This is a genomic window from Marinobacterium sp. NO-S09 (assembly GCF_059179545.1).
The window spans coordinates 1,842,280-1,957,354 of record NZ_CP168954.1; the positions used below are offsets into that span (position 1 = coordinate 1,842,280).

Sequence of the window (115,075 nt, forward strand, 5' to 3'; positions counted from 1 at the left end):
GATCGGCTCCTCCGGCTCACGCATTCTCGTCACGCTGCTCAATGCCCTGAAGCAGCGCGGCCTGAAGAAAGGGGTTGCATCCCTCTGTATCGGTGGTGGTGAAGCGACAGCCGTCGCAGTCGAACTGCTCTGATACGCCTTAACTTGCACATCTCTGCCTTTGAGGCCACCGATTGGTGGCCTTTTTTTCGTGTAGAGAGCGAGGAATGCCTGATCAGTAACACTGAAAGCGCACTGTAATAGTGCAGTATTAGTCTTTTTGGGCGTTGCTCTTTAGGTACAGCTTCGCTAAGTTTGAAGTACACCAGCAGGAAGTCGGTGTCCGCAATGACAGGGAAAAGGGGATGGGTCGATGGCAGGGATGGTTAGTAGTAGTTCTGTTGTTTCTCTTCTTTTTCATCAAGCCGTTTTGGTTTTGTTCTTTGTCATACGTTGTATTGGGCGATACCCGCTGAGTCGGGAGCGTTGGCGTGAATATCCCTTTTTTCTTTGATATTTCATATAAATTATAGGTTATGACTTTTTAGAAGGGTTTAAAGGTGTTCCCGATAATAAGTACTATGATATCAAAGGCCTTGTTAATAGAATTTTACATCTCAGAGGAAGGCTAATATTAATTTTGGTTGATTTTCAAATATTTAAAAATTATTAAGCTGTTTCAAATTTATCCGCAAGTTAATAAATTTTGGTACTTAATATGAGTATTGATGAGCTATGTATCAGCAAGAATGCACAATATTATAAACTTAAAAAAACTTGTCGGCTGTATCTGTTAGAAGGGCTTTTCGAAATATATCAGAAGATAAGATAGGGAATTACCTTTTTAATGTGATTAGAAAAAAATATACAACTATAAAAGGTAATGATTCAATTTACTCTTTAGTGGCATATAAAGTACAAGCCGAGCCATCATTCTTGTCTGGGAGTAACATTACCGAGGATAAATATGCTTATTTACTTTTATTAGAGTGTGATAATGCTTTAGTAATTTTAAAGAAATACGTGGATTCTCCAGAGAAGTTGTTTGAAAAATTTATTGAAGAATACGATTACGATAAATTTTACCATTTTTATGGTAGTCAACACCCAGAGTATGAACGCGTAGCAATGAAAAATATGAGCATATCCAATGCTGTTATACGATCTCGATCTCTTGAAGCAAAAAGCTTAAACGGCATTATTCCTTCAGCATCTTCAAGTCGTTCAATACCCACCAACTTCAGGATGAAATTAGGCTCAGAAGTATATACTCTCACGCCAAGCACCTCGCGAGTTAGTCATAGAGATAAGAAATCTTCTTTAGAAGAGCTAATCGATTGGGCATTCGAAACCAAAAATGAACTTAATATGACTACCAATAAAAGTGAGTTTTTAAATAATTTTGCGTCTCCTGTTTGCTTAGAAGATATTATCAAGTCAGGTAACAAAGTTGTAGGTTTGTTCATTGATGTTAGTGATATTGAAGAAAAAGTCATCAGCGGTTCTGCAGTCTTGAAAAACTCTGATGGTGTCCCTCTAAAAACCGAGGATATGAAAAATATATTCGACAAGTTGAGGGCTCCTATTAGAATTAAAAATAATGTGGCAGATTATCGTTGGGTTAAAGTTCCTCTGAATATTTCTTGTGCTAAAACAGTGATTACTGTGAAGAGTCCTTTGTTGAGCACTATCTTTGTTGAAGATAACGGCTCCGAGTACACGTTGTCTAGCTATTTGAATAAGGAGAAAACGTTTTCAGCAGTATTTGATACCCCAACTTACTCTTACTATTCACGTTCATGTTTTGAAGACGGAAGTCTATTGGAAAATATCGACTATATGCTCAATGTTTTCGATGATAGCTTTAGCTTTGATAATGTAGTTAGCGAGAAAGAGAAACCGCATGCAAGCACTATTACACGTTTTCCTGCCTCATCATTGTTCAGGGCTGTAGAAGATGGATACTGCCAACATTACGATATTACTATTTGTGATGATATGAACGATGAGTGGGCAGATCATATTGCAATTAAAAACAGCGGGGGGGTATCAGAAATTTCTTTTATTCACTCTAAGTTTGTTAAAAAAGACACTTATGGAGCAAGTGCATTTCACGAAGTTGTGGCCCAGGCATTAAAGAATATTGGTCGTACTCAAGCTGATAAAAAGCTTTTTAAAGCTAAGTATGAAAATGAATGGGATCGGTGCTATGAATCTACTCAAATTCCAAGGGTAACAGGTGCAAATAATTGGGCTGACCTAGCAAGCGCGCTGGATAATTTGAATCGAAATCCTAATGCAATAAAGAAAGTTGTTCTCGCTACTCCTTTTTTAAAGAAGAGTAAACTGATAACTGAACTTAGAAAGGTTGGAGATCCTAATTATGCTTGTAAGGCACACTACGTACAGTTGATCTGGTTAATAAATACATTTGTAAGCTCTTGTAGAGAGTATGGCGTTCAAGCCCACATACTATGCAAACCATAATGTGACACAGAAAAATGTTTAGGGGTTATGTCCAGCGCATGGAATTTTCAATTCAGGTTAGGAGCTTCGTGATTAAGGTGACATGCTTTAAGTAGTTAGGTGGTGGATTGCTTAAATATTTATGCGACGTTGAATGCTATGTTTTGTTCTATCTTTATTGAAGGAATAAACGATGTCCAAGGATGAAATGATGAAACATCCTTATCCTCTTTTAAAAATAAGAGTATCTGATTTTCAAGCTTCCCCATGCTTGGTGGCCATGTGTGCGGGATATGAAAATGGAGAGTGGCGAGAGGATCAGTTAATAGAACACGCAATGGAATGGCTACCAGAATTCTCTCTTAAATACAGCGAATGGAGTTCTCTTGGTGCTTCTAACGCTGTGAGGCTATTAAGAAAGGCCGCAAAAGCTTTATACAATACAGAAAAATTTAAAAGTCGTGGAGAGTTTGGTGAGCTTTTTCTTCACATGATTCTTAGGCAGGTATTCGGAACTATCCCTGCGATTTGTAAGATGCACTACAAAGATTCAAGAAATGACACTGTTAAAGGCTTTGATTGCGTACATGTTGTTTCCAATGAAGATCAGTTAGAACTTTGGATTGGGGAAGTAAAGTTCTACAAGGAGATTACATCTGCTATAAGAGATGTTGTCAAAGAGCTTTATGAACATACAGAACGGGATTATTTACGTGATGAATTTGTAGCTATTACTAATAAAATCGACGAACATTGGCCTCATTCAGAAAGACTGAAAATGTTGCTTGATGAGAATACATCACTAGATGAAATTTTCGATTCCGTTTCAGTTCCAGTTTTGCTTACCTATGATAGTGATACAATTAAAAGTCATGTTAAAGTAACGGAAGATTTCAAGGCTGAATTTGAATTTGAGGTCAGAGAAAACTGGGGTAAATTTAAAGGTAAAGAATTACCCGAGTGCATAAATGTAAGCTTAATTTTACTACCTCTTAGATCAAAAGAAGATATTCAGAAAAAATTGCATGAGGAGCTTCAAATATGGAATTAGCCCTCCTGAAAGAGAAGTTAAGAAATACAGATGTTATTGAGCGAGAATCGTTCTCAATAGCTAAATCGATAGCTTCTATCTATAATAATTCGGATTCACAATCCTTTTCTAAGGTTCAAGAGTTAGTACTAAGAGCGATGGATAAATACGAGTACTTTGGCGACTCGAAGATTATTATCGATTCTTTGATACGAGAACTTGGTCTTTTTCCATATTTAAAAAAGGAAAGTCTTAATCTACGTGATCTTTTGGCTGTTGAGGCGCACAAGGCTTCCATTGGTAAAGAAGAAATCTATTTCCATGGTCCACAGGCTGAAGTTTATTATAAACTAGTGAGTGGGCAGAGTGTTGTCCTTAGCGCTCCTACTAGCTTTGGAAAAAGTTTGATAGTAGATGCATTGATAGCCAGTAAAAAGTTCAGAAATATTGTTATAGTTGTTCCTACTATATCACTTATTGATGAAACGCGTCGTAGATTATCAAAATTTAGTCCAGAATATAAAGTCATAACACATTCGCTTCAATCGATAGAAGATAAAAATATATTTGTTCTAACTCAAGAGCGTGTTTTAGAAGAAGATTTTATAGGTGAAGTTGATTTTTTTGTAATTGATGAGTTTTACAAGCTTAGTCCTTGGGCCGACGGTGGAAATAGGTGCTCATTACTAAATGAGGCATTTTATCGACTTTATAAAAAGTGTAATCATTTTTATATGCTTGGTCCCAATATTCAAGGCGTTGCTGGTGATTTCATTGAGAATGTAAAATTTGAATTTATCAAGTTTAGCTTTAGCACGGTAGTTACTGAATTTCATGACCTTACATCAACTGATAAAGACAATGTATTAGTTGATCTGTGCGATTCTATTAGTGGCCAAACAATAGTTTTTTGCAGTTCTCCTGCAAGGGCAAACTCTGCAGCGGAGTTAATAGCAAGTAATATTGGTTTTGAAAGTCAGGAAGAAGCGCTAAAACTTGCGGATTGGCTAGCAGAAAATTATCATCAGGAATGGATATTAGCGAATGCTCTAAGATGTGGTGTTGGAATACATCACGCCAGAATTCCTCGGAGTGTGTCTCAATATATAGTTGATCTATTTAACGCTGGTAAGATCAAATACTTGGTATGCACATCTACCTTAATCGAAGGTGTTAATACGGCTACAAAAAATATCGTGTGCTACGACAATAAGATTAATCGTACCAATATTAATTACTTTACATTTAATAATATTGCCGGCCGAAGTGGAAGAATGTTCAAACATTTTATCGGTAATGTCTATTTGCTTGCTCCCCCACCAACTGAACAGTTACCATATGTGGATATACCCGTTTATAGTCAAGGGCCTGATACGCCAGAGTCATTGCTTGTCAACATGGATGAAACGGATCTAACTCCACAATCAAGAGATAGAATAAGGTCAATCACAGATCAAAATGATCTGGCCTTAGATACCATTAGAAGCAACAAAACTGTTGAGCCAATTAAACAACTCGATTTTGCAAAGTTATTAAACAAAAACTATGATTCTTGGATTTCTCAATTATTATGGAAAGGTTACCCTAGTTATGATCAATTAAAGTTTATCTGTAGCTTGATTTGGAATTGTTTTGATGGTTCAAAAATAGGCAATAGAAGTGTTTTTTCTTCCTCTCAGCTGGCTTTCAAAATTAGCGAACTATCAGCTCAGAAGCCCATATCTTTACTAATTTATGAGGCGCTTGCTTACAGACCTGATGAAAGAGTCGATGTCATTGTTAGTAGGATATTGGATTTCAGAAGACTTTGGGCTAATTTTCATTTCCCCCGATTACTACGAACAATAGAATCTATTGTGAATAGTATCCAGAAAGTAAGGGGGAGTAACGTATTCTGCGATTACAGCGCCTATTCTATTTTGGTTGAAAATTATTTCTATGATTCGTCGCTAGTTGCCTTGGAAGAATACGGTCTTCCATTAGAGGTGTCTTCAAAGCTTGAGAAAAGACTATCCTTTGAAGGTGACTTAGATAAAGCTTTAACGGCATTAAAAGACATTAATGACTTGGAAGGATTGACCGATGTCGATCAGCGTTTTATAGCTAGGGTGCAGATTGGAATTTAAAAGTTATTTCTATTAATAAAACCTAATCGCCAGTCTATACTGTGACCTTTCGCTTGCAGGTACGGCCTAATTTGGGCATGAATATTTTACCAAATTCAATCTCTCGCCATCGAGCCGGTATGACCTCTCACAGGGAAGTCATAACACGGGCGAAATGCACAGTACCCAGCCCGCACGGATCACAGTAAAATCGCACCTTAAAGATAATTATCGGAGAAATCAGCCCATGGGCAGAGCGTATCAGAACCGCAAAGAGTCAATGGCCAAAACCTCAGACATGAAGGCCAAGCTCTACAGCCGTTACGGGCGCGAAATCTATGTTACAGCCAAGTCGGGCGGGGTTGACCCCGGTGGCAACCTGGCGCTGCGCGGCCTGATCGATCGTGCGAAAAAGGATCAGGTGCCTGGTCACGTGATCGATAAGGCACTCGATAAGGCCAAGGGTGGTGGCGGCGAAGACTACTCTCCGGCGCGTTACGAAGGTTACGGCCCCGGCGGCAGCATGGCGATCATCGAGTGTCTGACCGATAACCCCAACCGCACTTTCGGGGATGTGCGTCAGGCGTTCACCAAGACCAAGTGCAAGATCGGTACTCAGGGCAGCGTAAGCCACATGTTTGATCACTGCGCGATCTTCGTCTTTGCCGGCGATGATGAAGAAGCCGTGCTGGAAGCGCTGATGGAAGCGGATGTGGACGTCACCGATATCGAACTTGAAGACGGCAAAATTACTGTCTTCGCGCCCAACACCGAATACTTCAAGGCCAAGACTGCGCTGCTCGAACGCTTCGGCGAAATCGATTTCGACGTGGATGAGATCCAGTTCATCCCGCAGAGCTTTACCACTGTCAGTGGCGATGATGTAGCGCTGTTCGAGAAGTTTCTGACGATGCTGAACGATCTGGACGATGTGCAGCAGGTATACCACAACGTCGAGTCCTGAATGGGCTGACTGTACTCAGAACACCGCCCCGCAATCCAGGGTGTAAGGGGAGGTGCCATGGCACCTCCTTTTTTGTTTGTGCCTCTGCCCACAGGGAGTGGGCGTACTCTTTTTTGACCCATGTTGATGTTTCAGCGATTACTGAACGAAGTCTTCTGTGTATTTGTTATCGTCTATCGAAGGTAAATGGTTTTTACCTGCTAAAAGCAACGCTAAAGGATGTAGGTGTTAGCTTGAATAATAAATAAAAAGGATTTTTATGTACTTGATCACAAACAGGAAACTATCAACGCGCAAGCAAGGGCTCGACATATTTGGTAAAACACCCAATATAAAAGGGCCGAAAGAGCTAAGGCTGGTTAAGGTCGAAAGGGTAAACGATCAATGGACTACCACTCCGGTTGATGACCTGCTCCCCAAGAAAGATGTTAAAAGGCTCAAGAATCAGTACCAGCTTGATATTGATGTGAATGAAAGATGGTATGGCAGCCTGGACGTCGCCTGTGAAATATATACCCGTGCCAAAAACGAAAACAAGTCGATATTGTTTTTTGTACACGGTTACAACAACGATGTTACAGATGTAATTAATGCCGCCCTGGAAATTGAAAAGCTCTACAACGTAATAGTGGTGCCTTTCACCTGGCCTGCCAACGGCGGCGGCGCTGTATCAGGCACGGCAGCCTATCTGAGCGACAAATCCGATGCCCGAGTCTCCTCATCTGCACTGGACCGCGCCATTGAGAAAGTGCACGGCTTTCACCAGATATTCAGCAGCGCCTCACAAGCCAGCAATCGGGACAAGGCGTATCAGAAGCATAAGGATAACCCTGAGGCAGCAGCGGCGCTTTTCACGCGGCTTACAGAGTCAGAATGTCAGGTGAAAATCAGCCTGCTGTGTCACAGCATGGGGAACTATGTTTTCAAGCATGTGTTCTCGACGACTGATCGGTTCAGCTCCAATCTGGTCTTCGACAATATCTGCTTGGTTGCCGCTGATACCAATAACCATGATCACGCGCGTTGGGTCGAACAGTTGGATGTCAGAAAGCGTGTGTATGTCGTGATCAATGAAGACGACTCTGCCTTGAAGGTGTCCCGCATCAAACCTGGACGCGAGCAAAAAGCGCGGCTAGGGCATTATCTGAAAAACCTGAGTGCAGATAATGCCAGTTATGTAGACCTTACCTCGTCGGAAGGGCTGGGCTCAGAGCATACCTACTTTAAAGGCGACACGGTAAAAGCGAATGCCGATATCCAGAAGTTCTTTAACGAGATTTTCAATGGCAGGGCGGCTGACGATTGTCTGTCGTATCGCCCGGATATCAGGGCGTATAGGTTGAGTTAAATGGATGAAAAGGGGCTTACACGGCTTTAACGGTGTAAGCCCCGTGATCTCAAGGTGCTGCAAAGGCCTGATCCAGGAAGCTCAGCTTGTCGTCGCTGCTGTAGTCTTCCTTGAAGTAGTTGATCAGCTTCCTTAGCTCCCCATCCACTTCATCGCGTGTCTTGTGGCCTGATTCCGTCAGGGATGCCTGCTCGGCAAGCGTCAGGATCATTTGGTCGCGGATTTCAGGGCTGTTTTCATCCAGAATCTTCAGTACGTCATCCACCCGTTCGCCCGCTATTTCAGTGGCCTGCCAGAAGGGCTCGCGTAGCGCGGGTTGGGTTTTTTCTTCAGCCTCGGCCAGCGCGGTCAGGTCATCCACATTGGCGATGGACGTGGTGCGGTTAAAGAAGGCGCCATAGGTGTCTTTCAGGGCCGCATCCGATAGCTCGGTCATCGGGTGAACGTCCTGGCCTAGGCGGTTAAGGTCTTGCACCAGTTGATCACGCTGATCGGCGTCCATATCGGTTAGCAGGCTGGTAAGACGGTTGGTTTGAGCATCATGGGCGGAGCTGTCGTCGAGCTGGTTGTTCAGCCAGGCGTCGGTGGTCAGGAGGCGGACCACCGCTTCTACATCATGTCTGGCCTCGCCCAGTGATTTTTGCTCGTAATAGCGTGTGCCGTTTACGATGCTCTCTTCACCCATACGCGACCTGAACACCAGCTCTCGGGCCTGTGCGTTATTACGCAGGTCATCAATGGTTTCCAAAGCGTTTTCATGCTGACTCATGTCGATCTGTTGGCCCTGGCTGGAGACATCGCCCAGCAGGGTTTCAAGGCCGGTCTTGGTGATCGCCAGGTAGGCTCGCTGGTCACTGCGGTCCAGGTTCTGTAACTGGTTACCCATCTGTTCTAGCTGTTCGTCATCGAAGCGATAGTCTTCCAGCAGTGAAGTCATATCCTCCATCATGCCGACCACGACTTCATACCCGTTGTTGTCGAAATCGAGTACGGATCGGGTCGCGCCGGTGGCGTCATACTTCACGTGAGATTTGCGAGTTGTATCAAGCTCGGACATAAAGTCCAAAGTGGCATTTTGTGCTGCAGGGTCACGCCCCTCCAGCTGATCCATCATCTGGGTGCCGAGGGTGTTGTCTCTTCGCAGCAAGCCCATTAGCTGTGTTTGCTGGTGCTCGTCAAACTGCTCCAGCTGATCCAGCATGGCGTTGACGTCGGCACTGCCGGAGATGGCACGGCTAAGGTTGAACAAATCGTTGGCGGTCGCCCCATCCGAATGGAAGCTGCTAATACTCTGGGCGTCGTAGGTCAATGGAGAAGGTGGCCGCTTGGCAACCTGTTCAGCGTAGCCCTCAGCCTTGTCCAATACGCGGCTGCGGGTATCGGCATCCATATTGGAGAGGTTGTTAATCAGGTTTTCGACTTCAGCAGTGCCGGAGTAGAGACGACCCTGACTGCCGGTTTCAACCAGAGGAATCGTTTGCAGCGCAGAGCTGACGGCGACAAACTGCTTGAGTTCATCATCGCTCAGCTCTTCGGCCAGCTGGATGAAGTCCTCATCCAACAGCATGGTATTGTTATCAATCAGCGCAGCCTGCTCGTTCTCGGAAAGACGGTTCAGGATGGCATCGATACGCGCGCTTTTGTCAGCGTCTTGCACCGCCAGGTTTCTGTAGTTGCCCTGATAGACGTTAAGCGACTCATTAATCGCTTTCTCTTCGGCTGCGCTGGTTGAGCGTGCCGTTTCCGAGAGCGTGACTTGGGTTGCTGGCGTTTGCGAGGTGAGGGCAGTTGCCGGATTGGAAGTGCTGGACTCCGCCGAGCGAATAGATTTTCCCTGATTAAGGGTGAGGTAGTTGGCAGAGGTGATTTCCATGTCGTAATCCTTTATCCGTAAAGTACAACTGCAATGGCTGTTGCTATCGGCAAATAGCTGAAAATCTTGATTGGTTATTGTTTCGCGGAGGTGGGCACCGGTGTTAATAATTAAAGCCTTGGCCGTTTGGCTTCTGATTCTGCTATTGGCGATTACAAATGGTGTTCTGCGCGAGTCGGTGCTGTTGCCCACATTAGGTTTGCCGTCTGGGATGATTGTCAGCGGCCTTGTGCTCTGTGCGTTGATACTGATTGTCAGCTATCTGGCCTTGCCCTGGTTAGCGGTACACAAGCGGAAGCAGCAATGGTCGCTGGGGTTGTTCTGGCTGTTCTTGACGCTGGGTTTCGAGTTTTCCTTTGCCGCCCTGCAGGGGCAGTCGCTGATGGAGATGCTTGCGGCTTATACCTTTACCGATGGTAACCTCTGGCCTGTGGTGCTGGTTGTTACCGCGTTGGCGCCCCGGTTGATGGCGCGGCTAAGAGAGCGTCGCGAGTAATACGGGGCTGCCCGTAATGCTTTGCATATCGCCGGGGAGTCCAGACTGCCCACGGCGCAAGAGCCTCGGGTCTATACTTAGCTGACTGGCACTATGGTCAGTAATGAATAGACGAGGTGCACCATGAGCAATGATCAAGTGTACAAGGGCAGTTGCTTCTGTGGCGCGGTTGAGTTGACCGTCACAGGGGAGCCTGCCGCTATGGGCTATTGCCATTGTGAGTCGTGCCGGCACTGGTCTGCTGGACCCGTTAATGCTTTTACACTTTGGAAACCTGAAGCTGTGAAAATCACGAAGGGCGAGGAGAACATCGCTACCTTCAGTAAGACCCCTCAAAGCCTGCGCAAGTGGTGTAAGTCCTGCGGAGGACACATTTTGACAGATCACCCGACCATGGGGCTGATCGATGTCTACGCGGCGGTTATTCCGGATTTTCCGTATGAACCCGGTGTTCACGTGCATTATCAGGAAACTGTATTGCGTATTCACGACGGCGTGCCCAAATTGAAGGATGTACCTGCCGAAATGGGTGGTTCTGGCGAAAGTCTTCCAGAGTGATTTTAAGGGGAAAGTAACGCCAAAGCCGGGGAGTATCCTGGTATTGGGCATTGTCAAAAGACGGATATAACGGAAAACAGGGAGCGTTTAAATGTCTGAGGTTACTCTGAAGGGCTTTATTCTGGTTGCAAAAGATGAGCTTACGGTTGTTAAGCACGCACTGGGCCGGCACACACAACTTACGCGGGAGGAGCCGGGCTGTATCCAGTTCGATGTGACGCAGAGTCAGGAGAACCCGTGCCGATTTGAAGTATTTGAAGTGTTCATCAATAGAGAGGCCTTTGAGCACCATCAGGCACGGGTTCAGTCCTCCGATTGGGGCAGGTTGACGGTGAATGTAGAGCGCCACTACGAGGTTTTTGAATAACCAGCGGTTCCTGTTATTCCCTGCTCGCAGAGTGCTTGCTCCAGATGCTGCAAAAACGCTTTCACTTTTTCCAGCGGGTATTTTCTGCCTGAGTAAAAGCCGTACAGCACCAGGTCCTCTGGTTCTTCGTCGAGCATGATTTCGACCAGGGTGCCTGCTGCCAGCTCATCCTGGCAGGCGTGCCTTGGCAGAATGGCGAACCCAAGCCCCTTCCTCACCGCTGCTTTTGCCATCTGACCACTGTTGACCTTAAAAGCCGAACGTACCTGAAGCTTTTGATCGCCTTTGAAACGCCAGGGCATGCCTTGCAGTATTGAGAGTGTCGTAATGCAGGGGGCTTTGCTGAGTGCCTCCAGAGAACAGGGATATCCGTGTTGCTGCACCAGCTGAGGCGTGGCGACCACGCAGCTGGGCCAGCGAATCAGCTCTTTGGCAATCCAGCCGGAGTCTTCAAGCGGGCCGCGGCCAAAGCGTAACACCAGATCGAAACCATCCAACAGGCCTTCAGCCGGGTTGAGCTGGGTATCGCAGCTGAGCTGTATCTGAGGGTGCTGCAGGCAGAAGTCCGCCATGATCTCCGCCATGAAGGGAAGATCCGGCATAATCAGTTTCAGGTGGCCGGAAAGCGATTCGCCGTGCATGGATACCTCTTCCAGTGCATCGTCCATCGCCTGTGTGAGCGGTCTGATCGAATGATAGAGCTGCTTGCCTGCCGAGGTTGCAACCATCTTGCGTGTTGTTCGTTCCAGTAGTCGAAGGTTCAGTTGCTGTTCCAGCAAGGCAACATGTCGGCTGACATTGGAGGTCGGCAGCTGCAGCTGTTCGGCCGCACGTTTGAAGCTCAGGTGCTCATACACGGCCTGAAAGCTCAGCAGCCACTGCAGCTCGACATTCTCAATCATTGATTCGCTCATTATTCGGGATTAATAAGCCAATAATAGCGGGTTTATCCTGAATATTGGCCTTGTAACAATCTCTGCCTAATCAACTGATCAGGAAGGGATGATGAGCAGGAGCAGACGAATTGCGATTGTTGGGGCAGGCGTTGCCGGGCTGTCGTTGGCAGTCCTCGCTATCCAACGGGGTTTTCAGGTAAGTGTGTACGAGCGTAATAGCACAGTCGCATCCATGGGCGCCGGCGTGACCCTCTGGTCGAACGCCATGTATGTGTTGCGGAAGATGGGAGTGGACTCTGAGATCGAGCGTGTCGGCGGTGCACCTGATTACATGCACCAGTATGATCAGCTAGGAACCCTGCAGGGCGAGTTCGATATTCAGGCGGTAAATGCCCTGAGTGGGTTTACCAGCACAACTGTCCTGCGCCGCGACCTGATGCAGATTCTGGCCCGGCATCTGCAGGACTTGGGCGGCCAGATTTACTTTGGCTGCCCGATGACGCTGGAAAAGATTGATGTACTGCGCCAGGGGTTTGACCTGGTTGTCGGGGCTGATGGCCGCATGAATTCAGTGGCTCGACAGGCGCTATTCTCTGACTCCGTCAGACCCCGTTATCAGGGCTTTATCAATATTATCGGGGTCAGTCAGTTGGGCGAGCACCGGCTCGGGAATGCCATTCATGATATCCGTGGCGCACAAGGACGCTTTGGCATCGTGCCGGTGAGGGAGGGCGCATGTTATTGGGCGGCAGCCTGGCGTGCTGAGCTGGATAAAACGCGCCCTGTCTCGGACTGGTATGACGAGATGGACCGGCGCTTTGGCCAATTCTGTGCACCGGTACAACGCGTACTTGATGCCCGCGAGGCGTCATCGCTCAACCGCATTTTTGTACATGATCTGGACCCCTTACCCTACTGGCACCAGGGCAATCTGGTGATTATTGGGGATGCGGCACACGCGCCTTTGCCAACGTCCGGGCAAGGGGCCTGTCAGGCGTTGGAAGATGCCTGGCATCTTGCCTGTTTGCTGGATGAAAAGTCTGAACTGGAGGAGGCATTAGCGGACTTTTATCAGCGGCGTATTACCAAGGTCACGGCCGCTCAGAATGTGGGCAGGCAGCTTGCGCAGAGGATCTTTGCACCTGATTCAAAAGCTGAAACGCCCGTGCCCGCCATGTCCCCGCAGCAGCTGAGCGACTTCTGGATGCTGGGGTTGGAAAGGGCTTAGCGTTTACCTGCCAAAAATATCCGCCGCGAGCAGATAGTCGATCACCGTTCGTGTTCTTAACGGCAGCTGCCGGCGGCTGGGGTACACCAGCGCGAATACCAGCGCTTCACTGGTGAGCGCCGGCATGATCTGAACAAGACGTCCGCTGCTGACCTCTTCACGCATGGTGGTCGGCAGCATGATACCCACGCCCAATCCCCGCATGACCATCTGTTGCACCATCAGCGGCGAGTTGCAGCGGTAAGCCTGTGTGGGTTTGAGTTCAACCGTTTTGCCGTTGTATTTCAGCTGCGGATTGGCGGGCTGGTCGAGCATGACCCAGGGCAGCTGTTCAAGCGCTTCTAGCGTTTCGGGTTTGCCGTACTTTTGCAGCAGTTCAGGGCTGGCAAACAGGGCAAAACGCTCTTCGTGCATCATGCGTGCAATCAGTGATTCATCGCGGGGAATGCCGATGCGGATGGCCAAGTCGATCTGTTCAGCGATCAAATCCCGGCGGGCATCATCCAGAATCAGGTCGAGCTGAATTTCGGGATACCGGCTCTGGAAGTCCTGCAGTACCGGCAATACATACTTGTGGGCGATATCGTGGTTCATGGTAATGGCCACGCGGCCGCTGGGCACAGCGGGCGTGGTAATGGCCTCGACACCCTGCAGAATATCCGGCAGTTGTCGGGCCTGTTCGAACACCTGCTGGCCTTCAGCCGTGATGGTTAGCTGACGTGTAGAGCGCTGTAGCAGACGTACGCCCAGGTCGGCTTCCAGCTGTGAAACCTGTTCACTGATACGGGAGCGGCTGCTGTTCAGCTTGCGGGCTGCAGCGGCGAAGCTGCCACACTCCACAACCGTTGCGTAGATCGCCAGCAGGCGCAGGTGCACAAAATCGATTGTACTCAAAACCCGAACTCCGTATTCGGTATTGATCGTCTTATGGTGACGCTTAGTGTCGCGCATACTGACTGCGAATTCCACAGACACAGATGTTCATACCGAACCGAGGAGAGTCATCATGATCGCGATTACAGGTGCAACCGGTCAGCTGGGCCAGCAGGTTATCGAAAGTCTGCTGCAGAAAACCGATGCAAACAATCTGGTGGCGCTGGTGCGCAATCCGGCCAAGGCAGAGGCATTGAAGGCGCTGGGCGTTGATGTTCGAGAAGCCGACTACGACCGCCCCGAAACGCTGGTGCCTGCCCTTAAAGGCGTTGAAAAGCTGCTGTTGATTTCCGCTAACGAGGTGGGCCGTCGAGTGCCTCAGCATCAGGCGGTGATTGAAGCAGCCAAGGCGGCTGGCGTGGGGTTGTTGGCGTACACCAGTATTCTCAAGGCGGATACTTCGCCGATGCTGATGGCCAATGAGCACAAGGTAACAGAAGCCTTGATTCAGGACTCGAGCATTCCTGCCGTAATTCTGCGTAACGGCTGGTACAGCGAAAACTACACCCAGAGCATTGGTGCCATCCTGCAGGTGGGTGCCGTGAATGGTGCGGCACGGGACGGTCGTTTCCATACCGCCACCCGCAAGGATTACGCCGAGGCTGCGGCGGTGGTTCTGACCACTGAAAATCAGGCGGGCAAGGTCTACGAGCTGGCCGGCGACACCGGATTTACACTGGCCGAGTTTGCCGACGCGCTTGCCAAAAAGACGGGGCAGACAATTGGCTACAACAACATGAAGGGTGAAGAGTTTGCTGCGCTGTTGGTCCAGATCGGTTTGCCGCAGCTGTTTGCTGAAGCTCTGGCAGATTCAGAAGTGCAGGCGGCTGAAGGCTGGCTGGCAGACGACAGCAAAACACTCAGCACGTTGATTGGTCGCCCCACAACACCGTTCAATGAGAGTATCGCTGCCGTGCTGTGATCACTGGACAAGACGCCAGCTGTAAACAGTTGGCGTTCCAAACCCGACCTGATATCAACCAGGGACTTTTGTATCTCGGTGATTTCCTGATATTCAATCAATACCAAGGTGTCTCTTTTCTGCAACTTTTATGCTCCAAGTCGGTGTCTGTGCGTATGAGCTATTTCAGCCCCTCATATTTCACGCAAAGCCCCATCAGGAGCAGGACATGTTCAGTATTACTTCACGTTTGGCAGAGAAGTCACTTGAGCAAAGCACTATTGCCATCGTGACCATCGATGACAAGAACAGAATAGTGAGCTTCAACCCTGCTGCAGAGGCTCTGTGGGGATACACGGCCACTGAGGTGGTTGGCAAAAACGTTAAGGTGATCGTCCACCCTGCTCATCAAGGCCAGCATGACTCTTACGTTAATCGCCACCGCCAGCAGGGCGGAGACCGTATCGTGGGGTCTTCGAGGGAACTAGAAGTGGAGCGCAAAGACGGCAGCCACACCTGGATAAACCTCACCATCTCCAAAGTCAAAATGGGTCGCAAGGATTATTACACGGCGTTTGCTCGCGACTGCAGTGAGGAGCGGGAGCAGCGCACAATGGTTGAGCAGATACTGGCTCAAACCAATGATGCGGTTGTTACCATCGATGAAGCCAACCATATCAAGTTTTGTAATGATGCGGCCGTGGAGCTTTGGGGTTACAGCCGTGATGAGATGATGGGGCAAAATGTCAAAATGCTGGTTAGCCCTGAGCACCGCAGTCAGCATGACGGATATGTTAATCGCAACCGTGATTCCGGTATCAACCGAATCATAGGCAAGCCGGTAGAGCTTCCGGTTCATTGCAAGGATGGACGTAAAAAGTGGGGGCTGTTTACCCTGGCGCGTGTTGTTGTTGGCGACAAGGTGCTGTTTACGGCCTTTGTAAAAGACATTACTGAAGACGTTCAGCAGCGCGATGAAATCGCCATGCTGTCTCTGGTGGCTAATACGACCAGCAATGCCGTGGTCATTACAGACAGTAAAGGCAAGATCGAGTATGTGAACCCGGGCTTTACTCAGATGACGGGCTACGAGCTGGACGAAATCAAGGGGCGTGTTCCGGGCAGTTTTTTGCAGGGTCCAGCCACAGACCCGGAGGTGGTTGAACGCATCGGGATTAGCCTGAGCCGGCAAGAGCCTTTTTACGAAGAAATTCTGAATTACACTCGCAGCGGCAAACCCTACTGGATCGCGATGTCGATCAACCCGGTATTCAACGAAGAAGGGCGTGTTGATAAATACATCTCCGTGCAGGCTGATATCACGCGAACCCGGCAGCAGGCGAAGGATTCATTTGATCGGCTGGATCTGATGGATGAAGCGCTTCTGGTGGTGGAGTGGGATCAGCATGGTAACCCGATCCATTACAATGAACTCTTTGCCTCAAAAGCGGGCCCAAAAGAGGATGCACAGGCAGCCTGCCGCTCTCTGTGGCAGCAGGTCGAACAGCAATACCGACAAAACAGCAATGAAGGGCAGGTGAAAATGCTGGTCGGATTTGCGGATAACAGGGGGCGGGAGCATGCGTTTGATGCTCGGCTCAGCCAACTCAGGGATTTTGAAGGGAATGTGACGCGCTATGTCATGTTTGGTGTTGATGTGACAGACCGACAAGCAGCAGTGCAGGAAACTCATCAGGCGATGGAAGAGTTGCTGCGTGTCGGCCAGGAGATCGGCAATATCATCGGTAGTATCTCCGGTATTGCGGACCAGACCAACCTGTTGGCACTGAACGCGGCCATAGAAGCGGCTCGCGCGGGTGAAGCCGGGAGAGGTTTTTCCGTGGTTGCCTCAGAGGTGCGTGACCTGGCTGGTCATTCTTCTGATGCCGCCTCTCAGGTATCCAGACTGGTAGATGCCACCCGAGAGAGGATCGACCAGCTGGCCAAATCCCTGGAAAAAATTGCCGACTGATTAAGCCGCCACACAGTTCTTGCCGGCATTTTTGGCCTCGTACAATTTCTTGTCGAGACGACAGAAGGCGGCGACATGGCTTTCGCCGGGGATATTCTCGATCACGCCAAAGGAGGCGGTTACCTGGGGGACATCCGGAAACTTAACTTCACTGATTGAAGCGCGCAGTTTCTCGGCCACGGTAATCGCTTCTTGTTGACCCGTACTCTCGCAGACGATGAGAAACTCTTCGCCGCCCCAGCGAGACACCAGGTCCGTGCGGCGGGTCAGGTTGTTCAATACACCCGCGAACTGCACCAGCACCTTGTCGCCTACATCGTGGCCATATTCGTCGTTAATGATTTTGAAATTATCGATATCAATCAGAATCAGACTGTACTGGTAACTGTCGGCGTAGCGCTCGGCACGATACTCACAGGTTTCCAGGTGCTCGTTGATCCGTTTGCGGTTGGCGAGGCCCGTCAGATCATCCGTGGCGGCAATCTTCACCAGCGTTTCGTTGGTTCTGGAAATAAGGTAGTAGCGGTAGAAGGCAAAGCCGGACACCACCAGAATACCTGCCAGCAGGTACCACAGGAGGGTGTAGTTGAACCGGGATACCTCCATATTGAACCAGCGGTCGATGATTTTGGAATGATCTTCCGGTGTCATCGAGAGAATGACCTTATCGATGACAGAGCGTGCCAGCGGGTGGTCAGGCGTCACGCCAATGCGATGTTCAAATGTGTAGTCAGCAAAGCCGGAGATCCTCAAGTCCAGGTTCTTGTCGTTGATGCCATGCACCACGACCGCGATATGGCCGACAAAGGCATCAATTTCGCCATCTTCCAGCATCTGCAGACCCTCGGGTACATCGCGGGTCTGTTCAAGGATGATATCCGGGTAGTTCTGGTTCAGGTAAAAGTAGCTGGTATAACCTTCGCCCACGCCCACTTTCTTGCCATTCAGGGCACCGACAATCGCGACGAGATCCGTATCATCTCGCGACACAATTACCAGAGGAAAGGTGACATAAGGTTCGGTCAGCAGCACTTCAGACCCGATCATGTCGGATTCGGACATGGCCGGGATCAGGTCGATCTCACCGGCAGAAAACTTGTTCAGTACCTCGATCCAGGTATCGCTGGGTTCAAATTCGAACTGCATGCCCGTGCGTTCATGAATGAACTGCATATAGTCCGCAATGATGCCGCGGTACTCCGGGAAGGAATCCACATCAGAAAGAGGTTTCCAGTTCACTTCGCTGAACACCAGCGCTGGCTTCTGGTCGAGCCACTGCTGCTCTTCTGCCGTGAACGCAAGCGGCTGAGGCTCATACGCCTGGGCATCAACGCTCAGCAGGAGCAGTAAACAAAGGATTAAGGGCAACAGCACTGACAGGGGCCTCGTGAACTGAATCGGCTCAGTTTTTTATATAACTATCTGATCCCCGCCAAAAAATCACACTGCATTAGCCTGGCAGGATATATGTATCTATATGGATACATTTTATGTTAACACCAATTGGCTCAGCAGGCAGCTGAATTGGTTGCATATTGTACACCCGTTCCAATATTCATCTATCCCGTATTTCAGGCCAGGAATACTTTCTATGGAAATGCTCCCCGCTATCCTCACAAGCAGATAGAATCATTCAAACCTATACGCTCAGTTCACAAAAAGAGGTCAGGGATGAAAGGGCTAAGAGGATTGATGGCAACTGCTTTAGTCACCGCCAGCGTCATGGTTGGTGTGACTCTGCCCGGCGTTCAGGCGGCAGAACCCTATGCCGCTTCACATCTGGTACGGGCGTTGCCGAGTGAGGCGCGAGGCAAGCCAGTGGAGGTTCACTACTGGTATCCGACTGCGGATATTCGGCCCGTAGAGCACTTTGGCCAGGGCAAGCTGTTCAACGCAGTCGAGGTGATACCTGACGCCAAGGCTGCACAGGGCTCCTTCCCGGTTGTGCTCTTGGCCCACGGCGGTATGCGCTCATCGTTTATCCATACTGGCTGGATCGCCTCGGCCCTGGCGCGTCGTGGTTTCATTGTTGTGGTACCCAAACCGCCCGGTGGTCGCGAGTTGCAAGCCGCTGATGCCGCGAATGAACTTCTGCTGCGTCCTGCTGACCTGTCGTTGGCACTCACTGCTCTTAAAGGTATCGAACCACTTTCAAGCCGCGCCGATATGACGGATGTGAGTGGGGTGGGGTTCTTTTTGGGTGGTACGTCCATGTTGTCGCTCGCTGGTGCAGGGTTCGATACTGAAGGGTATCGGCAATCCTGCAACGCTCAGGGCATCAATATCGACTGCGGTTGGTTGAGCAGTCAGGGCGTAGACCTTACAACGCTGCCGGATGATTTCTTTGCCCAGGACACTTCAGATGCACGCCTTAGGAATCTGGTGGTGATTACCCCTGAACTGACTTCTGTGCTGGAGCCGCGCTCGGTCGAATCGATACAGGTGCCCGTGAAGCTGATCAGTCTGTCGAATGGTGCCAAGTCGCCACTGGCACCCGCCGCGCAGCTAGACAATATACAGAGCTATTCAGCGGTCAATATCGCATCGGCAAGCCCGTTCAGTGCCTTCAGTGAATGCACTGAATTGGGAAAAGAGATTTTGCAGGCTGAAGGAGAGGGCGAGCTGTGTCAGGAGCCCGGTGGTCGCAGCCGTGCCGAGATTCATCAGCAGCTGATCGACGAAATTGTTGCGGCCATTTCGGCTGGCCCATCAAAGTAGGCGAGACATTCACCGCCTGCTCTGGTGGGCTGGATGCCGTATTTATTCGGCATGCTTCGCTTTCAGCGCCTGCTGGCCAAGGGCGTAATATTTGGCGAGCTCCTCTTCAGGCATCATATTTCCGCCTGTCGCCCACACCAGATGAGTAGCCTGTTCGAGTGTGTCCGCCAGCCCGGTTTGCTCAAGCAACTCAGTACCGGCTTGTTGTAACCAGACAAAGCCGGTCAGGCCAGCGGCTGCCGAGGGTTCGATGGAAAGCTGCTCGGTATCGGTCATCAGGGTGACCAGGGCGTGAAGGTGGTCATCACTGACGGTGTAGATGCCATCCAGCAAGGGGTCCATCAGTGCGCCAACAAATGCAGAGGGTCGTCCCACGGCCAGCCCATCGGCGCAAGTGAGATTATCCAGACCGATATCCTGCACACTGATACCGTTATGCAGGCCAGAGTGCATACCCAGCAGCATGCAGGGTGAGTGGGTAGGTTCGGCAAAGACGCAGTGCACCGCATCGCCGAAGACCTGCTTCAGACCGAAGGCGACACCACCGGGCCCGCCGCCGACACCACAGGGCAAATAGACAATCAGCGGATGCTGCTCATTCACCGGAATCTGCTGTTCCGCCAACTGCTTCTTCAGCCGCAATGCCGCCACACTGTAGCCCAGAAACAGGGTCGTCGAGTCTTCATCGTCAACAAAATGGCAGCCGGGCGTCGCCAGTGCCTGCTCGCGTCCTTCGGCCACGGCAACGCTGTAGTCGGATGTATGTTCGACTACGTTAACGCCTTTGGATCTCAGCAGCGCCTTCTTCCATTGTCGGGCATCTGCGGACATGTGAACGCTTACCTTAAAGCCCAGTTTGGCGCTGATAATGCCAATGCTCAGGCCCAGGTTGCCAGTAGAACCAACAACAATGCTGTGCTGTGCAAAGAGCGCTTTGAACGGCGCTGTATCGAAGCAGGTGTAGTCCATATCTTCATTCAGCAGCCCATGCTCATGCGCCAGTTGCTCGGCGAAACACAGCACTTCGTATATGCCACCACGTGCCTTGATAGAGCCGGAGATCGGCAGGTCGCTATCGCATTTCATCAGCAGCCGATGCGGAGCTTCCGCAGCAAACAATCGGGCAACGGCGGTGCTGCCTTCATGCAGCTGAATCAGATCTGATTCGATAATGCCATTCCTTGCCGACGTCTCTGGGAATACCTTGGCGAAGTAGGGCGCAAAACGCTCCAGGCGAGCTGAAGCCTCTTCGATATCCGCCAGGGTCAGCGGCAGTTGTGATTTGATGGGCTCAAAGCGGGTGGCCTTGGGGTTGATCCATAACTGCTCTCGGCAGTGCTTCAGCGCATTTAACACAGAGTCCTGCTGTGCCGTTGCACGGGCTATCCAGTCATGGGGCTGTTGTGGGGCCATTCTTGTTTCACCTTGGGCCAGAGTATGCGTTTGGCGCCAAGTATACCGAGTTGAACGAGTAACGTATTACCCGAGTCGGCCTGAGAGTTTGAGCGGCTATCCGATTGATTGAGGCAATTTTCAAAAAAAGTGATTTTCTTTGCATCCAACTGCGGCGCTCAAGTGTTTACCTCTCACAGAGGCTGAACTCTGTTCACGTTTGATCACAAATGAGGATATAACGATGGACATCAATACCAAGTCGATTCTTACCGCTGCCGCACTCTCACTTTCCGTTGCGAGCGGTTCGGTCGTGGCCGCAGGGCACAGCATGACGATTCCGGATGACATCAAGGTGCCAGCCGGGCATGAAGCTGCCATGAAAACCAAGGCAGTCGGCACCGTCGCCTGGATGTGTGCCGAGACGGATAAAGGCCCGGCCTGGAAGTTTGCCGGCCCAGCTGCCGTTCTATCTGATGAAATGGGTAAGCCAGCCGTGTCCTACTATGGCCCTCCTGCGACCTGGGAAGCCACTGATGGCAGCAAAATTACCGGCAAGCAACTGGCAACCGCACCGGCAGGGGATGGCAATATCCCGTTCCAGTTGGTGCAAGCGAATGCCTCTGAGCGCGACGGCGCATTAAAGGGCGTCACCTATATTCAGCGTATCAATTTGCACGGTGGTGCTGCGCCCAAGTCCGGCTGTAATGCTGGCGCCGTCGGCACCAAGCGTCTGGTGGCCTATACCGGTGAATATGTGTTCTGGAAAGCCCGGTAACAGCCTGACGAAACCGCCGGGCCTTGCGCCTTGGCGGTTTCGGGTCGGTACTCTAGTATGGTGTTCATACTCAAGGACTCGATGGGCAGCTGTGACGGACGCAAACATTAATCAATTGATTCTTCAGTGTGCTCAGCGGAAACGTTCCGCGTTATCTGAGCTCTATCACCTGGAGTCATCTCGCTTGCTGGGATTAATCATGGCGATAGTGCGAAATCAGGCGCTCGCTGAAGATATCCTGCATGATCTTTTCGTCCGCGTGTGGACCCGGGCGGATTCATTCGACGCTGAAGGTGGCAATGGCCAAGCCTGGCTAAGCCGCATGGCGCGTAACCTCGCGTTGAATACTCAGCGTTATGCCTACCGTGAAACCAGCCTGTCGACGGACCAGGAAATGCCTGAACTGGATGCGGTACTGGAGCGGCTTTCGCACGAGCCTGAGCCGCGCTCCAGCCGTGAACGCCACACGTTACTGGATTGCCTGAAACAGCTGGATACCGAGCAGCGTTCAGCAGTGGTGAAAGCCTATGTGCATGGGCTGACCCATTCTGAACTGGCCAGTCACCTGGATAAACCACTTGGCACTGTTAAGGCCTGGGTGCAACGTAGCCTGATAAAACTGAGAGAGTGCATGTCATGACGGACAGTAGCCTGAGCAAAGAGGAGCAACTCAGCCTCTCGGCGGCCTACTACGTGATGGGGGCGCTGGATGCCGAAGAGCGTGAGCAGTTTGAGGTGCGTATGGCGCAAGAGATCGAGGCACGTGAGGCCGTTGCCTTTTGGGAAGACCGGCTTGAACTGTTGAACGAACAGGTCCCTTCCGTACAGCCATCTCCCTTTGCCAGGTTGCGGATTGAGCGCAGCCTCGATGAGCTGAAAATGCGGGAGCCAACCAGACCTTCCATGTGGCAGGGCAGTGGAATTTGGCGGGTGGCCACGGCGGCATTATTGGTGCTTTGTGTCGGACTGTTTCTCGTGCGCGAACCGGCTCCCACGCATATCGTGGTGCTGACGGCACCGGGGCAAACACAGCCGGGCTGGATGCTGACCAGTTACGATGGCTCCAGTATCGAGCTCAAGCCTTTGGTAGCGACGCAGGTGCCCGAGGGCAAGGTGCTGGAGTTCTGGACCAAGGCCGAAGGGTGGGAAAAGCCCGTGTCGCTGGGGCTGGTTGATCCTGACCGTAGTCTGGAAACCCAGTTTGAAGAGCTGTCTGTCATTACACCCAACCAGTTGTTTGAGCTGACCATCGAGCAAAGCGGTGGTTCGCCGACAGGGCTGCCGACGGGGCCGGTGCAATTTATAGGACGTGCCGTGACCGGGATTTAGGCAAGTTAGTCTTGGTAATTCTTGGTGTGACATTTGTGTCAAAGATGGTTTTTGTTTATGATCCTGCATCAGTTTTCATAACCGAGTGCAGACATGATTTCTTCCATGACCGTTCTGGTGGTTGACGACTTTTCAACCACGCGCAGGATCATAAGCAGTTTGCTGAGCCAGGTGGGATTCACCCGCATTCATCAGGCAAGCAACGGGGTGGAAGCCCTTGAGCGACTGGGAAAAAGCAAAATCGATCTGGTGGTGACGGACTGGCATATGCCGGAAATGGATGGGCTGGACCTGGTGGTCAACATGCGTACACACCCGGCAACGGCCCGCATACCGGTGTTGATGGTGACGGCTGAGTCAAAGAAAGAGCAAATGACAAAAGCAGCCTATGCCGGCGTTAACGGTTACCTGGTGAAACCTTTCACCGCTGCGGCCCTGCACGGCAAGATTCAGCGTATCGTCGCGCGCCTGGATGAGGCGCAGTTGCAGGCGGTTGTCTAGGAAATTCGAAAACGCCTGCACTCGGGCAGAAAAAAGCCAGTCAAGCGCAAGGGCTGACTGGCCAAGTACAACGCATCCTGCGTCGGGGAAGAGACAGGTAAAACGCTTATGCCACCTGTTCCAGCGGACCGCCGATACGATCCAGCCAGTACTGGCGTTCACTGCCCAGTTCATCGGTGAGGGCAAAACCCTGCAATTGTTGCTGGGCATCGATAAACAGGGCTCGAATGCCGCGATCTGTCTGTTCGATCTGCCAATCACCCTCCAGATCAGCGGCAGGTGCCTGCAGCGTAAGCGGGCAGGAGGGGGTTTTGACCATCACCGGCATCAATGGATACTGTGCCATGGTGGGGCGGCCCAGCAGGCCATCGGCCAGTGCCGGCAGAGCGGCATTGATCGGTGCCAGATAAGGCAGCAGCTGGCCATTGATTTCGGCACAATCGCCAATAGCAAACACATCCGGCAGGCTGGTTCTCAGACCGCCGTTAATCTTGATGCCGCGGTTGACTTCGGCCCCGGCTGCGTCGGCCAGCTCGGTGCGTGCTCTCAGGCCAACGGCAGAAAGCACAAGATCCGTGTCGACCTGTTCGCCGTTTTGCAGGGTCAGGCGATAGCCCTCACCGATGCAATCCACAGACGCGGCACTGGTGTTGAGGTGCCAGCGAACGCCCTTGTCTGCCAGACGGCTTTGCAGTTGTTCGCCCACGACCTGAGGCAGCAGTCGATCCATTGACCAGGCGGACAGGCCGATGACATCCACTTCAATACCGGCATTGACCAGATCGTTGGCAAATTCGCAGCCGATCAAACCGTTGCCGATGATGGTGACATGCTTGCGCCCCCGAAGGCGTTCGCGGAAGTGTCGGTAATCCTGCAGATCGTTAACGCTGATAACCTCATTAGCAGCATCACCCTGCAGCGGTAGCCGAATCGGCGCGGCACCCTGAGCCAGTACCAGTTTGCTGTAGCGTTGTTCACCGGAGGCGGTGGACAGGATTTTGCTCTTCGCATCAATACTGTAAACCGGGCAGCGAGTATGGATACGGATGTTGAGTCTCTCTTCCAGTGCCAGTGGTGTTTCCGTTACCAGTTCACCGGCGGCCCTGTCACGAGTGAGAGCGGTGGACAGCCCCGGCTTGGAGTAGTTGTGCCCGTCGTCTGCGGTGAACAGGACAATCGGCGTCTGCTGATCACGCTGGCGCAGGGCTTCGGCCAGTCCGTAACCGGCATAACCGGTGCCGATGATGACGATCGGCGGCTGCTGTTCAATGTTCATGAAGGGCACTTGCTGCTGGGCCGCAACATTCAGTACCGGTACTTCAACTTGCAGATCCTGTCGGATCTCCATCATTTCAAAATCGGCCTTGCCGACCAGGCAGTCGGGGCATTTCCAGTCTTCGGGCACATCTTCCCAACGGGTTCCGGGTGCAATCCCGTCCGCTGGCCAGCCCTTGGCTTCGTCATAAATCAGTCCGCAAACGACACATAACCACTTTTTCATGATTCGGCCCACCTTTCTTATTAGAACCGGATGCTGACTGGCAGCACCCGTACAACTGTTGAGTTATCGATTGACGGCGTGCTTCGCTCAGCGAGTCACGCGAATGGCTACGTTCTTGGTGCGCACGTAGCTGTACAAGGCTTCCTGACCTTTCTCGCGGCCATACCCGGACAGGCGGTTGCCCCCGAACGGCGTTTCAATACCGCCGGCAAACCATTCGTTCACGAACACCTGACCGGCATCCAGTGCCTGGGAAGCACGCATGGCGCGGCTGATATCCTGAGTGAACACGCCAGCTACCAGACCGTAGTCTGTGGCGTTGGCCAGCTCGAATGCTTCTTCTTCGCTGTCGAACGGCGTGATGGCGATCACCGGCCCGAACACCTCTTCGGTGAACAGACGCATCTCGGTGGTTACATCCGCGAATACGGTCGGCTGCACGAATGCACCGGGCAGGCCTTCAACCGCATCGCCACCGCATACCAGACGGGCACCGTCTTCCACGGCTTCGTTACAGATCTTGAGGATGCCATCACGCTGCTGCATGGATACGACCGGAGTCAGGTCCGGGTTGTCCTTGCCGGCACCGATGCTCAGGCCACTGGCCAGTTCGGCAACACGGGCGACCACATCGTCATAGATATCGCGATGTACCAGCAGTCTGGACATGGCGGAGCAGACCTGGCCGGCATTAAAGAAGATGCCCCAGCGTACACTGCTGATCAGTTGATCCAGGTCGGCGTCCGGGAAGGCCACCGCCGCAGATTTGCCGCCCAGTTCCATCACACAGGGAACGGAGTTTTCAGCCGCATCTCGCATGATGGAACGGCCGGTCGGTACAGAGCCGGTGAACACGATTTGGTTGGTTTCCTTGTGGCCAACCAGTGCCGCACCGATCTTGCGACCGGGGCCGGCCAGCACACTCAGCGCACCCTTGGGCAGGCCGGCACGCTCGCATGCGGTCGCCAGCAGAGTGATGGCCAGCGGCGAAATCTCCGGGGATTTGACGATCACCGCGTTTCCGGCGGCCAGTGCTGGTGCCAGTGAGCGGGCGCAGATGGAGACCGGGAAGTTCCAGGGCACGATCTGCACCGAGATACCCTGAGGCTCGTAGCTGGTGAAGTCGATGTAGTCTTCGCCCAGCGGGATCGACTTGCCTTCAATCTTGTCGGCCATGCCGGCGTAGTATTCGAAGTAACGGGCCGATTCTTCAAACTCGTCACGGGCATCGTTGATGGACTTGCCGTTTTCGCGTGAGGCCAGGACTGCGCCTTCTTCAACCAGTTTGCGAATCTCGGCACCAATGCGATACATCAGCTCGGCGCGCTGGGCAGGGCGCTGGCGAGTCAGCAGGCCTTGCTTGACGCAGGCACGAGCCGCCTGGATAGCGTCTTCAGCGTCGTCCAGCGTAGCGCTGGCGATGGTGGCAAAAACATTATCGGAAGAAGGGTCACGCACATCGATCTTGTCAGCGCTGTCACGCCATTCGCCGCCGATGAAGTTGAGCCAGTGGTTTTCGTTATTCAGCATAAGTCTGTCCTTTGCCTGTCAGTGGCCGACCCGGCTGCATGGCCGGGCCGGTACCCTGAAAGATCAGTCGTTGTTGATGGCGGCGTACTTGTCGGCAACCCAACCGTGGAAATGGTGGGTCGGACCATCCAGTACCGGTGAGAACACACCACCGGTGAAGCCCGGTGACTGGCGGCCGGCTTGCATGCCTTCAACAGCAAAGATGTCTTCACCGAAGACCACTTTCCAGGCCTCCAGCTGGGAGTGACGGCAGGCGGCGTATTCGTCACCGCAGGCCTCTTCGCCGACGTAAAACAGGCGCAGGTTTTCGACGGTTACGTCCTTTTTACGCGGTTCCAGAATGATGGCGAAGAAGTGATCGGCCTGCATGCCCAGCATCACGTTGGGGTACAGCGAAACATACTCGGCGTGACGCAGGCGGTCTTCCGGCCAGTTCGGGAAGCGCGGCAGGCGGGTGCCGGCTACATCGGACAGGTTGTAGTTGTAGCTGCCCTGACCGGACATGTCGTCGTTGATGATCAGGTTGTAGTGCTGATCCAGCGGCGAGTAGGTGTTCAGGCTCGGGTGTACCCAGGGCAGGTGGTACGCCTCGCAGTAGTTCTCGATGGCCAGTTTCCAGTTGCACTGAACTTCCAGCTGCATCTGGCTGCCGGTTGGCGCGATGTGCAGGTTATCCCAGCCATCCTTGCCACAGAAGTCGCTCCAGCGCTGTACCAGTGGTTCGATATGCTCTTCAAACGGCTTGGAATCACCGGACAGGTTGATGAACACCATGCCGGCCCAAACGTGGGAGCGCACTTCGCGCAGACCATGCTTCTCACACACGAAGCCTTCTGCCTTGTGAACGCCGACACCACCTATGTGCGGGGTGCCCTTGAGGTTGCCGTTCAGGTCGTAAGTCCAGGAGTGGTAGGGGCAGCGCACCATACCTTCTACTTCGGTTTCTTCGGTCAGCAGAATCATGCCGCGGTGGCTGCACACGTTATGGAAGACTTTGTACTCACCATCGCGGTTACGCATGATCGCCAGCGGCAGGCCCATGAAGTCGACCGGCTTGGCAAAGCCGTTGGTCGGCAGGTCACTGGTGAAGCCCAGCGCAGCCCAGGTTTTGCCCAGCACTTCGTCGCGCTCCTGCTCGAACAGGGCATCGTCGATGTACACGGCATTGGGCATGCCGGCGGCTTCGGCCAGCGGCTTGCGTACTTCGTCCAGGGTTTCGGTTGGGATGATGTGAGATTTTATTGTCATGGTGTCTCTCCACATTCCGCCACTGAGGCATGAGGGTTTCAAAAAAGCCGGTTGCATTGACAGAGCGCAAGAAATTGCCGGCTGTCTGTGGAGCGGATATTAGGGATAGACCCGAAATCGTCACAAACGATTTTTAAGCCGCTGAGCTATTACAAAAACTCATGACCTCTAAAAACTCAGTATTTTTGCGGTTGCGTAACGGGTGAGGTGAAAAGTTACCATTACAAAAAGTCATCAGCCCATTAAAAAAACTGGTTTGATGTAGATCAAGGTTTTCAGCAGGATTGCCCCACTGCTTCCGGGCAGCGGTTGTTCGGCTTTTCCGTCAGACCCAACAACCTGCGGTGCGCTGAAAATAATAATTAGATGGAGACGACTCAATGAAACACGACTCCGGCCTCGTGCGTGGCATCGACCCCACGGTCACGGTGATATCCAAGATCCTGGTCATCGGCTTTGTGATCTTCTGCGGCCTGATGGCAAAGGAAGCGGGCGCTTTCTTCCAGCAGGTATCCGATACAATTCTCAATAACTTCAAATGGTTTTACCTGACCGTGGTGAGCGGGGTGCTGTGCCTGCTGATCTGGTTGATGCTGAGCCGTTTTGGTCATATCCGCCTGGGGCGGGATGATGAAAAGCCCGAGTTCAGTTACCGCTCCTGGCTGGCGATGCTGTTCAGTGGCGGTATGGGCATTGGTCTGATCTTCTGGTCGGTGGCCGAGCCCATGTGGCATTACGCCGGCAACCCCTTTGCTGAAGCCGGTTTGAGCAATGATGCGGCGCAAACCGCCATGCGGATTACCTTCTTCCATTGGGGCCTGCACCCCTGGGCAATCTTCATCATCGTCGCGCTGACAATGGCGTACTTTGCCTACCGCAAGGGGCTGCCGCTGACCATGCGTTCGGTGCTGTATCCGCTGATCGGCGACAGGATTTACGGTCCCATCGGTCATACCGTGGATATTCTCACGGTGGCAATTACGGCCTTTGGTGTGTCCCAGTCGCTGGGGCTGGGTGTGATCCAGATGAATTCCGGCCTGAACAATGTGCTGGGGATGGAGATCAGCGTCGGCAATCAGTTGATCATGATCGGTTTGATCAGCTTCCTGGCGATTCTGTCGGTGTTGTCTGGCGTGGGTCGCGGTATCCGTTTGCTGTCTGAATGGAACATGCTGCTGTCGATTTTGCTGGTTGTGGTGGTGCTGGCTGTTGGTCCGACCCGTTACATTCTGCACACGCTGATCGAGGGTACAGGGGATTATCTGGGCAATATCATTTCGCTCAGCACCTGGAGCGATGCTCAGGATGACAGTGGCTGGCAGAACTGGTGGACCGCCTTCTACTGGCCCTGGTGGATGACCTGGTCACCGTTTGTGGGCATGTTCATTGCGCGTATCTCCCGTGGCCGTACCATCCGCGAACTGATCATGGGCGCACTGATCGTGCCGACCATCGTTACCTTTATCTGGATGTCCGTGTTTGGTGGTTCTGCCCTGAAGATGGAGCAGAAAGACCGCCTGGCGCATCAGGCACAGGTAGAGTCAGGTGTGCTGGTGGATGAGGCTGCCGAGTTCAAAGGCGGTGATGTGCTGCTGGCGACCAAGGCGGAAACCACCTCGGCCGTGTTCACGCTGTTCGAAAAGATCGATGAAGGTTTTCTGGGGCAGATGCTGAGCCTGATGGTGGTGGCTTTGCTGGCGACCTATTTCATCACCTCGGCGGACTCGGGCACGCTGGTGCTCTGTACCCTCAACTCGCGGGGCAGTCTTGAACCACCCATGGTGCTGCGGGTTGTCTGGGGTGTGATGCAGGCGTTTATTGCCGGGGGACTGCTCTACGCCGGTGGTTTGAAGGCGGTGCAGACGGCGTCGATTGTGGCTGGTTTGCCGATCGCGGTGCTGACCCTGTTCATGGCGATCAGTCTGATGAAGTCACTGCGCCAGGAGCCGGGCATGCTGCCACCGGCACCTGCGCGTCAGCCGGTACCCAAGAACGAGCCGGAAGCAGACGATGATTACCAGCCTGCCGCGCTGCAGCCAGAGCCTGCACCGGTTCTGCTCAGAGCCAGTGGTGAGTGAGTCGGAGGGCATGGCGCCCAAAGCAAGCAACACCCTATAATGCTGTACTCAAGGGGCCCGCCAGTCGGGCTCCTTTCAATTATAACGACTATAAAGTAACACCCGAGGTCTGCCCTTGAAGATTAAGCCTCTGCCTCCCTTGAACAGTCTGGTGGCGTTCGAGTCTGCTGCCCGTCATCTCAGTTTTACCCAGGCCGCCATTGAGTTAAGCGTGACTCAGGGGGCGGTGAGTCGCCAGATTCGACATTTGGAAGACTACCTGGGCCGTTCGCTGTTTCTGCGTGACAAGCGCAGCCTGTCGTTGACCCAGACCGGCGAAGACTATTTTTTCAGCGTTCAGCAATCACTGCAGCTGCTGGCCAACGCCACCGGCGAAGTCCTTCAGTGGCAGGACAACAAGCAGATCACGGTAGTGACGTCCAACGCCATGGCGTCCCTCTGGTTACTGCCGCGACTGGCCGATTTTCAGGAGCGTCATCCTGATATCGATGTGCGCATCTTTGCCAGTGACACCCTCAAGGGCGTGCGCCCTTCAGAGTTCGATGTGGCCCTGTTCTATTATCGCAAGCCGCCGGCGGATATGGATGCCACGCCGCTGTTCCGCGAGCGGGTGTTTCCCGTGTGTAGTCCGCAATTTCTTGAGCGTTTGTCGCTGGACACGCCTGAGGACATTTTCTCGACAACGCTGCTGTGGCTGGATTCGGGCAAGGACTGGCTCGGCTGGACCGAGTGGTTCCAGCAGGCCGACTTGAAACCGGCACCGCCCAAGCGCCGGCTCAATCTCAATAACTATCCGATGCTGATTCAGGCAGCATTGAACGGTCAAGGGGTTGCCCTGGGGTGGGAGCAGCTGATCTGCAACTATCTGGACAGTGGCTTGCTGGTTCGGCCGGTGTCCACCGAGCTGAACACCGAAGCCTGCTTCTATATGCTTGAGCCGGATATGGTGTATCGACGCAGGCCCGGCGTTGACGAGTTTCGAGCCTGGTTGCTGGAGCTGGTCGCGGCGGAGCAGTTTGCTTCCGGCGCCGACAACACGGACTAGCTGTCCGGTTCCAGGCTTTCGGCTTTCAGCCAGGAAGCGCTTTGCTGTAGCAGTTCGAGGACCGGCTCTGACATCTGCTGCTGGATATGGCCGGAAATCTCGGCCGGTATTTCACCCAGCTCCGCCTCTCGGGCCAGCAGGTAAAGCTGGCGTGCATGGCGGTTGCCGTCCAGTGGCAGCAGGCGTACCCCCCGGGTACGTGGCGCAACCTGAGCCAGGCAGAGTGCGCTGATCACGCCCCAGCTGTGACCGTCCTGCACAAAGCGCATTAGCGTATGGGTATCGTCGGTTTCATAGCGCACCTGTGTCATTACCCCCATCCGACGCAATGCCACTTCTGTCATCGCGCCAATGTGCGTGTTCCTGCCGTAACGAATCATGGGGTGCTGCAGGGCCAGCCCGCTCAGTTGCTCGCGTGAAGGCGCCTCTGCATTAAAACCAAAGCGCTCGGGAACGGCCAGTAACAGGGGGTCTCGGAACAGTGGATAGCGCTCCAGGCCCTCAATATCATCCAGCGGATCGTTGGATACCAGAATATCCACTTCCCGATTGAGAAAAGACTGCAGCAGCGAAGGTGTCAGGCCGCTGCGCAGGGTCAGTTGCTCAATCCGGTTACCCATCTGCGCAATCAGGCGGCTGCCGAACACCTCCGAACAGGAAGTCACTAACCCCAGTCGACACTGAATCAACCCCTGATGGGCTGCGCCGCGAACCCGGCTGGTCAATCGGCGCAGATCACCCAGCAGGGTATCGGCCTGCTGCTTGAGCATCTGGCCGGCGGCCGTAAGCCGCAAGGGGCGGGTGCGACGCACGACCAGTGTGGTGCCCAGCTGGGTTTCCAGTTGTTTCAGGGTCTGGGACACCGCTGACTGGGTAACCCCCAGGCGCTGGGCTGCATCGGTCAGCGACTCCGACTCGGCAATAGAGACAAAACTGGCCAGCGCCTGGGTATCGATCAAGGGAGAAGATATCATTATAAGCTTTTCTTATGATGGGTTTAAGAATTACTCAATAAGCGATCTTATTGTAGATATATTAATAATGGCTGCAATAATCGGCGACATGAAAGGCGTAGCTTTGCGCCTGATCCAGAACCTTGAAGCCGAGTATTACAATAATGATTCTTCCCCGGTATGACAGACGCTGCGGCTGGTATGAACAGCTTGAAGTCGTTTCCGATTTCCCTGCCTTGAAAGAAGATACCCAGGCCGATGTGGTCGTAATCGGTGGTGGCTTTGTCGGCTGTGCGGCGGCGCGTCGTATGGCAGAAAACCGTCCCGATGACAGTGTGCTCCTGATTGAAGCCCTCAAGATCGGGCAGGGCGCTTCAGGCCGCAACTCGGGCTTCGTGATTGACCAACCTCACAAGCGTGATCTGGAAAGCGGCGACGAGCAGCTGAAGCAGAAGATCATCCGTCTTAACCGGCTGGCGGTGGAGTATCTGGAAACCCAGATCGAGCGCTTTAATATCGATTGCCAGTGGTCTCACGCCGGTAAATATCAGGCTGCCATCGGGTCGCGTGGTCGCAAGCATCTCGACCATTACGAGCAGCTGCTGAAGCACAGCGGTGAAGAGTACCACCGCCTGAGCAAGCAGGAGATGGCGTCCGTGTTCGGCACTGATTTCTACTCGGCTGCGATTCATACACCCGGAGGTGCATTGATGCAGCCAGCCGCTCTGATGCGCGGTTTGGCGGATAACATGCCTGACAATGTACGTATCGCCGAGCGCACCGCAGTGACCGCCATCAAGCGCACTCACAGCGGTTTCGAACTGACAACGGATAAGGCGCGCATTCAGTGCCGTCAGCTGATTCTGGGCACCAACATCTTTACCGCTGAGCTTGGCTACATGTCTGACCGCATCCTGCCGATCATGACCTTTGCCAGCATGACCGCACCGTTGACTGACGAGCAGATGCGCCGCTATGGCGGTCAGCTGGATTGGGGGATTACCCCGGCCGATCACGGTGGCACAACCCTGCGCATGACCCAGGACAAGCGCCTGCTGGTGCGTAACTCCTACCGCTATGCGCATGACTACAACACGCCTCAAGAGCTGATCCCCAATATCGCCATCCGCCATCGCGATGCCTTCGACGCACGCTACCCGGAGCTCTCGGATGTGCCGTTCGAATACACCTGGGGCGGTGCCAGTGGTTTGTCCGGCAATTTTGAAACCTACTTTGGTGAGCTGGAAACCAACATCTTCGCCTCCTGCTGTGACCAAAGCGTAGGCGCGGCGCGTGGTACCTACTCCGGCATGATGCTGGCCGACCTGGCCTGTGGCCTGAAAACAGACCTGCTGGATGACATCTGGTGTGTGTCCGGTAGTCCGTCAAGGTTGCCGCCCAAACCGCTGCTGCGTGTAGGCGTGCCCCTGCGTCTGGCGTTCGAGCGCTTCCGCAGCCGCTCTGAAGTCTGAATTCATATCGATATTGTTGGGAGAAATCCATGTCTGCAAAACTGATCAAGTCCTCAAGCCTTACGTATATGCACCGTGGTGGTCCGCCGGGTGACGCAGGTGTTGCCCGCGCCGTCAGCACGGATGTAAGCGCCACCATGGGGGCGGGGGTTGCCCATTTCGATGCCTGCTCAATCAGCTGGACGGTGCTCTACGATGAGGTGATTTACGTGATTGATGGCGTCTTCCGTCTGGTTACCAATGAGGGCGTGCTGGAAGGTGAAGCTGGTGACATCATCTGGGTGCCGGAAGGGACTGAGCTGAAGTATGAGGGCGACCAGGCGCGTATTTTCTATGCCGTGTACCCGGGTAACTGGAAGGAAATTCACGGCCTGGCTTAAGTCAGGTACTGCTCAACGTTTGTTTACCCTTGGCGATGAGAAGTCCCTGTAACCGTTGTGGCAGGGGCTTGTCGGTAATGACCAGATCATAGTCTTCGATGTGCCCTGCGTGGCAGGGGGCCAGGCAATCAAATTTGCTGCTATCGAGTAACAGCACCCGCAAGCGGCTTTGTTCCAGCATGGCCTCCCGTGCCATTACTTCATCATCGTTAAAATCGAATAATTGACCGTTGGCGTCCATCCCTCCTACCGACGTAATTGCCGTATCGGCGCGATAGCGTTTGAAAAAGCGCAGGGCGTCGCCGCCAATCACATCCCTGTCCCGCAACCTAACACGGCCGCCGGCAAGGGTGAGGGCACAATCAGGGTGTTCGCAGAGTCGGTTCGCCACATGGAGGTTGTTGGTGATCACCTGCAAGCCTTTGTGCTCGCCAAGCCGTGCGGCCAGTTCCGCCAGTGTTGAGCCAGTCCCCATGAACAGGGTCTGAAACCCGCCGAGTTGCTCTGCACAGAGCTCAGCGATCAGTGCCTTGCCGGGTTCGTTGCGAATGCGGCGCTGGTCGTAACTGATGTTCTCCCGGTGAGGGAAGGGAAGCACTTCACCGTGGTTGCGCAGCAGCAGTCCCTGCTGCACCAGCACGCGAACGTCGTTGCGAATGGTCTGCACGGATACGCCAAAGTGCTTTGCCAGCTGCTGCACGCTGGTGCGGCCCTCATTGTTTACCCGTTCGGTAATCTGGTGTCTGCGTTGATGCATCGGTCAGCCTCTGTCCTGAAAGGTAATGCCGTTAGCGGTTTTGTCGTTGAGTAAGCAAAACGAAAGTCAGCGACATCAAAACGAAAATGAAATGTCATTCTGGTGTAAGGAGGTGTCACTAAGGTTTCAGCCATCACATTTTGGAGGTGGCATGATGTTTAAGAAGACTCTGATGACCCTCGCCGTCATTGCCGGCGGTTCTCTTTCCATGATGGCGCAGGCGGATAGCCGGCTGGTGCTGTATACCAGCCAGCCCAACGCCGATGCCCAGGCAACCGTGGATGCCTTTACCCAGGCGCATCCTGATATCGAGGTGGAGTGGGTCCGTGATGGCACCACCAAGCTGATGACACGCTTGCGTGCCGAGCTGCAGAGCGGTACGTCCCGTGCAGATCTGCTGCTGATCGCTGATAGCGTGAATATGGAATCGCTCAAGGAAGGCGGGCATCTGCAGCCCTACCTGAGCCCCGAACGTAAGCATTTTGATTCTGCCTTGTACCAGCCCGAGGGCTATTACTACGGCACCAAACTGATTACCACGGGCATTGTGCGCCATACCCGCGCGTCCGAGTCACCGTCCAGCTGGGCTGATCTGGCGCATGAGCGCTACAAGGGGCAGGTGGCAATGCCGAGCCCGCTGTACTCCGGTGCTGCGCTGATTCACTTGGCGACACTGACCTCCAATCCTGACCTTGGCTGGGATTACTACCGCTCTCTGGCAGATAACAAGACTCAGGCTCAGGGCGGTAATGGCGGTGTGCTCAAGGCCGTTGCATCCGGCAATAAGCCCTATGGCGTGATCGTCGATTTCCTGGCCATCCGCGAAGCGCGTAAAGGCTCGCCCATCGAGTTTGTCTTCCCGGAGGAGGGCGGCAGCATGGTGACAGAGCCGGTGGCCATTATGCAGGGCGCCGAGAATGTGGACGCGGCTCAGAAATTTGTCGATTTCGTGCTGTCTGCCAAGGGGCAGGAGCTGGTTCGTGAACAGGGCTACCTTCCGGCCAGCAATAAGGTTGCGGCGCCAGAGGGCTTCCCGGCACGTGAGAAGATCAAGCTGATGTCGTTTGATGCAGCCGATGCCTTGCGCAATGCCGATGCCAACAAGGCACGCTTCAACGACGTATTTGGCGGCTGAACATGCTGGCAGCTATACGTTCGAGCGACCAGCCGCGTTGGCTGGTCGCACTGATTCTCGCCTTAATAATGCTACTGAGCCTGACACCCAGCCTGCGCCTGCTGTTGGAAGCGCTCACTCAGCTGGATCAGGGAGCTGATTCGCCGCTGTTTCGGGTTCTGCGTGACGGCGCGACCTGGAACGCACTGTATAACAGCCTCTATACCTCGATATTGGCAACCCTGATATCGCTGGTGCTGGGAGCGCTGTTTGCCTGTTCACTGTCGCTGACCAATGTGTCCGGTCGTCAGTGGCTGGTGTTCTGCTTCATGCTGCCGATGATGATTCCGCCTCAGGTAACGGCTTTGAGCTGGCTGCAACTGTTTGGCCCAAGCAGCCCGTTGCTCAATTCGCTGGGGATGGCGCCGTCATTGGGTTCACCGCAGCCGCTTTATTCGGCCGAAGGCATCGCGCTACTGATGGGAATTCAGCATGCACCTCTGGTGTTTCTGACCTTGAGAGCCAGTCTGATCAACCTGCCGGCCGAGCTGATAGAAGCTGCGCGCATCAACGGTGCCAGTCAGCGTCGGGTATGGCTGGATGTGATTCTGCCCCTGTGCCGAAGCGGGCTGGTGGCGGCTGCAGCCATTGCCTTTGTATCGGCGCTGGGTAACTTCGGTATTCCGGCCATGCTGGGTATCCCTGCGTCTTACTATGTACTGCCCACACTGATTTACCAGCACCTGGCCGGGTTTGGCCAGACGGTATTGAGTGAAGTAGCGGTCCTGTCGATGCTGATCGGTTTTTTGGCGCTGATGGGTGTGCTGGTCCAGCAGCGTTTCGTGCGCAAGGCCCAGTTTGAACTGGTAAGGCATAGCGGCCGGGCTCAGGCGTTTGAGCTGGATACCCGCCATCGACGGTTATTGCAGGCGGCGCTTTGGCTGGTGCTTAGCCTGATCCTGGTGGCACCGCTGATTGCGTTGGTGATCAGTTCATTGGTGCCTGCTTTGGGCGTTGGCCTTACGACTGAAACACTCACACTTGAAGCTTATGTGGAGATGCTTTCGCGTCAAGGCGTCACCAGTCGTGCTATGAGTAATAGCTTGCTGTTGGCCGGTGGCAGCGCCCTGTTCCTGATGGCTCTGAGCCTCCCGTTGGCCTGGTTGTTATTGCGTATGCAGCCTCGGCTGCGCACCACGATCAATAGCCTGATCGAAATTCCCTATGCATTGCCCGGGGTGGTGCTGGCGATCGCCTGCATTCTCCTGTTCGTGAAGCCCTTGCCGCTACTGGACATCAGCCTCTACGGCACCCTGGCGATTCTATTTGTGGCCTATTTGGCGCGTTTCATGAGTATCGCGCTGAAGCCAGTGCAGGCCAGTGCCGGTCAGCTCGATGGTTCGCTGGAAGAAGCTGCACAACTGGCGGGAGCAGGGCCGCTCAGGCGTTTGCTGCAAATCGTACTGCCACTGGTGGCACCTGCGCTCTGTGCTGGTGGACTGCTGGTGTTTCTCACTGCGGTAAATGAATTGACGGTGTCTGCGCTGCTCTGGAGTGCCGGGAATGAAACCCTGGGGGTACTGGTGTTTAACCTGGATGAGGGCGGCGACAGTGTGTTGGCCGCCGCCATCTCGGTGGTGATTGTCGTTATGGTGGCCGTGCTCATGCTGTTGCTCAGTCTGATGGCGCGCTGGCTGCCCGAAGGAGTTATACCTTGGCGAACCTGATACTGGATTCTGTAACTAAAACCTTTGACGGCCAGCCGGCGGTGGATGCGGTTAGTCTGGACATTGAACAGGGCGAATTTGTCGCTTTGCTGGGCCCCAGCGGTTGTGGCAAAACCACCATGCTGCGCATGCTGGCCGGTTTTGAGGCCGTGTCGGGCGGCAGTATTCACTTGAACGGACAGACATTGGCCGCGGACGGAGTTCATGTGCCGCCGGAGGCGCGTCGTATGGGGATGGTGTTCCAGTCCTATGCGCTCTGGCCGCACATGACCGTGCTGCAGAATGTGGCCTACCCGCTCAAATTGCAGAAAATGTCGGAGGGCGAGCGGCAGCGTCGTATTGATGAAGCCTTGGCAGCTGTACAGCTGACGCACCTGTCCGGTCGTGCGCCCAAGGATTTGAGCGGTGGCCAGCGTCAGCGAGTGGCGTTGGCTCGCTGTCTGGTGACCGAGCCCGATGTGGTGTTGCTGGATGAACCCTTGGCGAATCTGGATCGACATCTGCGCGCGTCCATGGAGGAAACCTTCAGGGAGTTTCACCGCCGTACAGGCGCGACCATGATCTACGTGACCCATGACCAGTCCGAGGCCATGTCGCTGGCCAGCAAGATTGCCGTGATGAACCGGGGCCAACTGGAGCAGTGGGGCACTCCTCAGGACCTGTACGCGCGCCCCAGAAGTGAATGGGTGGCTGGCTTTATCGGTCAGGGTGGCGTTGCCGGCGTTGGCGGCATCGCGCCGGGGTTTGAAATCGGGCCTGAGGCTTTGGCCACAGGGCTGGGAGCCGAGCAGGGTGCGAGGACGCCTGTACTGATCCGGCCTCAGGATGTCCGAGTCGGTGTGCCGGGGGTATCGGCCGAGGTGATCGCGTCCATTTACCGAGGGGCGCATTACGAACTCAAATTGCGTCTGGCCTGTGGCGCCGAGTTGATGGCATTTCATGATCAGCCGTTGGCGGTGGCGCAGCATACCTGCCTGCATATCAGTCGGGGCTGGTCGCTGGAGCCGACTCGATGAGGCCGTCACTGCGTATTCTCAGCGGCCTGGGCGGCAAACAGCCGGCAGCATTTGTGCTGGATACCGAGCAGGGGCGCATCTTGATTGAGGCAGGCGGGCCACTTGAGCCGGGTCTGCCCTGTGACTGGCAATGGCCACAGGATCGTCCTGTCGATGCCGTAGTGATCAGTCATGACCATGTGGATCACATGGGCGCCATTGATCGAGTGCCGAAGGGGACACCGGTATACGCGACGGGGCCGGTAGCCGCCGCCTTGCCTGCAGGAATTGAACACCGCGTGTTGCCGCTACAGGGCGAACTGGAACTGCTGGGGCTACGTGTGCGAACCGGTCAGGCCGGTCATTCGCTGGGCGGTGTCTGGCTGCACTTCGATGTGGGTGACGGTCTGTTCTACAGCGGTGACTTTTCCACCGAGTCGACCCTGTTTCGCTTTGATACTCCGCCCGCTGCGGGGCTGGCACTGTTGGATGCCTCCTACGGGCTTTACGACCAACCACAGAATCACTGCCGGGAAGAGTTGCTGACTCATTTGAATACACCCATATTATTGCCGGTGCCTGCATCAGGACGTGCACTTGAAATGGCGCTTTGGTTGGATGAAAAAGGCATCGACTGGAGTATGGATAGCCTCTGCCTGCAACAGCTGACGCGCATGCAATCAATGCCGGCCAGCTGCTTTCAGCCGGGCGTGTTCGACAGGCTCAAGCGGTTGCAACCTTCCAGCACGCTGGCGCAAAGCCAGGTTGCACTGGTGGGGCGGCCGGAGGGAGTTGGCGAGGACATTGAGCAGTTGATCAGCAGTGGTCAGCGTCAGGTGATTTACACCGGTTATCTGCCACCCAAGGCACAACGGGATGTAGCCGAGGGGCGCGCCCGTTGGCTGCGCTGGAATGTGCACCCGCGCTGTTCTGATCTGCAAAGGCTGGCGCAACAGATACAGGCCAAGCGTGTCATCCCGCTGTTTACGTCTCTCACTGAGCAGCAGCAGTGGCAGCGTGCCCTGGACCCTTGCCTCTTTATTCCGACCACAGACGAGATTCAACTGAGTTAATCCCCCATGACAGATACCGAGTTGGCGCTGGTGCGGCGCCCCTTTGTTTTTATGCGCCATGGTGAAACCCCGGCCAATGCGGGGCATTTGATCTGTGGCTCCACGGATGTGCCGCTGAGCCCGAGAGGAGAAGAACAGGCCCGTTCAGCGGCGTGGTTGGGCGGCTATAGCTGGAGCTGTGTTGCCACCAGTCAGCTGCAGCGCGCCCGTTCCACTGCGCAGCTGGCACTGCCCGAACGCACCCTGATCAGTGTCGAAGATCTGCAGGAGCGTCATTGGGGTGCACTTGAGATGGCGCCTCTTACGGAGCAGACGCCCTATGAAGAGACACCACCGGATGGAGAGCCCTGGATCGTCTTCAAATATCGGGTCGTTCATGCTCTGAATCAGCTGCTGAACGCTTATGACTTGCCCTTGATTGTGGCGCACTCGGGGGTGTATCGCGTGATTCGCGAGCTGCAAACGGGCACGCCACAGGGCCCAAGAATTGAAAATGCCGAGCCGGTGCTCATTGAGCCTCAGGCGGATGGCTGGGACATGACCTTACTTAAGGAGATATGGTTTGAACAACGGTGATACCGTCATTGTCGATGTGGATGGAACCCTGGCGCATTTCGATCCCGAAACGGTCCATCAATGGGTGCTGGGTGCCGAAAAGGCCTGGGACCCCTTCTTCGAATTTATGCGCGAAGCGCCGGTGATCGAGCCCGTGCGTAACCTGGTGCAAATGTTAAAGGCCCAGCAACAGAAGATCGTCATCTGCAGTGGCCGCCCGGATTCCCATCGCGATCACACCCTGGAGTGGCTGGATCGTCACGAGATTCCCTACGACGGCGTGTACCTGCGTGCCCTGGGTGACGATGAGGTAGATGATGAAAGCGTTAAGCAGCAGTTGCTGCAGCAAATTCGTGACGACGGCTTCAGCCCCTGGTTGGTGCTGGATGACCGTGATGCGGTAGTGGCGCGCTGGCGCGAGCTGGGGCTGACCTGCCTGCAGTGTGCGCCGGGGAGTTTTTGAGACAGGAGCGCTGGCCGTACTGGCTGGTCAGCGCTCTCCCAAAACATTGTTCTAACTTACGCGAATAGCTGACGGGCAGGCGCGGGTCTGCAGTCGAAATACGAGCAGTCCAACCATTATCAGCAACACGGGCAGGGCGGCATACAGGTTAATGGCCGCCCAGCTCATAGTGCTTGCCAAGCTGCCGGAGATCAGGGTGGCGCCGGTTACGCCGTTAAATACCAGTGTATCGTTGAGTGCTCTTACTCGGTGGCTGTCAGTTGGGTGGCAGTGCTCCACCAGCAGTGATGAGGCACCGATATAGAGAAGGTTCCAGCCCAGCCCCAGTAACACCAATGCCGCTTCGAAATGGATCAGCTCAACCCCAAGGATGCTAATGCCGATACTGCCGAAGCTCAGCATGCAGCCCAGCAGCATTACGGGAATGCAGCCGAAGCGTTGAATCAGCTGTCCGGTGAAAAAGGAAGGGGCGAACATGGCGACCAGGTGCCACTGGATGACCCAGGCCGTGTCATCAAAGCCGAAACCGCAATGCATCATCGCCAGGGGCGTGGCGGACATCAGCAAGTTCATAACCGCATAGCTACCCACCGCTGCCAGAATGGCGATCAAGATACCCGGGCTTCTCAGCAGTGATGCACGTGAGAGGGGATCTCCGGATGAGCTTTTGTTCGAAGGCTCGCTACTGTTCTGATCAGGCAAACGAAGTGCGCTGGCCAGCAGGGCTGAAGCTGTGGCGATGATGGCCAGCATAAGAAAGCTGGCAAAGAAATCCGGTCCCAGCGCGTCCCGGCTCCAGCGCGCCAGGTTGGGACCCAGCAGCGCAGCGAGGAGTCCGCCGCTCAGTGTGAGGGAAATCGCCAGGCTTTTGTGCTCGATGGCAACGGCATCTGCGGCTGCAAACCGGTAGTACTGTCCAGCGCCGTTGAAGATTCCGATCAGCAGGCCGGATACCGCAAACAGGAAGAAACTCTCCAGATAAATCCCTGCTGCTGCCAGAAACAGGCCCAGAGCACCGGCCAGTGCGCTGTATACAAAAGTGGTTCTGGCTCCCAGACGCTGCATGCACCAGGCAAGCGGGAATAGCATCAGCAAGGTGGCCAGATACTGGACCGCCAGTGGCAGGGTCGCCAGTTCCGGGCCGGGAGACAGCTGAGCGCCAATCAGCGCAGAGGAGGACAGCACCAGGCTCACGCTGGTCATCATAGTGGCCTGGCAGAGGGTCAGCAGTAAGACATTCCGATTCATGAGTCAAAATCTCGGTAAACGTTGTTGGCCTGATCATGCATGACTACAATCTGTCCTGAATGACTAGCTTCCCACTATTTATGCCATGCCTCATATTATTACCGTTTTTGTGTTTGCTGATTTCCAGTTGCTGGATGCATCCGGGCCTGTTGCTGCTTTCGAGGCCGCCAACAGGCTGGTACCAGGCAGTTATGACCTCAGGCTGGTTAGCCTTGACGGCGGACTGATTGCCAGCTCGTCAGGTGTCAGCCTGCTAACCAGCTCATGCCAGGAAGAGGGAGAGGTGGATACGCTGATGGCGGTGGGAGGCTGGGGCGTATACTCGGCGGCTGAGTGTGAGCAGACACTGGGCTGGGTGCGGGCACGATCTGACACTGCAAGGCGCATGACCAGCGTTTGCTCGGGTGCTTTCCTGTTGGGAGCTGCCGGTGTGCTGGATGGACGCAGAGCGACCACTCACTGGAATCGCAGTGCGGATTTCTGTCGTCGCTTTCCTCAGGTACGGCTGGAGCCGGATCGGATTTTTGTCAACGATGGCCCGGTTTGGACTTCGGCCGGTGTCAGTGCCGGGATTGATCTTGCGCTGGCCCTGATTACCCAGGATTTGGGAGAGGCAGTCGCGCGTCAGGTTGCTCGGCAATTGGTGGTGTACTACCGGCGCCCAGGTGGCCAGTCACAGTTTTCTGAACTGCTGGATCTGGCTGCGCCCGATAGTCGCTTTGCACCCTTACTGGATCATATCCGCAGTCATTTGAGGGAGTCCTTGCAGGTTGAAGATCTGGCGCACTGGATGTGCATGAGTCCGCGCCATTTCAGTCGTTTGTTTACCGCTGAAGTGGGTACGACGCCCGCGCGTGCGGTCGAGCGACTCAGGGTTGAAGCAGCCAGCAGCTATCTGGACAGCGGACAGGACTCGATACAGGTCATCGCCCAGCGATGCGGGTTTCAGGATGCTGAACGTATGCGGCGTGCCTTTGTGCGTATCAAGGGGATGCCGCCCTCTGCCTTCAGGCGCAAGGGCGGGCAAATTACAGATGTTTAGCGGGCTGTTAGAACTGAACCGCGTAGCTCAGTCCCAGGGTGCGGCCCCGGCCTTCGAAGGTTACGACCGCCGGTGAAGTCAGGCCGGCGTAAAGCATCTGGGCTTTCTGGCTCCACAGGGTCTGGTAGTCGGTATCGAACAGGTTGTTGATGCCAAAGCTCAGGTTGCCCACCGGCAGGTCATAGCCGCCCACCAGGTCAAACAGGGTGTAGCCGTCCAGTTCGCGACCGGCATCATCCTTGTAGCCATAGACTTTCATTCCCTGCAGACGCAGGTTCAGCGGGCCCTGGTTCCAGTCCACATGAGCGCCCAGCTTGTGGGTGCTGGCATAGTAGGCTTCCAGTGCCTGCCAGCCGTCGCCTTTTTTCTCCGGCTCGACCAGGTGCAGGTTGGCGCCCAATGCCCAGTTGCTGTTGATGCGGTAGTCGGCGATGGCTTCCAGGCCGTAGATGCGTTTTTTCTCATCCAGCACGCTCACGGACAGGTTGCGGCTGCTGTTGCTGATGCGCTTGTCGGAAATGGAGTAGTAGGCCGACAGCTGGGTACGCAGCTGACCATCGTCATAACGCCAGCCCAGTTCGTAGGAGTCGGTCTTGAGGGCGTCGGCCTTGTTGTCCGCCACGTTGATGCCGGAGATCAGGTTGCTGCCATCGTAGTTGCCGTAGCCGTAGTATTTGGCCGGGTCCGGCACTTCAAAGCCCTGGGAGAAATTGGCGTACAGCTGGTGTTCCGGGGTCAGTGAGTAGACCGCGCCCAGGTTGAACAGGGTGGTGTTGTAATCGGCTTCACCGCCCGGCACGGCATCGGCATAGGGCAGTTGGCCGGTGGCGACCAGGTACTGCTGGTCGGTATCGACAAAGTCATCGATCTTGGCATTGGCATACTGATAACGCAGGCCACCGTTCAGGGTCAGCTGATCAGTCACCTGGCTGTTGGCTTGCAGGAACAGCGCCATCTCATCGATTTCAACGCCGGGGTAGCGACCGGTACTGATCTCGGGGTTGTAGACCAGACCACCGCTGGCTGCGGCATCGGCAAAATTATAATACTGCTGGCGACTGTCGAAGGTTTCCCGGCTCAGGTCGGCACCGTAGGTGAGTGAGGTATCCGCATTCAGCTGGCTGACCAGTACGGCCTTGAGGCCATAGACTTCGGTTTCCTGGTTGGATGCGCTGACAGTCTGGCTTGCCGCACGCGGGAAGGGATAGAACTGCAGTGCTTCGCTGCGATAGAACCCCTGCACCAACAGCTGCTGGCCCATCAGGTCATCGTTGGCGTACTGCAGGTTCAGCAACTTGCGCTCGGTTTCCGGCTGGTCATCCAGTTGCAGTCCATCCTCTACGGATACCTGTGACGGATCGGTGAAACCGGCATAGTTGGGGCCGAAGTAGGAGAAGCGATCAGCATCCTGTTCGTTCTTGAAATACTGGGCCGTCAACTGAAGGTGTTGTTCGTCACCCAGCTGGATGCCAGTGTTGGCCATCAGGTCGATCTGATCGCCATACTGGGACGAGGTCTGGGTGATGTCCTGCAGGATCTCTTCATCATCGGTGTTGTAGAAGGCGCCGGTTTTGCGCAGTGAGGCAGAAAGACGGTAGTCCATGCGGTCATTGCCGCCACTGACGGCGCCTGCCAGCTGGCTGTCCAGATCGTCACTGTGGAAGCCACTCTTCACGCCGGTTTCCAGATCGAAGCGGGGTTCGCCCGGTGCGCCCTTGCGCGTAATGATATTGATGACACCGCCGGTACCGCCGCCACCATAGACGGAGCTGGCGCCGGAGATCACCTCAATGCGGGCAATGTTGAACGGGTCGATGGACTCGAACTGACGGCTCACGCTGCGGCTGGAGATGAGTGACACCCCGTCGATCATGACCAGAATGGAGCGGCCGCGCATGTACTGACCATAGTTGGTTCGCCCCTGACTGCCGGCATCCAGGCTGGGGATCAGCTGTGCCAAGGCATCCTTGAAATCACTGCCGCCGTGCATCTGCTGCTGGATCTGCTCGGCTTCGATCACACGTACGGTCGCCGGGATATCAGCAATACTGGTCGCAGCACGGTTGGCCGTGATGACGGTCGTATTCAGATCGGCTTCAGCGGCAAGTGCCTGGGCACTGGCCAGACCAATGGCAACGGATATCAGTGATTTGCGAAACGTCAGTAGGGGAGAGGGCACGGAGCAACTCCTTTGGCGGATGAAAGTTGTTTTGTATTTTGGATGTGAAAATACTATACGCAATGAGAATTGTTATCAATGGTATTTTGGTTGATGAAATACAATTTTGGTGTTTTCAGGGAACAGGCAGTACCCTTATGCCTTTCATGTTGAAGGGAATTAACGGGCGTTATGGTTCAGAAGGCAGTAACCGCACTCCAGGCCAGGTTGGCCGATCAGATTGTGCAATGGCTGAAGCAGCAGGGCGCACCCCAGGGATTCAGGCTGAGGGAGGCGGCGCTGGCAGATCAGTTTCAGGTGTCACGTTCGCCCATACGGGCGGCGCTGGGATTGCTGGAACAGCAGGGCTGGGTGGAGTCTTTGCCCTATCGAGGCGTGGAGTTGCGGGTCCCGGCCAGTGAGCTGAGTCTGTTTGAGGAAAAGCTGGATGAAAGTGACCCTCAAGATCTGTATATGGCGTTTCTCATCGACCGTTTTCTGTCGGAGCTGCCTGCAGCGTTTTCCGAGCGGGAACTACAGCAGCGCTATGGTGCCAGCCGCTCTGAAGTGCAACGCTTGCTGGTGCAGCTGGAAGTCGACGGCATTGTTCAGCCGGGCAAAGGCTATAAATGGCTGTTGAGTGACAACCTGAATAATGCCCAAAGCCATTATGAGAGCTACCGCTGTCGCTTGATGATGGAGCCGGCCGCCTTGCTTGAGCCCGACTGGACGCTGGATTCGGAGGCCGTTGAGGCGCTGCTTGAACGTCACCAACAGGCCATTGAACAACCCGAGCAGGTCCCTGCAGCTGAACTGTTTGCCCTGAGTGCGGATTTTCATGAGTTGCTGATGCACTGCTCGGGCAACCGTTTCCTTGTTGCAATGATGAAGCAGCAGAACCGGCTGAGAAAGCCCTCGGACCTGTTGTCGATGCAGCTGCATACCTCGGTGGAGAAAGCCTGCCGGAGGCGCATGGCCATTCTGGAAGCGCTGCTGCAGGGGCGAAACCAGGAGGCATCCGAGCTGCTGCGGGCGTTGCTGGAAAACGATATCCGCGTGATGCGCCATACCTATTCGGAAGTGGCGCGGCTCTCGCGTCAGGAACTGGAACAGCTGGTACGCAAAGCGGGGCTGACCTTCAGGCTTCCTGCTTTCGATACGCCAACGGACTGACGCCGGTCCAGTGCTTGAAGGCACGTGAGAAGGCCCCGGGTTCGGCAAAGCCCAGCTGGCTGGAAATGTCACCAATGCTGAGGTTCTGGCGGGTCAACATCATGATCGCCTGGTCTCGGCGCAGGTTGTCCTTGATCGCCTGATAGGAGGTGCCCTCCGCCTTCAACTTGCGTGACAGGGTATATGAGGTGGTGTGCAGCTGCTCGGACACCCAGTCCAGATTCGGCAGGCCGCCTTCGTCGAAGGTTTCCAGCATACCGCGCACACGTGTGCTCAGACTGTCGTCCTCATCGGTCCAGATCAGCAGGTCGCGCGGTGAGCAGATGATGAACTCATCCAGTTCTTTGGAGGTACGTGTGACCGGCATGCTGAGATAGTTTTTGCTGAAGAAGATGCTGGTGCGAGGCTGCTCGAACAGGCATTTGCAGGGATAGATGAAGCGGTATTCATCAAAGTGCAGTGGCAACGGGTGGGTAAAACTTGCATGGCTGAGCACTATTTTACGGCCAATTAACCAGCCGATCAGCCGGTGCCAGACCATCAACAGCCACTCAACCAGAAAGTTGTCCGGGTCCAGCTCAGGATGCTGGTGAGTCAGGCTCAACTCCGCTTCGTCGCCGTCCAGATTCAGGCTGATCTCGATATCCTCCGAGAACAGGCTATAGCAGCGGATACTCTGTTCAATCACTTCCTGAAGGTTGCTGCTGTGCACCACCAGCGACCCCATCAGATGAAAGTGCCCTACCTTGCAGGGCTGGCTTGTTCGTCCCATGAACTCGTCATCTAGCTCGCGCCAGATAGCGCGAAACAGGCGAATGAATTGCCCTTTGCGGATACGTGCCTTGGGCTGGGCGATCACCTTGGAATCGATATCACAGTCCGCCAGCAATGCCGCTATATCCATGCCCTTGACCTCAGGGCCGTGCAACATGGCGCGTGCGTAATGGGATGAAAAGGTCAGGTTTTTCATGCTTGAAACAGGGCTCCAGCCAACCCGAAACCGCGATGCCGGCGGTGAACGGGCAAGCGTGAATCGCGTGCAAAAATTGTCAATTTATCTGTTGGAAGTTGTCATTCTGTTGTCACCGGCCTATCCATTAACCTGCTTTCATACTGCAAGTAAGGGAAAACCCTTGTTTCTAGAGCGCCTATGCATGGACCCCCTTCAGTGGGCAGCCGCATTACAACAATAAACAGGTTTCAGTATGGACAAGATCAGCTACAACGATTTCATCAAGGACTTCACGCCGGAGTCGATCATACAGAACTTCGTGGGCGATTTTAACGCGGGCCTCAACGTCTGTGAGGAGATCTGCGATCGCTGGGCCGAAGACCCCGCCAAGGTTGCATTGCGCTACGAACTGGCCAATGGCGACAGTGGTGAAATGACCTTCCGAGAACTGATGCAGCGTTCCGCTCAGTTCGCCAACTTCCTCCAGTCACGTGGAATTGGCAAGGGCGACCGAATTTCGGCCCTGCTGACCCGTACCCCTGAATTGTTGATTGCGGTACTGGGGGCGCTGCGTGCCGGTGCCGTGTATCAGCCGATGTTTACGGCGTTTGGCCCGGGTGCCATTGAGTACCGTGTGCAGAAGGCACAGACCAAGCTGATCATCACCAACCCGGACCAGTGGTCCAAGCTGAAAGACGTGAACGGCCTGCCGGAAACCATGCTGGTGGCGGATGCCGGTCATGAGCTGGCTGCTGAAGCGGATAACCTGTTCTACGCCACGCTGGATCAGCAGTCTGACCAGTTCGAGCCGGTCAAGATTGGCGCGGAAGATCCGTTCCTGCAGATGTTTACTTCAGGCACCACCGGCAAGTCCAAGGGTGTCACCATCCCGGCCAAGGCGCTGCCTGCGTTCTATGTGTACATGCGTTATGCCATCGGCCTGCGCGATACCGACAACTTCTGGAATGTGGCTGACCCGGGCTGGGCTTACGGCCTCTACTACGCCGTTGTGGGTCCGCTGCTGCTGGGCTGCACGACGCACTTCAATGAAGCCGGTTTTACCGCCGAAAACACCTTCGAATTCCTGCGCACCTACAAGATCACCAATCTGGCAGCGGCTCCGACCGCCTATCGTATGCTCAAGGCAAACGATGCTTTGCTGAAAGACTATCCGGAAATTGATCTGCGTGTGGCCAGCAGTGCCGGTGAACCTCTGAACCCGGAAATCGTGACCTGGGTGAAGCGTGCATTCGATTGCACCGTCTGCGACCAGTATGGCCAGACCGAAACCGGCATGACCTCGGCCAACTTCCACGAGCTGGAGCATCAGCACCGCGATGCCAGCATGGGCTATCAGTTGCCGGGCTATCGCCTGGTTGCTCTGGATGCCAACTTCAACGAAGTGGCTGAAGGGGAGAGCGGTGAACTGGCCGTGGACATGGACAACTCGCCGCTGTACTTCTTCCAGGGATACACCTGGGAAGAGAAGAGCCCCTTCCATGGCAAGTACTACCTGACCGGCGATATCGTCATCAATAATGGCGATGGTTCCCACTCCTATACTGGCCGTGATGACGACATTATCGCGTCTGCCGGCTACCGCATTGGCCCGGCCGATGTGGAGAGCACTCTGCTGGAGCATGAAGCTGTTATCGAGAGCGCCGTAGTCGGCAAGCCGGATGACAAGCGTGGTGCCATCGTTAAAGCATATGTGGTGACCCATCCGCAGTTCGATGCAGATGATGCCCTGGCTGAAGCCTTGCAGCAGCATGTGCGCAACCGACTGTCCACCCACGCCTTCCCGCGTGAAATCGAATTTGTAACCGACTTGCCGAAGACCTCAAGCGGCAAGATCCAGCGATTCCTCCTGCGCAAGCAGGCGGCTGAAGAAGCGGAAACAGCCTGATTCATCAGCCCTGATCCGCCGGGAGGCCGACGTGCCTCCCATCCAGTCGAGCAGAACAACAAAAAGGTGTACCTATGAAAGTACTCGTAGCCGTTAAGCGCGTAATCGACTACAACGTCAAAGTGCGTGTTAAATCCGACAAGACCGATGTCGATCTGGCCAATGTGAAAATGGCCCTGAACCCCTTCTGTGAAATCGCTGTTGAAGAGGCCGTGCGCCTGAAAGAAGCCGGCACCGCTACTGAAGTGGTCGTGGTATCCATCGGCAGCAAGCCCTGCCAGGAGCAGTTGCGTACCGCACTGGCGCTGGGCGCTGACCGTGCCATTCAGGTCGATGCTCAGGATCAGCTGGACTCCCTGTCTGTGGCCCGCATCCTGCAGAAAGTGGCGGAAGAAGAGTCCGCTGACCTGATCCTGTTGGGCAAACAGGCGATCGACTCCGACAACAACCAGACCGGCCAGATGCTGGCGGCGCTGATGGACCGCCCGCAGGCGACCTTCGCTTCTGAAGTGGTTGTAGAAGGTGAATCACTGAAAGTGACCCGTGAAATCGATGGCGGTCTGCAGACTCTGAGCCTGAAACTGCCGGCCGTGGTCACCACCGACCTGCGTTTGAACGAACCGCGTTACGCCTCTCTGCCCAATATCATGAAGGCGAAGAAGAAACCCCTGGATGTGAAAACCCCGGATGAGCTGGGTGCCCAGCTGTCTGGCGGTGCCGAGCTGCTGAGCGTTGAACCGCCGGCAGAGCGCCAGGCGGGTATCAAGGTAGGCTCCGTTGAAGAGCTGGTGGACAAACTGCGTAACGAAGCGAAGGTGGTAGCATGAGCATCCTGATTATTACCGAACACGACAACCAGTCTCTCAAGCCGGTCACCCTGAATTTGGTGACGGCCGCACAACAGATCGGCGGTGAAATTGACCTGCTGGTGGCAGGTGAAAACGCCCAGGCTGCAGCTGAAGCGGCCGCTGCCATCGCCGGCGTACGCAAGGTGATCCATGCGGATAATGCCGCTTACGCTCACCAGCTGGCCGAAAACCTGAGCAAGCTGGTAGTAGAGCTGGCCGATGGTTACAGCCACATCCTGGCGCCGGGTACCACTACCGGTAAAAACGTTGCGCCGCGCGTGGCGGCTCTGCTGGGTGTGAATCAGCTGTCCGATATCAGCTCGGTTGAAGCGCCGGATACCTTCAAGCGCCCGATCTATGCCGGTAATGCCATCGCAACCGTCAAGTCTTCCGATCCGGTCAAGGTGATCACGGTACGTGGCACCGCCTTTGATGCGGCTGAAGCTACCGGTGGCAGCGCGACTGTTGAAGCCTGTGGCTCTGTGCACCAGCATGCTGACGTGAGCTTCGTCGGTGAGGAGCTGGCCAAGTCCGACCGTCCGGAACTGACCGCCGCTTCGGTGGTGATCTCCGGTGGCCGTGGTATGGGTAACGGCGAGAATTTCGAGCTGCTCAACAAGGTCGCTGACAAGCTGGGCGCTGCAGTGGGTGCCTCCCGTGCGGCTGTTGATGCCGGCTTCGTCCCCAATGACATGCAGGTAGGTCAGACCGGCAAGATGGTTGCGCCCGAACTCTACATCGCTGTGGGCATCTCCGGTGCCATCCAGCACTTGGCCGGTATGAAGGACTCCAAGATCATCGTGGCGATCAACAAGGATGAAGAAGCGCCGATCTTCCAGGTAGCCGACTATGGGCTGGTGGGCGATTTGTTCGAGGCTGTTCCCGAGCTGGAAAGCCGTTTGTAAGCCGGCTTCTTTGTTCCAGCGAATGTCATTAGTGACAGGCCCGGCCGGACCTCAGTGTTCTGCCGGGCCTTTTCCTGTCTGGCCGTGATTAATCGTGGTCAGCGTCTCGTTGATATTGAAAATGCGACCGCGAATATTCTTCGCACCCATCGCTTCAACCCGCTTCGAGTGCATTTCCAGATATGCCTGCGCTGAAGCCTTATCGGCAAAATGGTAAATTCCGCCCGCCTCACCGGTTTCCGTATTCTCGGTCCATATCTTGGAAATGAAGCCCGGCTCCTGGTTGATGGACTCGGCCAGTCCGCGTGCAGCTTCGGTCAGGTTGTCACCGAGCATCTCGGCAGGCATGGTAAAATCAATCTGTATGATAACAGCCACGGTTGCTCTCCTTTGTCGTTTAAGCTGCGAGCTTAGATAGCAACCTGGGATGCGACAAGAAGGCACTTTCAGGTGCCTCGGTTACCTGCAGGAAACCCATGCGCGAACATTGTGAACTCTATACCGTACTCGAACTCATTGGTGGTAAATGGAAACCTTTGATTCTGTTCTGGTTAAAGGAGGGTACCTTACGCTTTGGGCAATTGCGCCAGTGCATGCCTGATGTGAGCCAGAAAGTATTGACGCAACAGCTGCGCGAATTGGAGCAGGGCGGTATTATTCACCGTCATGTATTCCCTGAAGTCCCGCCCAGGGTCGAGTATTCATTGACGCCTCTGGGTCAAAGTCTGGTGCCGCATCTGCAGGCGCTGCATGACTGGGTGGTGGAACATGCCGATGCGCTCAATACCGCACGGATGCAGAGTGAACTTCCAGAGCAAGCAGGAGAAGATTGAATGTTGAAAGCGTGCAAGCGTTTGGCCCTGATCGCAGGCTTGAGCGCCCTGGCAGCAGGGTGTGCAGTGTCTCCCACGGGGGAAAAAACGCTGCTGCTTAACTCGCCGCAGCAGATGAATGCCATGGGGACGCAGTCGTTCGAGCAGATGAAAGAGAAGCTCGAAATCGAGAAGGACAAGCAGACCAACCGCTACGTGCAGTGTATTGCCGATGCCATCGTGATGCAGGTGCCGCGTGAATACGGCTATGCGCCTCAGGATTGGGAGCTGGTGGTATTTAAAGACGAGGCCGTGAATGCTTTCGCGTTGCCGGGCGGCAAGATGGGTGTGTATACCGGCATGCTCAGGGTGGCAAAAAACCAGGATCAGCTGGCATCGGTGATTGGCCATGAGGTGTCTCATGTATTGGCGCAGCACGGTAATGCGCGTATGAGCCAGCAGATGCTGACACAGCTTGGTATTACCGCCACCAGCTTGGTACTGGCTGATCAGGTCGATAGCAAAACTCAAAAGGCTGCCGTTATGGCACTGGGGCTGGGCGCTCAGTACGGCATCCTGCTGCCTTACAGCCGAGCCCATGAATCCGAGGCCGACATGCTGGGCCAGGAGCTGATGGCCAAGGCCGGTTTCGACCCGCGTGAAGCGGTAAGCCTGTGGCAGACAATGGCCGAAAAGGGTGGTGCTGCACCGCCTGAACTGCTGTCGACACACCCGGCATCCACAACCCGTATTCGCAAGCTGGACGCCCAGCTGTCACAGTACTATCCACTGTACCAGCAGGCACAGGCCGAAGGGCGTCGCCCCAACTGTGATGCCTTGAAACCGCGTTAAGTGAAAGGTGTCTGCGGACTTTGCGAAACTGTAGAGAAAAGTCACCAGAGAGAGCCTTCTGTGACAAGCCAGTTGAGACAGGGCTCTTGTGGTAAACCTGCATTGATACATGCAAACTGTGACAAGGTGTACCTGTGGGAGGCCAGTCCCCTGGCCGAAAGGGCTACCTGCAGTAAAAAAGTCTGAAAACTGCCCAACAAAAAACCTCCCCTGCTTGTGGCAGCGGGAGGTTTTTTATTCTGGCTTGGCCGGTAGTAGTATCAGTCGATCAGACCATACTGATCACGCAGAATCTCAATGATTTCAGCTTTCGGATTCTCAGACAGCTCAATCTTATGGCCAACGATCTTCTCGGCAATGCCCAGGTAGGTACGGGAAACATCCATCAGCACTTCAGTCGGCAGGGCGTTGTCGCGGGCCAGGGCCTCACGCTCATCCATGCGCTCCTTGTTGAGCAGGATATCCGGATCCGGGAAGTGGTTCAGCAGCAGCTGGCGGAAGCCTTCTTTCGACTTCTCGATCACCTTGCCATCGCGGTAGGCCGGGCCATCCCAGATACGGGAGGAGTCAGGCGTGCCCACTTCATCCATGTAGATCAGCTTTTCGTTGCCGGACGCATCGGTGACGTAACCGAACTCGAACTTGGTATCGACGAACACCTGATCCAGATCGGCCAGGGCATCGCTGATCACGCCAAAACCTTCTTTCAGCAGTTTCTCGTACTGGGCGATGTCCGCTTCAGAACGGAAACCGAAAGATTCGAAGTTATCGGCGATGTTGGCGCGGGTGATGTTCACGTCATCCGCTTCCGGAACGCCCGGAATACCGCGCAGAATACCCTTGGTAGAAGGGGTCATCAGCAGTTCGGGCAGCTTCTGGTCCTTCTGCAGGCCTTCCGGCAGAGTGATACCACAGAACTCGCGCTCGCCCTTGGTGTAGGCGCGCCACATGGAGCCCGTAATGTACTGACGACAGATCGCTTCGATCATCACCGGACGTGCCTTCTGTACGATCCAGACAAACGGATGCGGGATATCAACGATGTGGCTGTCGGCCAGACCCTTCTCGCGGAACAGGCCAAACCAGTGGTTGGAGATCGCATTAAGCGCCGCGCCTTTGCCGGGTACGCCATTCAAGCCATCTTCACCGTGCCAGATACAATCGAATGCGGAAATACGGTCACTGATCACCATGATTGCCAGTGGGGCATCAGGGGCCACGTCGTAGCCTTTCTCTTCGATCAGACGGCGGCTGTCCGCTTCGGTCAGCCAGTAGACGGAACGTACCTTGCCGCTGTGAACGGGGCGGTCGGTACGGATCGGCAGGTCGTTGTTCACGGCCAGAACGGATTGCGCAAGGCTCATGGTGTCACAGGTCCTGTTGCTTGGGTTGGTCAGCCATCAAGGGCAGAAATGAATGGCGGGATTCTAGCACAAGGTTGGCAGGATTCGCGCGCGGAGCGCGCTCCCACAACACTATCAGTGTGATCAAACTGGAGAGTAGGAGAGTTTAGTTCGCTCACAGGTGTGAGCTCCCACACTTATCATTAACTCCAATACTGAGAGAGTGGTTTGGGGACTGCAGTTTCTGGATGAACAGGTTGTAGTTTAATTTGCTGCATCCTCATACCGATTACCGCACTTCGGTGAATAGGTAATGTGTGAGAACTCACTCTGTGAGCGAATCCAGGCCTTTCCTAAGGAACCATTCGATTACTGCCAGGTCTTTTGCGGGTCTTGTGGGAGGCCAGTCCCCTGGCCGAATAGCGCTTTGCCCAGCCTCATCTCAGCCTAAATCCAAACCGCATCCCAAAGCGGATAATCCCGAACTGAACGAACCAGCCCCGCGCGAACCGGGTTAGCCACTACATAGCGGGCCAGATGAACCAGATCATCTTCCTAGCGCAGCTGCCGGTCATGGAACCCTGACTGCCAAACGCCAATGTGATAGCCAGAAGCCTGATGGATGAGTGAAGTGGTGCGGCTTTTAACAAAACGAACAGACTCGGACAGACTGAACGCGTCCTTTAACTGCATCAGCCAGTGAACATGATCCGGCATTACCACATACGCCAGCGTCTCGGAGGAGAGCTGGGCTTCCTGCAGTGCATGAACGAAACAGCGGGCGGTATGAAACTCAGAGAATACCGGTGCGCGCGCTTTGCAGTTAATGGTGATCAGGTAGATATGTCCGGTCGCCGAATAGCGACCGGTACGCAAGCGGTTTGAATGATACATAAGGCATCCTTGCCTCTGTTATTGGTGTTTGAGTATAGGCCTGATGTGGGCGTTCTTTGGTGATATTCATATTCGCGCGCGGAGCGCGCTCCCACAACAAAATACTAAGCTCATTAATACAACTACCTAAGCACAGGCCTGCTCTGTGGGAAATGAGATGGATCCGCCCACCCCGTGCCATGATTGAGTTTGCAGACCAATCAAGGTTCGGCATCCAGGCAAGAGGATCCATCTCATGAATAAGACTAGCATCATCGGAATTGATCTGGCCAAGCATGTTTTCCAACTTCAAGGCAATGATCAACAGGGGCATACCCGCTTTGCAAAACAACTGAAACGGCATGCGCTCCTGCCCTTTTTGGCGCGCCAACCGAAAAGCCTGGTTGCCATTGAAGCCTGTGGCGGTGCTCATTACTGGGCACGTGCTATCAGTGCGCTCGGGCATCAGGTGAAGATTATTCATCCCCGGTACGTAAAACCCTTCGTTCAGGTGCATAAAAATGATCAGCGTGACGCTGCCGCGATCGCCGAAGCCGCCGCCCGACCGGCGATGCCTTCAGTGGCACCCAAATCGGTCGACCAGCTCGACATCCAGGCACTACACCGAGTACGTGAACGGCTGGTTAAAGAGCGCACGGCCATTGGCAATGAGCTGAGGGGTATCTTGCTGGAAATGGGGGTCGTTATTGCCCAAGGACATCGAGCCATCCTGGAGGCTGTTCCACGCGTTTTAGAAGATGCCGACGCTGAGTTGAGCCACCGAGGCCGCCAACTGATTCATGATCTGCGAGATCAATGGCTTGAGCGTGAACAGCGCATTGCTCACTATGACCGCGAGCTGAAACAGATCGCACGAGACAACCCAGTCTGTACACGCCTGCAAAGCATTCCAGGTATCGGCCCAGTGAATGCCACTCTGCTGTACAGTCACGCGGGCGATGCCGGTCACTTCAAGTCAGCGCGGCACTTCAGTGCCTACTTGGGCCTGGTGCCCCGGCAGCATGCCAGTGGTGGCAAAGAGCGCCTGCTGGGCATTAGCAAGCAGGGAAACGTCCACGTGCGCAAGCAGCTCGTGCATGGTGCTCGTGCGGCCTATCGCGCCTTGATACACACTGACGACTCGCGGTTGGCCCGATGGCTTCACGGGATGAAAGGGAAACATCCCAATACAATCATCGTCGCGCTGGCCAACAAGCTGGCCCGCATTGTCTGGGCGCTCATGACACGGGAAGAGTGTTACCGGGCATGAGCGTCAGCCATATTAATACTCAGTAATGTAACAGGTACTCATCACCAGAGTTGCGCAGAGCCTTAGGACACCACAGATAAGATCGACTTGCTGAAGCCTTTGAGCGCGCATGGCTCATAGAAGCCGAGTGGGAGATCAGGACAGCAAGTGCATATCTCATAATGGCCAGGGGTGGATACGCCCCGATGACAGGCCGGATATAAGCATGCAATCTCTATCTACTGGTCAAAGGCTTGCAACCCGGGCGGATCCATATAAGCGCGCTCCGCGCGCGAAAAAATGTTCATCTCACTTCAGCAAGTGCTCATAACGCTGGTCGGTCAGTGTCTTCATGAAGGCCACCAGCGCATCAACGCGTTCATCTTCGAGTGCGGGGCCTGCTTCCAGCTCTTTCAGCGCCAGATTAGCGGACACTTCCGGCTCGCCCCAGGGTTCTCCGGTTTCCGGGTTGGTGGTGCGGGTGGGGTTGTTGTACTTGTCGTAGAACAGCACCACGGTGCGCAGATCCTGGAACACGCCGTTATGCATGTAGGGGCCGGTGACGGCGACGTTGCGCAAGGTGGGAATCTTGAACTTGCCGGCCTGGGTCGGGTCATCGATGGCCGGGTTGTCCAGCAGGCCCTGGTCGATGAACTCAGCGGCAACACCATTAACTGCGCGCAGTTTTGTATTCACCGGTGTGCCTATGTTGCGATATTCGTAGCTGGTGAAGGTTTCATCCTTGGCGCGTGCACTGGTGCGCAGCTGGTGGCACTGGTTGCAGTTGGTGAATTGCTGCGAGAAGAACAGCAGGCGCCCCAGTTCTTCCTGGTCCGTGAGCTTGGCTTCGCCGCGCAGGAAGCGGTCGTATTTGGAATCGAAGGGAGCAAACTCTCTGGTTTTCTCAAAGGCTTCCAGGCTGTCTGCCATGGCGGCATAGGCCTGTTCAGGTTGCTCCAGAATACCGCTGCCGTAAAGCTTCTCGAACTGCATGACGTAGCGCGGTGCCTCTTTCAGACGCGCGACCACGCTGGCCTTGTCCGGCATACCCATTTCGATCGGGTTCAAGGGCGGGCCACCAGCCTGGTCGGCCAGGGTTGAGGCGCGTCCGTCCCAGAACTGGCCGCCGGCCCATTCGCCATTAGCCTTGCGATGAAACTCGGGGCTGAATGCAGCATAGGCAGCAGTAGGTGCGTTGCGATCGCCCAGTGAGTGTCCATCGTCACCCAAGGATCCGCCAAGCTCTGTACCCTTGCGGTTATCAGCGAAACCCTGTGCTGGCGAATGGCAGCTGGCGCAGGACTGGCTGCGGTTTTTCGACAGGTTAACGTCAAAAAAAAGCTGCTGGCCCAGTGCGGCTTTGGCCTTCAGTTGGCTGGTGTCAGCGTCGTTTTGCGCCATTGCTGTGGTGGTGGAAAGGCACAGTGGGAGCAGGAAGGTAAGCAAGGCACGATTTTTCATGAATACAGCCTGATTATCAGAATCATTCTCAGTTATCCATTATGTTAACACGTGCAAAGTTGCCTTGCCGAGCGGGTGAACACTGAGTTTGATCCAGCGCAACGCTGGGTTTAAGGTACGTGGTCAAACGCACAGCAGGAGAGCGAACATGCGTGTCGCCACAGCACATAATCGTGATGAGCAGGTCATTGAAGCGCTGGAACGCTTCGATGCCGATCTGGATGCACATTTGAGGCAGCAAAAGTATGAGCGCATGTCGGTATCGGCATTCAGCTTCTTTCGTGGCAGCAACCACCTGTACTGGCAGGATATGTATCGGGATTGGCACTTTTCCCTGTTTGGTGGGCGTACCGAGACGCAAACCTGGCTGCAGGGGGATGCGCACCTGCATAACTTTGGTGCCTACGGCAGTCATGATGAACGGGTGCGTTTTGGCCTGGATGACTTTGATGACGGCATCGTCGGCGACTACCAGTACGATCTTTGGCGTCTGCTGATCAGTGTGGTCCTGGCGGTGCGTGAGAGTGAGGCACTCAAACCGGAAGCGATCACCGAGATTCTGGAAACGCTGATCGACAGCTATCTGGACACGCTGGCGGCGGATAGTGAAGAGGTCCGGGACTGGGCCGCCATGGCGGATACGACTGATGGCCGCCTGCAGGCCTTCCTGATCAAACTGACCGACAAAAAAAGCCGCGCCAAGATGCTGCGCAAATGGACAGTGGCCGAGGGTGAATCAGCACGCAGCTTTATGCCGGACCACCCCAAGCTGGAGCCATTGCTGCACTCTGAATATCAGGCGCTGGAACAGGCGCTGCAGGATTATCAGGATACACTGGCGGACGAGGTGCCCGGCCACAGTCATCAGCATTTCAAGGTGAAAGATATTGCCCGGCGTATCAATGCCGGTACCGGTTCTCTGGGAACGGACCGTTTCTATGCCCTGGTTGAAGGGCAGGGCAGTGGCGATCATGATGATGTGATTCTGGATATCAAGGCGCAGCAGCCGCCGGCGGCCTGGTGGGTGATGAGTCAGCGAGAGCGCGACGAATATGCCGCCATGTTTGCACATGAAGGGGAGCGCCATGCTCTGGCCTTTCAGGCGATGGCGCGCCACCCGGACCCTTATGTGGGCTGGCTTGAAGTGGGTGAGCAGGTGTTTTCCGTGCGGGAGCGCTCACCCTTCAAGGCAGACTATCCGACCGATAAGCTGACCAAGCCAAAGCATTGGCGCCATATTGCCGCGCTTTGGGGCCGTATTCTGGCAGCCTCCCATCTGCGCGGCGCTCAGGCGCTGAGCGAGGAGGGCGCCAGTCAGTTTGCCAAGGCTGTATTGGACCTGGCACTGCCTCAGAAGGCGGCATTCAACGACCTGCTGCAAGGTATGGCGCAGGCCTATGCCGACTGCGTTGAACGTGACTATCAGGCGTTCCTGCGCCATCAGGAATCCTGATTAATCGATCACCACCAGCTCACGCAGGCGTTCCAGTTCCTGGATACGCTTGCGCGTCTCCTCAATAAAGGCTTCACCGGCCTTGTAGCGGGCGACCTCACCGTCTTCATCATCCAGGAACGCGCGGGTCATGGCTTCGGCACGCTGGTCCAGCCAGCGGTTCTGCAGTTCCACCTCATGACGACGCGCCTGTTCAGGCAGGTAGTCCAGCGTATCCTGAAACAGCATGTACAGCCGTGCATCGTACAGATAGGCAATGCTGGAAAGGGTGTGATTTTTGCTCAGCTGAGACTCTTCAACCTGCAGCTGGGCTTCCAGCTGGGTAATCGGCTGGTCCAGTTTGGGCTCCCAGTTCAGGTCGGCACTGGCGGGCAGCTGGGCCGGAATGGAGCTGGCTCTGGACTCTTCGACAATCGGTTCTTCGGCAGGGGGCTGGGGCGTTTCAGCCGGTTCCGGCTCGGAAATGAAAGGCACCTGTATGGTTTGGCAGCCTGTCAAAAGTGTGCCGAGGAGCAGGCAAGCGGCGAGTCCCGGTCGAAGTGTCATAGATTTCGTCCATGTTGTGGCAGAGTGAGCTGACCATTCTACCTGAGCCAGACAAACAGGCCAGTCTCTGTTTGAGCGGGCAGTCGCCTTGATTTATGTGTCCCTGATGGTATTATCCTCGCCGCTCTTGGGGGAGTAATTTTCTGTCCGGCGTCAGCCGGCGGAGTGGCCGTCAACATAATTGAGCCTCAAGCTCATGGCTGTCACGTCCCGTACGGGATTAATGAGACCTGAGACATGACATGCTGACCTGGCGGGCCGGCGTGTGATGTCTTAATGGACTCTTGGCCCGCCGGAAGCATATCAATGGACGCGTTTATCCCTTCTACTCTGGCTGTTGCGATTGCTGAAATAGGCGACAAAACACAGCTGCTTACACTTTTCCTTACCGCTCGTTTTGCTCAGCGCAATGCCATCATTCTCGGCATTCTGGTGGCAACACTGCTTAATCATGCGCTTTCTGCCTGGCTGGGTGCCTGGGCGGTACAGTGGATTCCCGAAAGCTGGGTGCCCTGGATTCTGGGCCTGAGCTTTATTCTGGTTGGCTTATGGATACTGATTCCTGACAAGGAAGATGAGGAAGACGGCGCCGTTCTCAAATATGGTGCCTTCCTGGCATCGACTATCCTGTTCTTTATTGCCGAGATTGGTGACAAAACCCAGGTTGCGACGGTGATTCTGGCGGCGCGTTATGACGACCTGTTCTGGGTGATCATGGGAACCACGCTGGGCATGTTGCTGGCCAATGTGCCTGTGGCCTATGCGGGCAGCTGGCTGATGCAGAAGATCCCTCTGGATCTGGCGCGCAAATCGGCCTGTGTGCTCTTTGTAGCGCTTGGCGTGCTCACGCTGGTGTCATTCTGACAGCCGTTCATCCGCGACTCAGGCTGGGTCATTAGACTGGGCACCAGGATATGACATTCACAGGAGGTATCTTTTTATGCATATGAAGACATTGATTGGTTCTACCCTGCTGGTATCGGCGCTGGCGCTGACAGGTTGTGATGATTCCGCAACTGAAGCCGAGCAGGACCGTGCGGAAGTGCTGGAAAAAAGCGAATCTTCCATGGATAAGCTGAAGCGTGAGGCTGATGAAACGCTGACCGCTGCAGGCGATGTCTACAAGGATGCCAAGGACAGTGCCCAGTCAACAGCGGATGATCTGTCAGAAAAGGCGGCTGAAACCGGTGATCAGATTCGTGAAGCCACGGGTGAGACCTATGATCGTGTCAAAGAAGATGCCAAGGCGTTTGGTGAAGCGGCCTCCGAAACCGCGGAAGACCTGACCGATGAAGCCCGCACTCAGCTGGATGAGCTGAAATCCTCCGACTCCTGATTGCCTTCAGGTGTTCTCTGCATGCTCGGCAGGCTTGACCTGTCGGGCATGTCATCAAGCTGTCACTCCTTTTTGTTAGCGTTCCTTAAGTGTCGCTGTGTTAATACAGCGATTTGCCTTTCTGACGTGACAGGAATGTACCAGCTTGAGCCCCCCTTTAGAACGTGATGCTATTACGATTTCTTCATTGCAAGGCGTGCTGATTGCTTTGGCGATGCTTGTGATTTTGGCAACCTGGATCTTTGCCGGCTACCAGCTGCGCCAGAATCGCGAACAGGTGCTTGATGAACACAAGGTCATCCTGCAGAACCTGTCGCTGGTAGTGTCTGAAAACATCAATCAGGTGCTGGATCGCACCGAGGCGTTCAAGACGCTGGTGCGACTGCAGCTGTCGCGTGGCGAATTGCCCGCTGCCGGGCCGCTGGCAACGCTGATGGCGACCGACCCCGTGTTCACGCGCATGACTGTTTACAGCCGTGATGGGCGGGTGTTGAATTCGACATCGGCGACCAACCTGCCCGGGCTGCAGCAGGGATGGCAAGCGAGTCTTTCGCACCAGAAAACCTGGCCCATCAATATCCTGCCCTCTGAAGCTCTTGGCAAGTCCTGGAGTGTGCCCCTGGCCATGCCGATTAATACCCCGGGCAGGCCCGATTGCTGCCTGTTGGTGCTGGAAATGGACCTGGGCTACCTCCTTAACCTCTATCAGAACCTGAAGCTGGGGCGTGAAACCAGTATTCATGTACTCACTGCGCAGGGCGCCGAGCTGCTGCGTGCCGAACGGGGTGGCCTTGTGACCGGACGTTCGGCGTTTGATAACACCGTACTGTTGAAGTCGCGGCTTAACCAAGGCACAACGCGCGACCTGCATACGGAGAACCAGCGCTACTATCTCGGTCACTTTGCCAAGCTTGAGCGGGCGCCTCTGGTGATTTCGGTGCGACAGTCTGAAAGTGAAGCCCTGGCTGGCTACCATCGTCAGCGCAACAAGTTTCTGGTGTCGGTGGTCATCATTACGCTGATTGCTGCTGGCGGCCTTCTCTGGCTGCTGCGCATGATGCATGTACGGGAAGTCCAGTTGCGTGAACTGCAGCAGTCCGAGCAGCGCAATATGAAGTTACTTGCCCGGCTGCGGCGCGAGCATGAAGACAGTGTGAAGGCTGCTTCGCGTGATCATCTGACTGGCCTGTACAACCGACGTCTCTTTACCGAGCTTGGACATTCACATCTGGCCGGCTCCAAACGACAGGGACGTTTTGCGGCCGTCTGCTTTATTGACCTGGACAGGTTCAAGACGATCAATGACACCCTGGGTCACAAGGTGGGTGACAACCTGCTGCAGGAAGTGGCCCGGCGTCTCACTGATAACCTGCGTGAAAGCGATATTGTCAGCCGTTTTGGTGGTGACGAGTTTGTAGTGATGCTGACGGCCGTCAAGCAGCAGGCGGATGTGGAGCAGAAGGTTCAGCGCCTGGTGGATGTGCTGGCAGCGCCCTATCCAGAGCTTGAGGCGGGTGGTCTGGCGACCAGTCCCAGTATCGGTGTGGCCATGGCACCGCGAGACGGCATGGATATCGAAACCCTGATCAAGCATGCCGATATCGCCATGTACCGCGCCAAACGTGGCGGGCGTGCCCAGTTCCGCCTGTTTGACAGTCAGGATGCGGCACATGAGGTTTCAACCGAAGAGTTGCAGGCGCTGATTCCGGAGGCCATCGAGCGGGGCGAGTTCCAGCTGCACTTCCAGCCGCGCCTGTTCTTGCGAGGTTATAAAACCGGCGGCTTTGAAGCGCTGGTGCGCTGGGAGTCACCTCAGCAGGGGCTGCTCATGCCTGCTGTCTTTCTGCCGCTGGTTGAACAGCAGCAGCTCATGCCTGCCCTGGGCTACCAGCTGCTGCGGCAGTTGGCACAGCAGCTGCGTCAGTGGGCGGATGTAGGGCTCGATATTCTGCCGGTGGCGCTGAACCTGTCGGCTTCTCAAATCAATGACCCGACCTTGCCGGGGCAACTGCGCATGCTGATTGAGGAGTACCGCTTAACCCCCGGCTGGCTTGAACTGGAGATTGGGGATCAGGATCTGCAGCACCTGGGTGATCAGGCCATACGCCAGCTCCGTCTGGTCAGCGAGTTGGGTGTCGGACTGGTGATGGATGACTTCGGCTCCAGTGAAGAGGGGCTGCAGCGTGTCTCTCGTTTGCCATTTAACTGTATTAAGCTGAGTCCGGCGCTGATTCAACATATTCGTAACAGTTTTGATGACAATGTATTGCTGTCGGCCACGATTTCGGTTGCACGCAAAATGCGCCTGAGAGTGGTGGCGAAGGGCGTGGAAACACCTGATCAGCTGGTGTACCTCAAACTGGCTGGCTGTGATGAGGCTCAGGGTTTTCTCTTCAGCCGCGCCGTTGAGGAGGCTGAGGTACGGGATTATCTGCAAACCCCCAAACGCAAGGTGAAGCTATGAAAATGATCAGGCGTGTGTTGGTGGCCATGTTGATATTGGCAGTGGGGGCAGTGCAGGCAGACACCTGCAAGCAGCCGGAAATACTGCGCTTTGTAACGGTGCCCAAGCAATCCCAGCAGCTTCAATATGAAGCCTTTGAGCCCATGCGCCTGCATCTGGAAGAGGTGTTGGGCATCCCGGTCGTAACCATTGCCGCACACTCCTACCAGGCGGTTATCGAAAGCATCGTATCCGGTGCCGTTGATCTGGCGGAGATGGGGCCGGCGTCTTACCTCAAGGCCAGTGAGCGTGACCCGGGTATCAAGCCCATTGGGTCCTATAGTTTTGCCGGTGGTACCTTCTCGCCTGAGGGCAGCTACTACAACTCCTTATTGTTGGTCAGACAGGGGGAAACTTACGCGGCGCCAGAAGATCTGCAAGGGCAGGCCATTGCCCTGACCGATCCGAACAGTACCTCAGGTGGCGTGATTCCCCGTACGCGTTTTGTCGAGGATACCGGGCTGGCGCTGGACCGGCTGGCCTCGCATTTGGTCTATGCCGGCTCCCATGACCGTGCCCTGAAAGCACTGCAGGCGGGGCAGGTTGAGGCAGCCTTTGTCGCCAGCCGCGAAGCGGATGCCTATATCGAGCGGGGGGAGGCTGAGGCCGGTGAATGGCGGGAGTTATGGCGTTCACCGCCCATCCACTACGATCCTATCGTCTCCAGCAGCCACCTTTGTCCCGAGCTGACCGAGGCGCTCTCGCAGGCCTTGCTGCAGCCATCACCGGCGCTTGAGCTGCTGTTGAAGCAAAAGCGTGCTCAGGGGATTGTCCCGGTCAGTGCCGAAGACTACCGCTGGCTGAAGCCGCTGGTGCTCGATTAAGCCGTCTGGTCCTGGGCAAAATGCTGTTTCAGTGACCCCAGGCTGGCGCGGCAGAGGCTGTCCAGTTGTGCTATGGCATCTGCAGAACGCTCGCCTGATTGTTCCAGCGTACGGCAGCAGGCCGCAGCCTTGGGCATGCCGAAGTTACCCAGCGTGCCGGCCAGCTTATGCAGAAGTTCGGTTTGTGACTCACCCACAGCGCTTTGCAGTTGTGACAACAGTTGCAGGCACTGCTGTTCCATCTGGTCGCACAATTCATTGAAGCGTTGAGGGCCGAGCATATTCTGGTGCTGATGCAGCAGGTTAAGGTCCAGATACTCCAGCGCTGCCGGTGGCATGGCCGGCGCTGGCGGTGTATCTGATGCGCCGTGCAGCTGGCGGCGTAGCTCGCCAAACTGCAGGGGCTTGCCCACTACGGCATCCATCCCGGCTTCCTCGTAACGGCGCACTTCAGCCGGTGTGACTGATGCGGTAAGGGCAATAATGCGCACGCCAGCGCGCTGGGGATTGGAGTGCTCACGCATGCGCCGAGCGGTTTCGATCCCGTCCATATCCGGCAGATGTATATCCATCAGTACCAGGTCGTAGGCGTGGTCGTTGTGCATCGACAGGGCCGTATAGCCATCGTCCGCGACACTGACACGGTGGCCTTCGGACTCCAGTAATCCCACCGTGACCTGCTGGTTGATCGGGGTGTCTTCAACCAACAGGATATCCAGTGCGCAGTCGCGTGCCCTGGTTGGTTCCTGAGCAATCACGGTATGAGGTGTGGTGGTGGCCACGTAGTCCAGTTCCACCCAGAAACTGGTACCCCGGCCCTCTGAACTGTCAAAGCCGATTTTGCCCTGCTGAAGGTCTACCAGGCGCTTGCAGATCGACAGGCCTAGTCCGGTGCCACCGAAGCGACGCGTAATGGAGCTGTCGGCCTGGCTGAAGTGGGTGAAGATGCGTTCGTGAGCGCTGGCAGGGATGCCGATACCGGTGTCTTCCACTTCAAAGCGGATGCGGTGCTGCTCCGGGTTATCGCAGTTCAAGGCACGTGCCTTGATCAGTACATAGCCTTCATGGGTGAACTTGAGCGCGTTGGTACAGAGGTTGAGCAAAACCTGGTTCAACGCGCGGGCATCGCCCAGTACGGACTCCGGCAGGCTGTCGTCGCACCGCAAAATCAGGTCGAGATGTTTTTCCTGCGCCATTGGGGAGAGCAATTGGCGCAGCTGTTCAAGCTGCTCATTCAGTTTGAAGGGAGTCGCTTCCAGCTCCATCTGGCCGGCTTCAATCTTGGTGAAGTCGAGCACATCGTTGAGGATGCTGAGCAGGGATTGGCCGGAGCGGTAAATAGCCTGGACCTGTTCCTGCTGCGCAGCTGGCAGCTCGGTACGCATCAGCAGCTGAGCCATGCCCAGGATGCCGTTCATCGGCGTGCGGATCTCGTGACTCATGGAAGCCAGGAACAGGCTCTTGGCTTCGCTGGCGGCTTCTGCTTTCTCCCGGGCCAGCTCGGCCTGTTCCTTAGCCTTGCGCTCACTGATATCGGTGATTGAGCCCTCGTAGCAGAGCTGATCATGCTTCTCGTCAGTGATGCAGTGCGCCGAAATAGCCACGAATACCTCGGAGCCATCGGCACGACGCCAGCGGCTTTCAAAACCGCTGACATGCTCCTGCTGGCTCAGCTCACCCAGAAAAGCCCGGCACTCCTGGCGCGAGATGAAGCAATCACGGATCACATCCGTTACCTGGCTGAAAAATGCGTCTGCACTGCTGTATCCCAGCAGCTCGATCAGCGCCGGGTTGGCGGAAATGAAGCGGCCGTTCTGGTCGATACGGAAGATACCCTCGCTGGCATTTTCAAACAGTGAACGGTACTCACGTTCCGACTGTTCCAGGCTCTGATACAACTTGGCGTTTTCGATGGAGATCGCCGCCTGCGCTGCCAGTATCTGCAGAGTTTTCAGACGATTGCGATTAAATACATCACGGCTTTCGGTGTGTTCCAGGTAGAGCACAGCGGTCAGGTCACCGTGGTAAAGAATCGGAATGGCCAGCAGCGAACGCGGCTGGTGGTGACGAATATAGGGGTCGTGCTGAAACATCTGATGCTCGACGGCATTGCCCAGCACCACATCATCCTTGGTACGGGTCACATAGTGCACGATGCTCAATGGCAGCAGCTCGGCACTGGCCTCAAGTGCCTGATCGGTAAAGAGTCGGGGCGGCTGGTTATGGCAAATCTCAGCTTCCAGGAACAGACCATCCGGGCGTCGCAGCATGAGGATGGCGCGCTGGGCACCAGCGTTTTGCAAGGCCAGCTGCATCAGCTGTTCCAGTAGTCGCTCCAGCACAATCTCATCGGAGATAGCCTGGGAAGCGTGGATTACCGAGTTGATATCGAAGGCCTGGTTGTCCAGCGATTGCGGGCTCAGGGTCTGGCCCGGCGCTGATTCGGCGACACCTGCCTGCAGCGGTCGCTCAAGTGCAAATGGATAGGCCTGTTGCATCTGTTCCAGTTTGGCCTGGGCACCCCATTCCGCATAGCGGCTGTAAGCATCCTGAAGGTAGGTACGGGCGATGCCCGGTTTATCCCACTCCAGATAGAAGCGGCCTGCCAGTTCGGCGGCCATGGCTTCTTCCATTTTGAACCCCTGATGGCGGGCACGTTCGATGGCCTGCTCGTAAAGGTCCATGGCTTTGCTGTATTTGTGCTGGCTGCGGAAGAGCTCGGCCTGCAGCAGGTCCACATGATGCTGGTGGTTTTCAGGGCAGTAGCGGCTGAGTTTACGCACCTTGCGCAGAATGCGTTGCACCCGCTTAATGCGAGAGGGCTGCTGCAAAATGCTGGTATCCGGCAGCAGCGCCAGGATACTTAGTCCGTGCAATGCCTGCAGCCAGGGGCCGGTAAAGGTACCGCTGATGGAAGACAGCAGCGCCATGCCGGATTCCGTATGCAGGTAAGCCGATTTGTGCTCGCCCAGCAGGTAACAGATCAATGCCTTGTAGTAATGGTGCAGGCAGATGGCGGTCATGTGGTGCTCGCGCTCAAGCTCTTTCAGGCCTTCTTCTTCGTGGTAGAAGGGGCCGGTGAACTTAAGCGGGTCGGCGCAATGGCCGCGCAGGTTGGCCATGGTCTGGAGCACAAACAGGGAATACTGAAGGGACTGTTGCTGGCCGGATTGTGACAGCTGGTCAGCGTACTGTTCCAGGCGCGGCTGCAGTTCATCCAGGTTGGCACAGAGTTGAAAGGCATACTGGATATAAGCGGCCAGGGCATAGGCACCCCATTCCATATCACCGGCTTCCTGTGCCAGCTGGTGCGCGTTGAGCAGGGATTCCAGGCAGTTGCGCAGTGGCTCGCGGTAGTGGCGAACATAGGAGTCGAACAATGACAGGGTGCGGTGGTGCGTCAGCGGCGACAGGTAACGCCGATCCAGTTCCATTGCCAGCTGTCCCAGCTGGTAACCCTGCTCAATCATGCTGAATTGGCCGCAGAGTACGCCGCCATAGCCGGCAAAGGCCTGGGCGGAGGAGGGGGTGAGGCCGTGCTTGAGTGTCAGCTCGACCTGACGCGCCATGACCAGCGGGCGCAGTCCTGAGCTGGAAAACTTGATTGCACCGAACATGCTGGCCAGCAGCGGCATGGCGGCGGCCAGCTGAGGATCGCTCATGGCAGGCAGTTCGGGAATACGCTCTGGCGCCGTGCGTCGCAGCAGCCATTGGGTTTTGCCCACGGCTCTGAGTAGTTGGGTGGTGGATGGGTCAGCAGGAATGCTGACGCCCAGCTGCTGCAGGGTACTCAGTGCCGTATCCAGCGCGCTGCCGAACTCGTTGTTGGCCACCTGGGACTGGATCTGGATCTCGTAAGCCTGAATGCGGTCGAGCAGGGCCTGGCCGTGACGGTCGATTGCTTCGATCAACTCCAGCATGCGCTGCTTATGGCCCAAAATATTGGCGCAGTCGGCGGCTGCGGTGTGCAGGCTCAATGTCAGGCGGTAGCAGCTGTTCCAGGCGTCTTCTGGCAGCAGATTCAGGCCTTGGTCGTAATATTCACGGGCCGACGCAAAGGCCGCGGATTCGCGTGCCTTGAGCCCGGCCTTCAGGTTCAACTCGGCCAGTCGGGTGCGCTCGGCCTGGGTTTTGAGCAGGCTGTGGGCCTGGTTGAGATGGTTGGTAATCTCGAAGATGCGAGTCTCGACCTCGGCAGTGGTCAGGCTGGCGCACAACTGTTGACCAATCTGCAGGTGCAGCTCTTCCAGTTCGTCATCGGCAATCAATGAGTAGGCAGCCTGCTGCACGCGGTCATGTACAAAGCGGTAGCGCGAGCGTTCGGGCTCCTGATGCTGGAACAGGCGGTAGCTGTCATCCTGTGACAGAATCAGGCCCTCGGTCATGGCCGGCCAGAGGCGGTCGGCGACCACGCGGGGCGTCAGGCCACTCACCAGTGACAGGGTGCGCAGGTTGAAACTGCTGCCGATGCAGGCGGCCAGAGGCAGTACCGCCTGAGTTGCGGCGGCCAGCTTCTGGATCTTGTTGACCATCAGCTCGATAACGTTATCGGTCATCTCCTGGGCATGGATTGCCTGCTCATCCCATTGCCATTGCTGCTCACGGAAGTTGATCAGCCCCTCTTCGTGCAGTGAATGCAGGAACTGGTTCAGGAAGAAGGGGTTGCCCTGAGTTTTTTCGATGCAGACCCTTGCCAGACTGCGGCAACGACTGCGCTCCACACGCAGGGTATCAGCAATCAGTTGGGTGACCTGATCCAGATCCAGCGGCTGTAGTGACAGCTCAACCGGTTCCGGCGTTGAGCGGGCCATGCGGTCGAGACTCACCTTGAGCGGGTGGGTCGCGCTCAACTCATGGTCACGGTAACTGGCGATCAGCATCAAACCGATGGGGCGTTCCTGGCCGGCCAGGGCCTCAATCAGGTGCAGAGAGGCCAGATCGGCCCAGTGCAGGTCGTCCAGGAACAGCACCAGTGGGCGTTGCGGCGAGGCCAGTACGTGCAGCAGTTGTGAGAACAGGCGTGAAAACCGGCTTTGTTCCTCCACCGGAGGCAATGCAGGAACATCGGGCTGCTGGCCGATAATCAACTCCAGTTCCGGGATCAGTTTCAGCAGCACCTGCGCCTGGCTGCCGATATGCAGCAGGAGGGCTTCACGCAGCTCGGCAATACGCTGTTCCGGCTCGGTAAGCATCTGCCGTACCAGGCCTTGCAGGGCCTGAACGATAGCGAAATAGGGGCGGTTGCGGCGGAACTGGTCAAACTTGCCGCTGGTAAAGCGTCCGCCCTGTTCATTCACATACTGGCGCAGTTCGTGTACCAGACTGGTTTTACCGACACCGGCGTAGCCGTGAATCAGAATGAACGGGTGGCGGTGGGCGCTGCTGTGGTCATAAAGATGCTGCAGCTGCTGCAGCAGTGCTTCACGGCCATACAGGCGCTGCGGGATCTGGAAGCGCGCGGATAGGTCTTCCTGTCCCGGCTGGAAATCGCCCGGAAAACGCTGCCGATGATGGGCCTGCAGGCAGAGTTGCAAGTCATGGGTGAGGCCAACGCTGGACTGATAGCGCTGGGCCGCGTCCTTGGACAGCAGCTTGAGGATCACTCGCGACAGCATTTCCGGCAGCTGCGGGTTGAGCAGATGCGGCTGCCGAACCTGTTTGGCGATGTGATCATGCACCAGCTCCATACCGTCTTCGCTGACGAACGGCGGACGCTGGGTCACCATTTCATAAAAGCTGGCGCCAAGGCTGTAGTAATCGCTGCGGTAATCGATGCTGCGATTGATGCGACCGGTCTGTTCCGGCGCGATGTAGGCCAGTCCTTCCAGACTCAGATCCGGGGTGTGCCAGCTGGCTTGTTCCCGGCTTAACCCGGTACAGCGTGAGAAGCCGATCAGTTCCACCATGCCGGTATCCGGGTTGACCAGCAAATGATCAGGGCTGATCTGTTTATGGATGATACCGGCTTCGTGCAAGCGGCCCAGCAGGTTGGCGGCCTTGATGATAATGGCTAGCCAGCGTGTCCAGGGCAGCTGCTCGTGTTGCATAAGCTGGCGCACGGGAATCGAATGGGAGTCGCTATAGAGCGCGGTAGGCCCGCGGTCCAGTTGCATTAGCTCCAATGGCCTTACTATGCCCGGGATCTGTAGCCTGGAGAGCATGTCATATTCGTGCTGAAAGCGGCTCAGATGCTCATGGTTACAATGGACGGCATCCAGCTGTTTGATGATAACGCTGACGTTATCGCGCAAGCGCAACGCACGCCAGACTTCCATCTGTTTGCTCTGGTGCAGGCGTTGCTGCAGGCGATAGCCGTCCGGAATTTGCATCAGCGAGTGTCACCGGCAAACATGTAGCCGGCCCCGTGGGCGGTTAGAATCAGCTGCGGGTTGGACGGATTGTCGCCCAGTTTGCGGCGTAAACGGCCAATGAGCACATCCACCGAGCGGTCGTTGGGGGTCCATTCACGGTCATGAATGGCATCCATTAGCTGATCGCGGGAGAGCACCTGTCCCGGGTGTTCCGCCAGCGTCTGCAGCAGTTTGAACTCGCCTTCAGGCAAGCGTTCCTGCTCGCCATCAGGGCTGGTGAGCAGACGTTTGAAAGGGTCCAGGTGCCAGCCCTCGAAGGTGTAGCCCTTGGCGCCGGTGCGCACGGGCGCCTTGTCATCACTCTCCGGCAAGGCGGTTTGGATGCGCCATAGCAGGTTCTTGGCCCTGACCAGCAGTTCACGCGGATTAAAAGGCTTGGTGACGTAGTCGTCAGCGCCCAGTTCAAGGCCCACAATCCGGTCGATTTCATCGCCCTTGCTGGTGACCAGAATAATGCCGACACGGGAGGCCGCGCGAAGCTCGCGGGTCACGGTCAGTCCGTCCTTTCCGGGCAGGCTGATATCCAGCAGAATCAAATCGATTCCCTCCTGCTCGATACGTTCGTGCAGGTCATCGGCCTGGTCCGTTTCCGAGACGCGGTAACCCTCGTTTTCAAAGTAACTGACCAGCAGGGATCTGGACGCCAAATCATCTTCTACAATCAGTATGTGCGCAGGGGCGTATGAAGTCTGCATCGCTTGAGCCTCGGGAACAGCAGCCGAATTGTGAAAACGGCAATATCCGTTGTGTGACGAAAAAGTGAAAGGGCTTTTTACATTCTGTTACATCTGGGCACAACTTAGCACAAAAGCTAGATAATTCATTTACATGGCCTGTTTAGTTTAGCTATGACCACTGAAGCGGGTAGTGCGTTGCAGAGCCGCGTCACCGCTTGGGCACACTAGAAGAAGATCCATCTCATCAGTAAGGGAGTGATGGCATTGAGTAATAATAATTCCAAACGTGCGCTGTTGAGCACAGGCGTGTTGGCATTGGCCGGTCTGGCCAGTACCCCGCTTCTGGCTCAGGACGCACAACAGATCATCCGGGACCGCTGCCTGGCCTGTCATACCGAAAGCGGTACGGCTGAGGCGCCAAGCTTCTCCCGTATCAGTGAACAGCGTAAAACGCCGGAAGGCTGGCACATGACGCTGAACCGCATGATTCACCTGCGCGACTTGCAGATCTCCACCGAGGAGAAGCGTGCGCTGGTGAAATATCTGGCGGATACTCAGGGGCTGGCGCCGGAAGAAACCGAAGGCTACCGCTACCTGCTGGAGCAGGACACCAATGTCGTGGAAACCGGTATTGAGCCGGGTACTGCGGAAATGTGTGCTCGCTGTCACTCCGGTGCCCGTTTCAGCCTGCAGCGACGTACCGAGCAGGAGTGGAAATACCTGGTTGATTTCCACATGGGGCAGTTCCCGACGACCGAATTCCACTCTCTGGCTCGTGACCGTCAGTGGTTCGACATCGCACGCAACGACACCGCCGTTAAACTGGCCGAACAGTTCCCGTTTGAAACCAAAGCCTGGAGCAACTGGAAAGCGGCTGACAAGAGCGACCTGATGGGACGCTGGCGTGTAACCGGTTTCGTTCCGGGCAAGGGCGAGTTTGATGCCTGGATGTCGGCTGCCAAAACCGGTGAAGGCAAGTACGACCTGGATATTGAAGGCACGTACGCCGATGGCAGCAAGCTGTCTGGCAAGGGTAATGCGACCGTCTATACCGGCTTCGAATGGCGTGCCAGCCTGACCATCGATGGCGTGAAAATGCGTCAGGTGATGGCGGCGGATAAGGCCGGCAACAATATGGAAGGTCGTATGTTCCCGGCTGCCGAGCGTAGAGTGGGTGGTGACCTCATGGCTGTGCGCGATCAAGGAGTCGCTGACATCGTTGCGGTTCAACCGTCCTACCTGCGCCTTGGAGAAAGCGCAGAGCTGACACTGGTTGGCCAGAATCTGGATGGCGAGATCAACCTTGGCGAGGGTGTTGAAATCGAGAAAGTGGTTTCTCGCAGTCAGGACCGTATCACGGTGATCGCCAAGGCGAGTGGTACAGAAGGTATGCGCTCTGTAATGGTAGGCAAAGCCGGTGCCGAGCTGGCCGTTTATGGCGAGCTGGCACGTGTAGATGTTACGCCTGCTTCGGCCATTAGCCGTATTGGCGGGGCCGGTATGGATCTGGACAAGGTACGTGCCAACTATCGTGCTGTGGGTTACAGCGCGGGTGCCGATGGTGAAGCAGGTACGGATGACGATCTGCGCCTGGGTTACATGCCGGCACAGTGGAGCATCAAACCGGCTGACGAAGTCGCTGCTCATGATAAAGATGACAAGTATGCCGGCATGATCAATGCCGCTGGCATCTTTACACCGGGCGATGCTGGTCTGAACCCCGCACGCAAGATGAACGCCAACAATGTGGGCCGCTTGGCAGTGGTAGCCAGTGTTAAAGACGGTGATACCACCGTTGAAGGCGAAGGCAGCATGCTGGTAGCGGTGCAGGATTTCGTACGCCGCGTACTGGACTAAGCCTCTGACACCCGACAACAAAAAGTAGCCACCCAACAGAACAACAAAGAGGTGAATCATGGGCGCCATGACACTGGTGAAACCAAATCTGCACAGGGTTGATGTTGATGCCCGCCAGATGCTGTTTCACATTCCCAGCAGCAGCATTTTCGAGCTCGATGATCTTGGGCGCGAACTGTTGCAGCTGTTCGATCGCCACGAGCAGGTATCACACCAGCAGTTGGCTGAACTGCATGCGCGCTATTCGCAGGAAGCGGTCTCCGAAGTGATCGAGGAGCTGCGCTCACTGGAAGTGATCTCCGAGCCTGGTGCGGTTGCCCGCATCAACCCGGACCCGCAGAAAGTGGAGCAGTTTCCGCTGACCACTGTGGTGCTGAACGTGAACACCGGCTGTAACCTCAGCTGCACCTACTGCTACAAGGAAGACCTGACGACCCCGTCCAAAGGCGAAAAAATGGCCTATGAGACGGCGATCAAGTCGGTTGAAATGTTGCTGAGGGAATCGCCGAACCAGCCTGCCTACAACGTGGTCTTCTTCGGTGGTGAACCGCTGTCCAATATGTCACTGATCCGAGATGTGGTGGCCTATTGCGAGGAGCGCTTTTCCAAGCTGGATGCCACTGTCGACTTTACCATGACAACCAACGCCACCCTGCTTAACGAAGAGCTGGTGGACTGGTTCAACGAGCACCGTTTTGGCCTGACCATCTCCATGGACGGCCCCAAGGCGATGCACGACAAGAACCGAATTACCGTTGGTGGACAGGGTACTTACGATGTGGTCCGCCGCAAGGTGGAAATGCTGCTGGCCCGTTACAACGCGCGCCCGGTGGGCTGCCGTGTCACCCTGACACGCGGTATCACCGATGTGGAGAAAATCTACGATCACCTCAGCGGCGAGCTGGGCTTCTTCGAAGTGGGCTTTGGCCCCGTGACCTCGGGCGACATTGCCGAATTCAACCTGACCGGTGAAGAGCTGGTCGAGGTGTTCGCCGGCATGAAACGCCTGGGTAAACGCTACCTGGAAGCCGCACTGCGCAATGAAAACTTCGGCTACGGCAACATGCATCAGTTAATTACTGACATGTATGAAGGCAACAAGAAACTGGTGCCCTGTGGTGCCGGTATCGGTTTGCTGGCTGTCGACAAGGATGGTGACCTGAACCTGTGTCACCGCTTTACCGGCTCCGACATGCAGACCTTCGGTGATGTTGAAAACGGTATCGACAAGGCCAGCCTGGGCCAGTTCGTCGAGAAGCGCCTGGACCGCAGCAACACCGGTTGTGAAACCTGCCGTATTCGAAACCTCTGTTCGGGTGGTTGTTACCACGAAAGTTACGCCAAATATGGAGATCCGACGCATCCTTCCTACCACTACTGTGACCTGATGCGAGACTGGGTCGACTTTGGTGTGGAAGTGTATTCGCGGATCATGCTCGAGAACCCCGGGTTCTTCGAAGCACATGTCTCTCCGAGGAGGAGTGCTAAATGAAACATCTCAAGTCTCTGAACAAGAAAGCGCAGCTGATCAACAAGGCGGTCAGCCCGGAAGAAGTTGAAGACGTTGTTGCCATGCAGACCGTTGTGGGCTGTACGGCCACTACTGACCCGGGCTGGGAGCTGGACCCCTTCGGTGGTCTGGGCTCACTGTGTCAGCCGATGGAATCTGACCTGTACGGTTGTGCCGACGCCTGCTGGTGGCCGGCACAGGTCCCGGACACCATGCACACTTACCCAGACTGGGGTAAGGATGTGGCGAAAGCCGACAAGGACTGGCGCAAGCTGGATGGTATCTTCGAGGATGAGCAGTAACAGGAGCTGGCAGATGAAACTGACTAACACGTTCAAATCAGCCGGCCTGGCTGGCTCACTGGTGATGGGCGCAGCCCTGTCAGCGGTGGCACCCTATGCCATGGCTGACCAGGAATACCTGCTGACGGTAACCCGTCCCAATCAGCTGCACGTGATCGATATGAGCACCAACGAGATCGCGCGTACCTGTGATATCCCTGGCCCGTTCGGTACTGGCTCTATCGCCATGTCCCCGGACAATACCCACGCCTATGTGCTGAGTAACGGTACCAAGGACATTTACGGTTTCGATATTCGTAACTGTGACATGACCTTCAAGGCCGAGCAGTCTTCCCCGACTCTGCAGGTGATCTCCATGCAGTCGATCACCGTCAGCGCCGACGGTACCGAACTGTACACCGTGCAGAACCCGGTCAAGAAGCACCGTGACCGCTTTGAAGTGATGCAGCCGCGCCTGGCCGTATTCAACATTGAAGATGGTATGAACGCCAAGGTTGTACGCACCTTCCCGGTGGATCGTCGTATCACCAAGATCGCCACTACTGCCCAGAACGAAGTAATCCTGGGTGGTGCTGATCTCAAGGCGATCAACCCGAAAACCGGTGATATCCGCATGGTCAGCAAGCTGGCCAACTGGGAAAAGGGCCCGCTGTGGTTGCCGCCTGATGCCTTCGCCATGCACTCTCAGGGTGAGCAGGCCAACGAGTACATCATGCCGTACGTAACGGCCAAGTTTGACTCTGAAGAGTGGAACTTCGAAACCGCCGAATGGTGGTGGGGCATGAGCCGTGTGGATCTGGAGACCGGTGAAGCCGAGCGTGTGGAAACGATTCCGTTCGAATTCATCATCTTCAACTTCATTACCGACCCGCGTGACTCCAATATCCTGTATGGCAGCTTCAACACGCTGTCCAAGCACGATATCAGCAAGAACGAAACGCTGGCGGTCCATGAACTGGGTCACACCTACTACGACCTGAATATCTCAGGTGATGGCAAAACCATCTATGTCGGTGGTACCAGCAGCGATATCTCTGTCCATGACAGTGAAACGCTGGACAAGATTGGTTCTATCCAGCTGACCGGCGACATGTCGACGTCTGATCTGCGTGTAGCAACCATCAAGGACTAACACCTGACGCGCGCTGCAAATCAGGTATAGTCAACGGGAGGTGCCGGCAACGGGCCTCCCGTTTTTATTGGGCAAGAGCGGCGTTGAAACAGTTCGATATTGCCCGGAAACAGATAAGGATAGATAGATGCTTAAGTGGCTGGTACGCGCCATCCATGCACCCGATCGCAGTCGACTGGAGCAGGGGTTTCGCTGGTTGTACAGCTTCATCAAGCCGCAGCGCCGCGCCATTGCCGGATTGCTGGGCTTATCGTTCATCGGTTCCGCCTTTGTGCTGCTGCAGCCCTGGCTGACCAAAATGTTGATCGATGATGGTCTGATCGCCAAGGATTACAGTGTGCTGGTGCAGCTGGCGATTGCGATGATCCTTGTCGGTATTCTCAGCACCGCACTCTCCGGGGTGAACCGCTATCTGCATACCCGCCTGTCCGGGCGCATCCTGTTTGCACTGCGTACCGATCTGTATGCGCACCTGCAGCGCCTTTCGCCCGCGTTCTTTGGTCAGCGCCGTATTGGTGACCTGCTGTCCCGTATTGATGGCGATGTGGCGGCGATTCAGCGTTTTGCCGTCGACAGCCTGTTTTCGGCGGTCAGCAGTATAATCGGACTTGTCGGTGCGCTGGTGTTGCTGGTGGCGCTGTCATGGCAGTTGTCGCTGCTGGTGCTGGTGCTCATTCCACTGGAAATTGTCTGGCTGCGCTGGATGCGGCGCAAGGTTGAAGTGCGTACCCGTGAGATGCGCGAACGCTCGGCGGATCTGTCCAGTTTTCTGGTCGAAACCCTGCCTGCGGTTAAATTCATTCAGTCGACCGGTCAGGAAGGGCGCGAACGTACCCGCCTGGGCGGGCTGAATGACAGCTACCTGGATAAACTCCTGCAGCTGCAGGTGACCGAATTCTTTACCCATGCCATTCCCGGCACCCTGACGTCCATGACCCGTGCCGCCGCCTTTCTGATCGGTGGCTGGTGGGTGATTCAGGGCGAGTGGCAACTGGGCTCGCTGATTGCCTTCTCGACGTATTTGGGAATGGCCACCGGGCCGGTCAACAGCCTATTGGGATTGTACGTAGCCATTCAGCGCATGAGCGTCAGCCTTGATCGCGTCAACGAACTGCGCCTGGCCGAGGTTGAGATCGAAACGCCGGCCGAACCCAAATCCTTGCCTCAGCCTGTGCGTGGCGAGATGCGACTTGAAAACGTCAGCTTTGCTTATGATGGACGTGGTCCGGTGCTGGACAATGTCAGCGCTGAACTGCCTGCCGGCTTGAAAATCGCTCTGGCCGGTGCCTCCGGTGCGGGTAAATCAACACTGATTGACCTGCTGCAGCGCCATTATGACCCCCAGGAAGGGCAAGTACTGCTGGATGGCGTTGATATACGTGAACTTAGCCTGGCGGAATTGCGCCGCTGCGTAGCAGTGGTGTCCCAGGATATTACCCTGTTCCGTGGTTCTTTGGCCGACAACCTGCGCTACGCCTGCCCCAATGCCAGTGATGCTGAGGTGCGTGAGGCAGCACGGGATGCGCAGCTGGATGACCTGATTCAGCGTCTGCCTCAAGGTCTGGATACGCCGCTGGGTGAGCGCGGTCAGCAGCTGTCCGGTGGTCAGAAGCAGCGTATCGCCATCGCCCGTGCACTGCTGCAGCAGCCGGCGGTGCTGGTGCTGGATGAGGCTACCTCCGCCGTTGATGAGGCGACGGAGCAGCAGGTGATCGCAGCGGTGGATCGTCTTTTTGCCGGCCGCACCCGCATTCTGATCAGTCATCGACCCTCAACGCTTGCCGGCGCCGACCGTCGCCTGCTGCTGCAAAATGCGCATCTGAGCCTGATTGAGGAGGTAGCCGATGTCCACTAACCTACTGAAAATCGGGGTGGTTGATTCGGGCTGTTCGGTGCAACAACAGCTGGCTGAAAGTGCGGCCTTTGTGCTGGATGAGGGGCAGTTGTGGCTGGCTGAGGCTGAGCCGGATCAGCTTGGTCATGGCACCCGCACTATCGAGGTGATCCAGGCGCTGGTACCTGAAGCTGAGGTGTATTCGGCTCAGGTGTTTCAAGCACGTTTGACCACCACGGCCATTCAGGTGGCGGCCGCCATCGACTGGCTGGTGGAGCAGGGTGTGCAGGTGATCAACCTGAGCCTGGGCTTGCGTCAGGACCGTCCGGCCCTGCGTGAAGCCTGCGAGCAGGCGCTGAAAGCCGGTGTGTTGATCTGTGCTTCAAGCCCGGCACGGGGAGAGCCGGTTTATCCGGCGCACTATCCGGGTGTATTCCGCATGACCGGGGATGCCCGTTGCCTGCGTGAAGAGATCTCCTATCTGGAAACCGAGTTCGCCGACTTTGGTGCCTGTGTGCTGCCGCTGGATAATACCCGCGGTCTGTCCGGAGCCAGCCTGGGCTGTGCTCATCTGAGCGGCCATCTGCTGCGCTATCTGCAGCAGGCCTCGAGCCCAAGCCTCAGAGCGGCCCGTCAGTGGCTGATTGAGCAATCACAGTATCAAGGACCGGAACGACGAGGAGCGGTTCATGGCTGATACGGATATTTTGGTGCTGGGTGGTGGCCCTGCTGGCGGAGCGGTGGCTCTTGGCCTGCGTCGGCTGGGGTATTCGGTGTCGGTTGTTAGCGAGCCACGCCCCTTCGATGCGGTAGAGGGCAGTTCTGACCGTGCCGTTCAAGGCATGCAGGCGGCCGGCTTCAAGCACGCATTGCAGGCGTTGGCGGAACCATCACCGCGCCAGGTGACCTGGAACGGTGAAACCAGTGCAGCCAATACCGAGCGTTTGATTCCCCGTCAGCCGTTTGATCGTGGCCTGTTACAGGACCTGATCGAACAGGGTGTTCAGGTGGTTCAGGGGCGTGTGCAAAACTGCCTGGAGCATGAGGGCATATTTACGGTGGATGTGGCGTTGACCGACGGTGGCCAGCAGCAGCTCCGAGCGCCGTTTCTGGTTGAGGCCCGCGGTCGTGCCGCACCGGCGGCGGGTGTGTCTCGGGTAAAAGGCACGCAGACCGTGTCTCTGCTGCAATATTGGCAAGGTGTAGAGGCCGACCCCAAAACCGCCGTGGAAAGCTTCGAAGATGGTTGGGCCTGGATGGCCATGCGGGCAGATGGTCGCCGGTATCTGCAGCTGACGCTGGATGTGGCCAGTGCCAACTTGCCACCCAAGCGAGAGCTGAATGATTGGTGCCGTACACGCCTGGAACGGCTGGAGCAGTCAGCGCCTTTTATGGCGGGAGCTGAGCCAGTTGGATCGGTCTATGCGCGCACCAGCAGCCCGGTGCTCTGTGAACGCAGTGCCGGTGATAACTGGATCCGTGTGGGGGATGCCGCCATGGCAGTGGACCCGTTGTCGGGGAATGGTATTTTTCAGGCGTTGTCATCGGCTTTGCAGGCACCCGCAGTGGTCAATACGCTAATCCAGAACCCTGAACGCGCCGAACTGGCCAAGGCGTTCCATGAGGCGCGTATCGAGGGGCTGTTTTACCGTTTTGCCCGCATCGGACGTGACTTTTACGCCCAGGAAAGCCAGTGGCCGGATCGACCTTTCTGGCAAGCGCGGCGCCAGTGGCCGGACGCCGAACCCTTGCATACCGATGTTACACCGGAGGTGGTTACAACCGGTATGCGTCCAGTGGTCGAAAACGGCCTCATTACGGAAGCCCATGTGGTGATCACTCCGGACCAGCCACTGGGTATCTGGCATTTGAACGGACTGCTGCTGGCGCCGTTGCTAGATGCGGTTCGGGCAGAGCCTGAGCGTGCCGCCGCCGAGGTTCTAGCCAATCACATCGGTGATGATAAAGGCCCTCTGCTGGCTAACTGGATGCGCCAGCAGGGCTGGTTGTCCGCCTGAGCATCAGGCATTGGCTTTCTGCATGATCTGACCGGCACGGGTGAAGTCGTTGTTACCACCACTGAGGATGCACACCACCCGCTTGCCGGCAATCTCGTCCTTGTACTGTTCCAGAGCTGCAATGCTGAGGCAGCCGGCCAGCTCTGCCACGATGGCTTCCTCCTGGTACAGATCGATCAGGGTGCTGCAGGTTGCCTTGTCGTCTACTGAGACCACTTCATGCAGCGCCTGGCGACAAATGGTATAACCCAGCTCACCAATTCGCTTGGTGGCGGCACCGTCGATAAACGGATCGATCCTGGCCAGCGTCAGGTTGTACCCGGCCGCAAAGGAGTGCTTCAGAGCTGCGGCATCCTTGGGCTCTACACCCACAAGGTAGGTATCAGGGCTGCGGTGGTGGAAGACGGTGCCCACTCCGCTGGCCAGACCGCCACCGCCGACCGGCGCGAACAGGTAATCAATGGCGCCGGGGGCGTTCTCCAGTGTTTCCAGTGCCAGGGTACCCTGACCGGCAATGACATCAAAATCATCGAAGGGGTGAATGAACGTCGCCCCTTCCGTGTGTTCAAACTCTTTTGCGGCAGCGCAGGCGTCATCGAAGGTATGGCCTGTCAGCACCACATCAATCTGGTCGCCGCCAAATTCCCGCACCTTGTTTACTTTCAAGGCCGGCGTATTGGCAGGCATGAATACCCTGCCGCGGATACCCAAAGCATGGCAGGAATAGGCAACGCCCTGAGCATGGTTGCCGGCGCTGGCACAGACGATGCCGCAGGCACGTTCCTGATCGGACAACTGTGCAATGCGGTTATAGGCACCACGAATCTTGAAAGAGCGAACCGGTTGCTGGTCTTCGCGTTTCAGCAGAATTTCAGCCTTATATTTACGGCTCAGGTATTCACTTTTCTGCAGTGGCGTATGACGAATAATGCCTTCCATACGTGCAGCGGCCGCCTCAATGTCCTGAACCTCGGGCAGAAGATCAGTGAATGTCAGGGGCTGGGGTAGTGCGGCTGCTGCGGTCATGGTCATATCCTCTCAATGGATGTCAGCTATTTTCAGCCATAAAAAAACCCGCCATTTGGCGGGTTTTTTGAATGCGTATTTGCAAGCACAGGTTATCCCACCAAACCTCTGTTAGTGTGAATAATCATCATGATTTTGGTGATGATGCAGCTCATTAGAGCGCTCCGGACTGACTTGCTAAAAAGTGGTTATAGAATAAACAGAAATGACCGGGGACTGTCAAGTTATTTTACCTTCCTGGTTTAAAGCCAGCGGGCAGGATAGGGCTGCCGGGATATCCAGCGGTGGTAGGCATAGCCAAAGGCGACAATGGCGATGGCGCCTACTGCAACGGGATTCACCAGGAAACTCCAGTGTTCACCGGCCAGCATCACCAGCAATGGGTTGGCGCCCGCCGGCGGGTGGGTGGTGTGGGTAAGCATCATCAACATGACCGCGAGGCCAACCGCCAGCCCCATTGACCCGACATGTACGCCCCACAGTTGGGCAATGAGCAGCCCAAGAGCGGTGGTCAGCAGATGCCCGACAATGATATTGCGCGGCTGTGCCAGAGGGCTGGCCGGCAGGGCAAACAGAATTACCATGGTGGCACCAAAGGGGGCCATCAGCCAGAGGGCTTGCTGCAAATGGCCCAGCAGACCCAATCCTGAAATACAAAGACTTGCACCCAGTCCGGCCAGTAATGCGGTTTTCAATTGCATGGGGAGGGAAACGTGGGGGCTCATAAATATTTTCCTTAAGTAGACCGATTTGTCTCCATGGTAGACAGTTCGGTCTCCTGGTGTCAACATGGGCCAATCAACGCAGAGGAGCCTGAATGGATAAGCGAGAACATCTGGTACAGGTCGCATTCGATCTTTTCTACCGTGAAGGTGTGCATGCGGTGGGGATCAATCGCATTTTGACTGAGTCAGGGGTGGCCAAGAAAACCCTGTATAACCACTTTGCCAGCAAGGATGAATTAGTGGCTGCGACACTCAGCTATCGTGATCAGCGTTTTCTGAATTGGCTTGGTGAGCGAATGGCAACTGGGCCGGGAGGAATAGACGCTTTGAAAGCGATGTTTGATGCTTTACATGACTGGTTCAACGGTCAGGATGCTGGCCAGCCTCAATTCAATGGCTGTTACTTCATTAACCTCAGTGCCGAATATGGGGATGCCGAGCATCCATTGCATAAGCAATGTTCAGCGCACAAGTGGGCGGTGCAGGCACTGATGCGCCAGCACCTGTCGGCATGGGTGGAAGCTGGCATGCTGGATCAACTGGTTGATGCGCTGGCTCTCCTGAAAGAGGGAGCCATTGTGCAGGCACATGTAACCGGGGATAAAAACGCTGCCCTCAAGGCTTGGGCGATTGCAGAGCCATTGCTGCAGGCGCATGTTCGTCGGGAAGATTAACCCTCGGTGGTCTCAACCCGGACATCAGCGTAGGCCGCGATAATATGTTCGACCGGCTTATGGTTACCGCGGCTGATGCGGCGATAATGCGCCAGTGTTCGGCTCAGGTACTCTCGTGCGATACGGGTCTGCATTTCCGTGTCAGCTTTCCAGATGCACTGGCCGGTAGGGCTGACGGCTGGCAAATGCTGATTCTGCGGTAAGCCGGGGCATACCTTCAGGACCTCGTAGAAGTGGCGCTTGTCCTTGACCAGTACTTCCTGCTTCAGGCGAAAGCCCAGAGCAATCAGCTGCTGGCGAACAGCGTACTGGTGGTAGACCGGGCATAGCAGATAGTCCACATCGGCATCGGGCTGTTGCTGGTGCAGCCGGGTGGCAAACTCCTGGATCAGGTCGCCACCCACACCGGCAATGATGACCAGATGCTTGCCGGGCATTTGATCCAGCGGCAGCTCGCCGGCATCCATACAGGCAGTGTGCCAGCCTCTACGTGGTGCTTTTTGCTGCAGTTGAAGTTCCAGTGAATTGATCAGTTCCGGAACGATATCGACGAAATGAATCTGAGGCTGGTGCAACTCATGCAGCAGTGCCTGTCCCAGGTAACCATGATCACAGCAGCAATCCCAGATATGGGTATAGGATTCGTTGGTAAGTGCCGCAATCTGTTGTAACCGTTTACCCAGTTTCAAGTCATACCCCATCAGTCTCGTGAACGAGGGTGCATTATACGGGCTCTGACTTTGGCTGTTAAAGCAGGAGGCCCGTTAGCCTCCTGACAATCGCAATGTATCAACGGTCCAGTCGAAAAATCTTCTCGGGGTTGGGTTTAGTCTGCCAGGGGAGGCCCGAGTTTTGCCAGCCGTTTTTAATGCGAAGCCCCTTTTTATCACCCTGTTTTACGCTGCTGCCCTGAAAGCCATTGATGACGTAACGGGCATTTTCAAAGCCATGTTCCTGCAAAAACTGGGCGCTGGGCAGCCCGCGCTCGCTACCCGAACGGCACATGGTGATGACGGTGGCGTTTTTGTCCATTCCACGCGCGTTGAGGGCCGCTTCTATTTGGTCAACAAAATCCGGGTTCCGATAAAGGCGGAAACGGTTTTTTTCACTGTCCCATTGGGTTCGATCGACCATCAGATAGGGAATGTTCAGGTCGACACTATCTGTGAAGCCGATGAACATGATCTCTACCGGATCGCGCACATCTACCAGCAGGACATCTTTGTTATCTGCCTGTACCAGTTCATAGGCATCTAGATTGCTGATGCCCATTTCATCTGCTTGTACAGCGGCACTGCCCAAGGCCAGAGAAGCTGATACCAGAATTGTTGTGATGAACTTCTTCATAATTGACTACCTGCTTATGTCTCAAAAGCTGTAAATGCGGCGGTTTGAATCCAGCATTTGATCGGCAATGGCCGGTGGCTTGGCTACATTGATTCCCTTACGCAAGTCGTTTCGTGTGTGCTGGCTATTGGGGAGATAGAGCGCACAGACGCTGACCTGAGCACCTCCTTGCTGGAGTTTGCCCATCAGTTGCTCAGGGGTGACATTACGTGGTTTAAGTTCAGAGCTCTGGGTCGATTTAAGCGCCAGGTCGCCGGCCTGGTCGCAAAGCAACACATCAACCTGGGTACCCTTGGCCTGCATGGCATTAGCCAGCACCATGGCCATTCCCTGTGTCTGCAGTGAACCGCTGTTGACGATAACCAGTGCCTGATCAACGTTTTCTGCCTGTACCGCCGGTGTCATCAGTACTGAGCAGAAGCCAAGCGTGAGGAGGTGCTTTTTCATGGTGGAGTCCTGTGCATGTTGGTTAGTATATTCTAAATTAGAATATACTTATATTATTTGGTTGTGAAGCTGTGCCGCTGAAAAGAGGCTCTCTCGCTTTGCACTCATTGTGCACCCATGCACAATGCAGCTGACTTTCATGCCTGCCTGGAGTTAACGTGCAATTTGAACCCTCGCTCGAACCTGTTGTTTTGTTGCGTCGCTACAAGCGCTTTCTTGCTGATGTCCGTCGTGCTGACGGCAGTGAAATGACCGTGCATTGCCCGAATACCGGGTCCATGCGCAACTGTGTGCTACCCGGTGTTGAGCAGGCTGCCTTGATCTCGGATAGCGGCAACACCAAGCGCAAATACCGGCATACGCTTGAAGCCTTGCAGGTTGGTCATGGACATTGGGCCGGGGTGAATACCAGTCGCACTAATGCGCTGGTGGAGGAAGCGGTGCGGGCAGGCTGGATACCTGAACTTCAGCCCGATTCAGGTGTTGAACGCGAAGTGCGCTATGGCGACAGTCGCTTTGATCTGGCACTGGGGGAGCGTGCTGATCCGCATACCTTCATTGAAGTGAAAAATGTAACCCTGGGGCCGGGGCCCGAGGATAAGGATGATGGCATTATTGCCTTTCCGGACTCGGTCACCGAGCGTGGGCAAAAGCATCTGCAAACCCTCATGCAGGTCGTCGATGAAGGGCGTCGAGCCGTTCTGTTTTTCTGTGTGCAGCATACGGGTGCACTGGCAGCCCGTCCTGCTGATGAGATCGATGCACGCTACGGCGAATTACTTCGAGAAGCCCGTGCGCGTGGGGTCGAAGTCCTGGCCTGGCGTGTGAGGTTGGCTTCGGAGGTATTTGTGTTGGAGCAGCCCTTGCCTGTCATACTTTAGTACCGGTTTTGTGCCTGGCGCGGACACAGATCAAGTCAGGCGCATTCAATCCCGAGCTGAACTATTACGAAAAAGCCGCATCTGCGACAATTATCGTGTGTCATATGTTCAGCTTGTTGAGGTGTAAGCTCCCTGTCGCCTCAGAACGATCGAGTGATCGCCATGAAGTACCTTCTCTCCCTCTGTTTAGTCGCTTTGGCTGCGCCTTTGTGGGCCGCTGATAGCGCTTCCTCCCGTGAATATACCGTTGGCGTTGTGCCCCAGTTTGAACAGCGAAAGCTCTTTGAAACCTGGCAGCCGATACTGAGTGCGCTGGAGAAGCGAACGGGCTTTCGACTCAAGCTGATTGGCAGCCCGAAAATACCGGTATTTGAGAAGAAGTTTCTGGCGGGCCAGTATGATTTCGCGTACATGAACCCCTATCATCTGCTCAAGGCGAATGACAGCCAGGGCTATGTGCCACTGGTGCGGGATGAATCGCGACTATTGAAAGGGGTGCTGGTCGTTGCCAAGGATAGCCCCTATGAAGCATTGAGCGATCTTGATGGGTCCATGATCGCTTTTCCCTCACCCAATGCGCTGGGTGCGTCACTTCTGATGCGTGCCGACCTTGACGGTCAGTTCAATATCAAATTTATTCCACGCTATGTGCAAACACACAGTTCAGTGTATCTGAATGTGGCCCTGGGGCAGACCGCAGCGGGTGGCGGTGTGTTAAGCACATTGAAGAAACAGCCTGAAGACCTGCAAGCACATTTGCGCATCCTGTATGAAACTCAGGGCATTAAACCGCATCCTCTGTCAGCGCATCCACGTGTCCCCGAGAGTGACCGTGAGAAGATGCGCGATGCCTGGCTGGCGCTGGCGTCTACCGCTCAAGGACAGCAGATGATGGCCAGGATACCCATGTTCCAGTCTGTATCGGCAACGATGGATGATTATACCGAGCTGCGTGACCGTGGCCTGGATGATTATTACATTCTGGATTAAGCAGGGCTGAGGTCGGTTATGGGACTAAGAGCCAGGTTTATCTATCTACTGCTGGGGTTGGCGGCCGGGTTTCTCCTGTACGTGCATTGGGTAGTTTTGCCACCGGTGAGTGATCAGACTCTGCAAATTGCGCGTAAGGCGCATCAGGATCGTCTTGAACTTGCCGCAGAAGCCATTTTGCCACCGTTGTTGGAGAGCGACCTGGCCAACGTGTACACCCTGCTGAATGCGATCAAGCATGACTCACCCGGTTGGGTGCAAGTCGTACTGGTCAATGCCGAGGGACAGCGTTTATACCCACTGACACAGCCTGAAGGATTGGCGGATGCGGATGAAATTATCCAGCTGAGTGCGAAAGTGGGGTTTCTGGATCCGGCTGTCGGTGAGCTTCAGGTTGTGGTGGATATGGCACCCGTTATGGACGTGGTGCGCAGCCAGCAGATTTCCCTGCAGATCGCCTTGATGATTGTATTGGCGCTGATGTTGCTGGCCGTCTGGTTTCAGGTGGAGATGGTTATACGCAGGCCGCTGGCGCAGATGATTCAGGCCGCAAACAAACTGATGCATGGTCATTTTGGTACACAGCTGCCGGATCAGGCTGCCGGTGAAATTGGTGAGTTGTCGCAGACGTTCAGTGACATGCGCAGTGCGATTGAACGACACCATATAGACATGCAGGACGAGCTGAAAAACCGCCAGCATGAAGCCAGTCTTTTGAAAATGGAGAAACAGCAGGCGGAGTTTGAAGCCAAGCATGATCCGCTGACCGGCATTATCAACCGTCGGGAATTTGAGCGACGTCTGGCAATAAGTCTTGATATGGCGCAGCAAGGCCTGGGTGCCGAACATGTGCTCATGTTTATCGATCTGGACCACTTCAAGGTGGTTAATGATACCTGTGGTCATGCAGCCGGCGATGAATTGCTGAAAGCCATTGCAGGGATCATGAGAGGGCGCATCCGTGAAGCGGATGAGCTGGCTCGATTGGGGGGCGATGAGTTTGCGATTCTGTTAAAGGATTGTGAATTAAACGCGGGTTGCAAGGTGGCTGACGGTATTTGCGAAGCCGTTCACGGGTTTCAATTCCAGTGTGGCAACCGCGAGTTCAGGGTGGGGGCCAGTATCGGTGTAGTCTCGGTTTCCGGGCAGGCAGCCGGCTTGAAAGATCTGCTCTGCCAAGCCGATACAGCCTGCTACCAGGCCAAGCACCTTGGTCGTGGGCGAGTATCCTTGCATGACTCCGGGTATTCACCCAACGGGTAACAGTGCTCCGATGAATAACGTAGAAACGGCTCTGAATGTTCAGTCAATATTCAGTAGACCTCAGGTGGTTTTGACGCTACTTTATATCATGTGTTTCTTTTTGGTGACATAAGTCCTTGCGGTTTGACGGGTTATGGAGTTTCCCGCCAGCAGGCCGTCACAATGCCTTGCAGTAGAGGAATAAAATGACAATTAAGGAAGCCGGGCAGGGGAAGGGCATCGAGGATGATCCCGATTTCTATAAAACCCTGTTGGAGTCGACCAAGGCAATACCATGGAAGATTGATTGGAATTCGCTGACTTTCACCTATATTGGTCCACAAATAGAGCACCTGTTGGGTTGGCCCAGAACCAGCTGGAACAGTGTTGAGGATTGGGCTGAGCGCATGCATCCGGAAGATCGAAAGCGGGTGGTCGAGTTCTGTCTGGAACAGTCTCGAAAGGGTGCAGATCATGAGGCTGATTACCGTGCTTTGACGCAACAGGGCGAATACGTCTGGATTCGTGATGTCGTACATGTGCTGCGCGACCAGCAGGGTAATATGGAAGCCCTGGTCGGTTTCATGTTTGATATCAGCGAGCGTAAAAAGATTGAGATCGAGCGTGACCGCTTGCGTCAGGAGCTCGAAGAACTTTCCTATCTGGATAGTCTGACCGGGGTGGCCAACCGGCGCATGCTCGATCAGGTGCTTGAACGTGAATGGATGGAGGCGCGGCGACAGCAGCAGCCGCTTTCGATCATCATGTTCGATATCGACTATTTCAAGCAGTACAACGATAGCTTCGGCCATTTCAAAGGCGACGAGTGCCTGCGTGAAGTGGCCCAGCTGCTGACAAGCAGTGCAACTCGGGCGCGTGATTTCGTAGCTCGCTTTGGTGGTGAAGAGTTCGTGCTGGTACTGCCGCAAACCGATGCCGCTGCCGCGAAAACAGTGGCTCAGCGCTGTTTTGAAAAGCTGAAAGCGGCTGATATTCATCACCCCAGCTCACCTGTGGCTCAACGCATCACCCTTAGCTGCGGGGTTGCGACCTCTCTGCCCGTCCACACCGACAGCCTGGAGCTCTTTCTGGAGCAGGCGGACCGGGCGCTTTACCGAGCCAAGGAGGGCAGCCGCAACTGCATCCAGGTTGCCTGTAGTGATGGAAAGTGTGTTGAAACAGACTGGAACTGAAGGCGAATAGCGCACACCTTGTGTTGCCCCGGCCATGTCTCCGGCTATAAGGCCTTGCCCTGAGCAGAACGTGATTGCTTTTAGGGCAAGCTTTGCTTTATTTTGTATCCATTAAGAAACATGGTGCCTGAGGGTACCTGGATTGGATACCGTGTATGGATTTCATCGATGCGTTTCTTGCCGTAACGCTCATTCATCTGCTGGCTGCCGCCTCTCCCGGACCTGATTTTGTTATGGTAAGCCAGCAGTCTCTGGTACGCGGCAAGCGCGCAGGTTTGCTGTGCAGCCTGGGTATAGCGCTCGGTCTTTCGGTTCACATTACCTATTCATCGCTGGGTATGGCGGCACTGGTGAGCGAATCCGCATTTGCGCTCAGTCTGCTCAAATACCTGGCGGCAGCCTATCTGATTTGGCTGGGGATATCGGGTTTGCGCAGTCGGGCCTCCGGGCCGGATACGGCTTCCTCGAATGTGCCCACTGCCAGCTCACTCGGATTGATGGCGCATGGCTTTATCTGTAATGCTCTGAATCCGAAGGCCCCGCTCTACTTTCTCTCCGTTTTTACGCTGCTGATCACACCCTTGACACCTCTGTGGCAGATACTGCTCCTTGGAGGTTGGATGATGCTGCTACAATTCGGCTGGTTTGCGCTGGTCACGCTGGTGTTGTCGCGACCTGCCGTACGGGCACGTTTTAATGCGGTAGGACATTGGGTTGATCGTGTGCTGGGTGGCGTCATGCTGGCCTTTGGTGCAGGGCTGCTGTTTTCCGATGCCGATAGCTTTCGTCGCTAAGTAGCTGCTTCCGGAGTCTTTATTATGCGATCAGTTATGCGTTCTCTTTTCATGGCTCTGGGTCTGGCCGGCTCTATGATGGGTACGGCCGGTGCTGCATCCGTGCTGGACACAGTGAAGTTGCATGGGGATATTCGCTGCGGAGTGTTCCCGGATGACCCCGGACGCAGTGCGCTTAATGTTGAGGGTAACTGGGAAGGGTTCTATGTCGACTTCTGCCGTGCTACGGCGGCAGCACTTTTCGGGGACCCGGACCGAGTTCAATATCTGGAGGTGGATGCGACCACTCGCTTTACCTCTCTGCAAGCATCTGAAGCCGATGTGGTGATGTACAGCACCACGCGCACCCTTGGTCGAGAATTGAATTATGGCGTGCGTTTTCCGGCGATCTATCTGTTTGACGGTCAGGGGTTTCTGGTGCGGACAAGCTCCGGCATAGACTCCGTGCATGACATGAGCGGTAAATCGATCTGTGTCACGGAGAATACAAGCACGCATCAGAACCTGGTAGATCTGCTGAAAGCCCGTGGTGTCGATGCTCAGATACATTTCTCCAACGGGGACAGCTTTTTTCGCGGTAACTGCGATGCCTACACGGCGGACCGTATGAATCTGGCGGTTAACCGTGCTCACCGTGCCGAGAACCCTGACGAATATCGCGTCCTGCCATTGGCCTTTACTCGTGAACCGATCGGTCCGATGGTTGCCGAGGGAGATGAAGCCTGGGCGCGTGCCATCAGTGCGGTAGTTAATGGTTTGATTCTGGCCGATGAAAAAGGCATCACCAGGGATAATGTCCTGGCCATGGCCGAAAACAACCCCAATGGCGAAGTACAAAAGCTGCTGGGTGTCTCCGGTGATCTGGCGGAGCGCCTCGGGCTACCGCAGGACTGGGCCATTAATATGATTCGAAGCGTGGGAAACTATTCTGAAATCTATCAACGTCATTTTGGTCCCGACACGGCGGTGGGGATAGAGCAGGGGTTGAATAAGCCCTGGTCAAGGGGCGGGATCCTCTATGCGCCCCTGTTTCAGTAACCTGTAAGGTCAATAATGCCTCTTGCCACGCGCAGTATCGGAACACGCCTCACGCTGATCATCTCATTGGTGTTCGGCCTTTACCTGTTGTCGGCGTCCATAATCGGCTACGTCATGTATCAGCAGTATCAGGAGTTTCGCCACCTGGCAGGGGAGCATTTTGAGCAGGCGCTCAAGGCTGCCGAGTTGACTCGTAATGCTGAAGTCATTGCGGCAGAAGTGTTTGAAGTGATGGTCAGTGGTGAGCGCTCCCTCAGCATTGGCAGTCAGCGCACCGAGAATTTGCGACAGCTGTACAAGGCCAGCCGCGAGAAGCTGGATCATGGTGGTATGGCGAACAGCCATATGGAGCAGGAGCTTGACCGCTGGCAGAACCCCTTCTTCCAGAGTCTGGATACGCTGGATAGCCGTCTCAACAAGGAAAAAACGCTGCAGCTGGACCACCTCAAACGAATGGACCAGCTGTTTATCCTGTTGCGTGAGTGGCCCGGCAGCAGCCAGTGGCTGGCGTTGCCAACACCTGAAAAAGCCTTTTACTCGGCGGCCAGCCAGGCGGTCGGCTATACCGGTGCTGCACTGGGGGCTGAGCGCCCGGGCCAGGTGGCTCAGCTGCAGGAGCGAGCCATGAAGGCATTGTCGCAACTCAGAACTCTGGACATTAGAGGCAGCACACTGAATATCCAGCGGGAGAAGCTGGTGCCTCTGCTGCAGCAGATGCTGCAGGCACATGAGGAAGAGTTGAACAGCGAGCGGGCAACGCTGGCACAGGCCCGCAAGACCCGTGTGCTGGCACAGAAACTGACCGGCGCTTCGTTCAACTACCATGTCGAGCTGAAGCTGGCCGCTCAGGAGGCGATTAACAAACACCAGACACTGATTCGCCAGTCGCTTTTTGGTCTTCTGGTGGCGGCGATAGTGTTGTTTGGCGTAACCGCATTGGCAGTACTTTATATTCGCCGCACGGTGGCAGCACGGATCGACAAGCTCAGCAGTGCCATGCAGTCACATCTGGAAGGGCATCGCGTGTCCATTCCTATCGAGGGGCAAGACGAAATCGCCACCATGGGCACGACCTTTGCCTTTTTTGTGCAGGCTCGGCAGCAGGCTGAGCAGCGTTTGGCCAAGGCGAATGTGGATCTGCAGGCGATGAATGACGAACTGGCCAAGATCAGTGTCACGGATGAGCTTACGGGGATTGCCAATCGACGCCACTTTGAGCAGGCGATGGAGCGAGAATGGAACCGTGCCCGCCGTGAAGGGTATTCGCTTGGAGTCATCATGGCCGATGTGGATCGCTTCAAGGCCTATAACGATACCTATGGTCACCAGCAGGGGGACGAATGTCTGCACCGCGTCGCCCAGGCCATGTCAGCATGCTTGCAGCGCAGCAGCGATCTGTCTGCCCGTTACGGTGGTGAAGAATTCATCATGCTGTTGCCGGGGCTGGATACCGAGCATACTGAAAAACTGGCCTGGAAAGTGCTGGATGCCGTGCGTGCGCTGGCGATTGAACACACCGGCGCCGAGGCCGGCGTAGTCACGCTGAGTCTTGGCGTTGCTTCCCTATCACCCACTGGCGGCCTGCACCCTGACAAGCTCATCGGTTTGGCTGACAATGCCTTGTACGCGGCGAAATCAGCCGGTCGTAACACTGTTCAGGTTGCCGGCTGAGCACGGCTCATATAGTCCAGCTTGGCCCCAAGCTGTTCCAGCATCCGGTCTGAGTCACAGGCTTTCTCCCCCAGGCCCTCAAGCAGGGTCATAAAATACAGATCCATCAATATCTGCCCATACAGTCTGTCGTCCTCAGATGGCTTGTCTGCAAACAGCTTGTCTATAAATGCCTGAATCTGGGGGCGTAACTCCTGCTGATCCCACAGCAGTTCCTTGAAAAGTTCACGACTGAATTCGGCGGATTCTGCATAGAATGGATACAGGTGGCTGGCATAGTGCATCAGCCTCTGTTCAGGAGCATTCGCGCGAAGCAGGCGATCGGCTTCTGCTACAACAGTGTCTATCTGCACCAGAATGCCGGCTTTCAGCATATCCAGCTTGGTCTTGAAGTGGCTGAAAACAGTGCCATCGGCCACGCCTGCCGCACGCGCAATGGCGCGAGTGCTACTGTTCTGGTAGCCCTGTTCCTGAAACAACTGCCAGGCTGCCTGCAGGATGCGTGTGCGGGTCTGTTCGCGTTTTGTACTCATGTTCTTTTCTCCCTGTGGCCATGGATGCTAACAGCCTCGGGCATAAATGTAATGCGTTTATGCTTGATAAATGAGCGCGCTCAATTTATTTTATGAGCATGCTTATTTTTAAGGGACGTGTAACCATGAAAGCTGCTTTAAACCGTCTGGGTGCCTATCTGATTCTGGGGCCGACTTTGATTGTGTTCTGCTACATCCTCCGGCCACTATTGGCCATGGTTCTGATACCGGGAGGGCTGCTTCTGTTGCTGGTGATTACCCGAGGTGCGGTTTGGCCTGCAATTCATTCGGGCCTGTTTGAAAAGTCTCCTCAGAGGCTCAGCCGGGACAGTGTTTAAGGGTATAATTCGGCGTCAGCAGATGAGGTCGAGATGAATCAGGAACAGGCATTTATCCAGTTACGCCAGGCGATGTCAGGCTACTATCCATTGTCCGATGCGACCTGGAAGGCGTTGATGGCAATATGTCAGTATCGTCAGGTTGCCAGGCAGGATCTGATCTGCCGAGTTGGTGAGGTGCCGCGTTCCTTCGCGTTTGTCTGTCAGGGGCTGTTTCGTGTCTTTGTGCTGGATGAGAAGGGCAATGAATTCAATAAGAACTTCTTTCAGGAGGGGCGGTTTCCCGGCTCAATGACCGCCTTGTTGCGCCAGGAACCCTCACTGCATTCGATCCAGGCGCTGGAAGATTCGGTCATCATCGAAATCGACTTTAAGGCTTTTCGTGATCTGCTGTATCGAAGTGAAGATCTCAAACTGTTTCAGATTCACTACCTGGAGACCCACTGGTTGCTGGACAAGGATACCCGCGAGGTTCGCCTCGTTCAGCAGGACGCAGCGGAACGCTACCAGGCATTCCAGCAGGAGTATCCCGAGCTGTTGTCGCGTCTGCCGCAGTACCATATTGCTTCTCATCTTGGTGTGACGCCCACTCAGCTAAGCCGAATTCGAAAAAAATCCTGAGCCATCAACCTATGTAAATGAGCCTCGGGGCCGCCATACGTAATCTGTCTCCAGTCAGCGGATATCCCGCAATGTGAAGCCCAACACTGGAGTCGATTATGTCCATCTTGAATGCACTGAACTGGCGCTATGCCGTCAAGCAATTCTCCAATACCACACTGAACACTCAACAGCTGGAATCCCTGCTGGAAGCTACACGCCTGAGCCCGGGGGCTTTTGGTCTTCAGCCCTATCGTTTGTTGCTGATCAGTAACCCTGAACTGCGTCGAGATCTGCTGGCCCATTCCATGGGGCAGGATAAGGTTGTGAACGCCTCGCACCTGTTGGTGTTTGCTGCTGTGTCACAAATTGATGAAACCTTTGTGGCTGAGCATATAAGGCTGATGGCTCAGCAACGGGGAGGCACTGCCGAGGAGTATCAGGGGTTTCAGGCGCATCTGAACGGCTTTTTCCGAGACATGACCGAGCAGGAAAAAGCACGCTGGGCTGATCAGCAGCTCTATCTGGCACTGGGCAACAGCTTGACCAGTGCAGCGCTGCTGGGCATTGATAGCTGCCCCATGACCGGGTTTGATGCCGCAGGTTATGACCAGGTGCTGGGACTTGCCGAGCAGGGGCTGAGAAGTGTTGCCATCTGTGCTCTGGGAGAACGTCATGCGGATGATGCCGTCGCAGATCTGCCAAAGGTGCGCCTGCCGGCGCAGGTGATGACCAAGGTGCTGGCATGAGCAGCCTGCTTCCCTGGATGGCGCTGTCTGCCGGCGGTGCTATTGCCATTCAAGCGGGCATGAATGCCCGTCTGGGGGTGGAGTTGGGCAGTACCATGCTGGGTACCGGTATAGCCTTTGCTGTGGCCTGCCTGGTGTCATTGCTGGTCGTTGCTGTTCAGCGCGCAGGAATACCCAGTGTGGATCGCTTTCAGTCTGTGCCACTGTACCTGTGGGGTGGGGGTATCATCAGTGCCTTTGGGGTGGGCATGTTCTATTTTTTGATCCCTCGAATGGGTGTCGGTCCGATGATGTCCTTCGCCCTGACCGGGCAAATCGTGCTGGCCGTGATTGCCAGTCATTACGGCTGGTTCGACCAGCCGGTGAAACCTATGAATGTGACACGCCTGACAGGCCTTGCGGTGCTGGTGGCCGGTGTCAGCCTGATTTACTGGGAGAAAGCCTGATGGACAAGCTGCTTGAACATGCCAATCTTGAGAATTTAACTGGCCTTTGGCAATTGATGGGTGCTACTCAGGTTGCAGAAGGGCTGCAACAGTCCATCAGCTGGCCCCGCCGGTGTTGGCAACATCCTGATCAGCAGGCAGCTGAATGGTCAGAGATTATTGGGCACATACCGGCCAACTATCTGTTTCCCGTTTGGCGCGCAGGTGAAGTGAGCGTTGCGATGGAACAGGCCTTGGGCCGGCAAGGGCTGGAGGTCGGTCTTGAGCAGCTGGCAATGGTGTTGCCACTGGACATTGATTTGCCGTCTCCCGGTCATTCGCGCCTGAACATCAGCCTGGTTGAAAGTTGCGAGCAGGCCGAGCAATGGTCCAACCTGTGCGGGCGAGCCTTTGGCTACACGCTGGATGCTGATGTGATCGATCAACTGCGTAAGCAGCCGGATGTGGAAGTCCTCTGGGCCAGCCTGAATGGAGAACCATTGGCTACGGCGATTCTCTATCGCACAGGGTCTGTTATGGGGGTACATCAGGTTGGCGTTCCGCCTGAGCTGCAGGGGCAGGGGATTGCCCGTGAGCTGATGGCTCTGTTGCTGGAGAGAGTCCGGTCCGCGGGCGCCGAGTATGTTTGCCTGCAAGCCTCGGCGGCTGGAGAGCCTCTTTACCGCAAGCTTGGGTTCCAGCCGCAGTTCAGGGTTCGCAGTTACCGCCGTGGCTTAGGGTGATCGGCAGGGCTCGAGCTCTGCTGATCGCGTCTGTTATACCTTCATCAATACCGATTTCACCTCGGTGTAATGCTCGATGCAGGCAGCGCCCATCTCGCGGCCCAGGCCAGACTGTTTGAAGCCACCGAAGGGCAAGCTCGGGTCCAGTGCAGTATGGCAGTTCACCCAGACACTGCCGGACTTAATGCGCGGCACCATGCGATGCACTGCAGACAGGTTGTTGGACCAGATGCTGGCGCCCAGGCCGTACTGGCTGTCGTTGGCAATCCGGATGGCCTCGTCGATGTCATCAAACGGCATGGCGACCAGCACCGGGCCGAAAATCTCTTCCTGTACCAGTGACGAGCGCTGGTCTACGTCTACCACCACGGTCGGTTGCACAAAGAACCCCGGACCCTGGCTGTCCCCGCCTGTAGTCAGGCGTGCGCCTTCAGACACCCCCTTATCGATGAAACCCTGTACCCGCTGCTGCTGGACGGCGGATACCAGTGGCCCCATTTCGGTCGTGGGGTCGAGACCGTTGCCAAGCTGGATCTTGCCGGCGATATCCGTGATATCGGCCACCAGGTTGTCGAACAGCTTGCGTTGCACATAGAGGCGTGAGCCGGCGCAGCACACCTGGCCCTGGTTGAAAAAGATGGCATTGGCTGCCCCGGCGGCGGCGTCCTGCGGGTCGGCATCATCCAGTACGATGGTTGGTGATTTGCCGCCCAGTTCCAGAGTCACACGGGTCATATGATCCATGGCAGCCTTGCCGATCATCTTGCCGACGCCGGTCGAGCCGGTGAAGGTCAGCTTGTCCACGTCCGGGTGAGATGAAAGGGCGGCACCGGCATCCTGACCCAGCCCCGGTACGACATTGAGTACGCCGGGCGGATAGCCAGCCTCCAGTGCCAACTCGCCCAGGCGCAGGGCGGTCAGGGGGGTATCTTCGGCGGGTTTGAGCACGACGGTACAGCCGGTGGCCAGTGCCGGACCCAGTTTCCAGCACGCCAGCAGCAGTGGGAAGTTCCAGGCCACGATAGCGCCGACCACACCCACAGGTTCACGGGTGGTATAGCCGTGGAACTGTGCGCCCGGCATGAAAGGCACAGAGGGCTGTACGCTGCTGCCCTCGATCTTGGTAGCCCAGCCGGCCATATAGCGCAGGAAATTTACCGCCAGCTGTATATCCACGGCACCGGCGACAGCAACGCTCTTGCCGTTATCCATACATTCCAGCTCGGCCAGTGACTGGGCATTGGCTTCAATGAGGTCAGCAAAGCGCCACAGCAGGCGCTCGCGCTCAACCGGTGTCATCCGGCTCCAGCCGGAATCTTCAAATGTCTGACGTGCACAGGCAACAGCCTGGTTAACGTCTTCAGCAGTAGCACGGGCAACTTGGGTAAACTTTTCACCGGTGGCCGGGTTGATTACATCAATGCTGCCACCGTCACGGCCCTCGGGGCGCTGGTCACCAATCAGAAGCGGGTGGGTGCGGCTGATAAAGGCTTGAGTATCGGGGTGCAGGGTAAATTCGCTCATGGCTTGCCTCTTGTCGTTATAGTGATAGCTCCTGTTCAGGGATGGCAATGCCTGTGCCAGTTTGGATTTTTAATCTTTAACTCATTGATAAATAGAACATATTTTTGTTTTTCCCGAATAGAGGTAAAACACGCCTGCGTCGCAGATTGAGACGCCTGAGCAGTGCAATGCTGCAACCTGAGACGCTCATTAAAACGGCCTGCAGGCTCCGCTAGCCGTGTTGTCTCAATGCGGTGTCTCAGGCTGATACAGCTGTCTCGATATAAAACGGTTCCAGCCTCTGTGGAATAGGGGTCTAAAGTCGTAATATGAACGCCAACTGACTGTTTTATAAACATAAGGTGAATTTGGCACAGGCTGTGCTTCCTTCTCATGTGACGCAACATGACCCGGATCTCAACGGGAATCTCCTCTGAGATACCCGTCAATGACCACTGAAGGAGGTCGGACCTTGAACACAACAAAAACACTAAAACCTCTGGGAGGCGGCGTACTGGCGCTGGCCGTCGCACTGGCGACCCAGACGGCCCAGGCCGCACCTGAAGCCGAACAGATCATTCAGAACAACTGCCTGGCGTGCCATACACAGGAAGGCGAGAACCAGTGGAGCCGTATCAGTCATCAACGCAAGTCACCGGAAGGCTGGCTGATGACCATCGCGCGCATGCAGGTGATGCATGGTCTGCAGATCAGCGATGAAGACCGGCGCACGCTGGTGAAATACCTGTCGGACCGTCAGGGGCTGGCACCGTCGGAAACCGAAGGCGTACGTTATGCACTTGAGCGTCGGTTGAATACCTCCGAAGCCTTTGATTCCCAGGCCTTCACTGAAATGTGTGCACGTTGTCACTCCGGTGCGCGCGTGATGTTGCAGCGCCGCCCGGCGTCCGAATGGGAGCACCTGGTTCATTTCCACCTTGGCCAATGGCCCACCACCGAATTCCAGGCGCTGGCCCGTGACCGCGACTGGCTGGATCTGGCACTGAATGAAATGGTGCCCGAGCTGGCCGAGATGCTGCCGATGGAATCAAAGGCCTGGAATGAATGGCAGCAGCAGGCAGAAGCGCCGGTCGATGGCGAGTGGACGCTGGCTGGCCATATGCCCGGGAAGGGCGCTTTCCATGCGCGCATGCAGGTAACGCCTGCTCAGGGTGATGACCAGTACCGTCTGACATTAACCGGTGAATACGACGATGGTAGTGCACTCAAGGGTGAGGGTCAGGCGGTCGTCTATACCGGCTACGAGTGGCGCGCCAATATCGAGATCGATGGTCAGGTGATGCGTCAGGTGTTCGCGCTCAAGGATGGCCAGCTCAGTGGCCGCATGTTCCTGCGCGACAAGGATGAAGTGGGTGCCGATGTGGTCGCCGCTCGAGATGCCAAGGGTGCAAGCCGCATTCTGGCGCTGCAGCCGGCATATATTAAAGCCGGAACCGAAGCCGAGATCAGCATTGTCGGAACGGGGCTCAGTGGCATGCCGGTACTGGGTGCCGGTGTGGATGTAATCGAAGTGATCAGCGAAAGCCCTGACCTCATTCGCGTGCGTGCCCGCGCTGCCGAGGATGCCAGCGGTGTAGTCACTGCCAGTGTGGGGGCTGCAGACGGTGGTCGTTTCGCCATCTACGACCGTGTTGCTAATGTGAAAGTGGTACCAGAGTTTGCGGTTGCGCGTATTGGTGGCAATGGCAGCTCCACACCGCGCGTCGAAGCCCGCTTTGAAGCCGAAGCCTGGGCTGCTGGTGCCGATGGCAAGGCCGGTACCGCTGATGACTATCGTATTGGCATGATGCCCGCGACCTGGTCGGTCGCACCCTTTGATGCGGTGGCGGAAGCCGATCGGGATGTGCACTTCACCGGTCGTATGAACAGTAGTACGGGGGTCTTTACGCCGGCTGCCGCAGGCCCCAACCCCGAGCGCCGCATGATGACCAACAACGCCGGTAACCTGAAGGTACAGGCGCAGGTGCAGGATGGCGGCGAGACCCATAACGCTGAAGGTCAGATGATCGTGACGGTACAGCGCTGGAACAATCCCCCGATTCCGTGATGAACGGGTACTGAAAACTCAGGGGTACCCCGAGGGTACTCGACATGAATTCTGAAAGGGGAGACCGGATATGGGTGCTGTACTCAATCTGGTGGAACATAACCTGCACGAGGTGCAGGTCGGGGACACCCGAATGCTGTTCCATATTCCATCCAGCTCATTGTTTGCGCTGGATAACCTGACCTCAGGTGTACTGGACCGCCTGCGCAGTGGCGCAGAAACGGCCGAATCACTGATAACCGGCTTGAGCAACCGTTTCTCGGAACAGGAGATCACGGAAACGGTTCGTGAACTGCTGGCGCTGGAACTGGTTAATGATGGTCGGCCGCTGACCGACGACATCGGTACGCGAAGAGTGGATCAGTTTCCGCTGACAACGGTGGTATTGAACGTTAATACCGGCTGCAATCTCAGCTGTACCTACTGCTACAAGGAAGACCTGGATATTCCATCGGCAGGACGCAAGATGGAACTGCAGACAGCTGTGGATTCGGTTGAGATGCTGTTGCGGGAGTCACCCGATGAAGACCGTTACACAGTGGTGTTCTTCGGTGGCGAGCCACTCAGTAACCGCCCGCTGATCGAAGCGATGGTGGACTACTGCGACAAGCGCTTCGCCAGCCTCGGCAAGCAGGTCGAGTATGTGATGACCACCAATGCCACCCTGCTGACGGATGAAATCATCGACTGGCTCAACGCGCACCGCTTTGGCCTGTCGGTCAGCATGGATGGTCCCAAGGCGATCCATGACAAGAACCGCATTACCGTTGGTGGCCAGGGCACTTATGACGTAGTCCGTCGCAAGGCGCAACGCCTGCTGGAACGGTATGACTCACGTCCGGTAGGAGCACGTGTCACCCTGACCCGGGGCACCACCGAGGTGGAGCAGATCTGGGATCACCTGTTCAACGAGATGGGGTTCTCGGAAGTCGGCTTTGCGCCGGTCACCTCCGGTGATATTTCCAGCTACAACCTCACTTCCGAGGAGCTGGTTGAGGTGTTCGCCGGGATGAAACGGTTGGGGCAGCGCTACCTGGAGGCGGCACTGGAGCATCGAAATATCGGCTTTTCCAATATGCATCAGCTGATTACCGACCTGCATGAAGGCCACAAGAAGGCGCTGCCCTGTGGTGCCGGCCTGAAAATGCTGGCGGTGGATCATGAGGGAGAGCTCAACCTTTGCCACCGTTTCACCGGCTCGGATATGCCGACCTTCGGCAATGTGAAGAGCGGGGTACAACAGGTGGAGCTGGGCGACTTCCTGTCCAAACGCCTGGATAGAACCGATACCGGCTGCGCCAGTTGCCGTATCCGCAACCTCTGTTCCGGCGGCTGCTACCACGAGAGCTATGCCCGCTACGGGGACCCGACCCATCCGACCTACCACTATTGCGACCTGATGCGTGACTGGGTCGACTTCGGTATCGAAGTCTACAGCCGCATCATGGCGGTCAATCCCGCCTTCATCGACCAGTACATCTCGCCTCGGAGGGCGCACTGACATGAAACATCTCAAAGCGATCAACAACAAGGCTCAGCTGCTGAGCCAGGCTGTGGCCGACGACAGTGTGGAAGAGGTCGTCGCCATGAGTTCACTGGCCGGCTGTACAGCCACCACCGACCCGGGCTGGGAAATTGATGCCTTTGGCGGCGTGACCTCCCTGTGCCAGCCGATGGAAGCTGATCTTTACGGCTGTGCAGACCCTTGCTGGTGGCCGGCACAGGTGCCGGACATGATGAACACCTACCCGGACTGGAACAAGGATGCGATGAACTCGAAAGACGACTGGCGCAACCTGGGTACCGTGTTCCCTAAAGACAAGAACTAAGCCGAAGGTGATCTGATAATGGATAAGAAACGATTGACCGCATTGATGCCGACGGCCGCGCTGGTGCTGGGTTCGGCAATCTCGACTGGTGCGTTGGCTCAGGGGCCGGCACTTAAAGAAGGGCAGGAGTACATGCTGGTGGCTAACTACCCCAACAGCATGCACGTGATCGATCTGCAAACGGATAGGCTCTACAAAAGCTGCGAATTGCCGGATGCCTTTGGGCCGGGCGTGACGCAGATGGCACCGGATGGCAAAACCGCCTATATCCTCAACAACCACTATGAGGATATCTACGGCGTTAATCTGGATAACTGTGAAGTGACCTTCCATGCCTCCATGTCACTGCAGAAGAATGAACGTACCAAGTCGATCTTCTCCTTTGCCATCAGTGCCGATGGTGAAGAGATCTATGCGGTGCAGAACCCGACCATGCTGTACCGCGACCACTACCGTGTGCAGCCGGCACGCTTGGCGGTCTATGACACCAGCGCGGGGCTGGATGCCAAACCGGTACGGACCTTTCCGTCGCCACGCCAGGTGACGGTGATGCAAACCGGTGATGACGGCACCCTTTACATGGCCGGTGCCGATATCTACAAGGTGGATGTGAACACCGGTGAGGTGGATGTGGCGATTCCCAGCCGCAACTGGGACCGCCCGCTGTATGCGCCGCCCGATGTGTTGAATGCCTGGCCGATCCAGTCGCCAACCAAGGACTTCACCATTCTGTACACCACCGCCAAATTCCAGGATGAAAGCTACGACCTGAATACGGCGGACTGGATCTACGGCTTCATGAACGTGAACCTGGAAACCGGTGAAACCGAAACCACCGATTTCGGCCCGATCACCGAGATTTACTTCTCAGGTATGCGTTCACCCAAGGACCCGAACCTCGTGTACGGGGTACTGAACCGTCTGGCCAAGTATGACATTGAGAAGAAGGAGCTGGTGGGCGCTGCCGAACTGGACCACTCCTACTACTGTATTGCCATGAACCATGACGGCACCAAGGTTTACCTGGGTGGTACTTTCAACGATGTGGCCATCTACGATGCCGACAGCATGGAAAAACTGGGCAATATCCAGTTGCCCGGTGGTGACATGGCGATATCAACGTCTCAGGTTTTCATGCGCTAACCCAGTCATTACTTATACGATCCCTCCCTGTCTGCACTCCTGAACCGACAGGCTTGCCCGGACCCTCGTGTCCGGGCTCTTTTTTACTGCAACCTCATTAAAAAGACGACTTATCTCGGCTGCTTGGCGGGCACCACAATAATCGGACGATGCATCAGGCTATTACCCCAGAATGGGTCGCAATCACAGGCAGCAGGGGGTTCTTTTGCTTCCGGCCAAAGGTGCACCGATTCCGTTTTCAGAACAGGAAAGTCATAGGGCTGTTCATCGATTTTGCCTGATTCGATACGGTCAAATTGCCCCAGCGCGGTGACTTTGCGGCCTGACTTGTAAATCACCGGATCTATAAAAGCCGAGGTCTCGATCCGAAAACGCCCGCCGCTGCTGTCACTTTTAACCGGGTAGCCGTTGCTGCTGAGGACAAACTGTACCACTTCCACCTGACTGCCGTTAGCCAGGTTACGCACTGCGACAATTTCACCACCCCAGCGCGCCTTTTGCTGTGATGCTGCTACCGTTTTGGCATCGGCGAATGGCAATAAGCTCAGGCCTTCAGATGAGGCCAGGTCATCGGGCAGGGATGCACAGCCGCCCAGAATGAGAGAAGTGGCTATCAGGCCGGCAATACGCATGACGTGTCCTCGCTGATCAGGTTCATAATGTTGTTCGACTCCAGTGGCTGCAGTGGGTTCAGCATGGCTTTCTTCCGGTGTCGACAGCTACTGGCGCAAATTTTGCTCTTCTCCCTCTATTTGCACCTGAGCGGGCATTGTCGTATATAAGGGAGAGCACCTATGATTCATGTCAACCCGGACAATAACAATAAAGAGGCCGGATGTATGGCTCCTCGTTTACGCCAGGATCTGATCAGCGATCCTGTGCTTTCCGCACGTGTTGCCCGTGAACGCTTGCATACCGATGGACAGGTCCCGCGCGGCTTCCTGCGTGACGAAATTGAAGCCTCCTGGCGTCGTAGTCTGGAAGCAGGGCTCGATAACGCCACCACTGACCCCGAGCAGATTGACGAAGTCAGTGATCTGCTGGCTTTCAAGGAACAACACCAGCAGTTGTTGCATACGGCTCTGCCCGAAATTGAACAGCTGACGCACCAGTTTGGTGACCAGGGGCTGATCATACTGGCCAATGCGGACGCCCGTATTCTGGCGTTGGAAGGCAGTGACCAGATTGTTACTCCGTCACGCCAGCTGGCGTTGCGTCAGGGGGTGTCCTGGAGTGAAGCCAACCGCGGCACCAATGCTGTCGGCACTGCTCTGATTGAGCGTCGGCCTGTATTGATCAATGAAGAAGAACATTTTCTCGATACGGTAGCGCATTTTTCCTGCACATCTGCCCCGATTATAGACGCCGATGGTCAGGTAACCGGTGTACTCGACCTGACGCGAGTGGGCCGCAATGATCAGCCCAAGGACAGTCTGGGCGTTATCCAGCTGGCGGCACGCAATATCGAATCCCGCCTGTTTACCAGCCAGTATCAGCATCGCATTGTGCTGGCATTTCATACCCGACACCAGTATCTGCGTTCCGCCTGGCAAGGCCTGGTGGCGTTGGATGAAGGCGGAGCTCTGCTGGCAATAAACGAACAGGGTTGCCAGTTGCTGGGGCGGGGGCGAGATCAACTGGTCGGACGCCAGCTGGAAGAGCTGGTGGGTGAGAAAATGGGCGTGTTGATGAATAACTGCATGCGACAACGGATCGCAGCGGTTCAGACACGTGCGGGCGAACTCTTCTGTGAGCTTCTTCAGTTCCCGGACCGGCTGGCTGCGTTGACGCCGGTCAGCCGTGATATCGAGCCCAGAGTCAAGCCGACACGGGACCAGGCCGTACTGGATTTTGCCGAGGGTGAGCCACGTTTGACCCGTGCCATGAAAATGGCGGTGAGGGCGCTGGACAATGATGTCCCCGTGCTGTTGAACGGTGAAACCGGCAGTGGCAAGGAGGTAGCCGCCAAGGCGTTGCATCAGGCGGGTAACCGGAGCGGCCAGCCATTTGTCGCGGTTAACTGCGCTGCCATTCCGGAAGGGCTTATCGAGTCCGAACTATTTGGTTATCGCGAGGGCGCTTTTACCGGTTCACGCAAGGGTGGCATGCAGGGGCGTTTCCAGCAGGCCAACGGTGGTGTGCTCTTCCTGGATGAGATCGGTGATATGCCGCTATCACTGCAAGCACGCCTGCTGCGCGTATTGCAGGAGCGCAAGGTGGCGCCTCTGGGGGGCGGCGAAGAGGTGGCACTGGATATTGCCCTGATCGGTGCAACCCATCGTGATCTCAAGCAGATGGTTGCCGAGGGCGAGTTCCGGGAAGACCTTTACTACCGGCTCAAGGGAGTGTGCGTCAAACTGCCGGCCCTGCGCGAACGCAACAGCTTTAACGCGCTATGCACGCGTCTACTACAGCAGTTGGGGCGTCCCGACATTGAAATTGAAGCCGAATTGTTAATACGTTTGGAAGCCTATCGTTGGCCCGGGAATGTTCGTCAGCTTGAGATGGTATTGAAAGTGGCACTAGCCTTCATGGAACCGGACGAGCGAGTACTGGATGAAAGCCACCTGTGTGATGATTTTCTCGATGAACTGGAGCAGGAGCCGGCTTCGACAGCCGGCACCCTTCAGGCCAGTGAAGAGGTGATGATCCGGCGTGCTCTGGAGCAGCATGAAGGTAATGTCACGGCTGCAGCCACAGCTTTGGGCATTAGTCGCGCCACACTTTACCGGAGGCTCAAAGCATTGGGGATGTGATGGTGTTACAAGCTGTTACAAAACACCACAAGTTCTCACAACAAACACGTATCTGGTTTACAGGCAGCCTCTAGTCTTAGTGCGTCTACAATAATATACATTTGACCTGATCGGCATGGATGATGCCGGTCCGGCACCCGAGGAATGACGCCAATGAAAAACCAGATCTTTCGTCGTACTTCCGGCTATTTGCTGACGGCAGCGGTTGCTGCCGCTTTGTCAGCACCGGCTTCCGCCTACAACCTTTACAGCGATAACGGTTCCGAGCTTAACCTGGATATCGAAGCAGTATTCGGTGTCTTCACTAGTGAAGAAAACTACAACCTGGGTGCCAAAAGCGAAGCCGGTGGTTCCGACTGGCGCGAAGGCTACATCAAGTACGGCCTGTCCGGCAGCCACGCCTACCAGTCCGGTGCCAGCGTTTACGGTGGCCTGAACCTGGTCAGCTCCGCCACCTGGGGCGACGGTGATGCCGGTGGTTTCACCTCCGGTGACGAATCTGAAACCGACCTGGAAGACGCCTACCTGGGCTGGCGTTCAGGCAGCCTGATCCCGGCGCTGGGTCAGGATGGTCTGGACATCTCTTTCGGTCGTCAGAACTTTTCCATTGGCGACGGTTTCCTGATCAACGGCGACGCACTTAACTTCGGTGATGCCATCGATAAACTGGCCGGCACCAACATGAACCGTGGTGGCGCCTACTGGCTGGCTGCCCGTAAGGCATTTGACCGTACCGCAATTGTTCGCGTTGGCGGTTCTGAAGGCTTGCGTGCTGACCTGTTCTGGCTGGAGTCTGACAACCGTGCCCAGGCTGAAACCGAGCTGGCCGGTATCAACGCCGAATACGTAACGCCGGAAGGCACCTTCGGTGCTGCCTTCATTGAAGGCCTGGATGTCAATGAAGACTACGGCTACACCAACCGTGACGGTCAGCAGACCCTGAGCCTGCGCTACCAGGGCAATGCAGGTGTTGAAAACCTGTTCCTGTCGGGTGAGTTCGTCACTCAGGACCAGGGCGACAACTCTGCACCGGATGCCGATGCCTGGTACATGGAAGCCGGCTGGACCTTCGCTGACGTGCCCTGGTCACCGAGTGTTAACTACCGTTACGCCTCCTTCGACGAAGGCTTCGACCCGCTGTTCTTCGGTTTCAACCGTGGCTACGGCACCTGGTTCCAGGGTGAAGTGGCGGCCAACTATGCCGGCCCGTTCAACTCCGGTACCGATGTACATCACGTGGGCGTAAAAGCCTCACCGACCGAAATGCTGAGCCTGGGCGCGCTGTTCTTTGACTTCAGCGACACCGCTGGCGGTGCCATGGACGGTCAGGAAATCGACCTGTACGCGGAATGGGTGGTCACCCCTAACCTGATCATCAGCCCGCTGGTTGGCTTCTATACTCCAGATAGCAGCAACGGCACTCAGATCGGTGGCGACGACACAAATGTCTACGGACAGGTCATCGCGATCGTTCCGTTCTGATCAAACCTGATGTAACCCAAGGCACCCTGTCCGAGTCGGGACGGGTGCTTTTCGCAACCTAAGGAATTTCTCATGCAGACGGTATCGACAATCTTTATCAATGGCCAGCCGGTTGAGGGCGGACGTGAGCCGTTCCCGGTGAACAACCCGGCTACCGGTGAAGCCTTTGCCCAGTGTCCGGCCGCTACGCCGGAGCAGGTGGACGAGGCCGTGGCTGCCGCACAGGCCGCTTTCAAAACCTTCCAGCACACGCCGGATGCCGAGCTCAAGGCGATGCTGCACCGTATCGCGGACCTGATCGATGCCAACGCTGACGAACTGGCCCGAGTGGTAACGTTGGAGCAGGGCAAGCCGCTGGCACTTGCACAGATGGAAGTTGGTGCCGCTGCAGGCTGGACCCGTTACACCGCCGACCTGGAAGTACCGGTCAAGGTCATCGAAGACAGCGAAACACGCCTGGCCGAGCTGCACCACAAGCCTCTGGGTGTTGTTGGCTCAATCACGCCGTGGAACTGGCCGCTGATGATTGCGGTATGGCACATCATGCCGGCGATCCGCACCGGTAACACCGTAGTATCCAAGCCGTCTTCCCTGACGCCGTTCAGCACCCTGAAGCTGGTCGAGTTGATCAACCAGGTCGTGCCGGCTGGCGTGATCAATATCGTTACAGGTGAAGGTGGCATCGGCCGTGCCATGACATCTCACCAGGACATCAACAAGATTGTCTTCACCGGCTCTACACCGACCGGTCAGGACATCATGCGCAAGTCCGCCGACAATCTGAAGCGCCTGACCCTGGAGCTGGGCGGCAACGATGCGTCTATCGTGCTGCCAGGTACCGATCTGGAAAAGGCTGCCCCGGGAATCTTCCAGACTGCCTTCCTGAACATGGGTCAGACCTGTGCTGCGCTCAAGCGTCTGTACGTTCACGAAGATCAGTACGACGAAATGTGCGCCAAGCTGGTTGAGCTGGCATCCGAGCAGGTAGTCGGTTCCGGTCTGGAAGAGGGTGTTACCTTCGGTCCGGTTCAGAACAAGGCCCAGCTGGATCTGGTTGCCGAGCTGGTTGACGACGCCCGTGCACAGGGCGGTCGTGTCCTCTGTGGCGGTGAAGTTCAGCCGGGTAACGGTTTCTTCTACCCGCCGACCATTGTTGCGGGCGTCAGCAATGGCGTGCGTCTGGTCGACGAAGAGCAGTTTGGTCCGGCTCTGCCGATCATCTCTTACAGCACGGTAGAAGAAGCGCTGGCTATGGCCAACGATAACGTCAACGGCTTGGGCGGTTCCGTCTGGGGCGATGACATTGAACAGGCGCGTGCAGTTGCGACACGCCTTGAATCAGGCACTGCCTGGATCAACAACCACGCTGAAGTCTTGCCCCACTGCCCCTTCGGTGGCAGCAAGATGTCCGGCGTGGGTATCGAGTTTGGCGAGGAAGGCTTGCTCGAGTACACCCAGCCACAGCTGTTGAGCATCAGCCGCGGCTAAGGCTTTTTCATCATCTCACTTCTGTGATTGTTGCTACGAAGTGCTTGCCGGGGTTTTATACCCCGGCTTTTTTAGTTTAGGCGCCTGCGTGCTTTAGGCCCTGCAGTCAGGAAACTGCCAACAAAACCAAGGGTTATTCCCCGTTGCTCAGAGTGCGCGTGAATTGCTCTGCATTGCTTAATTGACTTGCTTCAAACTCACCGGCAGCCAGCGAAAAGGGCGCCAACTGGTAGTAACCGACCCATGTATTGCGTGTTTCCTTTGCCTCGTAAAGTGCGCTATCGGCCAGTCGCATTAGATCACCCAATTCAAACGAGCTTTCCTGATGGGCAATAATTGATCCTATCGACACGGTAACCGCTGACTCCAGCCCCAATTCAGGACCCAGCTCTGACTGTATGGCACAGCGAAGGTTTTTGAGAACACTGTTTTGGAGGTCGCTATCCACCGGCGCCAACAGGCAAAACTCTTCTCCCCCGGTACGCCCAATGACGGCATTATCGGGTGAATGTGTGCGCAGGATCTCGGAGAAGGCCTGTAAAGCACGGTCGCCAAAATCATGCCCATAGGTATCATTAATATCTTTGAAATGGTCTATATCAAAAATTGCACAGAGCACTTGAGTGTTGTCTATGCCCTTTTCCCTGAAAGAGCGGTCGAGCCCTCTACGGTTTAACAAACCCGTTAATGGGTCGGAAAGGCTTTGAGTTCTATAAACTTCACGTTGCTCCTCCAAAAGACGCCGTTGATCTTCTACGAGGCGTTTGGTTTCTTGCATTAGTATTTCAAGTGTTTGCAGTGTGTCCTTTTGTCGCCAGTCTTTTCGAGCCATCATCTTTTTTATAATTTGTGGTCCTGCCAGTGATAATAGCTGGTTACGTATTTTGGCCAATGGCATAAATAGGGTTTTTTCCATACCTATTGCTATCAGCGCCAGCAGGAGTAGAACTGTCAGTACGATACTGATCCCGAGCGAAAGTAGTCCATTTTGGACAAGCTGTTTGAACTTCCTGGTATCACTCACTTCCATAAGAAGGTAGTAGCCAGGTGCATTCAACGTCTTTAAGGGCAGGTTTACAACGGCTTGCTGGTCGGACTTGAGTAGAACAGACGGCTGCGAATCGGAGACTAATGGAGGCTTAATACTGATAGATGCTCCGAATTTTTTACTTAAAGTGTGGAGCCACTCCTCGTCGATTGCTTGCATGAAAATCACATGGCCTCGGGAGGGTAAGTTGCCACTTGAGCCCTTTATTTGTGCAACGCTGGTTAGAAAAATATCATCCTCAATAATAACCAGGCCTGCCTGGTTATCATCGGGGATTTTTTTAATCAACTGCTCAACCTGATCAGCGGAAATGCCTGATTTATTATTGGTCAATATGTTCAGATTACCGCTGGGTTTTGATTTTATGGCCAGTAGGTGGATATTGTATTCATCAAGCCATATGGGTTGAAAATTGGTTTTTATATAATCGGGGTTACCTGTCGAAGTGTATTCATAAGTATCATCCCAATAGCCCCAGTCCTTCGCGAGGCTCTGCAGCATGTTGAGCCTTTGCTCTACAAGTTCATCAGCTCGTTGGACATCAAGCAGCAGGTCACGGCGTTCAAGATTTTCAACGAGAGTTGATAACCGTGTCCCAACGAGGAGTACAGCCAGCAGCAGGGCCGCGAGCACCGCAAACGACAGGACAGCGTACGTTTTCCACCTTATTAACATCCACACAGGCCCTTTGGTTATGAGCTTTAGGGGGCTGTACTGAATTTAATAGTAGCAATTGATATGTGGTTTTAACCCTGATGTCTCTGATGTTGACAGGGTTTGGCACACGTCAGGTCTACTGTTTCAGTTTATTACTGATTCAGGTCAATTTTGTACCCTCGGCAAGTGTGTCGACATCGAGTGGTTTAGCAGCGTGCGGTTCATCATTCAGCTCTTATTATTGATGCACGGTGCCCCGCGACCAGGAGCGCCAGGCGGCCAGCAGGCAGTAGCCGCAGCAGATCCAGAACGCCAGCTCCAGCAGGTTCATCAAGGCCGGAAACTGGTCGGCGGTCAACTGTGCCTTGCCGATAAACATGTTGAACAGGAACACCACTACCGCCATGCCCAGCATGTTGCCAAGCGTGCGCGAGATGTTGAGCAGGGAAGAAGCGATGCTCAGGCGCTCGGTCGGCACCACACTCAAGGCGCCATTATTGTTGGGCGAAGAGAACAGCCCGAAGCCGGTACCCATGACCAGCAGTGCCAACATCACTTGGCCAAGGCCACTGTCCTGATCCAGCAGCGCCAGAATCATGAAGCCGGCACCGAACAGGATGCAACCCAAAGTTGCCGGTATGCGCGGTTCCATCTTGTCGGACAGTCGGCCTGCCACCGGAGCCAGCAGTGCCATCATCATCGCCTGCAGCAGCATCAGCTGCCCCGCCTCGGCTGGAGACAGTTCACGGATATATTGCAGGTAAAGGCTGAGCAGAAACTGCAGCGGATAGTTGGCGGCATACATCAGGAAACTGGCTTGAATGGAGCGGAAGAACACCAGGTTCTTAACCATGCGGCGCAGTCGGATCAGCGGGTAGGGTGAGTGCTCCTGTTGGTAGATGAACAGGCCCAGCAACACCAGCCCTATGACGCCCAGCAGCCCGCCTTTCCAGTCCGGCAGCTCCGAGAGGCCAACAAAAAAGAGACTGGAGGCAGCGATAAACAGCAGGCTGCCAATCCAGTCCAGCCGCTCATCCTTCTGACGCTCGGTTTCGCGAACGTTGATCCATACCAGCAGGGCACAGACGATAGCCAGCGGCAGCGGCGCCAGAAACACCGCGTGCCAGTCCCACCACTCCGTGAGCCAGCCACCAATGGGCGGGCCACAGGTCAGGCCCAGGTACACCGAAGTAGAGGTCAGCCCCAGTGCCATGCCTCGTCCATGTTCGGCAAACACCTGGGATACGATTGCCATGCCGGTACCAAAAATCATGGCGCCGGCGATGCCTTGTAGTAAACGCATCAACAGCAGCCAGCCAATATGCTCCACCATGGCAATCGCCAGCGAACTGAGCGTGAATAGCAGCAGGCCGGACAGAAACACCTTCTTGCGCCCGATCATATCAGCGATTCGACCTGCCGGAAGCTGCAAGGCAATTGCGCCCAGCAGGTTCATGGTCGGAATCCAGCTCACCAGCACGGCATCCGCGTTCAGGTCTTCGGCAATGGCCGGCAGGGCAACGTTCACGGCTGACATGCTCATGGGCATGAGGAAGGTGGCGACGCAGATACTCAACAGGGTGAGCCAGCGTACTGAGGGAGAAGCATAGGGGTTTTCAGCTGCTGCAGTCATGAGGGCTCGATAAAAGAGAATGAGAATTACATTCTAGCGAGACTGGGCAGAAAGGACAGGGGAGGGTTCCCGGAATGAAACGAATTGCTCGAAAAATGAAGTCGTGAATGTGCCTGATAACGTCGTAAATTGAACATTCTGCCACAGGTCTTTACGCCATTATTGCAACCGTTGAACAACAACCTGAGCTTCGAATAAGAGTACAAAAACAATGATCGAACAAAAAGTTGCATTCAAAAGTGATGGCCTGACCCTGGATGGCGCTTTCTTCACCGACGAACAGAATTCCAACCCGAGCCTGCCGATTGTCATCGTCTGCTCCGGTTTCACCGGCCAGAAAAACATCCACCCTGAGCGTTATGCGCGTGCCCTGACGCCCAAGGGGTTCACCGTCTTTGGTTTTGACTACCGAGGTTTTGGCGAGTCCCAGGGCGAACGTGAGCGTGTCATTCTGGAAGAGCAGGTACGCGATATTGCCAGTGCCGTAGCCATTGTTCGCCAGCGTGCCGACGAAGAAGGCCGTAAGGTCGTTTTGGCAGGCTGGGGGATGGCCGGCGGCCTTATCATTGATGCTTTCCGTATCTGTGAAGATCAGGTTGATGGCCTGATTGCCATGAACGGTTTCTTCGATGCAGTGCGCGTGCAGAAAGCACTGCGTGGTGAACATGGCTGGAAAGAGTTCAAGCAGTTCATGGCCAAGGAACGCACCCGCCTGGCAAATGGCGGCGCCCCTGAGGGTATCGATCCCTTCGATATCTATCCGCTGGATCCGGTCAGCCGTGAATATGTGTTCACCGAGCTGGTTAAGGCACCGGGCTATGGTGTGACCTCGACACTGGATTTCGCTGACTCCCTGATCAGCTTCAAGCCGGAAGCGCACCTGGATGAGCGTTTCTCCAACATTCCGATGCTGATCGCACATGGGGCCGAGAACGACCTGCACCCGGTAACCGAGCCCAAGGCGCTGTACGCAGCCTACCCGGGCCCGAAAGAGCTGTTCCTGCTCGCCGGTGGTGGTCACACCGAGTGGATGCTGGATGACAACCCGCTCTTCATCGAGTTCTCCAGCCACATTGCCCAGTGGATTCAGGCCAACGTTTAACCGGTTCTGAGTTCTCCTTTTACCGATGCCGGCCTGCACTACCGGCATCGGTTTTTCGTTCAAGGCTCTGTGATGAGAGGTGTTAAATGAGCGAATCTATTCCTGTTTGTGACGCTGCCGATCCCTTTCCCCGTGCGCCAGCTTTCACAATTCCGCCGGGTGCCTGTGACACCCATGCCCACGTCTTCGGCACTGAGCGCCTTTATCCCTACACTCCCAATCGTACCTATACACCGCCTGATGCGCCGGCAGGTGCCTATCGCCATCTGCATGAACGCCTGGGCATTGCCCGCGGTGTGCTGGTGCAGCCCAGTGTCTATGGCACGGATAACCGGCTGCAGATGGATGCTTTGGCCTATCTGCGTGGCCAGGGGCTCGAATACAAGGGCGTGGCTGTGGTGGATGCGGATGTCAGTGAAACCGAGCTTGACCAACTTGAAGCCGGTGGTCACTGTGGCGTACGCATGAATCTGCTGTTCAAGGGCGGCATTAAGTGGTGTGATGTAGAGGTGTTGGCCCAGCGCCTGGCTGCCCGCAACTGGCACCTGCAGTTTCTGATCGATGTGTCTGAGTTTGAAAACCTGGAAAGCCGTATTCGTGCTTTGCCGGTGCCCGTTGTCGTCGACCATATGGGTCATATGGATTGCCGCAAGGGGCTGGAGCATCTAGGCTTTCAGGCATTGCTAAACCTGCTGAGAGACGAGCATGTCTGGGTGAAGCTATCAGGCGCGTACCGGATTACTGCCGAACAGCAACCTCCCTATGCGGACGTGGATCCCTTTGCCCAGGCGTTGGTGGAAGCCAACCCCAACCGCTGTGTCTGGGGCTCGGACTGGCCGCATCCGCATTTCTCGATTCCCATGCCCAATGATGGCGACTTGCTGGATTTGCTGGCCCGTTGGGTGCCGGACGAGGCGGTGCGTAATCGTATTCTGGTTGATAATCCCGCCGCCCTGTACGGCTTTTAAGACTGCCGGACAAGATTGATACTATCGAAAAAACCGGCCGTGGCCGGTTTTTTGATGTCAGTGTGTGAGTTACTCAAACAGCAAGGCGGCCAGAGAGATGTTTGAGTAATGCCTCAACGTCTAAGCGGTCCATCCCCCAGCCTGCAAGGCAGGCTTCAGAAACATGCCGTTGATTCACTGTAGTCATCAAGCCCTCCGTTAGCAGGTCGAACTTGGCCAACAACTCTCCAGTGCTCAGCGGGTTCTCAGGATTGCCTCGGGCGATACAGGGCTCTGAGGTCCACTGGCGGCCATCCTTCATAATAAGGTGGGCATGGGCCCAGCGTTCGGCCGGGAAGCGAGCGTTGTAGGCTTCGGTTTCATGCATCTGAACCCGCTGGCTTAGTTGTCGTCGCAGAGGGTGCTGCAACCCCTGCAGTGTTTCAGCCACGGCTTCAGGTAGCACGGCATCATCGATCAGGGCAGAGGCGACCGAGAAGGGCAGGCTGTATTGGGCTTCTTCGGTGGTCTCGGGCAGCACTTTGTGCAGCCGGGTGGCTTCATGGAAGCTGTAAATATGGATCGCTTTGATCTGTTCAGGCGCAAAACCCGGATGCTGGCGCAGTGTGCGCACGGCTTCCACGGCGGGCTGGGCCCAGCGGCACACCGGATAGGCCTTGAAGTATTGCTCGAGGATGTACCAGCGCTGTCCCAGGTCTTGCCAGATATCGGCGACTTCCGGGCCTTGCAGTGTAATGGCAGGGGCTCCGGTAAAGCCTGACTCGGCCAAGAGTGCGGCGCTGACACCGGCGAGTGCACCCCAGCCGGAGCCATCTTTCACCATGGTGGGGTGATCAATACACCGCATCATCTGGCTGCGAGGGCCATAGAACTCGGCGGTCCCAAGCGCTTCAGCCGTTTGTTCAGGGCTGAGTTTGCGCAGGCGTGACAGCATGGAGGTAACACCGATGCCGTTCCAGGCGCCGGAAGTGTGATAGTCACTTGCGGTGCGGTGCAGAGCAATTCCGGCACGGGTGGCGACTTCATAGCCGATAACCAGGGCCGTTAGAAAGTCCTTGCCGTCAAGCGGGTGCTCGTGGGCCTGTGCCAGCAGCGCCGGCAGGATGGCGACACCGACATGGCCCTTGGTGAGTACCTGGCCGTCATGGGCATCCAGGCTGTCGATCAGCATGGCGCCAAACAGTGCGCTGCCACAGAGGCTGGCGGTCTGGTCACTGAACAGGAGGGGTATATCGCCCGGATACTGTGTTGTCACAAAGCCCCGCATAATGCTGCTCAGGCGTGTCCGGTGACCGGCAGCAGCGACGCCTAGCAGATCCAGCAGGCAGCGTTGGGCCTGGTCAATTACGCTGTCGGGGAGGTCTTCGGGTGTGAGGTCATGGATAAAGCTGTTAAGGGAGTGCACGGCTTGGGCCTTTTTTGTGCAGTAAGGTGGGCGGGTGCCCACCTCAAACGTTGTTGTTTTTATGATTGGTTGAGCAGTCGTTGAATCAGTGGAGTATTGGCATCGCGCATGGCCGGGTGGTCGAAGCGTGCAGCAGCGATGCTGTTTAGATCCAGCTCGGCGCTGATCAGGCATTCACGGTCTTCCGCCTGCGCCAGTACCTCACCTCGGGGCCCCAGGATACGGCTGCCGCCCCAGAACCAGGCGTCGCCCTCGGCGCCATAGCGGTTAGCCATGAGTACAGGTACGCCGTATAGCATGGCGTAGAAGCTGACGTTGGTCTGCCAGTTGTTTTCGTTGGAGAACTCATCGCTGACAATGGCTGAAGCTGAATTGACGGGGGCCAGCAATAGTTCGGGACGACGAAGCATGGCGCAATGGACCAGCGCCGGGTTCCAGAGGTCAGCACAGATGAGCGTGCTGGCAGTCCAGTTCGGTTTGCATTCCACCTGAACCAGCTCTTCACCCGAGTGGAACCACTTGCCTTCTTCCAGGCCGCCATAGGTGGGCAGATTGATCTTGCGGTAGACGGCAGCGATTTCACCCTGCTTGAGGTAGGCGACGGCGTTATAGTATTCGCCGGGACTGGCCTGCTCCACAAAGCCCACTACAACGGTCATATTCGGCG

101 protein-coding genes and 1 pseudogene (2 of these 102 running past the window's edge) are annotated in these 115,075 nt (G+C 55.5%); 69 read left to right on the forward strand and 33 right to left on the reverse strand.

Features of this window, described 5'->3' with window-relative positions; genetic code table 11:
- The 6 genes from O3C79_RS08575 to O3C79_RS08600 form a co-directional block, all read left to right on the forward strand.
- Positions 1-133, forward strand: the 3' end of a protein-coding gene (locus tag O3C79_RS08575; protein ID WP_010323947.1) for a thiolase family protein. Its footprint begins 1,049 nt before the window's first position; the window shows 133 of its 1,182 coding nt (coding positions 1,050-1,182); the start codon falls outside the window, past its left edge; its stop codon occupies positions 131-133.
- 695 nt (positions 134-828) lie between these two features.
- The gene (locus O3C79_RS08580; protein ID WP_494385598.1) at positions 829-2,466 is read left to right on the forward strand and encodes a hypothetical protein; all 1,638 of its coding nucleotides are present in this window, start codon (positions 829-831) and stop codon (positions 2,464-2,466) included.
- A gap of 172 nt (positions 2,467-2,638) precedes the next feature.
- Positions 2,639-3,496, forward strand: coding sequence for a HamA C-terminal domain-containing protein (locus O3C79_RS08585; protein WP_494385599.1), 858 nt, complete (start codon positions 2,639-2,641; stop codon positions 3,494-3,496).
- Positions 3,487-5,601 carry a DEAD/DEAH box helicase gene (locus tag O3C79_RS08590; RefSeq protein ID WP_494385600.1) on the forward strand — a complete coding sequence of 705 codons (2,115 nt, stop codon included), beginning with the start codon at positions 3,487-3,489 and terminating at the stop codon, positions 5,599-5,601. The genes O3C79_RS08585 and O3C79_RS08590 overlap by 10 nt, the downstream gene beginning before the upstream one ends.
- A gap of 226 nt (positions 5,602-5,827) precedes the next feature.
- Entirely contained in the window at positions 5,828-6,544 is a 717-nt protein-coding gene (locus O3C79_RS08595; protein WP_494385601.1) for a YebC/PmpR family DNA-binding transcriptional regulator, read from the forward strand.
- Positions 6,545-6,803: 259 nt separating this feature from the next.
- Positions 6,804-7,892 (forward strand): alpha/beta hydrolase, encoded by a 1,089-nt coding sequence (locus O3C79_RS08600; protein ID WP_494385602.1) that lies wholly within the window; start codon positions 6,804-6,806, stop codon positions 7,890-7,892.
- A 49-nt stretch (positions 7,893-7,941) separates the two neighbouring features.
- Here the strand turns inward: O3C79_RS08600 and O3C79_RS08605 are convergent, their stop codons facing one another.
- A complete protein-coding gene (locus O3C79_RS08605) occupies positions 7,942-9,765 on the reverse strand; it encodes a hypothetical protein (protein WP_494385603.1) in 1,824 nt (607 codons plus the stop codon).
- Positions 9,766-9,865: 100 nt separating this feature from the next.
- Here O3C79_RS08605 and O3C79_RS08610 point away from each other — a divergent pair, with 100 nt between their 5' ends.
- From O3C79_RS08610 to O3C79_RS08620, 3 genes are all read left to right on the forward strand, one after another.
- Positions 9,866-10,261, forward strand: a complete 396-nt coding sequence (locus O3C79_RS08610; RefSeq protein ID WP_494385604.1) for a hypothetical protein — start codon at positions 9,866-9,868, stop codon at positions 10,259-10,261.
- A gap of 123 nt (positions 10,262-10,384) precedes the next feature.
- Positions 10,385-10,819, forward strand: coding sequence for a GFA family protein (locus tag O3C79_RS08615; protein ID WP_076462070.1), 435 nt, complete (start codon positions 10,385-10,387; stop codon positions 10,817-10,819).
- A 91-nt stretch (positions 10,820-10,910) separates the two neighbouring features.
- Positions 10,911-11,186, forward strand: a complete 276-nt coding sequence (locus O3C79_RS08620) for a putative quinol monooxygenase (protein WP_494385605.1) — start codon at positions 10,911-10,913, stop codon at positions 11,184-11,186.
- Here the strand turns inward: O3C79_RS08620 and O3C79_RS08625 are convergent.
- Positions 11,168-12,088, reverse strand: coding sequence for a LysR family transcriptional regulator (locus O3C79_RS08625; RefSeq protein ID WP_494385606.1), 921 nt, complete (start codon positions 12,086-12,088; stop codon positions 11,168-11,170). The genes O3C79_RS08620 and O3C79_RS08625 overlap by 19 nt on opposite strands.
- Positions 12,089-12,191: 103 nt before the next feature.
- Between O3C79_RS08625 and O3C79_RS08630 the strand changes: the two genes are divergently transcribed.
- On the forward strand, positions 12,192-13,310 hold the full coding sequence (locus O3C79_RS08630) for an FAD-dependent monooxygenase (RefSeq protein WP_494385607.1): 1,119 nt from the start codon (positions 12,192-12,194) through the stop codon (positions 13,308-13,310).
- A gap of 3 nt (positions 13,311-13,313) precedes the next feature.
- Here O3C79_RS08630 and O3C79_RS08635 read toward each other — a convergent pair whose 3' ends face one another.
- Positions 13,314-14,204, reverse strand: a complete 891-nt coding sequence (locus O3C79_RS08635) for a LysR family transcriptional regulator (protein ID WP_010323818.1) — start codon at positions 14,202-14,204, stop codon at positions 13,314-13,316.
- Positions 14,205-14,316: 112 nt separating this feature from the next.
- Between O3C79_RS08635 and O3C79_RS08640 the strand changes: the two genes are divergently transcribed.
- A complete protein-coding gene (locus O3C79_RS08640; RefSeq protein ID WP_010323817.1) occupies positions 14,317-15,165 on the forward strand; it encodes an SDR family oxidoreductase in 849 nt (282 codons plus the stop codon).
- 208 nt (positions 15,166-15,373) lie between these two features.
- Positions 15,374-17,116 (forward strand): PAS domain S-box protein, encoded by a 1,743-nt coding sequence (locus tag O3C79_RS08645; protein ID WP_494385608.1) that lies wholly within the window; start codon positions 15,374-15,376, stop codon positions 17,114-17,116.
- On the opposite strand, the gene O3C79_RS08650 is transcribed toward O3C79_RS08645, so the two are convergent.
- Positions 17,117-18,490: a diguanylate cyclase gene (locus O3C79_RS08650; protein ID WP_494385609.1), complete on the reverse strand. Its 1,374-nt coding sequence runs from the start codon at positions 18,488-18,490 to the stop codon at positions 17,117-17,119.
- 318 nt (positions 18,491-18,808) lie between these two features.
- On the opposite strand from O3C79_RS08650, the gene O3C79_RS08655 reads away from it, so the two are divergent.
- On the forward strand, positions 18,809-19,834 hold the full coding sequence (locus tag O3C79_RS08655) for an alpha/beta hydrolase family protein (protein WP_494385610.1): 1,026 nt from the start codon (positions 18,809-18,811) through the stop codon (positions 19,832-19,834).
- A 42-nt stretch (positions 19,835-19,876) separates the two neighbouring features.
- Here O3C79_RS08655 and dsdA read toward each other — a convergent pair whose 3' ends face one another.
- On the reverse strand, positions 19,877-21,247 hold the full coding sequence (gene dsdA, locus O3C79_RS08660) for a D-serine ammonia-lyase (RefSeq protein ID WP_494385611.1): 1,371 nt from the start codon (positions 21,245-21,247) through the stop codon (positions 19,877-19,879).
- A gap of 223 nt (positions 21,248-21,470) precedes the next feature.
- Between dsdA and O3C79_RS08665 the strand changes: the two genes are divergently transcribed.
- The 4 genes from O3C79_RS08665 to O3C79_RS08680 all read left to right on the forward strand — a co-directional run bounded on the left by O3C79_RS08665 (position 21,471) and on the right by O3C79_RS08680 (position 23,834).
- Positions 21,471-22,004, forward strand: a complete 534-nt coding sequence (locus O3C79_RS08665; RefSeq protein ID WP_494385612.1) for a DUF3455 domain-containing protein — start codon at positions 21,471-21,473, stop codon at positions 22,002-22,004.
- Positions 21,982-22,644 (forward strand): sigma-70 family RNA polymerase sigma factor, encoded by a 663-nt coding sequence (locus O3C79_RS08670; RefSeq protein ID WP_081475254.1) that lies wholly within the window; start codon positions 21,982-21,984, stop codon positions 22,642-22,644. The genes O3C79_RS08665 and O3C79_RS08670 overlap by 23 nt, the downstream gene beginning before the upstream one ends.
- A complete protein-coding gene (locus O3C79_RS08675) occupies positions 22,641-23,333 on the forward strand; it encodes an anti-sigma factor (protein WP_494385613.1) in 693 nt (230 codons plus the stop codon). Before O3C79_RS08670 ends, O3C79_RS08675 begins: the two co-directional genes overlap by 4 nt.
- 93 nt (positions 23,334-23,426) lie before the next feature.
- Positions 23,427-23,834, forward strand: coding sequence for a response regulator (locus O3C79_RS08680; RefSeq protein WP_494385614.1), 408 nt, complete (start codon positions 23,427-23,429; stop codon positions 23,832-23,834).
- A 106-nt stretch (positions 23,835-23,940) separates the two neighbouring features.
- On the opposite strand, the gene O3C79_RS08685 is transcribed toward O3C79_RS08680, so the two are convergent.
- The 4 genes and pseudogenes from O3C79_RS08685 to O3C79_RS08700 form a co-directional block, all read right to left on the reverse strand.
- Positions 23,941-25,185, reverse strand: coding sequence for an FAD-dependent oxidoreductase (locus O3C79_RS08685; RefSeq protein WP_494385784.1), 1,245 nt, complete (start codon positions 25,183-25,185; stop codon positions 23,941-23,943).
- Positions 25,174-25,335 (reverse strand): annotated as a pseudogene (locus O3C79_RS08690) (rubredoxin); the annotation flags it as partial. The pseudogene O3C79_RS08690 and the gene O3C79_RS08685, both read right to left, overlap by 12 nt.
- Positions 25,336-25,422: 87 nt before the next feature.
- Complete coding sequence (locus O3C79_RS08695; protein WP_494385615.1) at positions 25,423-26,865, reverse strand: aldehyde dehydrogenase family protein; 1,443 nt, start codon at positions 26,863-26,865, stop codon at positions 25,423-25,425.
- Positions 26,866-26,928: 63 nt separating this feature from the next.
- Positions 26,929-28,113, reverse strand: a complete 1,185-nt coding sequence (locus tag O3C79_RS08700) for an aromatic ring-hydroxylating oxygenase subunit alpha (protein WP_494385616.1) — start codon at positions 28,111-28,113, stop codon at positions 26,929-26,931.
- Positions 28,114-28,493: 380 nt separating this feature from the next.
- Here O3C79_RS08700 and O3C79_RS08705 point away from each other — a divergent pair, with 380 nt between their 5' ends.
- A complete protein-coding gene (locus tag O3C79_RS08705) occupies positions 28,494-30,191 on the forward strand; it encodes a BCCT family transporter (RefSeq protein WP_494385617.1) in 1,698 nt (565 codons plus the stop codon).
- Between the two features lie 115 nt (positions 30,192-30,306).
- Positions 30,307-31,236: a transcriptional regulator GcvA gene (gene gcvA, locus O3C79_RS08710; protein ID WP_494385618.1), complete on the forward strand. Its 930-nt coding sequence runs from the start codon at positions 30,307-30,309 to the stop codon at positions 31,234-31,236.
- Here gcvA and O3C79_RS08715 read toward each other — a convergent pair.
- Positions 31,233-32,210: a LysR family transcriptional regulator gene (locus O3C79_RS08715; protein ID WP_494385619.1), complete on the reverse strand. Its 978-nt coding sequence runs from the start codon at positions 32,208-32,210 to the stop codon at positions 31,233-31,235. The genes gcvA and O3C79_RS08715 overlap by 4 nt on opposite strands.
- A 143-nt stretch (positions 32,211-32,353) precedes the next feature.
- Here O3C79_RS08715 and O3C79_RS08720 point away from each other — a divergent pair, with 143 nt between their 5' ends.
- Both O3C79_RS08720 and O3C79_RS08725 read left to right on the forward strand, forming a co-directional pair.
- Complete coding sequence (locus O3C79_RS08720; protein ID WP_494385620.1) at positions 32,354-33,661, forward strand: NAD(P)/FAD-dependent oxidoreductase; 1,308 nt, start codon at positions 32,354-32,356, stop codon at positions 33,659-33,661.
- A gap of 29 nt (positions 33,662-33,690) precedes the next feature.
- Positions 33,691-34,041, forward strand: coding sequence for a cupin domain-containing protein (locus O3C79_RS08725; RefSeq protein WP_494385621.1), 351 nt, complete (start codon positions 33,691-33,693; stop codon positions 34,039-34,041).
- 1 nt (position 34,042) lies between these two features.
- Here O3C79_RS08725 and O3C79_RS08730 read toward each other — a convergent pair whose 3' ends face one another.
- Positions 34,043-34,798, reverse strand: coding sequence for a DeoR/GlpR family DNA-binding transcription regulator (locus O3C79_RS08730; protein ID WP_494385622.1), 756 nt, complete (start codon positions 34,796-34,798; stop codon positions 34,043-34,045).
- Between the two features lie 154 nt (positions 34,799-34,952).
- Here O3C79_RS08730 and O3C79_RS08735 point away from each other — a divergent pair, with 154 nt between their 5' ends.
- The 6 genes from O3C79_RS08735 to O3C79_RS08760 are packed head-to-tail and all read left to right on the forward strand — an operon-like array spanning position 34,953 to position 40,725.
- A complete protein-coding gene (locus O3C79_RS08735; protein ID WP_494385785.1) occupies positions 34,953-35,933 on the forward strand; it encodes an ABC transporter substrate-binding protein in 981 nt (326 codons plus the stop codon).
- Positions 35,934-35,935: 2 nt separating this feature from the next.
- The gene (locus tag O3C79_RS08740) at positions 35,936-37,639 is read left to right on the forward strand and encodes an ABC transporter permease (RefSeq protein ID WP_494385623.1); all 1,704 of its coding nucleotides are present in this window, start codon (positions 35,936-35,938) and stop codon (positions 37,637-37,639) included.
- The gene (locus tag O3C79_RS08745; protein ID WP_494385624.1) at positions 37,627-38,655 is read left to right on the forward strand and encodes an ABC transporter ATP-binding protein; all 1,029 of its coding nucleotides are present in this window, start codon (positions 37,627-37,629) and stop codon (positions 38,653-38,655) included. Before O3C79_RS08740 ends, O3C79_RS08745 begins: the two co-directional genes overlap by 13 nt.
- The gene (locus tag O3C79_RS08750; RefSeq protein WP_494385625.1) at positions 38,652-39,707 is read left to right on the forward strand and encodes an MBL fold metallo-hydrolase; all 1,056 of its coding nucleotides are present in this window, start codon (positions 38,652-38,654) and stop codon (positions 39,705-39,707) included. Before O3C79_RS08745 ends, O3C79_RS08750 begins: the two co-directional genes overlap by 4 nt.
- A gap of 6 nt (positions 39,708-39,713) precedes the next feature.
- Complete coding sequence (locus tag O3C79_RS08755; protein ID WP_494385626.1) at positions 39,714-40,283, forward strand: histidine phosphatase family protein; 570 nt, start codon at positions 39,714-39,716, stop codon at positions 40,281-40,283.
- Entirely contained in the window at positions 40,270-40,725 is a 456-nt protein-coding gene (locus O3C79_RS08760) for a phosphatase domain-containing protein (RefSeq protein WP_494385627.1), read from the forward strand. Before O3C79_RS08755 ends, O3C79_RS08760 begins: the two co-directional genes overlap by 14 nt.
- Before the next feature lie 51 nt (positions 40,726-40,776).
- Here O3C79_RS08760 and O3C79_RS08765 read toward each other — a convergent pair whose 3' ends face one another.
- Positions 40,777-41,973, reverse strand: coding sequence for an MFS transporter (locus O3C79_RS08765; protein ID WP_494385628.1), 1,197 nt, complete (start codon positions 41,971-41,973; stop codon positions 40,777-40,779).
- Positions 41,974-42,058: 85 nt separating this feature from the next.
- Between O3C79_RS08765 and O3C79_RS08770 the strand changes: the two genes are divergently transcribed.
- Positions 42,059-43,015, forward strand: a complete 957-nt coding sequence (locus O3C79_RS08770; RefSeq protein ID WP_494385629.1) for a GlxA family transcriptional regulator — start codon at positions 42,059-42,061, stop codon at positions 43,013-43,015.
- A gap of 7 nt (positions 43,016-43,022) precedes the next feature.
- Here the strand turns inward: O3C79_RS08770 and O3C79_RS08775 are convergent, their stop codons facing one another.
- Positions 43,023-45,194 (reverse strand): TonB-dependent receptor, encoded by a 2,172-nt coding sequence (locus tag O3C79_RS08775; RefSeq protein ID WP_494385630.1) that lies wholly within the window; start codon positions 45,192-45,194, stop codon positions 43,023-43,025.
- Positions 45,195-45,365: 171 nt separating this feature from the next.
- Between O3C79_RS08775 and O3C79_RS08780 the strand changes: the two genes are divergently transcribed.
- The gene (locus tag O3C79_RS08780; RefSeq protein ID WP_494385631.1) at positions 45,366-46,346 is read left to right on the forward strand and encodes a GntR family transcriptional regulator; all 981 of its coding nucleotides are present in this window, start codon (positions 45,366-45,368) and stop codon (positions 46,344-46,346) included.
- On the opposite strand, the gene O3C79_RS08785 is transcribed toward O3C79_RS08780, so the two are convergent.
- Positions 46,312-47,316 carry an AraC family transcriptional regulator gene (locus O3C79_RS08785; protein ID WP_494385632.1) on the reverse strand — a complete coding sequence of 335 codons (1,005 nt, stop codon included), beginning with the start codon at positions 47,314-47,316 and terminating at the stop codon, positions 46,312-46,314. The genes O3C79_RS08780 and O3C79_RS08785 overlap by 35 nt on opposite strands.
- Positions 47,317-47,551: 235 nt before the next feature.
- On the opposite strand from O3C79_RS08785, the gene O3C79_RS08790 reads away from it, so the two are divergent.
- The 3 genes from O3C79_RS08790 to O3C79_RS08800 all read left to right on the forward strand — a co-directional run bounded on the left by O3C79_RS08790 (position 47,552) and on the right by O3C79_RS08800 (position 50,957).
- Positions 47,552-49,204, forward strand: coding sequence for an AMP-binding protein (locus O3C79_RS08790; protein ID WP_494385633.1), 1,653 nt, complete (start codon positions 47,552-47,554; stop codon positions 49,202-49,204).
- Between the two features lie 74 nt (positions 49,205-49,278).
- Positions 49,279-50,031 carry an electron transfer flavoprotein subunit beta/FixA family protein gene (locus O3C79_RS08795; protein WP_494385634.1) on the forward strand — a complete coding sequence of 251 codons (753 nt, stop codon included), beginning with the start codon at positions 49,279-49,281 and terminating at the stop codon, positions 50,029-50,031.
- The gene (locus O3C79_RS08800; protein ID WP_494385635.1) at positions 50,028-50,957 is read left to right on the forward strand and encodes an electron transfer flavoprotein subunit alpha/FixB family protein; all 930 of its coding nucleotides are present in this window, start codon (positions 50,028-50,030) and stop codon (positions 50,955-50,957) included. Before O3C79_RS08795 ends, O3C79_RS08800 begins: the two co-directional genes overlap by 4 nt.
- Before the next feature lie 51 nt (positions 50,958-51,008).
- Here O3C79_RS08800 and O3C79_RS08805 read toward each other — a convergent pair whose 3' ends face one another.
- Entirely contained in the window at positions 51,009-51,335 is a 327-nt protein-coding gene (locus O3C79_RS08805) for a monooxygenase (RefSeq protein WP_494385636.1), read from the reverse strand.
- Between the two features lie 98 nt (positions 51,336-51,433).
- On the opposite strand from O3C79_RS08805, the gene O3C79_RS08810 reads away from it, so the two are divergent.
- Both O3C79_RS08810 and O3C79_RS08815 read left to right on the forward strand, forming a co-directional pair.
- Complete coding sequence (locus tag O3C79_RS08810) at positions 51,434-51,790, forward strand: winged helix-turn-helix transcriptional regulator (protein ID WP_494385637.1); 357 nt, start codon at positions 51,434-51,436, stop codon at positions 51,788-51,790.
- Positions 51,791-52,621 (forward strand): M48 family metallopeptidase, encoded by an 831-nt coding sequence (locus O3C79_RS08815; RefSeq protein ID WP_494385638.1) that lies wholly within the window; start codon positions 51,791-51,793, stop codon positions 52,619-52,621. It abuts the gene before it with no gap.
- A 260-nt stretch (positions 52,622-52,881) separates the two neighbouring features.
- Here O3C79_RS08815 and O3C79_RS08820 read toward each other — a convergent pair whose 3' ends face one another.
- On the reverse strand, positions 52,882-53,985 hold the full coding sequence (locus O3C79_RS08820; RefSeq protein ID WP_494385639.1) for a phosphoribosylaminoimidazolesuccinocarboxamide synthase: 1,104 nt from the start codon (positions 53,983-53,985) through the stop codon (positions 52,882-52,884).
- Positions 53,986-54,519: 534 nt separating this feature from the next.
- Entirely contained in the window at positions 54,520-54,858 is a 339-nt protein-coding gene (locus O3C79_RS08825) for an REP-associated tyrosine transposase (protein WP_494385640.1), read from the reverse strand.
- Between the two features lie 235 nt (positions 54,859-55,093).
- Between O3C79_RS08825 and O3C79_RS08830 the strand changes: the two genes are divergently transcribed.
- Entirely contained in the window at positions 55,094-56,107 is a 1,014-nt protein-coding gene (locus O3C79_RS08830) for an IS110 family RNA-guided transposase (RefSeq protein WP_494384249.1), read from the forward strand.
- A gap of 288 nt (positions 56,108-56,395) precedes the next feature.
- Here the strand turns inward: O3C79_RS08830 and O3C79_RS08835 are convergent, their stop codons facing one another.
- A complete protein-coding gene (locus O3C79_RS08835; RefSeq protein WP_494385641.1) occupies positions 56,396-57,547 on the reverse strand; it encodes a cytochrome-c peroxidase in 1,152 nt (383 codons plus the stop codon).
- A 148-nt stretch (positions 57,548-57,695) separates the two neighbouring features.
- On the opposite strand from O3C79_RS08835, the gene O3C79_RS08840 reads away from it, so the two are divergent.
- Positions 57,696-59,000, forward strand: a complete 1,305-nt coding sequence (locus tag O3C79_RS08840) for a DUF2252 domain-containing protein (RefSeq protein ID WP_494385642.1) — start codon at positions 57,696-57,698, stop codon at positions 58,998-59,000.
- On the opposite strand, the gene O3C79_RS08845 is transcribed toward O3C79_RS08840, so the two are convergent.
- Positions 59,001-59,546 carry a hypothetical protein gene (locus tag O3C79_RS08845; RefSeq protein ID WP_010323771.1) on the reverse strand — a complete coding sequence of 182 codons (546 nt, stop codon included), beginning with the start codon at positions 59,544-59,546 and terminating at the stop codon, positions 59,001-59,003.
- Positions 59,547-59,852: 306 nt separating this feature from the next.
- Between O3C79_RS08845 and O3C79_RS08850 the strand changes: the two genes are divergently transcribed.
- The 4 genes from O3C79_RS08850 to O3C79_RS08865 all read left to right on the forward strand — a co-directional run bounded on the left by O3C79_RS08850 (position 59,853) and on the right by O3C79_RS08865 (position 64,209).
- Positions 59,853-60,410: a TMEM165/GDT1 family protein gene (locus tag O3C79_RS08850; protein ID WP_494385643.1), complete on the forward strand. Its 558-nt coding sequence runs from the start codon at positions 59,853-59,855 to the stop codon at positions 60,408-60,410.
- Positions 60,411-60,486: 76 nt separating this feature from the next.
- Positions 60,487-60,882: a hypothetical protein gene (locus tag O3C79_RS08855; RefSeq protein WP_010323769.1), complete on the forward strand. Its 396-nt coding sequence runs from the start codon at positions 60,487-60,489 to the stop codon at positions 60,880-60,882.
- A 145-nt stretch (positions 60,883-61,027) separates the two neighbouring features.
- The gene (locus O3C79_RS08860) at positions 61,028-63,346 is read left to right on the forward strand and encodes a bifunctional diguanylate cyclase/phosphodiesterase (protein WP_494385644.1); all 2,319 of its coding nucleotides are present in this window, start codon (positions 61,028-61,030) and stop codon (positions 63,344-63,346) included.
- Positions 63,343-64,209, forward strand: a complete 867-nt coding sequence (locus O3C79_RS08865) for a phosphate/phosphite/phosphonate ABC transporter substrate-binding protein (RefSeq protein WP_494385645.1) — start codon at positions 63,343-63,345, stop codon at positions 64,207-64,209. Before O3C79_RS08860 ends, O3C79_RS08865 begins: the two co-directional genes overlap by 4 nt.
- Here the strand turns inward: O3C79_RS08865 and O3C79_RS08870 are convergent.
- Complete coding sequence (locus tag O3C79_RS08870; protein WP_494385646.1) at positions 64,206-70,538, reverse strand: AAA family ATPase; 6,333 nt, start codon at positions 70,536-70,538, stop codon at positions 64,206-64,208. The genes O3C79_RS08865 and O3C79_RS08870 overlap by 4 nt on opposite strands.
- The gene (locus O3C79_RS08875) at positions 70,538-71,275 is read right to left on the reverse strand and encodes a response regulator (protein WP_494385647.1); all 738 of its coding nucleotides are present in this window, start codon (positions 71,273-71,275) and stop codon (positions 70,538-70,540) included. The genes O3C79_RS08870 and O3C79_RS08875 overlap by 1 nt, the downstream gene beginning before the upstream one ends.
- A gap of 240 nt (positions 71,276-71,515) precedes the next feature.
- On the opposite strand from O3C79_RS08875, the gene peaA (O3C79_RS08880) reads away from it, so the two are divergent.
- From peaA (O3C79_RS08880) to qhpG, 7 genes are all read left to right on the forward strand, one after another.
- Positions 71,516-73,114, forward strand: coding sequence for a quinohemoprotein amine dehydrogenase subunit alpha (peaA, locus tag O3C79_RS08880; protein WP_494385648.1), 1,599 nt, complete (start codon positions 71,516-71,518; stop codon positions 73,112-73,114).
- Between the two features lie 58 nt (positions 73,115-73,172).
- On the forward strand, positions 73,173-74,606 hold the full coding sequence (gene peaB / locus O3C79_RS08885; protein WP_076461995.1) for a quinohemoprotein amine dehydrogenase maturation protein: 1,434 nt from the start codon (positions 73,173-73,175) through the stop codon (positions 74,604-74,606).
- Positions 74,603-74,926 (forward strand): quinohemoprotein amine dehydrogenase subunit gamma, encoded by a 324-nt coding sequence (qhpC, locus tag O3C79_RS08890; RefSeq protein WP_010323762.1) that lies wholly within the window; start codon positions 74,603-74,605, stop codon positions 74,924-74,926. The genes peaB (O3C79_RS08885) and qhpC (O3C79_RS08890) overlap by 4 nt, the downstream gene beginning before the upstream one ends.
- Before the next feature lie 13 nt (positions 74,927-74,939).
- Positions 74,940-76,058 carry a quinohemoprotein amine dehydrogenase subunit beta gene (gene peaD / locus O3C79_RS08895; RefSeq protein WP_494385649.1) on the forward strand — a complete coding sequence of 373 codons (1,119 nt, stop codon included), beginning with the start codon at positions 74,940-74,942 and terminating at the stop codon, positions 76,056-76,058.
- Positions 76,059-76,185: 127 nt separating this feature from the next.
- Complete coding sequence (locus O3C79_RS08900) at positions 76,186-77,913, forward strand: ABC transporter ATP-binding protein (protein ID WP_494385650.1); 1,728 nt, start codon at positions 76,186-76,188, stop codon at positions 77,911-77,913.
- Positions 77,903-78,589 (forward strand): subtilisin-like serine protease QhpE, encoded by a 687-nt coding sequence (qhpE, locus tag O3C79_RS08905; protein ID WP_494385651.1) that lies wholly within the window; start codon positions 77,903-77,905, stop codon positions 78,587-78,589. The genes O3C79_RS08900 and qhpE overlap by 11 nt, the downstream gene beginning before the upstream one ends.
- Positions 78,582-79,910, forward strand: a complete 1,329-nt coding sequence (gene qhpG, locus O3C79_RS08910; protein WP_494385652.1) for a flavin-dependent monooxygenase QhpG — start codon at positions 78,582-78,584, stop codon at positions 79,908-79,910. Before qhpE ends, qhpG begins: the two co-directional genes overlap by 8 nt.
- Positions 79,911-79,913: 3 nt before the next feature.
- Here qhpG and ilvA read toward each other — a convergent pair whose 3' ends face one another.
- Both ilvA and O3C79_RS08920 read right to left on the reverse strand, forming a co-directional pair.
- Entirely contained in the window at positions 79,914-80,936 is a 1,023-nt protein-coding gene (gene ilvA / locus O3C79_RS08915) for a threonine ammonia-lyase IlvA (RefSeq protein WP_494385653.1), read from the reverse strand.
- A gap of 242 nt (positions 80,937-81,178) precedes the next feature.
- Complete coding sequence (locus O3C79_RS08920) at positions 81,179-81,661, reverse strand: HPP family protein (protein ID WP_494385654.1); 483 nt, start codon at positions 81,659-81,661, stop codon at positions 81,179-81,181.
- Between the two features lie 92 nt (positions 81,662-81,753).
- Here O3C79_RS08920 and O3C79_RS08925 point away from each other — a divergent pair, with 92 nt between their 5' ends.
- The gene (locus tag O3C79_RS08925; RefSeq protein WP_494385655.1) at positions 81,754-82,335 is read left to right on the forward strand and encodes a TetR/AcrR family transcriptional regulator; all 582 of its coding nucleotides are present in this window, start codon (positions 81,754-81,756) and stop codon (positions 82,333-82,335) included.
- On the opposite strand, the gene O3C79_RS08930 is transcribed toward O3C79_RS08925, so the two are convergent.
- From O3C79_RS08930 to O3C79_RS08940, 3 genes are all read right to left on the reverse strand, one after another.
- Positions 82,332-83,036, reverse strand: a complete 705-nt coding sequence (locus O3C79_RS08930) for a tRNA (adenine(22)-N(1))-methyltransferase (RefSeq protein ID WP_494385656.1) — start codon at positions 83,034-83,036, stop codon at positions 82,332-82,334. The genes O3C79_RS08925 and O3C79_RS08930 overlap by 4 nt on opposite strands.
- Positions 83,037-83,124: 88 nt before the next feature.
- On the reverse strand, positions 83,125-83,682 hold the full coding sequence (locus O3C79_RS08935; protein WP_494385657.1) for a rhodanese-like domain-containing protein: 558 nt from the start codon (positions 83,680-83,682) through the stop codon (positions 83,125-83,127).
- A gap of 21 nt (positions 83,683-83,703) precedes the next feature.
- Positions 83,704-84,129 carry a DsrE family protein gene (locus O3C79_RS08940; RefSeq protein WP_494385658.1) on the reverse strand — a complete coding sequence of 142 codons (426 nt, stop codon included), beginning with the start codon at positions 84,127-84,129 and terminating at the stop codon, positions 83,704-83,706.
- Between the two features lie 158 nt (positions 84,130-84,287).
- Here O3C79_RS08940 and sfsA point away from each other — a divergent pair, with 158 nt between their 5' ends.
- The 7 genes from sfsA to O3C79_RS08975 all read left to right on the forward strand — a co-directional run bounded on the left by sfsA (position 84,288) and on the right by O3C79_RS08975 (position 91,938).
- Entirely contained in the window at positions 84,288-85,010 is a 723-nt protein-coding gene (sfsA, locus tag O3C79_RS08945; protein WP_494385659.1) for a DNA/RNA nuclease SfsA, read from the forward strand.
- Between the two features lie 162 nt (positions 85,011-85,172).
- Positions 85,173-86,000, forward strand: a complete 828-nt coding sequence (locus O3C79_RS08950) for a phosphate/phosphite/phosphonate ABC transporter substrate-binding protein (protein WP_494385660.1) — start codon at positions 85,173-85,175, stop codon at positions 85,998-86,000.
- Between the two features lie 18 nt (positions 86,001-86,018).
- On the forward strand, positions 86,019-87,263 hold the full coding sequence (locus O3C79_RS08955; RefSeq protein ID WP_494385661.1) for a GGDEF domain-containing protein: 1,245 nt from the start codon (positions 86,019-86,021) through the stop codon (positions 87,261-87,263).
- A gap of 185 nt (positions 87,264-87,448) precedes the next feature.
- The gene (locus O3C79_RS08960) at positions 87,449-88,435 is read left to right on the forward strand and encodes a GGDEF domain-containing protein (protein ID WP_494385662.1); all 987 of its coding nucleotides are present in this window, start codon (positions 87,449-87,451) and stop codon (positions 88,433-88,435) included.
- A 155-nt stretch (positions 88,436-88,590) separates the two neighbouring features.
- A complete protein-coding gene (locus O3C79_RS08965) occupies positions 88,591-89,229 on the forward strand; it encodes a LysE family translocator (RefSeq protein ID WP_494385663.1) in 639 nt (212 codons plus the stop codon).
- A 24-nt stretch (positions 89,230-89,253) separates the two neighbouring features.
- Positions 89,254-90,267 (forward strand): amino acid ABC transporter substrate-binding protein, encoded by a 1,014-nt coding sequence (locus O3C79_RS08970; RefSeq protein WP_494385664.1) that lies wholly within the window; start codon positions 89,254-89,256, stop codon positions 90,265-90,267.
- A gap of 15 nt (positions 90,268-90,282) precedes the next feature.
- Complete coding sequence (locus O3C79_RS08975; RefSeq protein ID WP_494385665.1) at positions 90,283-91,938, forward strand: diguanylate cyclase domain-containing protein; 1,656 nt, start codon at positions 90,283-90,285, stop codon at positions 91,936-91,938.
- On the opposite strand, the gene O3C79_RS08980 is transcribed toward O3C79_RS08975, so the two are convergent.
- Entirely contained in the window at positions 91,923-92,471 is a 549-nt protein-coding gene (locus O3C79_RS08980; protein ID WP_494385666.1) for a TetR/AcrR family transcriptional regulator, read from the reverse strand. The genes O3C79_RS08975 and O3C79_RS08980 overlap by 16 nt on opposite strands.
- A gap of 125 nt (positions 92,472-92,596) precedes the next feature.
- On the opposite strand from O3C79_RS08980, the gene O3C79_RS08985 reads away from it, so the two are divergent.
- The 5 genes from O3C79_RS08985 (at position 92,597) to O3C79_RS09005 (ending at position 95,326) form a co-directional block, all read left to right on the forward strand.
- Positions 92,597-92,809 carry a hypothetical protein gene (locus O3C79_RS08985; RefSeq protein WP_417534939.1) on the forward strand — a complete coding sequence of 71 codons (213 nt, stop codon included), beginning with the start codon at positions 92,597-92,599 and terminating at the stop codon, positions 92,807-92,809.
- Positions 92,810-92,842: 33 nt separating this feature from the next.
- Positions 92,843-93,430: a Crp/Fnr family transcriptional regulator gene (locus O3C79_RS08990; protein ID WP_494385667.1), complete on the forward strand. Its 588-nt coding sequence runs from the start codon at positions 92,843-92,845 to the stop codon at positions 93,428-93,430.
- Positions 93,431-93,528: 98 nt separating this feature from the next.
- The gene (locus tag O3C79_RS08995) at positions 93,529-94,158 is read left to right on the forward strand and encodes an NAD(P)H-dependent oxidoreductase (RefSeq protein ID WP_494385668.1); all 630 of its coding nucleotides are present in this window, start codon (positions 93,529-93,531) and stop codon (positions 94,156-94,158) included.
- A complete protein-coding gene (locus O3C79_RS09000) occupies positions 94,155-94,604 on the forward strand; it encodes a DMT family transporter (protein WP_494385669.1) in 450 nt (149 codons plus the stop codon). Before O3C79_RS08995 ends, O3C79_RS09000 begins: the two co-directional genes overlap by 4 nt.
- Complete coding sequence (locus O3C79_RS09005) at positions 94,604-95,326, forward strand: GNAT family N-acetyltransferase (RefSeq protein WP_494385670.1); 723 nt, start codon at positions 94,604-94,606, stop codon at positions 95,324-95,326. The genes O3C79_RS09000 and O3C79_RS09005 overlap by 1 nt, the downstream gene beginning before the upstream one ends.
- A gap of 33 nt (positions 95,327-95,359) precedes the next feature.
- Here the strand turns inward: O3C79_RS09005 and O3C79_RS09010 are convergent, their stop codons facing one another.
- Positions 95,360-96,850 (reverse strand): aldehyde dehydrogenase family protein, encoded by a 1,491-nt coding sequence (locus O3C79_RS09010; RefSeq protein WP_494385671.1) that lies wholly within the window; start codon positions 96,848-96,850, stop codon positions 95,360-95,362.
- Positions 96,851-97,301: 451 nt separating this feature from the next.
- Between O3C79_RS09010 and peaA (O3C79_RS09015) the strand changes: the two genes are divergently transcribed.
- The 4 genes from peaA (O3C79_RS09015) (at position 97,302) to peaD (O3C79_RS09030) (ending at position 101,869) form a co-directional block, all read left to right on the forward strand.
- A complete protein-coding gene (gene peaA, locus O3C79_RS09015) occupies positions 97,302-98,897 on the forward strand; it encodes a quinohemoprotein amine dehydrogenase subunit alpha (protein WP_494385672.1) in 1,596 nt (531 codons plus the stop codon).
- 70 nt (positions 98,898-98,967) lie between these two features.
- Positions 98,968-100,398, forward strand: coding sequence for a quinohemoprotein amine dehydrogenase maturation protein (peaB, locus tag O3C79_RS09020; RefSeq protein WP_494385673.1), 1,431 nt, complete (start codon positions 98,968-98,970; stop codon positions 100,396-100,398).
- A 1-nt stretch (position 100,399) separates the two neighbouring features.
- Positions 100,400-100,726: a quinohemoprotein amine dehydrogenase subunit gamma gene (gene qhpC / locus O3C79_RS09025; protein ID WP_010323735.1), complete on the forward strand. Its 327-nt coding sequence runs from the start codon at positions 100,400-100,402 to the stop codon at positions 100,724-100,726.
- Positions 100,727-100,744: 18 nt separating this feature from the next.
- Positions 100,745-101,869, forward strand: a complete 1,125-nt coding sequence (gene peaD / locus O3C79_RS09030; RefSeq protein WP_494385674.1) for a quinohemoprotein amine dehydrogenase subunit beta — start codon at positions 100,745-100,747, stop codon at positions 101,867-101,869.
- 110 nt (positions 101,870-101,979) lie between these two features.
- Here peaD (O3C79_RS09030) and O3C79_RS09035 read toward each other — a convergent pair whose 3' ends face one another.
- Positions 101,980-102,501 (reverse strand): Slp family lipoprotein, encoded by a 522-nt coding sequence (locus O3C79_RS09035; protein WP_494385675.1) that lies wholly within the window; start codon positions 102,499-102,501, stop codon positions 101,980-101,982.
- Between the two features lie 207 nt (positions 102,502-102,708).
- Here O3C79_RS09035 and O3C79_RS09040 point away from each other — a divergent pair, with 207 nt between their 5' ends.
- The 3 genes from O3C79_RS09040 to O3C79_RS09050 all read left to right on the forward strand — a co-directional run bounded on the left by O3C79_RS09040 (position 102,709) and on the right by O3C79_RS09050 (position 107,595).
- Positions 102,709-104,625: a sigma-54-dependent Fis family transcriptional regulator gene (locus O3C79_RS09040; RefSeq protein ID WP_494385676.1), complete on the forward strand. Its 1,917-nt coding sequence runs from the start codon at positions 102,709-102,711 to the stop codon at positions 104,623-104,625.
- Positions 104,626-104,778: 153 nt separating this feature from the next.
- Positions 104,779-106,107: an alginate export family protein gene (locus O3C79_RS09045; RefSeq protein WP_494385677.1), complete on the forward strand. Its 1,329-nt coding sequence runs from the start codon at positions 104,779-104,781 to the stop codon at positions 106,105-106,107.
- Positions 106,108-106,179: 72 nt separating this feature from the next.
- Complete coding sequence (locus tag O3C79_RS09050) at positions 106,180-107,595, forward strand: aldehyde dehydrogenase family protein (RefSeq protein ID WP_494385678.1); 1,416 nt, start codon at positions 106,180-106,182, stop codon at positions 107,593-107,595.
- Positions 107,596-107,728: 133 nt separating this feature from the next.
- Here the strand turns inward: O3C79_RS09050 and O3C79_RS09055 are convergent, their stop codons facing one another.
- Both O3C79_RS09055 and O3C79_RS09060 read right to left on the reverse strand, forming a co-directional pair.
- Complete coding sequence (locus O3C79_RS09055; protein ID WP_494385679.1) at positions 107,729-109,276, reverse strand: diguanylate cyclase; 1,548 nt, start codon at positions 109,274-109,276, stop codon at positions 107,729-107,731.
- Between the two features lie 262 nt (positions 109,277-109,538).
- A complete protein-coding gene (locus tag O3C79_RS09060; protein ID WP_494385680.1) occupies positions 109,539-110,933 on the reverse strand; it encodes an MFS transporter in 1,395 nt (464 codons plus the stop codon).
- A gap of 211 nt (positions 110,934-111,144) precedes the next feature.
- Between O3C79_RS09060 and O3C79_RS09065 the strand changes: the two genes are divergently transcribed.
- A complete protein-coding gene (locus O3C79_RS09065; protein ID WP_417534549.1) occupies positions 111,145-112,035 on the forward strand; it encodes an alpha/beta hydrolase in 891 nt (296 codons plus the stop codon).
- 86 nt (positions 112,036-112,121) lie between these two features.
- Positions 112,122-113,003 carry an amidohydrolase family protein gene (locus O3C79_RS09070; protein WP_494385681.1) on the forward strand — a complete coding sequence of 294 codons (882 nt, stop codon included), beginning with the start codon at positions 112,122-112,124 and terminating at the stop codon, positions 113,001-113,003.
- Between the two features lie 73 nt (positions 113,004-113,076).
- Here O3C79_RS09070 and O3C79_RS09075 read toward each other — a convergent pair whose 3' ends face one another.
- Both O3C79_RS09075 and O3C79_RS09080 read right to left on the reverse strand, forming a co-directional pair.
- Complete coding sequence (locus tag O3C79_RS09075) at positions 113,077-114,408, reverse strand: MmgE/PrpD family protein (protein ID WP_494385682.1); 1,332 nt, start codon at positions 114,406-114,408, stop codon at positions 113,077-113,079.
- Positions 114,409-114,467: 59 nt separating this feature from the next.
- On the reverse strand, positions 114,468-115,075 hold the 3' portion of the coding sequence (locus tag O3C79_RS09080) for a nitrilase-related carbon-nitrogen hydrolase (protein WP_494385683.1). It continues 229 nt past the right edge of the window; the window shows 608 of its 837 coding nt (coding positions 230-837); its start codon lies off the right edge, out of view; it ends in the stop codon at positions 114,468-114,470.

Excerpts from the sequence above, each read along its gene's own strand:
- O3C79_RS08730 (WP_494385622.1), bottom strand. The coding sequence starts at position 34,798 with ATGCATCAACGCAGACACCAGATTACCGAACGGGTAAACAATGAGGGC.
- O3C79_RS08950 (WP_494385660.1), top strand. The coding sequence starts at position 85,173 with ATGAAGTACCTTCTCTCCCTCTGTTTAGTCGCTTTGGCTGCGCCTTTG.
- O3C79_RS08865 (WP_494385645.1), top strand. The coding sequence starts at position 63,343 with ATGAAAATGATCAGGCGTGTGTTGGTGGCCATGTTGATATTGGCAGTG.
- O3C79_RS08850 (WP_494385643.1), top strand. The coding sequence starts at position 59,853 with ATGGACGCGTTTATCCCTTCTACTCTGGCTGTTGCGATTGCTGAAATA.
- O3C79_RS08975 (WP_494385665.1), top strand. The coding sequence starts at position 90,283 with ATGCCTCTTGCCACGCGCAGTATCGGAACACGCCTCACGCTGATCATC.
- O3C79_RS08990 (WP_494385667.1), top strand. The coding sequence starts at position 92,843 with ATGAATCAGGAACAGGCATTTATCCAGTTACGCCAGGCGATGTCAGGC.
- O3C79_RS08790 (WP_494385633.1), top strand. The coding sequence starts at position 47,552 with ATGGACAAGATCAGCTACAACGATTTCATCAAGGACTTCACGCCGGAG.
- O3C79_RS08930 (WP_494385656.1), bottom strand. The coding sequence starts at position 83,036 with ATGGGGTATGACTTGAAACTGGGTAAACGGTTACAACAGATTGCGGCA.
- O3C79_RS08655 (WP_494385610.1), top strand. The coding sequence starts at position 18,809 with ATGGCAACTGCTTTAGTCACCGCCAGCGTCATGGTTGGTGTGACTCTG.
- O3C79_RS08625 (WP_494385606.1), bottom strand. The coding sequence starts at position 12,088 with ATGATTGAGAATGTCGAGCTGCAGTGGCTGCTGAGCTTTCAGGCCGTG.
- O3C79_RS08720 (WP_494385620.1), top strand. The coding sequence starts at position 32,354 with ATGATTCTTCCCCGGTATGACAGACGCTGCGGCTGGTATGAACAGCTT.
- O3C79_RS08675 (WP_494385613.1), top strand. The coding sequence starts at position 22,641 with ATGACGGACAGTAGCCTGAGCAAAGAGGAGCAACTCAGCCTCTCGGCG.
- O3C79_RS08705 (WP_494385617.1), top strand. The coding sequence starts at position 28,494 with ATGAAACACGACTCCGGCCTCGTGCGTGGCATCGACCCCACGGTCACG.
- O3C79_RS08630 (WP_494385607.1), top strand. The coding sequence starts at position 12,192 with ATGAGCAGGAGCAGACGAATTGCGATTGTTGGGGCAGGCGTTGCCGGG.
- qhpC (WP_010323762.1), top strand. The coding sequence starts at position 74,603 with ATGAAACATCTCAAGTCTCTGAACAAGAAAGCGCAGCTGATCAACAAG.
- O3C79_RS08780 (WP_494385631.1), top strand. The coding sequence starts at position 45,366 with ATGGTTCAGAAGGCAGTAACCGCACTCCAGGCCAGGTTGGCCGATCAG.
- O3C79_RS08855 (WP_010323769.1), top strand. The coding sequence starts at position 60,487 with ATGCATATGAAGACATTGATTGGTTCTACCCTGCTGGTATCGGCGCTG.
- O3C79_RS08620 (WP_494385605.1), top strand. The coding sequence starts at position 10,911 with ATGTCTGAGGTTACTCTGAAGGGCTTTATTCTGGTTGCAAAAGATGAG.
- O3C79_RS09040 (WP_494385676.1), top strand. The coding sequence starts at position 102,709 with ATGGCTCCTCGTTTACGCCAGGATCTGATCAGCGATCCTGTGCTTTCC.
- O3C79_RS08615 (WP_076462070.1), top strand. The coding sequence starts at position 10,385 with ATGAGCAATGATCAAGTGTACAAGGGCAGTTGCTTCTGTGGCGCGGTT.
- O3C79_RS08965 (WP_494385663.1), top strand. The coding sequence starts at position 88,591 with ATGGATTTCATCGATGCGTTTCTTGCCGTAACGCTCATTCATCTGCTG.
- O3C79_RS08900 (WP_494385650.1), top strand. The coding sequence starts at position 76,186 with ATGCTTAAGTGGCTGGTACGCGCCATCCATGCACCCGATCGCAGTCGA.
- O3C79_RS08980 (WP_494385666.1), bottom strand. The coding sequence starts at position 92,471 with ATGAGTACAAAACGCGAACAGACCCGCACACGCATCCTGCAGGCAGCC.
- O3C79_RS09010 (WP_494385671.1), bottom strand. The coding sequence starts at position 96,850 with ATGAGCGAATTTACCCTGCACCCCGATACTCAAGCCTTTATCAGCCGC.
- O3C79_RS08595 (WP_494385601.1), top strand. The coding sequence starts at position 5,828 with ATGGGCAGAGCGTATCAGAACCGCAAAGAGTCAATGGCCAAAACCTCA.
- O3C79_RS08765 (WP_494385628.1), bottom strand. The coding sequence starts at position 41,973 with ATGAATCGGAATGTCTTACTGCTGACCCTCTGCCAGGCCACTATGATG.
- O3C79_RS08920 (WP_494385654.1), bottom strand. The coding sequence starts at position 81,661 with ATGAGCCCCCACGTTTCCCTCCCCATGCAATTGAAAACCGCATTACTG.
- O3C79_RS08740 (WP_494385623.1), top strand. The coding sequence starts at position 35,936 with ATGCTGGCAGCTATACGTTCGAGCGACCAGCCGCGTTGGCTGGTCGCA.
- peaB (WP_494385673.1), top strand. The coding sequence starts at position 98,968 with ATGGGTGCTGTACTCAATCTGGTGGAACATAACCTGCACGAGGTGCAG.
- O3C79_RS09035 (WP_494385675.1), bottom strand. The coding sequence starts at position 102,501 with ATGCGTATTGCCGGCCTGATAGCCACTTCTCTCATTCTGGGCGGCTGT.
- qhpC (WP_010323735.1), top strand. The coding sequence starts at position 100,400 with ATGAAACATCTCAAAGCGATCAACAACAAGGCTCAGCTGCTGAGCCAG.
- ilvA (WP_494385653.1), bottom strand. The coding sequence starts at position 80,936 with ATGACCGCAGCAGCCGCACTACCCCAGCCCCTGACATTCACTGATCTT.
- O3C79_RS09070 (WP_494385681.1), top strand. The coding sequence starts at position 112,122 with ATGAGCGAATCTATTCCTGTTTGTGACGCTGCCGATCCCTTTCCCCGT.
- O3C79_RS08985 (WP_417534939.1), top strand. The coding sequence starts at position 92,597 with ATGAAAGCTGCTTTAAACCGTCTGGGTGCCTATCTGATTCTGGGGCCG.
- O3C79_RS08645 (WP_494385608.1), top strand. The coding sequence starts at position 15,374 with ATGTTCAGTATTACTTCACGTTTGGCAGAGAAGTCACTTGAGCAAAGC.
- O3C79_RS08725 (WP_494385621.1), top strand. The coding sequence starts at position 33,691 with ATGTCTGCAAAACTGATCAAGTCCTCAAGCCTTACGTATATGCACCGT.
- O3C79_RS08940 (WP_494385658.1), bottom strand. The coding sequence starts at position 84,129 with ATGAAAAAGCACCTCCTCACGCTTGGCTTCTGCTCAGTACTGATGACA.
- O3C79_RS08925 (WP_494385655.1), top strand. The coding sequence starts at position 81,754 with ATGGATAAGCGAGAACATCTGGTACAGGTCGCATTCGATCTTTTCTAC.
- O3C79_RS08670 (WP_081475254.1), top strand. The coding sequence starts at position 21,982 with ATGTGTTCTGGAAAGCCCGGTAACAGCCTGACGAAACCGCCGGGCCTT.
- O3C79_RS08590 (WP_494385600.1), top strand. The coding sequence starts at position 3,487 with ATGGAATTAGCCCTCCTGAAAGAGAAGTTAAGAAATACAGATGTTATT.
- O3C79_RS08830 (WP_494384249.1), top strand. The coding sequence starts at position 55,094 with ATGAATAAGACTAGCATCATCGGAATTGATCTGGCCAAGCATGTTTTC.
- O3C79_RS09000 (WP_494385669.1), top strand. The coding sequence starts at position 94,155 with ATGAGCAGCCTGCTTCCCTGGATGGCGCTGTCTGCCGGCGGTGCTATT.
- O3C79_RS08785 (WP_494385632.1), bottom strand. The coding sequence starts at position 47,316 with ATGAAAAACCTGACCTTTTCATCCCATTACGCACGCGCCATGTTGCAC.
- dsdA (WP_494385611.1), bottom strand. The coding sequence starts at position 21,247 with ATGGCCCCACAACAGCCCCATGACTGGATAGCCCGTGCAACGGCACAG.
- O3C79_RS09045 (WP_494385677.1), top strand. The coding sequence starts at position 104,779 with ATGAAAAACCAGATCTTTCGTCGTACTTCCGGCTATTTGCTGACGGCA.
- peaD (WP_494385674.1), top strand. The coding sequence starts at position 100,745 with ATGGATAAGAAACGATTGACCGCATTGATGCCGACGGCCGCGCTGGTG.
- O3C79_RS08815 (WP_494385638.1), top strand. The coding sequence starts at position 51,791 with ATGTTGAAAGCGTGCAAGCGTTTGGCCCTGATCGCAGGCTTGAGCGCC.
- O3C79_RS08600 (WP_494385602.1), top strand. The coding sequence starts at position 6,804 with ATGTACTTGATCACAAACAGGAAACTATCAACGCGCAAGCAAGGGCTC.
- O3C79_RS08715 (WP_494385619.1), bottom strand. The coding sequence starts at position 32,210 with ATGATATCTTCTCCCTTGATCGATACCCAGGCGCTGGCCAGTTTTGTC.
- qhpG (WP_494385652.1), top strand. The coding sequence starts at position 78,582 with ATGGCTGATACGGATATTTTGGTGCTGGGTGGTGGCCCTGCTGGCGGA.
- O3C79_RS08750 (WP_494385625.1), top strand. The coding sequence starts at position 38,652 with ATGAGGCCGTCACTGCGTATTCTCAGCGGCCTGGGCGGCAAACAGCCG.
- O3C79_RS08835 (WP_494385641.1), bottom strand. The coding sequence starts at position 57,547 with ATGAAAAATCGTGCCTTGCTTACCTTCCTGCTCCCACTGTGCCTTTCC.
- O3C79_RS09050 (WP_494385678.1), top strand. The coding sequence starts at position 106,180 with ATGCAGACGGTATCGACAATCTTTATCAATGGCCAGCCGGTTGAGGGC.
- peaD (WP_494385649.1), top strand. The coding sequence starts at position 74,940 with ATGAAACTGACTAACACGTTCAAATCAGCCGGCCTGGCTGGCTCACTG.
- O3C79_RS08685 (WP_494385784.1), bottom strand. The coding sequence starts at position 25,185 with ATGATGGAGATCCGACAGGATCTGCAAGTTGAAGTACCGGTACTGAAT.
- O3C79_RS08695 (WP_494385615.1), bottom strand. The coding sequence starts at position 26,865 with ATGCTGAATAACGAAAACCACTGGCTCAACTTCATCGGCGGCGAATGG.
- qhpE (WP_494385651.1), top strand. The coding sequence starts at position 77,903 with ATGTCCACTAACCTACTGAAAATCGGGGTGGTTGATTCGGGCTGTTCG.
- O3C79_RS08585 (WP_494385599.1), top strand. The coding sequence starts at position 2,639 with ATGTCCAAGGATGAAATGATGAAACATCCTTATCCTCTTTTAAAAATA.
- O3C79_RS08825 (WP_494385640.1), bottom strand. The coding sequence starts at position 54,858 with ATGTATCATTCAAACCGCTTGCGTACCGGTCGCTATTCGGCGACCGGA.
- O3C79_RS08995 (WP_494385668.1), top strand. The coding sequence starts at position 93,529 with ATGTCCATCTTGAATGCACTGAACTGGCGCTATGCCGTCAAGCAATTC.
- O3C79_RS08800 (WP_494385635.1), top strand. The coding sequence starts at position 50,028 with ATGAGCATCCTGATTATTACCGAACACGACAACCAGTCTCTCAAGCCG.
- O3C79_RS08960 (WP_494385662.1), top strand. The coding sequence starts at position 87,449 with ATGACAATTAAGGAAGCCGGGCAGGGGAAGGGCATCGAGGATGATCCC.
- O3C79_RS08840 (WP_494385642.1), top strand. The coding sequence starts at position 57,696 with ATGCGTGTCGCCACAGCACATAATCGTGATGAGCAGGTCATTGAAGCG.
- O3C79_RS08955 (WP_494385661.1), top strand. The coding sequence starts at position 86,019 with ATGGGACTAAGAGCCAGGTTTATCTATCTACTGCTGGGGTTGGCGGCC.
- O3C79_RS08970 (WP_494385664.1), top strand. The coding sequence starts at position 89,254 with ATGCGATCAGTTATGCGTTCTCTTTTCATGGCTCTGGGTCTGGCCGGC.
- O3C79_RS08845 (WP_010323771.1), bottom strand. The coding sequence starts at position 59,546 with ATGACACTTCGACCGGGACTCGCCGCTTGCCTGCTCCTCGGCACACTT.
- peaB (WP_076461995.1), top strand. The coding sequence starts at position 73,173 with ATGGGCGCCATGACACTGGTGAAACCAAATCTGCACAGGGTTGATGTT.
- O3C79_RS08795 (WP_494385634.1), top strand. The coding sequence starts at position 49,279 with ATGAAAGTACTCGTAGCCGTTAAGCGCGTAATCGACTACAACGTCAAA.
- O3C79_RS09060 (WP_494385680.1), bottom strand. The coding sequence starts at position 110,933 with ATGACTGCAGCAGCTGAAAACCCCTATGCTTCTCCCTCAGTACGCTGG.
- O3C79_RS09065 (WP_417534549.1), top strand. The coding sequence starts at position 111,145 with ATGATCGAACAAAAAGTTGCATTCAAAAGTGATGGCCTGACCCTGGAT.
- O3C79_RS08640 (WP_010323817.1), top strand. The coding sequence starts at position 14,317 with ATGATCGCGATTACAGGTGCAACCGGTCAGCTGGGCCAGCAGGTTATC.
- O3C79_RS08875 (WP_494385647.1), bottom strand. The coding sequence starts at position 71,275 with ATGCAGACTTCATACGCCCCTGCGCACATACTGATTGTAGAAGATGAT.
- O3C79_RS08680 (WP_494385614.1), top strand. The coding sequence starts at position 23,427 with ATGATTTCTTCCATGACCGTTCTGGTGGTTGACGACTTTTCAACCACG.
- O3C79_RS08735 (WP_494385785.1), top strand. The coding sequence starts at position 34,953 with ATGTTTAAGAAGACTCTGATGACCCTCGCCGTCATTGCCGGCGGTTCT.
- O3C79_RS08810 (WP_494385637.1), top strand. The coding sequence starts at position 51,434 with ATGCGCGAACATTGTGAACTCTATACCGTACTCGAACTCATTGGTGGT.
- O3C79_RS08770 (WP_494385629.1), top strand. The coding sequence starts at position 42,059 with ATGCCTCATATTATTACCGTTTTTGTGTTTGCTGATTTCCAGTTGCTG.
- O3C79_RS08870 (WP_494385646.1), bottom strand. The coding sequence starts at position 70,538 with ATGCAAATTCCGGACGGCTATCGCCTGCAGCAACGCCTGCACCAGAGC.
- O3C79_RS08755 (WP_494385626.1), top strand. The coding sequence starts at position 39,714 with ATGACAGATACCGAGTTGGCGCTGGTGCGGCGCCCCTTTGTTTTTATG.
- O3C79_RS09005 (WP_494385670.1), top strand. The coding sequence starts at position 94,604 with ATGGACAAGCTGCTTGAACATGCCAATCTTGAGAATTTAACTGGCCTT.
- O3C79_RS08605 (WP_494385603.1), bottom strand. The coding sequence starts at position 9,765 with ATGGAAATCACCTCTGCCAACTACCTCACCCTTAATCAGGGAAAATCT.
- peaA (WP_494385648.1), top strand. The coding sequence starts at position 71,516 with ATGGCATTGAGTAATAATAATTCCAAACGTGCGCTGTTGAGCACAGGC.
- O3C79_RS08665 (WP_494385612.1), top strand. The coding sequence starts at position 21,471 with ATGGACATCAATACCAAGTCGATTCTTACCGCTGCCGCACTCTCACTT.
- O3C79_RS08820 (WP_494385639.1), bottom strand. The coding sequence starts at position 53,985 with ATGAGCCTTGCGCAATCCGTTCTGGCCGTGAACAACGACCTGCCGATC.
- O3C79_RS08935 (WP_494385657.1), bottom strand. The coding sequence starts at position 83,682 with ATGAAGAAGTTCATCACAACAATTCTGGTATCAGCTTCTCTGGCCTTG.
- O3C79_RS08700 (WP_494385616.1), bottom strand. The coding sequence starts at position 28,113 with ATGACAATAAAATCTCACATCATCCCAACCGAAACCCTGGACGAAGTA.